Annotated in this window: 104 protein-coding genes and 1 pseudogene (2 of these 105 only partly in view); 50 read left to right on the top strand and 55 right to left on the bottom strand. The window is 72.6% G+C overall.

The features are described from left to right. The 3 genes in view from ACQPXD_RS45275 to ACQPXD_RS45285 are tightly spaced (each overlapping or abutting the next) and all read left to right on the top strand, a layout consistent with a single transcriptional unit that may run on beyond the window. Positions 1-228, top strand: partial view of a carotenoid biosynthesis protein gene (locus ACQPXD_RS45275; RefSeq protein WP_432829459.1) — the 3' end only. It extends 510 nt beyond the left edge of the window; the window shows 228 of its 738 coding nt (coding positions 511-738); its start codon lies beyond the left edge, outside the window; the stop codon is at positions 226-228. Next, positions 216-1,301 (top strand): glycosyltransferase, encoded by a 1,086-nt coding sequence (locus ACQPXD_RS45280; protein ID WP_432829461.1) that lies wholly within the window; start codon positions 216-218, stop codon positions 1,299-1,301. The genes ACQPXD_RS45275 and ACQPXD_RS45280 overlap by 13 nt, the downstream gene beginning before the upstream one ends. After that, a complete protein-coding gene (locus ACQPXD_RS45285; protein WP_432844192.1) occupies positions 1,289-2,737 on the top strand; it encodes a phytoene desaturase family protein in 1,449 nt (482 codons plus the stop codon). The genes ACQPXD_RS45280 and ACQPXD_RS45285 overlap by 13 nt, the downstream gene beginning before the upstream one ends. Here the strand turns inward: ACQPXD_RS45285 and ACQPXD_RS45290 are convergent. Then, entirely contained in the window at positions 2,721-3,479 is a 759-nt protein-coding gene (locus tag ACQPXD_RS45290; RefSeq protein ID WP_432829463.1) for a nitroreductase/quinone reductase family protein, read from the bottom strand. The two genes, ACQPXD_RS45285 and ACQPXD_RS45290, sit on opposite strands and share 17 nt — an antisense overlap. Before the next feature lie 62 nt (positions 3,480-3,541). On the opposite strand from ACQPXD_RS45290, the gene ACQPXD_RS45295 reads away from it, so the two are divergent. Then, a complete protein-coding gene (locus ACQPXD_RS45295; RefSeq protein WP_432829465.1) occupies positions 3,542-3,985 on the top strand; it encodes a MarR family transcriptional regulator in 444 nt (147 codons plus the stop codon). An 847-nt stretch (positions 3,986-4,832) separates the two neighbouring features. Here ACQPXD_RS45295 and ACQPXD_RS45300 read toward each other — a convergent pair. Continuing rightward, on the bottom strand, positions 4,833-5,495 hold the full coding sequence (locus tag ACQPXD_RS45300) for a CDP-alcohol phosphatidyltransferase family protein (RefSeq protein WP_432829467.1): 663 nt from the start codon (positions 5,493-5,495) through the stop codon (positions 4,833-4,835). Next, complete coding sequence (metF, locus tag ACQPXD_RS45305) at positions 5,482-6,399, bottom strand: methylenetetrahydrofolate reductase [NAD(P)H] (RefSeq protein ID WP_432829469.1); 918 nt, start codon at positions 6,397-6,399, stop codon at positions 5,482-5,484. The genes ACQPXD_RS45300 and metF overlap by 14 nt, the downstream gene beginning before the upstream one ends. Positions 6,400-6,552: 153 nt before the next feature. On the opposite strand from metF, the gene ACQPXD_RS45310 reads away from it, so the two are divergent. Both ACQPXD_RS45310 and ACQPXD_RS45315 read left to right on the top strand, forming a co-directional pair. After that, entirely contained in the window at positions 6,553-8,508 is a 1,956-nt protein-coding gene (locus ACQPXD_RS45310; protein ID WP_432829471.1) for a helix-turn-helix domain-containing protein, read from the top strand. Between the two features lie 654 nt (positions 8,509-9,162). Beyond that, positions 9,163-10,227 (top strand): polyprenyl synthetase family protein, encoded by a 1,065-nt coding sequence (locus tag ACQPXD_RS45315; protein WP_432829473.1) that lies wholly within the window; start codon positions 9,163-9,165, stop codon positions 10,225-10,227. Positions 10,228-10,284: 57 nt separating this feature from the next. Here ACQPXD_RS45315 and ACQPXD_RS45320 read toward each other — a convergent pair whose 3' ends face one another. The 3 genes from ACQPXD_RS45320 to ACQPXD_RS45330 are packed head-to-tail and all read right to left on the bottom strand — an operon-like array spanning position 10,285 to position 11,222. After that, the gene (locus tag ACQPXD_RS45320; RefSeq protein WP_432829475.1) at positions 10,285-10,593 is read right to left on the bottom strand and encodes a lycopene cyclase domain-containing protein; all 309 of its coding nucleotides are present in this window, start codon (positions 10,591-10,593) and stop codon (positions 10,285-10,287) included. Continuing rightward, entirely contained in the window at positions 10,590-10,910 is a 321-nt protein-coding gene (locus tag ACQPXD_RS45325; RefSeq protein WP_432829477.1) for a lycopene cyclase domain-containing protein, read from the bottom strand. The genes ACQPXD_RS45320 and ACQPXD_RS45325 overlap by 4 nt, the downstream gene beginning before the upstream one ends. 3 nt (positions 10,911-10,913) lie before the next feature. Then, positions 10,914-11,222: an Rv2175c family DNA-binding protein gene (locus tag ACQPXD_RS45330; RefSeq protein ID WP_432844194.1), complete on the bottom strand. Its 309-nt coding sequence runs from the start codon at positions 11,220-11,222 to the stop codon at positions 10,914-10,916. Between the two features lie 83 nt (positions 11,223-11,305). Between ACQPXD_RS45330 and ACQPXD_RS45335 the strand changes: the two genes are divergently transcribed. The 3 genes from ACQPXD_RS45335 to ACQPXD_RS45345 are packed head-to-tail and all read left to right on the top strand — an operon-like array spanning position 11,306 to position 14,818. Beyond that, on the top strand, positions 11,306-11,944 hold the full coding sequence (locus ACQPXD_RS45335; RefSeq protein WP_432829479.1) for a hypothetical protein: 639 nt from the start codon (positions 11,306-11,308) through the stop codon (positions 11,942-11,944). Positions 11,945-11,978: 34 nt separating this feature from the next. Continuing rightward, a complete protein-coding gene (locus ACQPXD_RS45340) occupies positions 11,979-13,946 on the top strand; it encodes a protein kinase domain-containing protein (protein WP_432829481.1) in 1,968 nt (655 codons plus the stop codon). After that, the gene (locus ACQPXD_RS45345; protein ID WP_432829483.1) at positions 13,946-14,818 is read left to right on the top strand and encodes a deoxyribonuclease IV; all 873 of its coding nucleotides are present in this window, start codon (positions 13,946-13,948) and stop codon (positions 14,816-14,818) included. Before ACQPXD_RS45340 ends, ACQPXD_RS45345 begins: the two co-directional genes overlap by 1 nt. On the opposite strand, the gene ACQPXD_RS45350 is transcribed toward ACQPXD_RS45345, so the two are convergent. Both ACQPXD_RS45350 and ACQPXD_RS45355 read right to left on the bottom strand, forming a co-directional pair. After that, positions 14,815-15,942, bottom strand: a complete 1,128-nt coding sequence (locus tag ACQPXD_RS45350; protein ID WP_432829485.1) for an FAD-dependent oxidoreductase — start codon at positions 15,940-15,942, stop codon at positions 14,815-14,817. The genes ACQPXD_RS45345 and ACQPXD_RS45350 overlap by 4 nt on opposite strands. 41 nt (positions 15,943-15,983) lie before the next feature. Beyond that, a complete protein-coding gene (locus ACQPXD_RS45355) occupies positions 15,984-16,652 on the bottom strand; it encodes a TetR/AcrR family transcriptional regulator (RefSeq protein ID WP_432829487.1) in 669 nt (222 codons plus the stop codon). A gap of 90 nt (positions 16,653-16,742) precedes the next feature. Between ACQPXD_RS45355 and ACQPXD_RS45360 the strand changes: the two genes are divergently transcribed. Then, entirely contained in the window at positions 16,743-17,264 is a 522-nt protein-coding gene (locus ACQPXD_RS45360) for an ArsR/SmtB family transcription factor (RefSeq protein ID WP_432829489.1), read from the top strand. Continuing rightward, complete coding sequence (locus ACQPXD_RS45365; RefSeq protein ID WP_432829491.1) at positions 17,261-18,436, top strand: MFS transporter; 1,176 nt, start codon at positions 17,261-17,263, stop codon at positions 18,434-18,436. Before ACQPXD_RS45360 ends, ACQPXD_RS45365 begins: the two co-directional genes overlap by 4 nt. 664 nt (positions 18,437-19,100) lie before the next feature. Here ACQPXD_RS45365 and ACQPXD_RS45370 read toward each other — a convergent pair. The 4 genes from ACQPXD_RS45370 to ACQPXD_RS45385 all read right to left on the bottom strand — a co-directional run bounded on the left by ACQPXD_RS45370 (position 19,101) and on the right by ACQPXD_RS45385 (position 23,935). Further along, positions 19,101-20,135, bottom strand: a complete 1,035-nt coding sequence (locus tag ACQPXD_RS45370) for a threonine aldolase family protein (protein WP_432829493.1) — start codon at positions 20,133-20,135, stop codon at positions 19,101-19,103. Then, entirely contained in the window at positions 20,128-21,522 is a 1,395-nt protein-coding gene (locus ACQPXD_RS45375) for a class II 3-deoxy-7-phosphoheptulonate synthase (RefSeq protein ID WP_432829495.1), read from the bottom strand. The genes ACQPXD_RS45370 and ACQPXD_RS45375 overlap by 8 nt, the downstream gene beginning before the upstream one ends. 65 nt (positions 21,523-21,587) lie before the next feature. Continuing rightward, positions 21,588-22,967, bottom strand: coding sequence for a dihydrolipoyl dehydrogenase (gene lpdA, locus ACQPXD_RS45380; RefSeq protein ID WP_432829497.1), 1,380 nt, complete (start codon positions 22,965-22,967; stop codon positions 21,588-21,590). Continuing rightward, positions 22,964-23,935, bottom strand: a complete 972-nt coding sequence (locus ACQPXD_RS45385) for a magnesium transporter CorA family protein (protein ID WP_432829499.1) — start codon at positions 23,933-23,935, stop codon at positions 22,964-22,966. Before ACQPXD_RS45385 ends, lpdA (ACQPXD_RS45380) begins: the two co-directional genes overlap by 4 nt. Positions 23,936-23,963: 28 nt before the next feature. Here ACQPXD_RS45385 and ACQPXD_RS45390 point away from each other — a divergent pair, with 28 nt between their 5' ends. The 4 genes from ACQPXD_RS45390 to ACQPXD_RS45405 all read left to right on the top strand — a co-directional run bounded on the left by ACQPXD_RS45390 (position 23,964) and on the right by ACQPXD_RS45405 (position 26,545). Beyond that, positions 23,964-24,725, top strand: a complete 762-nt coding sequence (locus tag ACQPXD_RS45390) for a thioesterase family protein (RefSeq protein ID WP_432829501.1) — start codon at positions 23,964-23,966, stop codon at positions 24,723-24,725. 11 nt (positions 24,726-24,736) lie between these two features. After that, positions 24,737-25,126, top strand: coding sequence for an NYN domain-containing protein (locus ACQPXD_RS45395; RefSeq protein WP_432829503.1), 390 nt, complete (start codon positions 24,737-24,739; stop codon positions 25,124-25,126). A gap of 381 nt (positions 25,127-25,507) precedes the next feature. Next, positions 25,508-26,155: a winged helix-turn-helix domain-containing protein gene (locus ACQPXD_RS45400; protein WP_432829505.1), complete on the top strand. Its 648-nt coding sequence runs from the start codon at positions 25,508-25,510 to the stop codon at positions 26,153-26,155. A gap of 90 nt (positions 26,156-26,245) precedes the next feature. Continuing rightward, positions 26,246-26,545: a hypothetical protein gene (locus ACQPXD_RS45405; RefSeq protein WP_432829507.1), complete on the top strand. Its 300-nt coding sequence runs from the start codon at positions 26,246-26,248 to the stop codon at positions 26,543-26,545. A 57-nt stretch (positions 26,546-26,602) separates the two neighbouring features. On the opposite strand, the gene ACQPXD_RS45410 is transcribed toward ACQPXD_RS45405, so the two are convergent. The 4 genes from ACQPXD_RS45410 to ACQPXD_RS45425 are packed head-to-tail and all read right to left on the bottom strand — an operon-like array spanning position 26,603 to position 31,333. After that, entirely contained in the window at positions 26,603-27,892 is a 1,290-nt protein-coding gene (locus ACQPXD_RS45410) for an AAA domain-containing protein (RefSeq protein WP_432844196.1), read from the bottom strand. Then, the gene (locus tag ACQPXD_RS45415; RefSeq protein ID WP_432829509.1) at positions 27,883-29,358 is read right to left on the bottom strand and encodes a hypothetical protein; all 1,476 of its coding nucleotides are present in this window, start codon (positions 29,356-29,358) and stop codon (positions 27,883-27,885) included. Before ACQPXD_RS45415 ends, ACQPXD_RS45410 begins: the two co-directional genes overlap by 10 nt. Before the next feature lies 1 nt (position 29,359). After that, on the bottom strand, positions 29,360-30,484 hold the full coding sequence (locus ACQPXD_RS45420; RefSeq protein WP_432829511.1) for a hypothetical protein: 1,125 nt from the start codon (positions 30,482-30,484) through the stop codon (positions 29,360-29,362). A gap of 12 nt (positions 30,485-30,496) precedes the next feature. Then, a complete protein-coding gene (locus tag ACQPXD_RS45425) occupies positions 30,497-31,333 on the bottom strand; it encodes a hypothetical protein (RefSeq protein ID WP_432829512.1) in 837 nt (278 codons plus the stop codon). Between the two features lie 1,086 nt (positions 31,334-32,419). On the opposite strand from ACQPXD_RS45425, the gene ACQPXD_RS45430 reads away from it, so the two are divergent. Further along, entirely contained in the window at positions 32,420-33,778 is a 1,359-nt protein-coding gene (locus ACQPXD_RS45430) for an IS110 family transposase (protein ID WP_432824405.1), read from the top strand. 465 nt (positions 33,779-34,243) lie between these two features. Here the strand turns inward: ACQPXD_RS45430 and ACQPXD_RS45435 are convergent, their stop codons facing one another. The 10 genes from ACQPXD_RS45435 to ACQPXD_RS45480 all read right to left on the bottom strand — a co-directional run bounded on the left by ACQPXD_RS45435 (position 34,244) and on the right by ACQPXD_RS45480 (position 44,448). Continuing rightward, a complete protein-coding gene (locus ACQPXD_RS45435) occupies positions 34,244-35,230 on the bottom strand; it encodes an acyltransferase family protein (protein ID WP_432829514.1) in 987 nt (328 codons plus the stop codon). 181 nt (positions 35,231-35,411) lie between these two features. Next, entirely contained in the window at positions 35,412-35,912 is a 501-nt protein-coding gene (locus ACQPXD_RS45440) for a DsbA family protein (protein WP_432829516.1), read from the bottom strand. A gap of 77 nt (positions 35,913-35,989) precedes the next feature. Further along, positions 35,990-37,177 (bottom strand): elongation factor Tu, encoded by a 1,188-nt coding sequence (gene tuf / locus ACQPXD_RS45445; RefSeq protein WP_432829518.1) that lies wholly within the window; start codon positions 37,175-37,177, stop codon positions 35,990-35,992. Between the two features lie 1,175 nt (positions 37,178-38,352). Continuing rightward, the gene (locus ACQPXD_RS45450; protein ID WP_432829520.1) at positions 38,353-39,441 is read right to left on the bottom strand and encodes an FHA domain-containing protein; all 1,089 of its coding nucleotides are present in this window, start codon (positions 39,439-39,441) and stop codon (positions 38,353-38,355) included. 375 nt (positions 39,442-39,816) lie between these two features. Continuing rightward, the gene (locus ACQPXD_RS45455) at positions 39,817-40,317 is read right to left on the bottom strand and encodes a DUF2199 domain-containing protein (RefSeq protein WP_432829522.1); all 501 of its coding nucleotides are present in this window, start codon (positions 40,315-40,317) and stop codon (positions 39,817-39,819) included. A 21-nt stretch (positions 40,318-40,338) separates the two neighbouring features. Then, the gene (proC, locus tag ACQPXD_RS45460) at positions 40,339-41,142 is read right to left on the bottom strand and encodes a pyrroline-5-carboxylate reductase (RefSeq protein ID WP_432829524.1); all 804 of its coding nucleotides are present in this window, start codon (positions 41,140-41,142) and stop codon (positions 40,339-40,341) included. A 68-nt stretch (positions 41,143-41,210) separates the two neighbouring features. Then, the gene (locus ACQPXD_RS45465; RefSeq protein WP_432829526.1) at positions 41,211-42,239 is read right to left on the bottom strand and encodes a 6-phosphofructokinase; all 1,029 of its coding nucleotides are present in this window, start codon (positions 42,237-42,239) and stop codon (positions 41,211-41,213) included. Positions 42,240-42,363: 124 nt separating this feature from the next. After that, entirely contained in the window at positions 42,364-42,999 is a 636-nt protein-coding gene (locus ACQPXD_RS45470; RefSeq protein WP_432829528.1) for a MerR family transcriptional regulator, read from the bottom strand. A gap of 36 nt (positions 43,000-43,035) precedes the next feature. Then, on the bottom strand, positions 43,036-43,530 hold the full coding sequence (locus ACQPXD_RS45475) for a polyadenylate-specific 3'-exoribonuclease AS (protein WP_432829530.1): 495 nt from the start codon (positions 43,528-43,530) through the stop codon (positions 43,036-43,038). A gap of 33 nt (positions 43,531-43,563) precedes the next feature. Next, the gene (locus ACQPXD_RS45480) at positions 43,564-44,448 is read right to left on the bottom strand and encodes a phosphotransferase enzyme family protein (protein ID WP_432829532.1); all 885 of its coding nucleotides are present in this window, start codon (positions 44,446-44,448) and stop codon (positions 43,564-43,566) included. Between the two features lie 303 nt (positions 44,449-44,751). Here ACQPXD_RS45480 and ACQPXD_RS45485 point away from each other — a divergent pair, with 303 nt between their 5' ends. Next, on the top strand, positions 44,752-45,444 hold the full coding sequence (locus tag ACQPXD_RS45485) for a Crp/Fnr family transcriptional regulator (protein ID WP_432829534.1): 693 nt from the start codon (positions 44,752-44,754) through the stop codon (positions 45,442-45,444). Between the two features lie 123 nt (positions 45,445-45,567). Continuing rightward, entirely contained in the window at positions 45,568-49,119 is a 3,552-nt protein-coding gene (locus tag ACQPXD_RS45490) for an adenylate/guanylate cyclase domain-containing protein (RefSeq protein ID WP_432829536.1), read from the top strand. Here ACQPXD_RS45490 and ACQPXD_RS45495 read toward each other — a convergent pair. Then, positions 49,085-49,777, bottom strand: coding sequence for a lysophospholipid acyltransferase family protein (locus ACQPXD_RS45495; protein WP_432829537.1), 693 nt, complete (start codon positions 49,775-49,777; stop codon positions 49,085-49,087). The two genes, ACQPXD_RS45490 and ACQPXD_RS45495, sit on opposite strands and share 35 nt — an antisense overlap. Before the next feature lie 178 nt (positions 49,778-49,955). On the opposite strand from ACQPXD_RS45495, the gene ACQPXD_RS45500 reads away from it, so the two are divergent. After that, on the top strand, positions 49,956-50,813 hold the full coding sequence (locus ACQPXD_RS45500; protein WP_432829539.1) for a DUF308 domain-containing protein: 858 nt from the start codon (positions 49,956-49,958) through the stop codon (positions 50,811-50,813). A gap of 1,202 nt (positions 50,814-52,015) precedes the next feature. On the opposite strand, the gene ACQPXD_RS45505 is transcribed toward ACQPXD_RS45500, so the two are convergent. Next, positions 52,016-52,813 carry an alpha/beta hydrolase gene (locus tag ACQPXD_RS45505; protein ID WP_432829541.1) on the bottom strand — a complete coding sequence of 266 codons (798 nt, stop codon included), beginning with the start codon at positions 52,811-52,813 and terminating at the stop codon, positions 52,016-52,018. Positions 52,814-52,824: 11 nt separating this feature from the next. Next, positions 52,825-54,237 carry a flavin-containing monooxygenase gene (locus tag ACQPXD_RS45510; RefSeq protein ID WP_432829543.1) on the bottom strand — a complete coding sequence of 471 codons (1,413 nt, stop codon included), beginning with the start codon at positions 54,235-54,237 and terminating at the stop codon, positions 52,825-52,827. Positions 54,238-54,331: 94 nt separating this feature from the next. Between ACQPXD_RS45510 and ACQPXD_RS45515 the strand changes: the two genes are divergently transcribed. Then, complete coding sequence (locus tag ACQPXD_RS45515; protein ID WP_432829545.1) at positions 54,332-54,646, top strand: hypothetical protein; 315 nt, start codon at positions 54,332-54,334, stop codon at positions 54,644-54,646. Positions 54,647-54,649: 3 nt separating this feature from the next. Continuing rightward, positions 54,650-55,303, top strand: a complete 654-nt coding sequence (locus tag ACQPXD_RS45520) for a nucleotidyl transferase AbiEii/AbiGii toxin family protein (protein ID WP_432829546.1) — start codon at positions 54,650-54,652, stop codon at positions 55,301-55,303. Positions 55,304-55,318: 15 nt separating this feature from the next. Here ACQPXD_RS45520 and ACQPXD_RS45525 read toward each other — a convergent pair whose 3' ends face one another. Genes ACQPXD_RS45525 through ACQPXD_RS45540 form a run of 4 tightly spaced genes read right to left on the bottom strand, consistent with a single transcriptional unit; the run spans position 55,319 to position 57,795 of the window. Beyond that, the gene (locus ACQPXD_RS45525; protein ID WP_432829548.1) at positions 55,319-55,993 is read right to left on the bottom strand and encodes an endonuclease/exonuclease/phosphatase family protein; all 675 of its coding nucleotides are present in this window, start codon (positions 55,991-55,993) and stop codon (positions 55,319-55,321) included. A 10-nt stretch (positions 55,994-56,003) separates the two neighbouring features. Continuing rightward, on the bottom strand, positions 56,004-56,948 hold the full coding sequence (locus ACQPXD_RS45530) for an ROK family glucokinase (RefSeq protein WP_432829550.1): 945 nt from the start codon (positions 56,946-56,948) through the stop codon (positions 56,004-56,006). A gap of 5 nt (positions 56,949-56,953) precedes the next feature. Then, entirely contained in the window at positions 56,954-57,352 is a 399-nt protein-coding gene (locus ACQPXD_RS45535) for a hypothetical protein (RefSeq protein WP_432829552.1), read from the bottom strand. Beyond that, entirely contained in the window at positions 57,352-57,795 is a 444-nt protein-coding gene (locus ACQPXD_RS45540; RefSeq protein WP_432829553.1) for an SRPBCC family protein, read from the bottom strand. The genes ACQPXD_RS45535 and ACQPXD_RS45540 overlap by 1 nt, the downstream gene beginning before the upstream one ends. 140 nt (positions 57,796-57,935) lie before the next feature. Here ACQPXD_RS45540 and ACQPXD_RS45545 point away from each other — a divergent pair, with 140 nt between their 5' ends. Genes ACQPXD_RS45545 through ACQPXD_RS45555 form a run of 3 tightly spaced genes read left to right on the top strand, consistent with a single transcriptional unit; the run spans position 57,936 to position 62,062 of the window. Beyond that, positions 57,936-59,726 (top strand): AMP-dependent synthetase/ligase, encoded by a 1,791-nt coding sequence (locus ACQPXD_RS45545; RefSeq protein ID WP_432829555.1) that lies wholly within the window; start codon positions 57,936-57,938, stop codon positions 59,724-59,726. Positions 59,727-59,746: 20 nt separating this feature from the next. Beyond that, a complete protein-coding gene (locus ACQPXD_RS45550) occupies positions 59,747-61,360 on the top strand; it encodes a sensor histidine kinase (RefSeq protein ID WP_432844198.1) in 1,614 nt (537 codons plus the stop codon). A 33-nt stretch (positions 61,361-61,393) separates the two neighbouring features. Then, complete coding sequence (locus tag ACQPXD_RS45555; RefSeq protein ID WP_432829557.1) at positions 61,394-62,062, top strand: response regulator transcription factor; 669 nt, start codon at positions 61,394-61,396, stop codon at positions 62,060-62,062. A 248-nt stretch (positions 62,063-62,310) separates the two neighbouring features. On the opposite strand, the gene ACQPXD_RS45560 is transcribed toward ACQPXD_RS45555, so the two are convergent. The 4 genes from ACQPXD_RS45560 to ACQPXD_RS45575 all read right to left on the bottom strand — a co-directional run bounded on the left by ACQPXD_RS45560 (position 62,311) and on the right by ACQPXD_RS45575 (position 67,881). Continuing rightward, on the bottom strand, positions 62,311-63,444 hold the full coding sequence (locus ACQPXD_RS45560) for a glycosyltransferase family 4 protein (RefSeq protein ID WP_432844200.1): 1,134 nt from the start codon (positions 63,442-63,444) through the stop codon (positions 62,311-62,313). A 1,454-nt stretch (positions 63,445-64,898) separates the two neighbouring features. After that, entirely contained in the window at positions 64,899-66,155 is a 1,257-nt protein-coding gene (locus ACQPXD_RS45565; protein ID WP_432829559.1) for a M48 family metallopeptidase, read from the bottom strand. A gap of 9 nt (positions 66,156-66,164) precedes the next feature. Then, the gene (locus ACQPXD_RS45570) at positions 66,165-66,401 is read right to left on the bottom strand and encodes a hypothetical protein (protein ID WP_432829561.1); all 237 of its coding nucleotides are present in this window, start codon (positions 66,399-66,401) and stop codon (positions 66,165-66,167) included. Positions 66,402-66,504: 103 nt separating this feature from the next. Continuing rightward, positions 66,505-67,881 carry an NYN domain-containing protein gene (locus ACQPXD_RS45575; RefSeq protein WP_432829563.1) on the bottom strand — a complete coding sequence of 459 codons (1,377 nt, stop codon included), beginning with the start codon at positions 67,879-67,881 and terminating at the stop codon, positions 66,505-66,507. Between the two features lie 127 nt (positions 67,882-68,008). On the opposite strand from ACQPXD_RS45575, the gene ACQPXD_RS45580 reads away from it, so the two are divergent. The 7 genes from ACQPXD_RS45580 to ACQPXD_RS45610 all read left to right on the top strand — a co-directional run bounded on the left by ACQPXD_RS45580 (position 68,009) and on the right by ACQPXD_RS45610 (position 77,662). Then, the gene (locus ACQPXD_RS45580; protein WP_432829565.1) at positions 68,009-68,944 is read left to right on the top strand and encodes a GAF domain-containing protein; all 936 of its coding nucleotides are present in this window, start codon (positions 68,009-68,011) and stop codon (positions 68,942-68,944) included. Between the two features lie 35 nt (positions 68,945-68,979). Next, the gene (locus ACQPXD_RS45585; RefSeq protein WP_432829567.1) at positions 68,980-70,713 is read left to right on the top strand and encodes a DEDD exonuclease domain-containing protein; all 1,734 of its coding nucleotides are present in this window, start codon (positions 68,980-68,982) and stop codon (positions 70,711-70,713) included. Between the two features lie 2,383 nt (positions 70,714-73,096). After that, positions 73,097-74,914 (top strand): RelA/SpoT family protein, encoded by a 1,818-nt coding sequence (locus ACQPXD_RS45590; RefSeq protein ID WP_432844202.1) that lies wholly within the window; start codon positions 73,097-73,099, stop codon positions 74,912-74,914. Positions 74,915-74,932: 18 nt separating this feature from the next. Next, on the top strand, positions 74,933-75,451 hold the full coding sequence (locus tag ACQPXD_RS45595; protein ID WP_432829569.1) for an NUDIX hydrolase: 519 nt from the start codon (positions 74,933-74,935) through the stop codon (positions 75,449-75,451). Beyond that, positions 75,448-76,263 (top strand): nucleotidyltransferase family protein, encoded by an 816-nt coding sequence (locus tag ACQPXD_RS45600; protein ID WP_432829571.1) that lies wholly within the window; start codon positions 75,448-75,450, stop codon positions 76,261-76,263. The genes ACQPXD_RS45595 and ACQPXD_RS45600 overlap by 4 nt, the downstream gene beginning before the upstream one ends. Before the next feature lie 35 nt (positions 76,264-76,298). After that, the gene (locus tag ACQPXD_RS45605; protein ID WP_432829573.1) at positions 76,299-76,586 is read left to right on the top strand and encodes an Lrp/AsnC family transcriptional regulator; all 288 of its coding nucleotides are present in this window, start codon (positions 76,299-76,301) and stop codon (positions 76,584-76,586) included. 59 nt (positions 76,587-76,645) lie between these two features. After that, entirely contained in the window at positions 76,646-77,662 is a 1,017-nt protein-coding gene (locus ACQPXD_RS45610) for an aspartate-semialdehyde dehydrogenase (RefSeq protein WP_432829575.1), read from the top strand. A gap of 6 nt (positions 77,663-77,668) precedes the next feature. On the opposite strand, the gene ACQPXD_RS45615 is transcribed toward ACQPXD_RS45610, so the two are convergent. Beyond that, entirely contained in the window at positions 77,669-79,567 is a 1,899-nt protein-coding gene (locus ACQPXD_RS45615; protein ID WP_432829577.1) for a S9 family peptidase, read from the bottom strand. A 43-nt stretch (positions 79,568-79,610) separates the two neighbouring features. Between ACQPXD_RS45615 and ACQPXD_RS45620 the strand changes: the two are divergent. After that, a pseudogene (locus tag ACQPXD_RS45620) lies at positions 79,611-80,440 on the top strand (alpha/beta hydrolase family protein). Between the two features lie 51 nt (positions 80,441-80,491). Here the strand turns inward: ACQPXD_RS45620 and qcrB are convergent. The 4 genes from qcrB to ctaE all read right to left on the bottom strand — a co-directional run bounded on the left by qcrB (position 80,492) and on the right by ctaE (position 84,757). After that, positions 80,492-82,129, bottom strand: coding sequence for a cytochrome bc1 complex cytochrome b subunit (gene qcrB, locus ACQPXD_RS45625; protein ID WP_432829579.1), 1,638 nt, complete (start codon positions 82,127-82,129; stop codon positions 80,492-80,494). Beyond that, positions 82,126-83,232 carry a cytochrome bc1 complex Rieske iron-sulfur subunit gene (gene qcrA, locus ACQPXD_RS45630; protein WP_432829581.1) on the bottom strand — a complete coding sequence of 369 codons (1,107 nt, stop codon included), beginning with the start codon at positions 83,230-83,232 and terminating at the stop codon, positions 82,126-82,128. Before qcrA ends, qcrB begins: the two co-directional genes overlap by 4 nt. Further along, entirely contained in the window at positions 83,229-84,095 is an 867-nt protein-coding gene (gene qcrC / locus ACQPXD_RS45635) for a cytochrome bc1 complex diheme cytochrome c subunit (RefSeq protein ID WP_432829583.1), read from the bottom strand. Before qcrC ends, qcrA begins: the two co-directional genes overlap by 4 nt. A gap of 62 nt (positions 84,096-84,157) precedes the next feature. After that, positions 84,158-84,757, bottom strand: a complete 600-nt coding sequence (ctaE, locus tag ACQPXD_RS45640; protein ID WP_432829585.1) for an aa3-type cytochrome oxidase subunit III — start codon at positions 84,755-84,757, stop codon at positions 84,158-84,160. 124 nt (positions 84,758-84,881) lie between these two features. On the opposite strand from ctaE, the gene ACQPXD_RS45645 reads away from it, so the two are divergent. The 6 genes from ACQPXD_RS45645 to ACQPXD_RS45670 all read left to right on the top strand — a co-directional run bounded on the left by ACQPXD_RS45645 (position 84,882) and on the right by ACQPXD_RS45670 (position 89,744). Continuing rightward, on the top strand, positions 84,882-85,823 hold the full coding sequence (locus ACQPXD_RS45645) for a cytochrome c oxidase assembly protein (protein WP_432829587.1): 942 nt from the start codon (positions 84,882-84,884) through the stop codon (positions 85,821-85,823). After that, entirely contained in the window at positions 85,820-86,215 is a 396-nt protein-coding gene (locus ACQPXD_RS45650; protein ID WP_432829588.1) for a hypothetical protein, read from the top strand. Before ACQPXD_RS45645 ends, ACQPXD_RS45650 begins: the two co-directional genes overlap by 4 nt. 23 nt (positions 86,216-86,238) lie before the next feature. Next, positions 86,239-87,279 carry an anthranilate phosphoribosyltransferase gene (gene trpD / locus ACQPXD_RS45655; protein ID WP_432829590.1) on the top strand — a complete coding sequence of 347 codons (1,041 nt, stop codon included), beginning with the start codon at positions 86,239-86,241 and terminating at the stop codon, positions 87,277-87,279. 136 nt (positions 87,280-87,415) lie between these two features. Further along, on the top strand, positions 87,416-88,174 hold the full coding sequence (locus tag ACQPXD_RS45660; RefSeq protein WP_432829592.1) for a hypothetical protein: 759 nt from the start codon (positions 87,416-87,418) through the stop codon (positions 88,172-88,174). A 71-nt stretch (positions 88,175-88,245) separates the two neighbouring features. After that, positions 88,246-88,446: a hypothetical protein gene (locus ACQPXD_RS45665; RefSeq protein ID WP_432829594.1), complete on the top strand. Its 201-nt coding sequence runs from the start codon at positions 88,246-88,248 to the stop codon at positions 88,444-88,446. A 764-nt stretch (positions 88,447-89,210) separates the two neighbouring features. Then, positions 89,211-89,744 (top strand): phospholipase, encoded by a 534-nt coding sequence (locus ACQPXD_RS45670; RefSeq protein WP_432829596.1) that lies wholly within the window; start codon positions 89,211-89,213, stop codon positions 89,742-89,744. Between the two features lie 244 nt (positions 89,745-89,988). On the opposite strand, the gene ACQPXD_RS45675 is transcribed toward ACQPXD_RS45670, so the two are convergent. Together ACQPXD_RS45675 and ctaC are read right to left on the bottom strand one after the other, a co-directional pair. Beyond that, positions 89,989-90,432, bottom strand: coding sequence for a cytochrome c oxidase subunit 4 (locus tag ACQPXD_RS45675; RefSeq protein ID WP_432829598.1), 444 nt, complete (start codon positions 90,430-90,432; stop codon positions 89,989-89,991). Positions 90,433-90,448: 16 nt separating this feature from the next. After that, positions 90,449-91,312, bottom strand: coding sequence for an aa3-type cytochrome oxidase subunit II (ctaC, locus tag ACQPXD_RS45680; RefSeq protein WP_432829600.1), 864 nt, complete (start codon positions 91,310-91,312; stop codon positions 90,449-90,451). A 161-nt stretch (positions 91,313-91,473) separates the two neighbouring features. Between ctaC and ACQPXD_RS45685 the strand changes: the two genes are divergently transcribed. Then, the gene (locus ACQPXD_RS45685) at positions 91,474-92,556 is read left to right on the top strand and encodes a cysteine desulfurase family protein (protein ID WP_432829602.1); all 1,083 of its coding nucleotides are present in this window, start codon (positions 91,474-91,476) and stop codon (positions 92,554-92,556) included. Continuing rightward, complete coding sequence (locus tag ACQPXD_RS45690; RefSeq protein ID WP_432829604.1) at positions 92,553-92,792, top strand: sulfurtransferase TusA family protein; 240 nt, start codon at positions 92,553-92,555, stop codon at positions 92,790-92,792. Before ACQPXD_RS45685 ends, ACQPXD_RS45690 begins: the two co-directional genes overlap by 4 nt. A gap of 132 nt (positions 92,793-92,924) precedes the next feature. Here ACQPXD_RS45690 and ACQPXD_RS45695 read toward each other — a convergent pair whose 3' ends face one another. From ACQPXD_RS45695 to ACQPXD_RS45715, 5 genes are all read right to left on the bottom strand, one after another. Beyond that, entirely contained in the window at positions 92,925-93,371 is a 447-nt protein-coding gene (locus ACQPXD_RS45695; RefSeq protein WP_432829606.1) for a DUF4395 domain-containing protein, read from the bottom strand. Then, positions 93,368-93,772 (bottom strand): TlpA family protein disulfide reductase, encoded by a 405-nt coding sequence (locus ACQPXD_RS45700; protein WP_432844204.1) that lies wholly within the window; start codon positions 93,770-93,772, stop codon positions 93,368-93,370. The genes ACQPXD_RS45695 and ACQPXD_RS45700 overlap by 4 nt, the downstream gene beginning before the upstream one ends. A gap of 60 nt (positions 93,773-93,832) precedes the next feature. Continuing rightward, entirely contained in the window at positions 93,833-94,813 is a 981-nt protein-coding gene (locus ACQPXD_RS45705) for a carbohydrate kinase family protein (RefSeq protein WP_432829608.1), read from the bottom strand. Between the two features lie 138 nt (positions 94,814-94,951). Next, positions 94,952-95,320: a HesB/IscA family protein gene (locus ACQPXD_RS45710; RefSeq protein WP_432829610.1), complete on the bottom strand. Its 369-nt coding sequence runs from the start codon at positions 95,318-95,320 to the stop codon at positions 94,952-94,954. A 93-nt stretch (positions 95,321-95,413) separates the two neighbouring features. Then, positions 95,414-96,532, bottom strand: coding sequence for a glycerate kinase family protein (locus ACQPXD_RS45715; RefSeq protein ID WP_432829612.1), 1,119 nt, complete (start codon positions 96,530-96,532; stop codon positions 95,414-95,416). Between the two features lie 56 nt (positions 96,533-96,588). Here ACQPXD_RS45715 and nadA point away from each other — a divergent pair, with 56 nt between their 5' ends. From nadA to ACQPXD_RS45730, 3 genes are all read left to right on the top strand, one after another. Further along, the gene (gene nadA / locus ACQPXD_RS45720) at positions 96,589-97,752 is read left to right on the top strand and encodes a quinolinate synthase NadA (protein WP_432829614.1); all 1,164 of its coding nucleotides are present in this window, start codon (positions 96,589-96,591) and stop codon (positions 97,750-97,752) included. 190 nt (positions 97,753-97,942) lie between these two features. After that, the gene (gene murA, locus ACQPXD_RS45725) at positions 97,943-99,286 is read left to right on the top strand and encodes a UDP-N-acetylglucosamine 1-carboxyvinyltransferase (RefSeq protein ID WP_432829616.1); all 1,344 of its coding nucleotides are present in this window, start codon (positions 97,943-97,945) and stop codon (positions 99,284-99,286) included. 64 nt (positions 99,287-99,350) lie between these two features. Then, on the top strand, positions 99,351-99,968 hold the full coding sequence (locus ACQPXD_RS45730) for a DUF3043 domain-containing protein (RefSeq protein WP_432829618.1): 618 nt from the start codon (positions 99,351-99,353) through the stop codon (positions 99,966-99,968). Here ACQPXD_RS45730 and ACQPXD_RS45735 read toward each other — a convergent pair. After that, the gene (locus tag ACQPXD_RS45735; RefSeq protein ID WP_432829620.1) at positions 99,890-100,957 is read right to left on the bottom strand and encodes a hypothetical protein; all 1,068 of its coding nucleotides are present in this window, start codon (positions 100,955-100,957) and stop codon (positions 99,890-99,892) included. The two genes, ACQPXD_RS45730 and ACQPXD_RS45735, sit on opposite strands and share 79 nt — an antisense overlap. An 83-nt stretch (positions 100,958-101,040) precedes the next feature. Next, positions 101,041-101,628: a pentapeptide repeat-containing protein gene (locus ACQPXD_RS45740; RefSeq protein WP_432829622.1), complete on the bottom strand. Its 588-nt coding sequence runs from the start codon at positions 101,626-101,628 to the stop codon at positions 101,041-101,043. On the opposite strand from ACQPXD_RS45740, the gene ACQPXD_RS45745 reads away from it, so the two are divergent. Beyond that, complete coding sequence (locus ACQPXD_RS45745; RefSeq protein ID WP_432829624.1) at positions 101,627-103,108, top strand: WG repeat-containing protein; 1,482 nt, start codon at positions 101,627-101,629, stop codon at positions 103,106-103,108. The two genes, ACQPXD_RS45740 and ACQPXD_RS45745, sit on opposite strands and share 2 nt — an antisense overlap. Before the next feature lie 24 nt (positions 103,109-103,132). Then, on the top strand, positions 103,133-104,131 hold the full coding sequence (locus ACQPXD_RS45750; RefSeq protein WP_432829626.1) for an aldo/keto reductase family protein: 999 nt from the start codon (positions 103,133-103,135) through the stop codon (positions 104,129-104,131). Between the two features lie 15 nt (positions 104,132-104,146). Here the strand turns inward: ACQPXD_RS45750 and ACQPXD_RS45755 are convergent, their stop codons facing one another. Then, positions 104,147-104,938: a site-2 protease family protein gene (locus tag ACQPXD_RS45755; protein WP_432829628.1), complete on the bottom strand. Its 792-nt coding sequence runs from the start codon at positions 104,936-104,938 to the stop codon at positions 104,147-104,149. 1 nt (position 104,939) lies between these two features. After that, positions 104,940-105,140 (bottom strand): hypothetical protein, encoded by a 201-nt coding sequence (locus ACQPXD_RS45760; RefSeq protein WP_432829630.1) that lies wholly within the window; start codon positions 105,138-105,140, stop codon positions 104,940-104,942. 95 nt (positions 105,141-105,235) lie between these two features. Here ACQPXD_RS45760 and ACQPXD_RS45765 point away from each other — a divergent pair, with 95 nt between their 5' ends. Beyond that, a complete protein-coding gene (locus tag ACQPXD_RS45765; RefSeq protein ID WP_432829632.1) occupies positions 105,236-107,002 on the top strand; it encodes a bifunctional adenosylcobinamide kinase/adenosylcobinamide-phosphate guanylyltransferase in 1,767 nt (588 codons plus the stop codon). Beyond that, the gene (locus ACQPXD_RS45770) at positions 106,990-107,733 is read left to right on the top strand and encodes an adenosylcobinamide-GDP ribazoletransferase (protein WP_432829634.1); all 744 of its coding nucleotides are present in this window, start codon (positions 106,990-106,992) and stop codon (positions 107,731-107,733) included. The genes ACQPXD_RS45765 and ACQPXD_RS45770 overlap by 13 nt, the downstream gene beginning before the upstream one ends. Before the next feature lie 107 nt (positions 107,734-107,840). Here the strand turns inward: ACQPXD_RS45770 and gcvT are convergent, their stop codons facing one another. After that, positions 107,841-108,932: a glycine cleavage system aminomethyltransferase GcvT gene (gene gcvT, locus ACQPXD_RS45775; protein ID WP_432829636.1), complete on the bottom strand. Its 1,092-nt coding sequence runs from the start codon at positions 108,930-108,932 to the stop codon at positions 107,841-107,843. A 128-nt stretch (positions 108,933-109,060) separates the two neighbouring features. Here gcvT and ACQPXD_RS45780 point away from each other — a divergent pair, with 128 nt between their 5' ends. Further along, positions 109,061-110,614: a leucyl aminopeptidase gene (locus tag ACQPXD_RS45780; protein ID WP_432829638.1), complete on the top strand. Its 1,554-nt coding sequence runs from the start codon at positions 109,061-109,063 to the stop codon at positions 110,612-110,614. 67 nt (positions 110,615-110,681) lie between these two features. Here ACQPXD_RS45780 and ACQPXD_RS45785 read toward each other — a convergent pair whose 3' ends face one another. After that, on the bottom strand, positions 110,682-110,990 hold the full coding sequence (locus ACQPXD_RS45785; RefSeq protein ID WP_432829640.1) for a hypothetical protein: 309 nt from the start codon (positions 110,988-110,990) through the stop codon (positions 110,682-110,684). A 224-nt stretch (positions 110,991-111,214) separates the two neighbouring features. Between ACQPXD_RS45785 and lpdA (ACQPXD_RS45790) the strand changes: the two genes are divergently transcribed. Both lpdA (ACQPXD_RS45790) and sucB read left to right on the top strand, forming a co-directional pair. Continuing rightward, positions 111,215-112,600: a dihydrolipoyl dehydrogenase gene (gene lpdA / locus ACQPXD_RS45790; protein ID WP_432829642.1), complete on the top strand. Its 1,386-nt coding sequence runs from the start codon at positions 111,215-111,217 to the stop codon at positions 112,598-112,600. Between the two features lie 18 nt (positions 112,601-112,618). Further along, positions 112,619-113,823 carry the 5' portion of a 2-oxoglutarate dehydrogenase, E2 component, dihydrolipoamide succinyltransferase gene (gene sucB / locus ACQPXD_RS45795; RefSeq protein ID WP_432829644.1) on the top strand. It continues 556 nt past the right edge of the window, so the window shows 1,205 of its 1,761 coding nt (coding positions 1-1,205); its start codon is at positions 112,619-112,621; the stop codon falls past the right edge of the window.

Genomic DNA, 113,823 nt, shown 5'->3' on the forward strand with positions numbered 1-113,823 from the left:
TGGCTCGGTGTGGCCGTCGCGCTGATGGCCCTGCTGCGCGGCGCGCTCGGGGACGACCCCGCGCGGCCCCGGGACGACGCGCCGATGTACGCGGTGTACCTCTGGACGTACACCTCGAGCATCCTGGCCCACGGGGTCTTCCTGGGCCTGCCCGCCTCGGCGGCCTGGGGAGCGGTGGGCATGGGCCCGGTCGCGGTGCCGCTGGCGGTGCGGCTGTGGCGGCCCTGATCGGGTGCGCGGCGCTGCTCGCGCTGCTGGCCCACACGCTGGTCAACGCCCGCCTGCTGCGCCGCCCGCCGGCCACCGCGCCCGGCGACGGAGCCGGGACGGTCGCGGTGCTGCTGCCGCTGCGCGACGAGGCGCACCGGGTCGAGCCGTGCCTGCGGGCCCTGCTGGCGCTGCGGCCGCGGGTGCGCGTGCTGGTGCTCGACGACGGCTCCACGGACGGTACCGCCGAGCTCGTCCGGCGGATCGCGGGCGAACGGGTCACGCTGCTGGCCGGGCGGCCGCTGCCGGAGGGCTGGCTGGGCAAGCCGCACGCCTGCCAGCAGTTGGCGGAGGCGGCCGGCGACGCGGACGTGCTGGTGTTCGTCGACGCCGACGTGGTTCTGGAACCGGACGCGGCCGGGCGGGCCACCGCCCTGCTGCGGTCGGCCGGGGTGGACCTGCTCAGCCCGTACCCGCGGATCGAGGCGGTAAGCACCGGCGAGCGGCTGGTCCAGCCGCTGCTGCAGTGGTCGTGGCTGACGTTCCTGCCGCTGCGGGCGATGGAGCGCTCGGCCCGCCCGTCGCTGGCCGCGGCCGGCGGGCAGTTCCTCGTCGTGCGGCGGGACGCCTACGAGCGGGCGGGCGGGCACGCGGCCGTGCGCGACCGGGTGCTGGAGGACATCGAGCTGGCCCGGGCGGTCAAGCGGGCCGGTGGACGCATCGCGCTCGCCGACGGCTCCGGGCTCGCGCGCTGCCGAATGTACCCCTCCTGGAACGAACTGGCCGATGGTTACTCCAAGTCGCTGTGGGCCTCCTTCGGCTCGCCGCTCGGGGCCGCCGCCGTGGTCGGGCTCCTGCTGGCCCTCTACGTGGCGCTGCCCGCGACCGCGCTGTTCGGGGCGTGGTACGGCCTGCTCGGCTACGCCCTCGGGGTGGCCGGGCGGGTCGTCAGCGCCCGCGCGACCGGCGGCCGGGCCTTCCCCGACGCCCTCGCGCATCCGGTGTCGGTGCTGCTGTTCGGGTGGTTGATGATCCGGTCGTACCGCCGCAGACGCCGGACGACGTGGAAGGGGCGCCCGGCGTGGCGTCCGTGATCGTCGTCGGCGCCGGCGTAGGTGGGCTGGCGGCCGCCGCCCGGCTCGCCGCGGCCGGGCACGCGGTGACGGTCTTCGAGCAGGCCGAAACGGTCGGCGGCAAGCTCGGCCGGCACGAGCGCGTCACGCCCGCCGGTACCTTCCGGTTCGACACCGGCCCGAGCCTGTTCACCCTGCCGCAGGTCGCCGCGGAGCTGTTCGCCGCCACCGGCGGGGGCGGGCTGGACCTCGTGCCGCTCGACCCGATCGTGCGGCACCGCTTCGCCGACGGCTCCACCCTCGACTCGGCGGCCGGCGACGCGTTCGCCGAGCGGATCGCGGCGGCGTTCGGCGCGCCGGCCGCCGCGGACTGGCGCCGGCTGTGGCGGCGGGCCGGGCGGGTCTGGGCGGCGTCGTGGCGGCACGTGCTGACGTCCCCGGTGGACAGCCCGCTGCGGCTGGCCGGGCTCGCCTGGCGGCTGGGCGACCTGGCCGCGATCGCGCCCGGCCGCACGCTGCGCGCGCTGGGCCGCACCCACCTGCGCGACCCGCGGCTGCGCATGCTGCTGGACCGCTACGCCACCTACACCGGCGCCGACCCGCGCCGCGCCCCGGCCGCGCTGCTGGCGGTCCCCTACGCGGAGCTGGAGTTCGGCGGCTTCTACCTGCGCGGCGGCCTGGGCACGCTCGCCGACGCGCTGCTCGCACGGTGCGAGGCGCTCGGCGTGCGGGTGCGCACCGGCACCGCGGTCCGCTCGATCGCGGTCACCGGCTCGCGCGCCGCCGGGGTGGTGCTCGCCGACGGTACCGCGGTCGCCGCCGACGTCGTCGTCGCCAACGCCGACGCCCTGCACGTCTTCCGCGACCTGCTGCCCGCGCCCGGGCGGGCCCGGCGGCTCGGCGCGCGCAGCCTCGGCGGGTTCGTGCTGCTGCTCGGGGTTCGCGGCCACACGCCCGGGCTCGCGCACCATACGGTGTTCTTCCCGCGGGACTACGACGCCGAGTTCGATGCCATTTTCGGTACCGTGCCCAGGCCGGCCGACGACCCGGCGGTCTTCGTCACCGTGCCCGACGACCCGCTGGTCCGCCCGGACGGGCACGAGGCCTGGTTCGTGCTGGTCAACGCGGCCCCGCAGGGCTCGGTCGACTGGCCGGCCGTCGCGTCCTCGTATGCCGGCCGGGTGCTCGACGTGCTCGCCGAGCGGGGTGTGGACGTGCGGGATCGCCTGCTCTTCCGTGACGTGCTCACGCCGGCCGACCTGGAGGCCGCGACCCGCTCCCCCGGCGGCGCCATCTATGGCACCGCCCCGCACGGGCTCGGCGGGCTGCTCCGGCCGCCCAACCGGGCCCCGGTCCGGGGCCTGTTCCTGGTCGGCGGCTCGGTGCACCCGGGCGGGGGGCTGCCCCTCGTGATGCTCTCCGCGAAGATCGTGGCGGATCTCATCGGAGCCGGTTGAGCAGCGGTACCAGCTCGCGCTCCTCGGTCGCGAAGTGCTCCTCCAGCTCGGCGGCCAGCCGGTCCAGCAGCGCGGCGCCGGACGTTTGCTCCAGCACGGCGCCGGACCTTTGCTCCAGCGCGGCGATGCGGCGGGCGATGTCGGCGTGCTCGGCGCGCAGCCGCTCCAGCACCGGGCCGATATGCGGGAACTGGCGCTCGAGGCGCGGGAAGGCGCCGTCCTCGTTGCGGTGGTGGGCGCGCAGGGACGCGCAGAAGGCCAGGCAGTGGAGCCTGGGATCCGCTCGTACCGCCGCCAGATCCTGCCGCAGCATGGCGTGGATGCGCACCAGTTCCTCGCCCACGGCTTGGATTCGCTCGTCCACCCGGTGCAGGGCCACCACGGGGATCACGCGGTCGGTCCGCTCCTGGTAGGCGGCGTACGCGGGCACGCGGCGGCCCTGCTCGGCGTAGCGGCGGTCGCGCTCCTCGCCTCCCAGGACCTCGGCGCGCGCCTCGAACGTCTCCGCGCCGAGCTCGACGGTGACCCGCGGGTCGGCGCGCAGGTTGTGGTACCAGGCGGGGTGGTGCGGCAGGCCGGCGTTGCTGGCGAAGATCAGGATGCGGTCGCCGTCGCGGGCGCACCCGACGGGCGACGTGTGACGCCGGCCGCTGCGCCTGCCGGTGGTGGTGAGCAGGAGCAGGCCGGCCTGCCCGCGATTGGCTCGGAACTCGTCGATGACCTGCTGATTGAAGTCGGCCACGGCTATCCTCTGGGTGCGCTTTGAATTTGCTTTGCAAGCAAAGCTACTTTGAGGAGAAAGCAGTGTCAACGTCGGTCGACGACGCCATCCGCACCCTGCTGCTGCTGATGCCCCGGCTGATCGGCCGCGCGAAGCGGAAGCCGCCGCCGCCGGAACTGGCCGGGTTCAACCTGGCGCCGCGGCATTTGTCGCTGCTGGCGTACCTGCTGTTCGAGGGCGGGCTGGGCGTCAACGAGCTGGCTTCGCGGCTGGAGGTGGCACCGGCGACCGTCAGCCTGATGGTGGGGGATCTCAGCCGGCAGGGAATCTTGCTGCGGCGGGAGGACGAGGCGGACCGGCGGCGGACGATCGTGAGCATCGCGCCGGAGCACCATGCGGCGATCGACGGCTGGCTGGGGCGGGGGGCGGCGGCTTGGCGGGCGGCGCTGTCACCCTTGACTCCCGAGCAGCGCCGGCTGTTCGTGGACACGCTGCTCGCCTACGAGCGCGCCGCCGAAGACTTGTGAGGTCGGGGCGATTCGGTTTTTCCGGATTTATCCGGCGCTGGCGCGCCAGATAAATCCGACATTTCATGATATTTGTCGCGTCGGGCGGCACGGGCGGATTCAGCGGCGCACTTCGGGGTTGCCCACGCCGCCCCACGGCCGGCGGCGCGGGGCCAGCACGGCGCGCGGTCAGCACGATGCGGGCGCGGCGCGGGGGCGGCACGGGCGCGGGGGCGGCACGGGCGCGGGCGCGGCACGGGCGCGGGCGCGGGCGCGGCACGGGCGCGGCACGGGCGCGGCACGGGCGCGGCACGGGCGCGGCACGGGCGCGGGCGCGGCACGGGCGCGGGCGCGGCACGGGCGCGGGCGCGGCACGGGCGCGGGCGCGGCACGGGCGCGGCGCGCCGCGGGGCGGGGGCAGCACGACGCGCGGGCGGCACGACGCCGGCCGAGAGCCGTCCGGCAGCCGGGCCGGCACGCGTCCGCCCGCCCGGCGTGGCGCTGCCGGCTGGGCGGCCACGTCCACGACCAGAAGTCTCCGCGATCATGCTGTACCCGCCACGACACCAACGGTTTTTCATGATCACGGAGTGATCATGTACACCCGTGTACCGGAAGTCTCCGGGATCATGGCAAACCCGTGGTGCGTCCGCGGTGGGCAGCATGATCACGGAGACATACGTCCGCCCCGGCCACACCGATCGGATGCTCGCCCTCGACGGCGCCCCGCGAAGTGTCGAACTCGTGCGGCGGGCCGGGGACGCCCGAGACATCCGCAACGCCCGGCCGGCCGCGCGGAGCGGGAGCCGGCGCCGACATCAACCGCCGGCGACATCAACCACCACGAACAGCCGCCGTGGGCGTTGGTTCAGCGGAGGGTTTGGTGGACTGCTCGGGCCAGTTGGCCCAGGCCGAGCAGGGACACGGCCAAGGCGACGGCCAGGGTCGGTGTCGCGGCGCGGTGGTCGAGTTGGGTGGCGAGGAGGCCAAAGATCACGAGGAGGATGCGGGTCGGGCGTTCGGCGATCGTGACGGTGCCGATGTCGGGCAGGCCGGCGAGTGTGGCGCGGGCTCGGACGTACTCGTGCAGCCACATCACCGCGCCGGCCGTCGTGGCCAGCCAGAGGGGGGCGCCCAGCAGGGCGAACGCGGTCAGCCAGGCGGCTTCGGACAGGCGGTCGGCGGTTGCGTCGTATACCTGGCCCAGGCGGGTGGCGCGGCCGGTGACCAGGGCCAGGACGCCGTCCAGGGTGTCGGCCACCGCCGAGAGCAGGACCAGGATCGCCGCCACCAGGGGACCGGGCGGGATGGTGGCGGCTGTGAACGGTACCCCCGCGGAAATGACAAGACCTGCCGTTGTCATCGCGTTGGGGTTTTGGACGCCGCTGCGGGCCAAGGCCGTGCCCAGGCGGTGGCACAGGCGCAGCCACGCGCGGGCCGGCGCGGAGGCGCTTCGGGGGTCATAACCGCCGTGGGACGCGGACCAGCGGGTGCAGTAGCCGTCCCAGTCGAGCGGTTCAGATCCGGGCACCGACGCCGAGCTGCTGCCAGACCTCGCGGGTCGCGGTGGAGCGGTTGAACGTGATGAAGTGGATGCCCGGCACGCCCTCGTCGAGGAGGCGCTGGCACATGCGGGTGCAGTGGTCGACGCCGAGGCGGCGGACGGCCTGGGGGTCCTCGGCGATCCGCTCGAACTGGGCGGCCAGCGCCGGCGGGAACGGGGCGCCGGTCAGCTGTTGTGAGCGGGCGATGGTACCGATGGCGGTGACCGGCATGATGCCCGCGACGATCGGGGTGGCGCAGCCGGCCGCGGCGACCCGGTCGCGCAGCCGGAGGTAGTCGTCGACCTCGAAGAACATCTGGGTGATGGCGAAGTCGGCGCCGGCCCGGCATTTGCGCACGAAATTGGCGGTGTCGGACTCGACGTCGGGCGAGCGTGGGTGTTTGTACGGGAACGCCGCCACCCCGATGCTGAAGTCGCCGGCCTCGTGGACCAGGCGGACGAGGTCCTCGGCATACAGGACGCCCTCCGGGTGGCGGACCCACTCCCCCGTCGGGTCGCCCGGCGGGTCGCCGCGCACGAGCAGGAAGTTGCGCACGCCGGCCTCCGCCAGCTGGCCGATCACGTTGCGCAGCTCGGCGACGGAGTGGTTGACCGCGGTGAGGTGCGCCATCGGCAGCAGCGTGGTCTCGGTCGCGACGCGCTCGGTGACGGCCACGGTCGTGTCGCGGGTGCTGCCGCCGGCGCCGTACGTGATCGAGACGAACGACGGCTGCAGCGACTCCAGCTCGCGGATCGCCTGCCACAGCTGCCGCTCCCCCTCCGGCGTCTTCGGCGGGGAGAACTCGAACGAGAAGGTCGGCCCGTGGTGCGCGATCAGGTCGCCGATCGCCGGCGGTCCACCGGGGATGACGGAGGGAAGTCCGAGAGCCACGCTCCGACTCTAGTGCTGAAGTGCGATGGCGGGGATTCTGTCGTACCCCTGGGGTAGAAAAGGGGGGCGGATGGGGGTTGGGCCGGGGCCGCCGCGATGGCCACCGGTCCTGGTCAGCAGCGCTTGGGGGTCGCTGGTTCCAGGAGGTGAGGAATGCCTGGCAGACCGGGTCGGGACCCGGCCACTGACGAGCCGTTCGGCGCCCTGCTCACGCGGCTGCGACTGGCGCGGGGGCGCTCGCAGCTGCACCTGGCGGAGATGCTGTGCGCGGCGGCCGGCGTGCCGACCGTCACACGGCACGAGGTGTCGCGGTGGGAGCGGGGCGAGCGGACACCGGGGCGCGCGTGGTTGCCCTGGATTGCGTTGGTACTCCACGTGCCGCTCGACGATCTCGTGCGGGCCGCGACCAACGGCCGTCGGCCACGCGCCCCGGGCGCCGTCGACGCCCGGCCGCTCCCGGCGCCTCCCCGGCCGCCGACCGGGTTCGGCGGGACCGCCGGGCTGGGCGGCACCGCCGGGCTGGGCGGCACCGCCGGGCTGGGCGGGACCGCGGACCCGGCGCGTCGCACGACGGCCCGGGTCGGTGGCCTGCCTGCGGCGGGGGCGGGCGCGACGAGCGGCGAGGACAGCGGCACGGCGGCACCGGGCGACGGGACGGGCGGGATGAACGGCGGGGGCGATATGGGCAGGGGCGGTATGGGCAGGGGCGGCGGGGTGACTCGGCGGGGTGACGGGGCCGCGGTGAGTGCCGAGCGGATCGCCGAGCTGCGGGTGATGGACGACCTGGTGTCGGGGGTTCCGGTGGTGCGCCGGGTTCGCGACGAGCTCGCCGCCGCGGTTCGCGATGGCGGGGAGCGGCCCGGGCCTCGGCAGCTGGGCATGATCGCCGAGCTGGCCCAGCTGGCGATCTGGGTCGGGGTCGACGCGGGGGCGCCGGTTCGCGGGCGCGGTGTCCGGGGGCTGGCGCGGCAAGGGCTGCGGGCGGCGCTCGACGGTGGGCATCGGGCGCTGGCCGGGCATCTGCTCGGGTGCCTGGCACAACTGCACGCGGAGGAGGGCGACGCGGCCGCGGCGCTGCGGCTGGCGCGGGCGGCGCGGCGGGTGGCCGAGCCCGCCGACGCCGGGAGCCTGGCGCTGCTGTGGCTGCGGGAGGCGGCCGGGGCCGCGGCCGGCGGGGAGCGGCGACGGTGCGACGCGGCGCTGTCCGCGGCGGAGCGGGCGTTCGGGCTGCGCACCGGGGCGCACGATCCGCCCTGGCTGTACTGGTTCGACGCCGCCCACCTCGCCGCCGCGGCGGGGCGGTGTCAGGCGGCGCTGGGGCGGCCCCGGGTCGCGCTGCCGTTGCTGGATGCCGCGCTCGCGTCGGCGATGGGCGACCTGCCGCCGCTCGCGCCGCGCGCGGCGGCCGAGGACCGGGTGGGAAGGCCCGGGACTTCCGGCGCCGCGGCCGATGTTCGGCCCGGAGAGCACAGCGCCGCGGCAGAGGTCCGGCCGAAACGTCCACGCGCCGGGACGGAGCAGCGGCTGGAAAATCCGCGCGCCGGGACGGAGCTGCGGCCGGGAAGGCTGGGCGCCGGGACGGAGCAGTGGCCGGGAATGCCAAGCGCCGGGACGGAGCTGGGGCTGGGAAGGCTGGGCACCGGGACGGAGCAGTGGCTGGAAAGTCCGCGCGCCGGGACGGAGCTGGGGCTGGGGCTGGGGCGGGGAAGGCTAGGCGCCGGGACGGAGCTGCGGCCGGGAAGGCCCACCGATGGGGCGGATCGGCCGGCTGAGCGCGGGCCCCGGAGGATGCCGCGGCCGCGAGCCGGGCGGGCGGCGGAGACGGGGCGGACGGTGCGGTTTCGGGCAGCCGGGCTGGTTCAAGCGGCCCGGGCGCGGGTCCTCGCGCGGAGTGGAGAGGCCGATGCGGCCTGCGCGGCGGCGTCGGCCGCCGTCGGCTTCTGCATCGCCGGCGGGTCGTTGCGGGTGCTCAAGGAGGTGGAGCGGGTCCGGGCCGAGCTGCGGCCGGGGGTGGAGTCTCGGAACTTCGCCGAGATGTACGAGTCCGTGCGAGAAATGTTGCCCGCGCCGCTCAGCACCGGGTCGGAGGTGTCGCGGTTGGCCGACTAACCACCTCGCCGCGAGTTCTTGGTCGCGTCCGCTGGCGTGGTGCGCGAGGGCGGGGCGGACATTGCGGATGTCGCACCTGCCGGGCGCAACCGCCGATCTGTGCGGCCAGGGCGGACAGATGTCTCCGTGATCATGATGCCTGCGATGGCCGCACCACGGGTTTGTCATGATCCCGGAGTCTTTCGGTACACGGGGGTACATCAGCACTCCGTGATCATGAAAAACCGTTGGTGTCGACGCCCGGTTGCGCATGATCGCGGAGAGTTCCGATCGCTGCGCCGCGCTCGATGGCGGCCGGCGCCCGACGGGTGGGACGTGACCGAGTTCTTCGTGGCCTTGCTCGCAACTGGCGGCACAGCGCGGCCGCGCGTGGCGGCGCGTGGCGGCGGAACACTGGCCCGACGCCGCGCCGGGCTTCCACATGCAGGCCCGCGTTTGCCCACTCGACTCCGCTCCCCACCAGCGCGCACCCCCCGGGCGGCCCGCCCGCACCACTGCGGCCCGCCCGCAGCCACGCGGCCCACCCGCAGCCACGCGGCCCGCCTGCGGCCCCGCACCGCGGCCGACCGGATCGGGCTTGCGGGCGAGTGTGGGTTGGGGTGGCGCGGGGCACCGGCTCGGCGGGGGTGTCGGGTGCCGACTAGCGTCTCTGCCGTGACACACCCCTTTCTCGATCGGGCCGAGCTTCGTGTGCGGGTTCGGCGGGCGCTCGATGAGTTCCTGCGGCGGCGGCGGGCTTGGCTGGCCGACATCGATCCCGTGGCGCTTGGGCCCGTGTCGGATGCCATTGAGGGGCTGGTGCTCGGGGGTGGCAAGCGGCTGCGGCCGGCGTTTGCGTACTGGGGGTATCGGGGGGCCGGTGGTGCGGATGCCGATGCGGTCGTGGCGGCGGTTGCGGCGCTGGAGCTCGTGCAGGCCAGTGCGCTCATTCATGACGACGTGATGGATGCGTCGGATACGCGGCGGGGGGAGCCGGCCGTGCATCGGCGGTTCGCCGGGTTGCATGCGGCCAGTGGGTGGCGGGGCGGGGCCGATGGGTTCGGGACGTCGGCGGCGATTCTGCTTGGGGATCTCTGCCTTGTGTGGTCGGACGAGTTGCTGCACGCCAGTGGGCTGGACCCGGCGACGCTGGCTCGGGCGCGGCCCGTGTTCGACGCTATGCGGGCCGAGGTCACCATCGGGCAGTACCTCGATGTGCAGACGCAAGCTACCGGGGACACGTCCACGGCGCGGGCGAGTTTGGTGGCTCGGTTCAAGTCCGCCAAGTACACGATTGAGCAGCCGTTGGTGTTCGGGGCCACGTTGGCGGGGGCCGGGGCCGACCTGGTCGAGGCCTACTCCGCGTTTGGGTTGCCGCTCGGGGAAGCCTTTCAGCTGCGGGACGACGTGCTCGGGGTGTTCGGGGATCCGGCGGTGACCGGGAAGCCCGCCGGGGATGACCTGCGCGAGGGGAAGCGGACCTATCTCATCGCGGCGGCGATCGAGCGGGCCGGGGGCGAGATCTTCGACTCGCGGCTCGGGGATCGGGGGCTCGACGAGGCGGGGGTGGAGTTGTTGCGGCGGGCGATCGTGGAGAGTGGGGCGCTGGAGCGCACCGAGGAGCGGATCGCGCGGCTGACCGAGGCGGCGCTGCGGGCCTTGAACACCGCCGCGATCACCGAGGAGGCGCGGGAGGTGCTGATCGGCCTGGCCGGGGCGGCGACCCAGCGCGCGGTCTGAAAGCGCCGCAAAATCGCCGAGGAGACGACGCGGCAAGCGGCCTGAAAGCCCACAAAATCACCGGGGAGACGATTCAGCGGGCGGTCTGAGATAGGTCCACAGCGACAGCGTGGCCAGGATCAGGGCGAAGCCGAAGGCCAGGTCCTCGATCGGGGCGTGCACCAAGCGGATGCCGAGGATGGCGGACGGGTTGTAGCGGACCACGCCGCGGCCGGTCAGGATGCCGTTGGAGACCAGTTGGAAGACGAACACGATCGGGTACGTGCACCAGAACGTGCGGCCGAGGACCAGGCGCGTGCGAAGGCATAGCACGTCGAGTACCACTGCCAGGAAAACAGCCACGGCCGCGGCGGCGGTGTAGGTCATCGGCGGGACCAGCGCTGCAGCGTCTGCCGGGTGGCTTCGAAGCCCAGGATCGCGCACACGGGCACGACCAGGAAGAACAGCAGTTCCTCCAGGGGCAGGCCGCCGGGCAGGATGATCCCGGCGATCTGCCTCGGGTCGAACGTCCAGTGTCCGGCGTGGATCGCCAGCAGGTCCCAGCCGACGAACGCCGCGGCGATCGGCGTGACGGTGAGCGCCAGGCGGCGGACCTGGCGCAGCACGCCGACCTTCAGCAGCGGCTCCAGCCACAGGGCGCCGGCCAGGCAGCCGGCCAGGACCAGCAGATACGTCCACTGCACCGGTCAGAAGCCCAGCGCCTGCGCGCGGCGCTTGACCTCGGTGGCGCGGTTGCCGGACAGGGCCGCGGCGGGGGTGCCGGGCAGGGTGTCGTCCGGGGTGTACAGCCACCGCAGGGCCTCAGCGTCGTTGTACCCAGCGTCGTACAACAACGTCAGCACGCCCGGAAGGTGCTTGAGCACGCCGGTCTCGGTGACGAAGTCGGCGGGGACGCGCAGCACGCCGCCCTCGCGGACGGCGATCAGCGAGTGGTCGCGGATGAGCTGGTGCGCCCGGTTGACCGGGATGCCGAGGCGCTGCGCGACCTCGGGCATGGTCAGCCATTCGGCGGGTTCGGCGGGTTGTTCGGTCACATCGTCACAGTAGTGCTCGCGCGGTACCGAGGAAGGATTTGGCAGTGGGGCTGTGGCTCAAGGTCCACCGAGAGGTCGCCGGTGCCTGGCGCTCCGCGTGCTACGACATTTCCCGGCACGCGCTGCAGCGGCGGGTCGTGCGGCTGGGGATGGCGGAGACGGCCGAGTTCGGGCCGCGCGGGCATCGGGGGCGGCACGTCGCGCGCCGGCCGCAGCGCCGCCGGGTGGCCGCCACGACCGGGGTCGCGCTGCTGGTCGCGGGCGGCGCGGCGGGCACGTACCTGGCGGTCGCGGGCAGCCTGACGGCGCTGCGGGCCGAGCCGTTCGAGGCGCCGATCGCGGCGCCGGCCGCCCCGGCGCCGAGCACCGAGTTTCCGCCGGCGGCGATCCAGCCGCCGGGGCCGGTGCCGACGCAGGCCCGGCCCCAGGTGCGCCGGTCCGCTCCCCCGCCGGTGCTGGCCCTGCCGCCGGTGCCGGTGCCGGTGGAGGTACCGACGCAGCAGACGACCGACCCCGAGAGCACCCCGACGCCGTCGCCGAGCGGTGCCGGGCCCTCGGAGTCGCCGAGCGCATCACCCTCCGTGGCGGAGCCGTCGCCCTCACCCTCGCCGACAAAGCACTCGAAATGGGGACGATCGGGCGCCGATCCCGCTCCGGCCGGGCAAACCGGCGCCGGGCGCTGAGCTTTCGCCCCGGCCAGCCGTACACTCGCAGCCAATGGATACCACGGTCGCCGATCCACTCCTCGGTGCGCTTGTCGACGGGCGCTACCGCGTTCGCGCGCGTGTCGCCAAGGGCGGCATGGCGACGGTCTACACCGCGCTCGACGAGCGGCTCGAGCGCACCGTCGCGTTGAAGATCATTCACCCGGCGCACTCCCGCGACCCGCAGTTCCTCGACCGGTTCACCGACGAGGCCAAGACGATCGCGCGGCTCACGCATCCCAACGTCGTCGCCGTCTACGACCAGGGCACGCACCACGGCATGCCGTATCTGGTGATGGAGTACGTCCGCGGCCACACCCTGCGCGAGCTGCTCGCCGAGCGGCGCCGCCTGCAGCCGCAGGAGGCCCTCGCGATCATGGAGCAGATGCTCGCCGCGATCGCCGCCGCGCACCGGGCGGGCCTGGTCCACCGCGACGTGAAGCCGGAGAACGTGCTGGTCGCCGAGTCGCCGGGCGAGACGCACAACATCATCGACGGCGTGGTCAAGGTCGCCGACTTCGGCCTGGCCCGGGCGGTGGAGGCGAGCGCCGACGAGAGCGGCTCGCACCTGATGGCCACCGTCGCCTACGTGGCGCCCGAGCTGGTCACCGACGGGCACGCCGACCCGCGCACCGACGTCTACTCGGCCGGCATCGTGCTGTTCGAGATGCTCACCGGCCGGGTGCCCTACGAGGCCGACCGCCCGGTCGAGGTGGCCTGGCAGCACGTGGATCGCGACGTGCCGTTCCCGTCGCGGTATGTGCCCGGCCTGCCCCCGGCGCTCGACGACCTGGTGACCCGGGCGACCCGGCGCGACCCGGGCGGGCGCCCGACCGACGCCGGCGCGCTGCTGGCCGAGGTGCAGGCGGTGCGCGAGGACATCAGCACGGCGACGGCGCAGCGGGCCCGGCCGGTCGCGCCGCCGACCGTCGTGGTGCCGCAGGTGGAGTCGGTGCCGCGCACGGGCGCGGTGCCGCAGATGTATCAGGCCACCCGCCGCCCGTCCTGGGCCCGCCTGCCCGGCGGGGCTCCCCCGCAGCCGGTCGGCCGCCGGCACCGCCCCGGCCAGGGCGGTGGCGGCCTGGAGGGCATGCTCGCGCAGGTCAACGCCAACCCGCGGACCCGCATCGCGGTGATCGCGGCGATGCTGACCTTCGGCCTGCTCGTCGCCGTCGGCGGCTACTGGTTCGGCGTCGGGCGCTACACCGCCGCGCCCGAGCTGACCGCGAGGACCAAGGACCAGGCGATCCACCTGGCCACCACGGCCGGGTTCAAGGTCAAGTTCGACCCGCCGCAATACAACGCGACCGTCCCCAAGGACCAGGTCCTGGAGCAGGACCCGCCGGCCGGCGGGCGCATCCTCAACGGCGGCACGATCACGCTCACGCTGTCGAAGGGTCCGGAGATCTACCTGGTGCCGGACATCGCCGGCAAGGAGTGGGACCTCGCCCAGGTCGACCTGCAGGCGATGAAGCTGGTCGGCAACCGCGCCGACAAGTTCGACGACGCCGTGCCGGTCGGCCACGTCATGGAGACCGACCCGAAGATCGGCACCCAGGTCAAGCCCGGGCAGACGATCACGGTGTTCGTCAGCAAGGGCCCCAACCCGGTCAAGGTGCCGCTGGTCATCGGCAAGCAGCTCGACCAGGCCCAGCAGGCCCTCAGCAAGGTGAAGATCGGGGTCGGCAAGATCGAGGAGGTCGACAGCGACAAGCCGAAGGGCGAGGTCGTGTCGCAGAGCATCGGCGACGGCAACAGCGTCACCGACGGCATGGTCATGGACCTGCAGGTCTCCAAGGGCCCGGCGCAGATCCCGATGCCCGACGTGACCAACCAGCCGCTCGACCAGGCGCGCGCCCAGTTGCAGCAGCTCGGCCTGGTCGTCGACGCGCAGGGCTTCGGCACCGTCCGCCAGCAGAACCCGCAGCCCGGCACGCCGGTCGCGCCCGGCCAGCACGTCTCACTGTTCGCGTTCTTCTGATGTCCGATTCCAGCTTCGCCCCGGTCGGCGGGCACGCGCCCGCCGCCGGGGGCCTGGCCAAGGCCGCGCTGCGCTACGTCGAGCAGACCGCGGCGACGGCGGTGCAGGTCTACGTCTCCAATCCCCGCGGCTGGGCCCTGGCCGCCGGCGACGCCAAGCAGGACGACGCCTTCCTCAAGGGCTGCGCCGACCGCGGGGTGACGGCTTACATCCACGCGGCGCTGCTGGTCAACCTCGGCTCGCCGACGGAGGCGACGGTCGAGCGCTCCGCCGCGACCCTGGAGCACGCCCTGCGCCGGGGCCGCGACATCGGCGCGCGTGGCGTGGTGTTCCACGCGGGATCGGCGGTGGACGCAGGCCATGCCGATAAGGCCTTCGCGACGGTACACCGGGTGCTCCTCCCCCTGCTCGAGCGCGCCGACCGCGAGGGCTGGCCGCCGCTGCTCGTCGAGCCGAGCGCGGGCGGCGGCCGGTCCCTGGCCTCGCGGGTGGAGCACCTGGCCGAGTACCTGGCCGCGGTCGAGGGTCACCCGCACCTCGGCGTCTGCTTCGACACCTGCCACGCGTGGGCGGCCGGGCACGACCTCGCCCGGCCGGGCGGGATGACCGAGACGCTGGACGCGCTGGTCGCCGCGGTGGGGCCGGACCGGCTGCGGCTGGTGCACGCCAACGACTCCAAGGACACCTGCGGTTCGCTGCGCGACCGGCACGAGTCGCTGGGCAAGGGCACGATCGGTGCGGCCGCGTTCGCCGAGCTGCTCAGGCATCCGGCGGTGCGCGGGGTACCGCTGATCGTGGAGACGCCGAGCGGGGCGGATGCCGCCGACCATGCGGCGGACATCGCCCTGCTCCGCGCCGCCGTCCCGGCCTAGTCCGCCGGCGCCATGCTGCTGAAGAAGTGGACGATCTCCTTCGGCGACTCCGGGCTGAAGCACATCTCCAGGCCCTGAGCGGACCCCTCGGCGGCGCCCTCGGCCCGCGGGAACATCGCGGCCTCGTACTTGCCCAGCGCCGTCTCCAGGTCGCCGGGGTGCTCGATGATCGCGAGGGCCAGCTCGGCGGCGTCGAGCATGGCGAGGTTGGCGCCCTCGCCGGCGTAGGGCGACATGACGTGCGCGGCGTCGCCGACGAGCGTCACGCCCGGGACCCGGTCCCAGCGGTGCCCGATCGGCAGGGCGAAGATCTGCCGGGGCGTGATCGTGTCGTCGCACCGGCGGATGAGGTCGGTCAGCTCGGGCGCCCAGTCGGCGAACTCCGCCAGCAGGAACGCCCGGGCGGCCACCGCGTCGGACCAGTCGACGCCGGTGGCGGCGACCCAGTCCTGCGGCACGCGCAGCGAGATGCCGAGCCCCAGGTTGTCGCCGCCGTGGCCGAGGATGCCCCTGCCGTCGGAGAGCGCGAAGAGCACGCCGGGGCCGACGATCGCGGCCAGGTCGGGGTGGCGCGTGACGGCGTCGCTGACGCCGATCTCGATGTGGGAGATGCCGCAGTACTCCGGGGTCGCGGCCGACAGCAGCGGGCGCACCCTCGACCAGGTGCCGTCCGCGCCGACCAGCAGATCGGCCGTCACTTCGGTGCCGTCGGCGAGGCTCAGCCGGTGCCGGCCGTCGCCGAGCGCGGCGACCGCGGTGACCTTGCTGTCCCAGACGATCCGGCCCGGGTCGAGGCTGTCGATGAGCAGGTCACGCAGCGCGGTGCGGTCGATCTCCGGCCGGCCGCCCTCCGCCCCGGCGTCGATGAAGACGTGGGCCGACTTGTCCAGGACGCGCAAGTGCTCGCCCTGCGGGTGGGTGTGGCGGCGGAACTCGTCGAGGAGCCCGGCCGCGCGCAGGGCGACCTGGCCGGACTCCTCGTGGATGTCCAGCGAGCCGCCTTGGCCGCGCACGTCGCGGGAGGCGTCGCGCTCGTAGACGGTGGACTCGATGCCGTGCTGCTGCAGGATGCGGGCCAGGACGAGGCCGGACAGCCCCGCGCCGACGATGGCTACCTCTGACATTTCGGTCGGCCTTTCTGTCGGTCTGTGTGTGATGAGTCGGATCAGTCGGATAGCAGGCCGTCGAGGATGACGTTGAGCGCCCAATGGGCGCGGGCGGCGCCGTCGCCCGAGACGAGGGCGGTACCGAGCCGGGCGATGTTCGGAAACTGGGCCGGGTCGACCGTGGGCAGTTGCGTGGCCATCTCGGACAGCGCATCGGCCCGCTGCGCGTTGACCTTCGGATTGCTGTGCTCGACGGCGAGCGCCGTCGGGTAGAGCAGGAGCAGGTCGACGCCCCAGGCCGCCTGCCGGTCGCTGACCCCGCCCTCGCGGAGCAGGGCGAGGACCGCCTCGACCAGGGCCGCGTAGTTGGGCCCGCTGGGCTGGGTGGACATCGCCATCCGGGCGATGCCCGGGTGGCGGCCGAGCAGGTTGCCGTAGGCGGTGAGCAGGGCCTTCAGCCGGTCGCGCCAGCCGCCTTCCCCGCCCGCCGACGGGGCGATCTCGCCCAGCAGCGCGTCGAGGATCTGCGCGTGCAGGTCCTCGGTGTCGCGGACGTACACATAGAGCGAGGCGTGACCGGAGTCCACCGCGGCGGCGACCCTCCGCATGGTCACCTTGTCGAGGCCCTCGTCGTGCAGGATGGCCAGGGCCGCGTCGATGATGCCCTGCCGGCTCAGGGCCGGCTTGGCCGGTCGATCCCGCCGGCTGCGGGGCTGCCGTTCGCTCATGGAATGAGGCTAGCACGACCATGGTCGTTACGACCATGGTCGTTCAAGAGATTTCTTGACAAGAGTTCTTGTGACAAGGAGTCTTGTCATATGGATGCACACCGCCGCGATCTCAGCGGCGAGCCCGCCGCCATGCGCGCGCTCGCCCACCCGGTGCGGCTCGAGCTCATCGAGCTGCTCAAGCGGGAGGGGCCGCTGACCGCCACCGAGGCCGGCGAGCGGCTCGGGCAGCGGCCCGGCAACATGTCGTGGCACCTGCAAATCCTGGCCCGGCACGGGTTCGTGACCGAGGCCGGCGAGAAGAGCGGACGGCGGCGGCCGTGGCGGCTGACCGCACCCGGGCTGCAGTTCGAGACCGACACCCCGGAGAGCCGGGCGCTGCTGGACGCCGTGGTCGCGAGCGACGTCGCGGCGCTGATGCGGGCCGGGTCGGACGCGTTCATGAGCCGCCAGACGCTGTACCTGACGCCGGACGAGCTCACGGCGCTGCACGAGCGGGTCGACGAGGTGTTCGCGCCCTACCTCGAGCGGGTCACCGACCCGTCGAAGCGGCCGCCGGGATCGGCGCCGGTGCGGACCATCCTGGCGCTGCTGCCCGAGGCGTCCGCGTGAAGCGCCGCGACCTCACCGTGCTGGCCGCCGGGATGGCGGTGTCGACCGCGGGGGACGCGGCCGCGCTCGTGGCGCTGCTGCTGCGGCTGCAGCCGCACGGGAGCGGGTGGGTGGCCGGGCTGCTGGCGGCGGAGCTGATCCCCTACGTCGTGCTGGCGCCGCTCACCGGGCGGGTGGTGGACCGGCTCGAGACGCGGACGGTGCTGCTCGTCGCGCTGGCCGGGCAGGCGGTGCTGTGTGTGCCGCTCGCGTTCGCGTCGCCGCTGTGGGCGATCATCGCGTTGTTCGCCGGGGTGACCGCGCTTTCGGCGTTCGTACGGCCGGCGACCTCCGCCCTCGTGCCCGCGATCACCGGCGAGGAGCGGGCCAAGCAGGGCTACTCCATGCTCGCCACCGGCAGCGGGCTGGGCTGGATCGCCGGTCCGGCCGCGGGGGGCCTGCTCACCGGCGCGTTCGGCCCGACGACGGCGATCCTGGTCGACGCCGGCACGTTCGCCGCGCTGACCCTGGCCTGCGCGACCCTGTCCGCCCGCCGCCGAGCGTCGGCAACCGCGAGTACCAAGGAATCCAACGCGGGCGGCCTCCGGCTGATCTTCGCCGATCGGCTGCTGCGCACGGCCCTGATCGGCAGCGCGATCGCCATCAGCAGCGGCATCATCGACAACGTGGCCGCGCCGTTCCGGTTCGTCGACCAGCTGGGCGCGAGCGATTTCGGATACGGGTTGTACCTCACGCTGTGGGGCGCCGGCGCCCTCGTCGGCGCGCAGGTGCTCCCCCGCCTGCCACTCAGCGGCAGCGCCGGGCTGGCGCTGGGCAACCTGCTGACCGGGGCCGGGATCGCGGGCATCGGGCTGGCCCCGAACCTGGCGCTGGCCTTCACTGCCTCCGCTCTCGGCGGCATCGGCAACGGCATGGCCAACGTGGCGCAGAGCGCGCTGATCAGCGGGCGCACCCCGCCCGCCCAGCACGGCCGCGCGTTCGCCGCCGCGGGGGCGCTGCTGCAGACGGCGATCGGCTTGGGCACGGCGGCCGCGTCGCCGCTGGTCGCCTACCTGCACGCGGACGGCGCCATGCTGACCGCGGGCGTGCTGACCTGCGCCGCGTCGGCCATCGCGCTGGCCTTGACCCGCCGCGACGAGCCCGAGGAACGCCCCGCCACCGAGACCCCGTGACCTCGGGCGGCGTTCTCCGCCGAATCCGGATAAGTCATGACAACTCCGTCGTCACGACTTATCCGGATAAATGCTGATATGGACCAATCGGAGCGCGGCGCGGGGCGGGGCTGCTGATCACGTCCCTCGCGGCGGGCGCTGCACGCCGCGAGGTCGACCGGCGCCTTGACCGCCGTCGCGGCGGACGCCTTAACCGCCGTCGCAGCCCGCACCTTGACCGCCTTCGCGGCCCGCGCCCTGGCCGCCTTCGCAGCCCGCGCCCTGGCCGCCGTCGCAGCCGGCGCTCTGCTGGCCGCCGTCGCAGCCGGCGCCGAGGCACGGCGCAGCGACCGGAAGTCTCCGCGATCATGCCGCACCCGCCACCGACACCAACGGTTTTTCATGATCACGGAGCGCTGATGTACCCCCGTGTACCGAAAGGCTCCGCGATCATGAAAAACCCGGTGTGCGGCTACCGCGGACATCATGATCACGGAGAGATACGTCCGGCCTGGCCGCGCAGAGCAGATCGCGCGCGCGAACCCGCCGCGCGCGCGAACCCGCCGCGCGCGCGAACCCGCCGCGCGCGCGAACCCGCCGTGCGCGCGAACCCGCCGTGCGCGCGAACCCGGCCCCGCCCTGCCGCCGGCGGCGGCGGGCGGGGCCGGGGAGGCGGTGGTGAAGGTCAGGCTGGGAGCAGGGTTGGGAGCACCTTGACCGCGTGGTCGATGCCGTCGTCGGTCTGGTCGAGGTGGGTGACCAGGCGGACCAGGCGGCGGCCCAGCACCGAGACCAGGATGCCGTTTTCGCGGGCGGCGGCGGCGAAGGCCGGGCCGTCGAGCGGGAGGCCGGTCAGGTCGAGGGGGACGATGTTGGTGCGGATGCGGGCCGGGTCGACCACGCCGGCCGGGGCGAGGGCCTCGGCTAGGCGGTGGGCGCGGGCGTGGTCCTCGGCCAGGCGCGGGATGTTGTTGCGCAGGGCGTAGAGGCCCGCGGCGGCCAGGATGCCGGCCTGGCGCATGCCGCCGCCCAGGCGTTTGCGCAGCTTGCGGGCGGCGGCGATGCGTTCGGTGGAGCCGACGACCAGGGAGCCGACGGGGGCGCCCAGGCCCTTGGACAGGCACACCGACAGGGAGTCGAAGAGGCGGCCGTAGGTGTCCAGCGGCACGCCGTCGGCGACGTGGGCGTGCCAGATGCGGGCGCCGTCGCAGTGCAGGTGGACGCCGTGCTCGTCGGCGGTGGTGCGCAGCGCCTGCAAGGTCGGCAGCGGTAGGACGGCGCCGCCGGCGCGGTTGTGGGTCTGCTCCACGGCGATGGCGCGGGTGGGGACGGCGACGAAGCCGTCGGGGCGGATCATGTCCGCCACGACGGCCGGGTCGAGGTCGGCGCCGGCCGTGGGCCAGGTGCGGGTGGAGACGCCGCCGAGCGCGGCGGCGGCGCCGATCTCGTCGGTGACCACGTGGGCGGCGGCGTCGCAGAGCAGCTCCTCGCCGCGGGGGACGGCGAGCTGCAGCGCGATCTGGTTGGCCATCGTGCCGCTGGGCATGAACAGCGCGGCCGCGTGGCCGAACCGGCCGGCGACCTCGTCCTGCAGCTCGTGCAGCGTCGGGTCCTCGTCGAAGACGTCGTCGCCCACCTCGGCCGCCGCCATGGCGGCGCGCATGGCGGCCGAGGGCTTGGTGAGCGTGTCGGACCGGAAGTCCACGACGATCTCAGCCACGCAGCATCTCCGCGACGAGGAAGGCCAGCTCCAGCGACTGCTGGGTGTTGAGGCGCGGGTCGCAGGCGGTCTCGTAGCGGTCCGGCAGGTCCTCGTCGACGATGGCCTGGGCGCCGCCGAGGCACTCGGTGACGTCCTCGCCGGTCAGCTCGACGTGCAGGCCGCCCGGGTGGGTCTCCAGCTCGCGGTGGACCTCGAAATACCCCAGAACCTCGTCGACGATGCGGTCGAAGTGGCGCGTCTTGTAGCCGTTGGACGACTCGTGCGTGTTGCCGTGCATCGGGTCGCACTGCCAGACGACCCGGCAGCCGGCCGCGGTCACCTTCTCCACGATCGGCGGGAGCGCGTCGCGGACCTTCGTGCTGCCCATCCGGGCGACGAAGGTGAGCCGGCCGGGGATGTTCTGCGGGTTGAGCCGCTCGAAGAGCTCCAGGGCCTGCTCGGGCGAGGTGGTCGGGCCGAGCTTGACGCCGATCGGGTTGGCCAGGCGAGACATGAAGTCGACGTGCGCGCCGTCGATCTGGCGGGTGCGCTCGCCGATCCACAGGAAGTGCCCGGACAGGCCGTAGGGCCGGCCGCCCGCGATGCGCACCAGGGGGCGCTCGTACTCCAGGGCGAGCGCCTCGTGGGAGCAGTAGAGCGTGACGGTGCGCAGCGCCTCGTCGTCGTTGACGCCGCAGGCCTGCATGAAGCGCAGCGCGCGGTCGATCTCGCGGGCGATCGCCTCATACCGCTGGCCGGCCGGCGAGCTGACCACGAAGCCCTTGTTCCAGTCGTGCACGGCGTGCAGGTCGGCCATGCCGCCGCCGAGGTAGGCGCGCAGCATGTTCATCGCGCTGGAGGAGTTGGCGTAGGCGCGCACCATGCGCTGGGGGTCGGCGACCCGGGCGGCCGGGTCCTTGTCCAGCGAGTTGATCATGTCGCCGCGGTAGGCGGCCAGGCCCAGCGAGTCGGTGGCCGCGGAGCGCGGCTTGGTGAACTGGCCGGCGACCCGGCCGATCTTCACGACCGGCAGCGAGGCGCCGTAGGTCAGCACGACCGCCATCTGCAGCAGCGTGCGGGCGTTGCCCAGCACGTGCGCCTCGGTGTTGTCGGCGAACGTCTCGGCGCAGTCGCCGCCCTGCAGCATGAAGGCCTTGCCGTCGGCGACCAGGGCGAGGCGCTCGCGCAGCTGGTCGACCTCATACGGCGCCACGATGGGCGGGACGGACGACAGCAGCTGCCCGACCTCGTCGACCACGGCCTGGTCGGGCCACGGCGGGGTCTGGGCCCGCGGCAGCGTGCGCCACCGGTCGAGGCCGAACTCGTCGTCATCGGAGTTGCCCGGGACGGCGACGCGGGAGATCTCCGGGCCCGGGTAGGTGAAGTGGTGCCACTCCTGGCGCATGAGGAAAGGGTACCGACGCCGGATCGGCGGGTGGTGTCGCCATCCCGCCGATCCCGCCGGCTGGACTACATATTGATCATGTGTCCGGAGAGGCCGTGGACGGCCTCCTTGACCGCTTCGCCCAGGGTCGGGTGGGCGTGCACGTTGCGGGCCACCTCGTGCACGGTCAGGTCCCACTGCTGGGCCAGGGTCAGCTCGGGCAGCAGCTCGGTGACCTCGGGGCCGATCAGGTGGGCGCCGAGCAGCTCGCCGTACTTCGCGTCGCTGATGAGCTTCACGAACCCGGTCGGGTCGCCCAGGCCGTGGGCCTTGCCGTTGGCGGTGAACGGGAACTTCGCGACCTTGACGTCGAAGCCCTTCTCCCGGGCCTGCTCCTCGGTCCAGCCGAAGCTGGCGATCTGCGGCTGGCAGTACGTCGCCCGGGGGATCATGACGTAGTCGAGCTCCATCGTCTCGGCCCCGGCGATCGTCTCGGCGGCGACGATGCCCATCGACTCGGCCGCGTGCGCGAGCATCAGCTTCGCGGTGACGTCGCCGATGGCGTAGATGTGCGGGACGTTGGTGCGCAGCCGGCCGTCGACCGCGATCGCGCCGCGGTCGGTGAGCTTGACGCCGGTCTTCTCCAGCCCGTAGCCGTCCACCCGGGGCGCGAAGCCGATGGCCTGCAGGAGCTTGTCCGCCTGCAGGGTCTGCGTGCCGCCCTTGGCCGACACGGTGACCTTGACGCCGTCGCCGGTCTCCTCGACCGACTCGACCCGGGTCGAGGTCAGCACGTCGATGCCGAGCCGCTTGTACCGCTTGAACAGCTCCGCGGACACTTCGGCGTCTTCCAGCGGTACCATCCGGTCGAGAAACTCCACGATGGTGACCTTGACGCCGTAGTTGTGCAGCACGTAGGCGAACTCCACGCCGATCGCGCCCGCGCCGGCGATGATGATCGAGGCCGGCAGCTCCTCGGTCAGGATTTGCTCCTCGTAGGTCACGACCCGCTCCGACAGCGTCGTGCCGGGCAGCAGGCGGGTCGTCGCGCCGGTGGCGATGATGCAGTTGGCGAAGGTGATGGTCTCGTCGCCCACCCGCAGGGTGTGGTCGTCGAGGAAGCTGCCTTTCGTCTGGTACTGCCGGATCTCGTTCTTCTTCATCAGGTAGTGCACGCCCTTGACCCGGCCGTCGGCCACCTTGCGGCTGCGCTGGAAGGCGGCGGAGTAGTCGAAGGTCACCTCGCCCTGGATGCCGAAGGTCTTGGCCTCCGCGGTGAAGATGTGCGCCAGCTCCGCGTTGCGCAGCAGCGCCTTGGAGGGGATGCAGCCGACGTTGAGGCAGACGCCGCCCCAGTACTTGTCCTCAACGATGGCGGTGCGCAGGCCGAGCTGCGCGGAGCGTACGGCGGCGGTGTAGCCGCCGGGGCCGGCGCCCAGCACGACGACGTCGAAGTGTTCAGTCATAGCCAATCCCTGCGTTTGAAGGTGACGTACAGCACCACGGACAGCAGCACGATGAGCACCGCCGATGTGAGGAACCCCGACAACTTCTCATAGCCCGGAAACGGAATGTTCTGCCCGTAGTAACCGGTAACGGCCGTTGGCACCGCGATGATGGCGGCCCAGCTGGTGACCTTCTTCATGATGGTGTTCTGCCGGTTGCCCTGCACCGCCAGGTTGGACTCCAGGATCGTGGCGGTGAAGTCGCGCAGGGACTCCGTGAATTCCGTCACCCGCAGGACGTGGTCGTAGAGGTCGTGGTAATACGGCAGCATCTCGTCGTCGACGATGTGCTCCCGGGCCCGCATGAGGCTGTTGACCAGCTCGCGCATCGGCAGGACGACCTTGCGCATCCGGCCGAGGCTCTTGCGCAGCCGGAAGCTGCGCTGCTGCACCTGCCGGATGGCCTGCGCCGTCTCTTCGAACAGCCGGTCCTCCAGGGCCTCCAGCGCCTCGTCGAGGCGCTGGACGGCGTCGAACTGCCCGTCGACGATCACGTCGAGCAGCCCGTGGGCCAGGTAGGCGACCCCGTGTCCGGCCAGGTCGGGGGTGGCGTCCCAGCGCTTCACCACCGCGTCCATGTCGAAGTCGGGGGCGTGCACGGTGATCAGCGCCTGGTGGGTGGCGAACGCGGACACCTCGTGGACGTCGAGGTCGCCGGCCCCGGTGGCGAAGTCGATCGCGTAGGCGTTGAAGAACATGTGCTTCGCGTAGCGGGTGAGCTTCGGCCGCTCGTGCGGCGAGGAGGCGTCCTCGATGGCCAGCCGGTGCAGCCCGAACTCCTCCTGCACCCGGTCGTAGTCGTCCGGCCGCGGATCGGTCAGGTCCAGCCACACCACCGCGTCGGGGTCCTTGAGATGCTCGGAGATATCGTCGAGCGGGAAGTCCTCGGCCTCCAGCCGCCCGTGCCGGTAGAGCCGCGTACGCGCCATACCGCCATCAAAGCAGAAGGAGGCGCCGGTGGCCGGGTTCGAGCAGGCGACGACGGTCGAGAACGGCGAGGCCCAGCTGGATCCACAGTGGACGGTGGGCGGGCGGCCGAACGGCGGCTACCTCCTGGCGCTGCTGGCCCGGGCCGCGGTCACCGCGGCCCACCCGGACCCGTTGAGCGCGAGCGCGGTGTACCTCTCCCCGCCCGAGCCGGGCCCGGCGAACGTCGAGGTCGAGTCCCTGCGCGCGGGCCGATCGGCGAGCCAGGCCCGGGTGCGGCTCACGCAGAAGGAGCGGGTCTGCGTCGAGGCCCTGTTCACCCTGGGTGACCTGGCGGTGGCCGGCTCGCCCCGGTGGAGTGACGCGGAGCCGCCGGAGGTCACCCCGCGCGAGGAGCTGCCCCGCACCCCGATCGAGCCTCCCGCCGCCGGGGTGCGCATCGACATGCTGGAGCTGCTCGACCAGCGGGTGGACTTCCGCCGGCCGGGCGACCTGCGCGGCTGGCTGAGCTTCGCCGACGACTCCCCGTTCGACCCGCTGTCGCTGCTGTTCGCGGTCGACTCGTTCCCGCCGGCGACGTTCACGCTCGGCGGACGGGGCTGGACGCCGACGCTCGAGCTCACCGTGTACGTCCGCGCCCGGCCGGCCCCGGGGCCGCTGCGGGTGCGCCAGCGCGCCCGGCTGCTCACCGAGAGCCTGGTCGACCAGGTCTGCGAGGTGTGGGACAGCACCGGCCGGGCGGTCGCGCAGGCCACCCAGCTGGCCGCCTACCGCCTGGCGGACGCGGGGTAAGGAGCGTCATCGTGGAACCGCTGATCATCGTCGATGGCGCGAACGTGGTCGGCTCGGTGCCCGACGGCTGGTGGCGCGACCGCGCGGGCGCGGCGGCGCGGCTGCGCGACGCCCTCGCCCAGCGGGACCGCTCCGCCCTCCCGGGGGACGTCACACTCGTGGTGGAGGGCGCCGCCCGAGGGGTGCGAGGCATCGACGGGGTGCCCGTCGAGGCGGCCCCACAATCGGGAGACGATCATATTGTGCGGCTCGTGCGCGACAATGTGAGCAACCGGCCTGTCATCGTAGTGACATCGGACCGACTCCTGCGCCACAGGGTCACGGAGCTGGGGGCGAGTATTGTCAGCCCCGGACAGCTCCGGGCCGCGATCCCATATGGTGGACGACGCGACTCTACCTAGCCGATAGGATTTACGGGCGAAGAATTCGCAGCATGCGCACCTAGCAATGCAACGATCCTCAGTGATCTTCCATTATTTGGGAACGAGTTGACCGCAGCCGCGGACTCACGCAAAGTTATCGGGGCACCGCTCTCGTGAATTGCCGGTGAATACCGCCCCAAAACGTCAGACGAATTAGTATTGATCTATTCTGTGCGGCACGTAACACGACTGTCGCTTCACGTGACGCTCCTGGTAAGGTCGGTGCCATGTGCCCTGAGGTGCAGCTTGATCCGATGTGGATATCCCGTCGTGAGCACCATTTCGACGGCCTTTGTCGAGTGCCCCCCGGTTGAAATCAGAAATCGGCGTTCACTCAGAAGGTTTTCGAGAGGATTGAAAATGGCCGTGTCGGTCGTCGGTGCGCCTGACGTCGCACCCTCCGTGGTCACCATCACCGTCCACATCACCCTCAACGGCGAGGAGCTACCGCCGGAGGCCTCCCGCCTCCTCAGCGACCTCGAGGCGCTCGCCGCCAGCCAGGCCGGGCAGCAGATCCAGCGCAGCGCAGCGCTGACGCGGACCGCCACCGCAGGTCAGCCGCAGGGCCGCACGCTGCGCCTCGTGGAGCCCGCGCCGGGCAACGACGCCACGGACCGCGAGGACTCCCCCGCCCCGGCGGCGCCCGGGCCGGGAGCGGACGCGAAGGTCAAGCGGATCGGCCGGGCCGCGCCCGACGCCCCGTCGCTGTATCTGTGCACCGGCTCCCGGCTGGTCCTGTCGGACGGCGCGCCGGTGCCGCTGACCCGCCGCGAGTACGACCTCTTCCTCTTCCTCTGCGAGCACCCGCGCCGCGTGTTCAGCCGCGCCCAGCTGCTGCGCCAGGTGTGGGGCTACGACATGGTGGGCACCGAGCGCACCGTCGACGTGCACGTGCGCCGGCTGCGGGTGAAGCTGGGCGACGCGGCCCGGATCATCGCCACCGTGCGCGGCGTCGGCTACCGCCTCGACGACGACGCCGCCGTCCAGGTCGTGGTCCGGGAGGACTGACCGTCCCTTTTGTGACCTCCGTCGCCCCTGCGCGTGGTTGAGCACCGCCGCGACTGGGCAAACCGGTGGGCACGAGAGAAAGGGGCAGCGATGAGCGTGACACATGCGAACGGCAGCGTGACCGAAAACCGCAAGGACCTCGGCAACGCGGTCGGCGACCTGTCCGCCCGGACCAAGGGGGGTGCGGCCGAACTGGCCGGCCAGACCCGGGACGTGGCACGTCGTCGCGCCGTTCCACTGGTGACCGCCGCCGCGGCCGGGGTGGCCACCGCCGTCGTGGCGGTGGTGACGGTCGTGCGCCGGCGCCGAGCGCGGCTCACGCCACGGCAGCGGGCCGTCAACGCCTGGCGGCGGACCAGCAGGAGCGTGCGGAAACGGGTCAAGCGGTAACTTCCTCTCGACCGGCCGCGCCCCGCCCCCTGCACGGGAGCGGGGCACGGTCGCGTTTCACAGGCCGGACAGGTGGGCGAGGATCGCCTGGTTGGCCTCCCAGCCGTCGGGGAAGCGCACCGGCACATTGAGGTGGACCGGCTCGGCCGACGGGTGGCTGTCCAGCAGCTCGGCGATCCCGGCCCGGGCCACGACCACGCACGCGTGGCGGTGCCGGGAGGCCAGCACGCACAGGCGGCCGGCCTCGAGGTGGAACGCGCTCGCGTCACGGCGGCCGGACAGCGGGTGCAGGATCACGGTGACGTCGTACTCCCGGCCCTGCAGCCGGTTCGCCGTGTCCACGGTCACATCGGCGGCGACGGTGTCGGCCAGGGCCTGCCGGATCGCGGCGACCTGGTCGCGGTGGGCGGCGCCGACGGCGACCCGGTCGGCGGTGACCGGACGGCCCTCGGGGGCGTGCTCGGAGTACGCCACCGGCCCCCGGCGCAGCAGGCTCACCACGATCGCCGCGATCGCCGCCACGGCCTCCCGGTCGGTGCGCACGGTGTGCCGGGCGGGCAGCTCGTGCAGCGCCCAGCCGGTGCGCCGGGCGGTCTCGAGGGTGTCCTCGACGCGCGGGTCGCCGCCGATGGCCCGCACCGAGAACTCCAGCCGCCGGTCCGCCGGCTTGGTGCCGGCCTCGAACGGCGTGAACGGGTAGAACGCGGCGGAGACGACCGACGCGGCCGACGGCGGCAGCCGCCACGACACCGGCAGGCGGTGCACGGGCAGGCCGGGGTTGTGCCGCAGCAGTACCGCCACCGCACTCTGCATCGGATCCCAGGACAGCCCGGCCCAGCGCTCGACGGCCACGACGGAGAACGGGTCGAGCTGCCCGGGATCGCCCACGAACAGCCCGCGGGAGAACCGGCCGGCGACGCGCAGCAGCATGTCGGAGCGCATCTGGTAGGCCTCGTCGACGATCGCCCGCTCCCAGGTGCCGTCGGTCACGGTCGCCCATTTCGCGGCGGTACCGATGACCACGGCGCTGGTCTGCACGTCGGACACGGCGCCGCTGACGGTCACCGAGCCGTGCTTGATCACCCGCTGGGCCGGCACGTAGGTCGACGCCGACAGCCGGCCGATCTCCAGCCCCGGCGCCGCGCTCGCCAGCCGGTCGATGAGGTCGTCGACCTGCTCGTTGGTCTGCGCCACGACCATCAGCCGCTCGCCGGCCTCGGCCATGGTCCGCGCCGCCCGCACCACGAGCGTGGACTTCCCGGCCCCGGGCGGGGAGTCCACCACCACGCCGCGGCCGGCGGACGAGCCGAAGTCGGCCAGGATGTCGTCGATGACGGTCACGACCAGTCCTCCCCGGCGTCGGAGTCGCTCGGCTGGTACTCCGGCGGCGGGCCGCCGTGCGTCCACGGCGTGTCTTCGCGGCTGGGGAACCGGCCGGGCGGCTGGTAGGCGTCGCTGACCGGGCCGTAGGTCACCCGCTCCCCCACCTCCGGCACCGAGCCCGGCGCCGGCTGCTTGGTGGAGCGCCCCATGCCCTTGCTCAGCTCCAGCACGACGTCGACGGAGGAGACCGAGACCACCATCGCCTGCTGGGCCAGCCGCGCCGGGGAGACCAGCAGCGCGCCGGGCTCCAGGCGCACCGGGTCCTCGGTCTGCACGGTGATGTGCGGGCGCAGCGCCGCCTTCTTGCCCGAGGTGTCGACCCGGTTCGGCGAGGCGGACACGACGGTGCCGGTGAACGCCTCGCCCGACAGCCGGAACTCGGCCATGATCAGCGGATCGTCCAGCGCGCGCTGGGCCTCGTAGCGGGCCTGCTCCCGCTCCAGCCGGTCGAGGCGGCCGGCCGCGGCGACCGCACTGTCGCGCCTGGGCTGCGGCAGCGCGGTGCCTTCGGCCAGTGACATGTGGTACCCCGTGAAAACATCGCGGTCCACCGCCCACCGCGACTCCACCGAAGTCCCCGCCCGCCGGGCCCGCAGCAGGTCCACCGCCCGCCACATCAGCCCCCACGTCGGCTCCACCTGGTCGGTGAGGGCGGCGGTCAGCGCGGCCAGGGCCCGGCTCCCGGCCTGCGGGTCGGCCGCCCGCGCGCAGGCGGCCAGCGCCGGCGCCAGGATCTCGTTGTCGAACGTCGGGTCGGTGCTCGGCCCGGCCGGCGGCCAGCGCAGCGGGTCCTCGGCCAGCGCCGCCGCGCTCGCGCCGGACCGGCCCGCCGGCGGGTCGATCCAGCCCAGCAGCGCGGCGAGGTTGGCGTCCTCCAGACCGCTCTGCCCGGTCGCCCAGTGCTCGCCGAGCACCTCGGTCATCGCCAGCAGCGTCGCCGAGCCGGGGTGGTCGGCGCGTTCACGCAGGAAGGTGAGCCACTGGCCGAGCAGCGGCACGGTGCGGTGCACGGGGTGCGGGCCGTACGTCCGGCGGAAGCGGGTCGAGCGGCCCAGCAGCCGCACGAACTCGACCCCGCCGCGGTTGGGCACCAGCACCTGCGGGGCGTCGGCGTAGCGGATCTTCGACGTCTGGCCCGGGTCGACGCTGCGGGAGAAGCCGTCGATGTACCCCAGCATCACCCGGGCCAGCTGCGCGACGAACTCGAAGCGCTGGGTGCGGTCGCGCGGGTTGGCCACGACCAGCACCCGTCCGGCGCCGGGGGCGGTGCCGACCATGGCGGCCAGCGGCGCGGCGGCCTCGCCGGCCAGCGCCAGCGGCACCAGCACCAGCGGCTTCGCCGCGATGTGCGTGTGCCGCACCGTGGTCAGCGGCTGCGCCCGCCCGGACTCGACGGCCTCCGCCCGGGCCAGCGCGGTGAGGATGCTCAACTCAGGCCTCTTGCAGGCACTCGGTGCGCAGCCGGTGCGCGAGGCGCAGCAGGCCGGCAATCTCCTCCTGGCCGGCGCCCGGGGTGAGCGTGCCGCGGGCCAGGCCGAGCACCGTGCCGACGTTCTCCACGCCGCCGAGGTCGTCGCGGATCGAGCGGCCCAGCGCCGAGGTGGAGCCGGCCGACTCGTCGCGGCAGAAGAACGCCATCTCGCAGTTGCCGAGGCAGTCCGGGCTGTACCGCGCGTCGATGGTGCTGACCGCCTTGCGCAGTTCGTCCGGCGGCCGGGTGGGCTGGTGGTCGGCGTCGTAGGCGAGGTCGAAGGAGAGCCCGGCCGGCAGCGCGTCGAGGATCTTGTCGAGCCGGGTGAGCCGGGACAGCTGCCGCTGCAGCACGGTGAGCTGCTTACGCACGTCGACGAGCGTGGCGGTCGGCCGGTTGGCGAAGTTCTCCGGGCAGACCAGGACCACGTCGTGCGAGACGGTCTCGGGCGGGTACCCGAGCTCGCCCAGCAGCTCGCGCATGGCCAGCACGTAGACGGCCGACTGCTTGGCCGCGGAGGCCGCCTTGCCCGGGTCGGCCTGCTCGTCGATCACCGCGAACGACTTGATCTCGACCACGTGGAAGCGCCCGCCGACCCGGAACGCGATGAGGTCGGGCTCGAGGTAGGCGTAGTACCCGGCGATGTCCAGCCGCAGCATCGGGTGATCGAACAGCGTGCCGGCGTCGTCGCGCTCGGCCGCGGCCCGGGCCAGCAGGCTGCGGGTACGCGCGTAGCGCACCTCGCGGCTGGCGTTGCCGCCCACGTTGGACAGGTCGTCGTAGGCCACCTCGGGGATGGCCAGGCCGAGCCGCTCGCGCAGCAGCTGCAGCAGCTCGGCCGCGCCGTCGGCCTTGACCTGCGCCTCGAACGCGTTGCCGCGGGCGATCGCGAACCGGGACTGGCCGAAGGCGGCGGGGAAGCCGAGCTGCCCGGCGACGGCGCCCTTGTTCACCCCGGCGGCGTCCATCAGCCCCCGCCGGCCGCAGCCGGGGTTGGTGGTGAGCGCGGCGATGGTGCGGGCGTTGTGGTTGCGCGGCGCCACGGTGCCGCGGATGCGGTCCAACCGGTCTACCAGTGCGTCCATGGGGATCTCTTCTCAGTTCGCGGTACTGCGAAGTCGCTGGAGCCGGGCGCCGAAGAGCACCTCGGCGCCGTCGAGCCGCTCGTCGGCACGGGCCGCCGCCGCGGCGCGGTCCGCGGCGTCGGCCTCGGCGTGCACGTCGAGCTCGGCCCGGGCCTGGCCGGCCACGGTCTCGGGGTCGGCGCCGCCACCGCCGCCGGCCGCCGTGGCGCCCGGGATGCCGGCGGCGAAGCGCCACAGCAGCCGGCGCGCGTCGTGCGCGTCGTCGGGCAGCTGCGCCACCCGCTGGGCCACGTTGATCGCGCCGATGAGGAAGTCGACCCGGGCGCTGAGCGGCCCGACCACGCGGGTGTGCAGCGGCCAGGTGGAGATGGCCAGCAGCCCGCGCGCCGGGGAGAGCAGGTCGGCGGTCAGCGCCGGGCAGAGGTAGTACGGCCGCCCGTACGGGGCGACCTTGAACGAGCGCTCCTCGTCGCGGCGCAGGCTGGTGAGCCTGGCCGCGACCAGTTCGCCGGGGAAGAAGGCGTCGTGGACGGCGATGATGAGCTTCGGCGCGGCCGGCACGGTCAGCAGCGTCAGCGCGTGGTGCACCTGTTCGCGGATGGAGAGGATCGGCGGTGCTTGATGCTGCCGGGGTACGGCCGGTGCCCGCTCCTCCAGCTCCGCCAGCGCCGCGTCCCAGGCGTGCTCGACCCGGCGCAGTTCCGCGCGCAGCTCCCGGGCCTGTGTCCGGTCGCCGGTGGTGGCCGCACGGCGCAGGTCGGCGCGCAGCCGATCGATCCGGCGTTCGAGCAGCTCGATCCGCTCACCGCGGGCCGCCGCCTCGCCCTGGGCCGAGATCGATTCGGACACATTCGGCACGGTAGCCGTTTCCAGCAACTTCCAGCAAAGACCAGTGTCGGCGTGTCGCAGTTTCCTAGCTTGGCGCTCGCTTCGCTCGGGCGCGCCGGGGGGTTCCCACCCCGGACCCCCCATGGCCGCTGCGCGGCCACTGGCCGCGCTTCGCTGCCAGACCGCTCGGCCTGCGCGCTTGACCGCGTCGCGTTCGCCGGGCTTGGCCCAGGCTCCGCGAACCCGCGCGCGTTCGCCGCAGTCACGGGCCCTGGGCAGGCGCGCTTGACCGCGTCGCGTCCGCCGGGCTCAGGCCAGGCTCCGCGAGCCCGCGAGCATCGCCGTGCGCGCTTGGCCGCGGCGCGTCCGCTGGGCTCGCCCTAGGCTCCGCGAGCCTGCGCGCATCGGCCTGCGCGCTTGGCTGCGGCGCGTCCGCCGGGCTCAGGCCAGGCTCCGCGAGCCCGGGCGCGGTCGGCGGGGCACGGGCCCTGGCCAGCGCGCTCGCCGCCGAACGCAGCCGGGCACTCCCCTCACCGGGCGCTCTCGACCGCGGCGCGTTCGCTGGGCTCTGGCCAGGCTCCGCGGGCCCGGGCCCGCTCGGCGGGGTCACGCGCCCTGGCCGGGCGTCGGCCCGCAGGCCTGCCGCTGGCGTCGGGCCGCCGAGGGCCCCGGCGAAGGCGGCGCTGTCGGCCCGAGCGGCTCCGGCTCACCCCTTCGGCCCGGCGCCGGCTGGTGGGCTGGCTGTGGAGCGAAAAGTCGGGCGCTTCGCGCCGCGACTTTTCGGACTTATGCCCCGCCGGGAGAAAAATCCGTTAAGTTTTCCTGTCCCTTCGGGTGACGCCGCGCAGGCGTGAAAACGGGGGCGGGTTGCGCGCCGTCGCCGGTCTGGTAGGTGGGCCCGCGGGAGGATGGTGCCGGGTTGCCCGCTGACGTCGGTCCGTTACCTGGGACGTAGGAGCCCGTCGATAAGTTTGACGTCGGGGCCCGACCCTGAAGGGTCACGCACTGTTGCCTTGAGCACGCCGGTCAGCATTTCGGTTCCCGACCGTGGCCCCCGGGCGGCCCGCCATTGTTGCCCTCGGTACTGGTGATGGAGGACTGGCCGCGGTGATCGACGAGCCCGAAGAGATTGCCGATCAGGAGTACGAGCAGCTCGTGGAGCGGGTCTGCGCGATCGATGTGGCCAAAGAGTTCGGGAAGGTGTGTACCCGGCTGCCGGGCCCGGGCGTAGCGGGCCGGCGGGTCAGCCGGGTGTGGGACGTGCCGGCCACCACCCGGGCGGTCGCCGAGCTCGCCGGCCAGCTGGTGGGGTCGGGGATTGAGAAGGTGACCGTCGAGTCGACGTCGGACTACTGGCGGATCTGGTGCTATCTGCTGGAAGCGGCCGGGCTGGACGTGCAGCTGGTCAACGCCCGGGACGTGAAGAACGTGCCGGGCCGGCCCAAGACCGACAAGCTGGATGCGGTGTGGCTGGCCAAGCTGACCGAGAAGGGGCTGTTGCGGCCCTCGTTCGTGCCGCCCGGCGAGATCCGGGTGTTGCGGGACTACACCCGGATGCGGATCGACCTGACCCAGGAACGGACCCGGCACTGGCAGCGCCTGGAAAAGCTCCTCGAAGACGCGCTGATCAAGGTGTCGTCGGTGGCCAGCAGACTGGACACGCTGTCGACCCGGGACATGTTCGAGGCGCTGATCGCCGGTGAACGCGACCCGCAGACCTTGGCCGGGCTGGCCCGGGGCAAGATGAAGGCCCGGCACGCCGCCCTGATCGAGGCGCTGACCGGCCGGTTCGACGACCACCACGGCGAGCTGGCCCGGATCCTGCTCGACCAGATCGACGCACTCGACCGGCAGATCGAAACCCTCACCACCCGGATCGAGGAACTGATCGCCGCGATCCCGACCCCGGCCAGCCCCGACAGCCACGACAGCCACGACAGTCCCGCGGGCAGCCCCGGCCAGGCCGCCCCTGCCGGGCTGGGTGCCCTGGACCGGCTGGTCGAGATCCCCGGCATCGGCCCCCGCGGGGCGCAGATCATCCTGGCCGAGATCGGCCTGGACATGACCCGCTTCCCCACCCCCGGCCACCTGGCCTCGTGGAGCAAACTGTGTCCCCGCACCATCCAGTCCGGGGCCACCCACACCACAGGCCGGACCGGCAAAGGCAACCCCTACCTCAAAGGACTCCTCGGCGAAGCCGCCGCCGCAGCCGCCAAAACCCACACCTTCCTCGGCGAACGCTACCGCCGCATCGTCAAACGCCGCGGCAAACGCCGAGCCCTCGTCGCCGTCGCCCGCTCCATCCTCGTCATCGTCTGGCACCTCCTGGCCGACCCCACCGCCCGCTACCACGACCTCGGCCCCGACTACCACACCACCCGCGTCAACACCGACCGCAAGATCCGCAACCTCATCCGCCAACTCGAAGCCCTCGGCCACACCGTCACCCTGCAACCCGCCGCCTAGCTCGAAACCGAACACCCACCGCCCGGACCCCCGAGAGGATCCCGGGCCGATCCCACACGCCCAGGCCCGCAGTGGTTGAGGTCATTTTCCGGTCAGTCGTGATGCTGCCGGGCGGCGTGGCTGAGCGGCTGTGCTTGCCGGGGCGGGTGGGGTGCAGGATGTCTCCGCGATCATGCGGGTCTTGGGGGTGGGGGGGCGAGTTTCTCATGATCACGGAAGTTCTATGTACCTATAGGTACCTTATGTCTCCGCGATCATGAGAAACGCTTGGTTTGGGTGGGGGTGCGGCATGATCGCGGAGGGTTCTTGTCGCTCGGCCTCTGGCCGGTGGGGTCGGCGCGTGGGTTTTGGTCTTGGCACCGCGGGGCTGGCAGGGCCAGGGCCAGCGAAGCTGGGCCCCGGCCCGGTGTCTGACGGGAGCAACGGTCGTGCGTTGCACGGGCCGGAGTCCATCGTTTGATCTTTTTAGGCTGGCACGGGCTGGGGCTGCTCGGCCGGCACGGGGGCGGGGCGGCGGGTGGGCATCGGGATCAGCTGGGGGCGGCGGCGGGCGGCCAGGTCCTCCACCCAGCCCAGGCCTAGCACCGCGAGCACGACCAGGACGGCGACCAGGCCCAGCTGGACGAAGTCGTGGTACCCGCCCACGAGTGTGATGCCGAACCACACGCCGACCATGCGCACGAAGGTGATGGCCGCCTCGTGCCACAGGTAGATGGTCAGGGCGCGGCGGTTGATGGCCTCGACCACGGGTTCGGCGACGCCGAGGGACAGGGCGGCGGGGGCGGCGTTGAGCATGATCAGCAGGAAGGCGGTCGACCACAGGGTGTCGGCGACCGGGGCGTCGTTCAGGTCGAAGCCGCGGGGGCCGGGGGTGTGGTAGAGGATGGTCAGGCCGAGGCCGCCCATGGCCAGGCACAGCGGCCAGAGCACCTTCTTGGAGATGCGCTGCAGGGTGCCGTCGTGGTGGGCGAAGCCGAGCATCCAGGCCGGGGCGTACATGAAGAAGTCGCGGACCGTGCCGCCGGTGCCGTGGCCGGTTTCCCAGAGCACGACGAGTGCGGTGAACGGCACCAGCAGGCTCGGGATCGGCCAGCGGCGGAACAGCCACAGCAGGGCCGGCGAGGCGATGATGAACCACAGGTACGAGCGGATGTACCACACCTGGCTGAACCAGAACCCGCCGCGCTCGGTCGTCGGCGGGTCGTCCAGGGGGATGAACCACAGCAGCGTGCGCCAGCTGTGCTCCATGCCGCCCCACAGTGACATCAGCGCCACGGCGAACGCGCCCAGGACCCAGAAGGGGATGACGATTCGCCGGATGCGGCGGCCGATCGCCTTGGGGCCGGAGCGGTCGAGCGAGGCGGCCATGAGCGAGCCACCGAGCGCGAACATGAGCCCCATAGCCGGGAAGACGACGGTCAGCCATGCGAACCCGAGCGTGTGGTACGTCACCACGCGGAGGATCGCAACGGCTCGCAGGAGGTCTACGTACCGGTTCCGCATCCCCTACAGGTTGCCCTGAGACCCTTAGGGGCAACCGCTCTTCGCCTCAAAATTGGCTGTGTTTCTTCTCAAAGATCCTAGGGCGCGCGAACCGTAACCGAGTGGGCAATCGAAAGGGTTCACCCGTTGCTCACCCGCCGAGCGCGCGCCCCAGCGCGACGCCGAGCGCGTCGAAGTCGTAGGCGCCCTCGTGCCGTTCGCCGTTGACGAAGAAGGCCGGCGTGTCCCGCACGCCCGCGGCCTGGCCGCTGTCCATGTCCCGCTCCACCCGTTCGTGGTGGGCGCGCGTGCCGCCCGCGTCGGGCAGGCCGAACTGCTCGGCGTAGCGGGCCAGGTCGGTGTCCTCGAGGCGGTCGGTGTGGCTGAGCAGCAGCGCGTGCATGCTCCAGAACGCTCCGGCGTCGGCGGCCGCCTCGGCCAGCAGCGCCGCCGGCATGGCGCGGGGGTGCGCGTCGACGAGCGGGAAGTGCCGGAAGGCGAAGCGGAGCCGGTCGCCGAAGTGCAGTTGGAGGCGCTCGACGACGCCGAACGCCTGGGCGGCCGCCGGGTCGGCGTAGTCGGCGTACTCCACGAGAGTGAGCGGCGCGCCGGGCGAGCCTTGCACGTGGTCGTCGCTGCGGAGTTGCAACATGCCCCGCATGTTGCCCATTTGGTACCGTCTGACGCGCGTGCGGCCCCTCGGGGATTTCCCCTAAGGGGCCGCACGATCTAGTCGAGCAGCTCGGTCACCGTGCCGGCGCCGACGGTCTTGCCGCCCTCGCGGATGGCGAAGCCGAGGCCGACGTCCATCGCGATCGGCTTGCCGAGCTCGACGGTCAGGTCGACCGTGTCGCCGGGCATCACCATCGTGACGTCGCCGAGGTCCACCGAGCCCATCACGTCCGTGGTACGGAAGTAGAACTGGGGCCGGTAGTTGGCGAAGAACGGCGTGTGCCGGCCGCCCTCCTTCGTGGTGAGCGCGTAGACGTGGGCCTTGAACCGCCGGTGCGGCGCGACCGAGCCGGGCAGCGCGACCACCTGGCCCCGCTGCACCTCGCCCCGCCGGACGCCGCGCAGCAGCAGCGCCGCGTTGTCGCCGGCCTGGGCCGCGTCGAGCTGCTTGCCGAACATCTCCATCCCGGTGACCACGCTGGACTGGGTGGGGCCCAGCCCGACCACCTCGACGGGGGTGTTGAGCACCAGCGCGCCGCGCTCGACCGACCCGGTGACGACGGTGCCCCGCCCGGTGATGGTGAGCACGCTCTCGATGGGCATGAGGAACGGCTCGCCGGTCACCCGCTCGGGCAGCGGCACGTAGTCGTCGACGGCGTCGAGCAGGTCCGCGACCGACTGCACCCACTCGGGCTCGCCGGCGAGGGCCTTGAGCGCGGAGACCCGCACGACGGGAATGTCGTCGCCGGGGAATCCGTACTCGCTCAGCAGCTCCCGCACCTCGAGCTCGACCAGGTCGAGCAGTTCGGTGTCGTCGACCGCGTCGGCCTTGTTCATGGCCACGACGAGGTACGGCACGCCGATCCGCCGCGCCAGCAGCACGTGCTCGCGCGTCTGGGGCATGACCCCGTCGACGGCGCTGACGACGAGGATCGCCCCGTCCACCTGTGCCGCTCCGGTGATCATGTTCTTGACGTAGTCCGCGTGCCCGGGCATGTCGACGTGCGCGTAGTGCCGCGTCGCCGTCTCGTACTCGACGTGCGCGATGTTGATGGTGATGCCCCGGAGGATCTCCTCGGGCGCCCGGTCGATTCCCTCGAACGAGGTGTACCGGTTGACCGTCGGGTACCGCTCCGCGAGCACCTTGGTGATGGCGGCGGTCAGGGTCGTCTTGCCGTGGTCGACGTGACCCATCGTGCCGATGTTGAGATGAGGCTTGGTCCTCGTGAACGCCTGCTTGGCCATCTGACACTCCACAGTGGATTTGTGGTTTGCGCAGAACCCTGGGGCGAGCCGGGCCTCGGTCTTGGTTGACAGACGGGCGTCCGGCTCGGCCGGCTCACCCTCCTCCGTCGGTTCCGCAGGATGCTGCGGGAGGAGGGTCAGCGTCGCAGGCCGGCCTCTAGCGCCGCGTCTAGCGCTGAAGGCGCCCAGGCGACCGCCGAGCCGGCCACCAGGCCGTGCTCCACAAGGGCGGTCGTCACGATCACGCCGAAAACGTAGCTCGCCCCTTTACGTCCGGCAACGCATTTACCTGTGGCGTTCGACACATACCCCGTGGGGGTATGTGCTGGTTGGATGTGCTGCCGATAAATCCAGACACTTCGTGTCCGGATTTATCGGATTTATACCCTGACGGGGTGTAAATGGGCTTTTGTTCGGCGAGTGGGTGGGGCTGTGGTCATTAAGTCTCCGCGATCATGCGTGCGCCGCCGTGCGTTACGCGCTTTTTTCGTGATCGTGGAGCCTAAATGTACCTATAGGTACCTTAAGTCTCCGCGATCATGGGAAAGCGGTGGTGTCGATGCGGGGGCGTGCGGATCACGGAGACTTATGGCGGTGTCGGCATGGCGGGGCGCGGTGCGATGCTGAGCATTGCGGGGGTGAGAGCTGATTGTGCTGGGATTTCGCCTGACGGGGTATAAGTCGGATAAGTCCGGCGCGCCAGCGCCGGACTTATCCGGGCAAATTGGCCCTAGGGTCGTCGAGCTGATGAGCTGGGAAGCGCGGCGGGGCCGATGCGCGGGGAAAGAGGGCCACGCGGCCCGGGAATGAGCCATCGGCAGCTACGGCCTGCGGACTTCGGGAATGAGCCACCGAGCAGCGGGCCCTAAGCCGCTGGGGAACAGGGCCGCCGGCCGCATGGGTCGCGGGAGGGGACGCAGGCAGCGGGCCTGAGCGGGGAACGGGGCCGCTGGCGGCGTGAGCATGGGCCGTGGAAAGGGCCGCCGGCAGCGGGCCGCTGGTGGCGTGCGCATGGGCTGCGGAGGGATGCGGGCAGCGGGGAACGGGGACGCCGGGGCGTGGATGGCGCGGGACGGGGCCGCTGGTGGCTGGGACAGAGGGACGGGAGCGGAGGGGCGGGGACGGGGGACGGAGACGGAGACGGAGGGACGGAGACGGGGTGGGAGGGGCCGGGGTTAGCGAGGAGGTTGGGGGAGGCGGAGGGCGATGGTGGGGGCGTCGGCCATTACGGAGCTGGGGGCGGCGCCGGTGGGCTTGTCGGCTGGGGGGCGGTCGGCGCGGCCGACGGTGATTTCCGGGTAGATCTCGACCTCGTCCCACTCGCCCATGGCCTTGGGCTCGCCGCGGTTCAGGTCGATCTCGCGGAGCGGGGCCGACGGGCCGGTGCGGTTGAGGATGGCGGCGCCGTTGGTGCTCACGTCGGTGACCAGGAGCATGCCGTCGCGCAGTTCGAAGCGGAGGTGGTTGCGGCTCACGCGGCGGCTGGACTCGTCGTCGAGCCAGTTGCCGATGGTGATGCCGTTGGGGTCTTCGGGGGCGCGGCCCAGGACGACCGGGCGGAGGGCGGTGACCGGGAAGCGCGAGCGGACGTTGCCGTTGATGCGCACCGCCAGGGTCATCGCCGGTGGGCGGGGGCCGGCGTCGAGCAGGCGGTCGCCGTGGCGGGGGCAGATGGGGGCGCCGCTGGGCAGGGCCGGTGGGGGCTGGCCGGCGCCGTTGGCCGGTGGGCGGCCCAAGGTTGGGCAGTCCGAGGCGGGGCAGCGCCAATACCTGGCCAGCACCGGGTGCGGGCGCGGGGTCGGGCCGGCCGACGGGGCGAGGGTCAGCTCCATGCCGCCGGGGGCGCCCACCGTGAGATACACCGGGCCGGGGTGGCCGGGCAGGGGCGAGCGGCTGATGATGGGCACGCCGGTGAGGTGGGCGACCTCGCGCACGCGGGCGTTGACCCGGGCGCCGGGCGGCAGCATCTCGATCAGGCTGTCGTCGGACCAGCGGCGCAGCACCATGCGCTCGTTGGAGGTGAAGTCAGTATCAGACATCGAGCCGCGCTCGGTGATCGCGTAGAGGCCCGTGTTGCCGTCGCCGAGCTGGCGGCTCAGCGCGTCGATGAACTGGCCGAGGCGCAGGAGCGCGGCCGGGCGGCCGCCGTCGAGGTCGACGCTGCGGGCCGCCTCCACCAGGTCGATGACGCCGCCCGCGGCGAGCGGGTCGACCGTGAGGCGGCGCTCGATCGCGTCAAGGGCTCGGCTCGTTTCGAATCGCACCGGAACATTCTGCCTCAACCGCCCGCCGTGTCACGCCCCAGCCACGTCGGCGCGCAGGTCGCGACCGCAACGCCGGCGCCATCACCGGACCAGATCCAGACCCAAGACCGGAAGCCGCAGGCGAAAAGCCGGGACCGGAAGCCGGCGAGAGGGAGCAAAGCCGCCGCCGACCACCTCTGCGGTCGACGGCGGGCTTCACGCCGCGCTCTGGGCGAACCTCGGGGGGAGGCTGGGGAAGCCGCCGGGCGCGGGCCCCACGACGAAGGCACGGGGGGTTGCCGGATACGTCGTGGGTACACATCAGCTAACTGGTGGTAATAACGTAGATCTTCACAGTAGAGGTCAACAACCATGAATGCCTGAATGAACGCGGCTTCACCCGCCGCAGACCTTGGCGACCTCGGCGAGGCGATGCGCGTCGATGCCGTCGCGCTGCTCGACCGAGAGCGGGTGGTCGGTGGGCTCCAGCTCGACCAGTGGCCGACGGCCCGGTTCCCGAGTATGCACCCGGGTCTTGAGCTGGATCGTGTCGGGGTACCCCGGAATGTTGTTGGACAGCCAGCCGAAGTAGGGCTTCTCCTCGACGCGCGCGGGGTCGTCCCACCGCTCGACCGCGCGCTCGAAGTTCGCCGGGCTCAGGCTGACCCAGACGTTGTACGTCAGGTGCTCGTCGCCGCCATGCACCGGGATCTCGATCAGGCCCCGGATGAAGAAGTGCAGCTCGTCGAGCTCGGGCGCGTCGATGCAGCACAACTCGTCCTCGAGGAACGAGTCGCCGCCGGCCTCCGGCGCGCCCCAGTAGTCGGGTTCGGAGAACGCCCACACGGTCGGGACGTCGCCGAGCTCCGTGCCGCAGCACTCACAGACAACAGTCACCGCGGCATGGTAGTCCCCCGGTCAGCTCGGCGTGGCGAGCTCCCGGGCGCGGTCGCGGGCGGCCTCCAGGGCGTCCAGCAACGCGGCGCGCACGCCGTGCTTCTCCAGCTCGCGGATGGCGCTGGCGGTGGTGCCGGCCGGCGAGGTGACCGCCTCCCGCAGCTTGACCGGGTGCTCGCCGGACTCGCGCAGCATGACCGCCGAGCCGATCGCGGTCTGCACGATGAGGTCGTGCGCCACCTGCCGGGGCAGGCCGAGCAGGATGCCGGCGTCGGTCATCGCCTCGACCAGGAAGTAGAAGTACGCCGGGCCGGAGCCCGACAGCGCGGTCACCGCGTCCTGCTGCGACTCGGGCACGCGGATCGTGCGGCCCAGCGGGCGGAACATCTCCTCGGCCACCGCGAGGTGCTCGGCGGTGGCGTGGGCGCCGGCCGAGATCGCGGTCATCGCCTCGTCGACGAGCGCCGGCGTGTTGGTCATGACCCGCACCACGGGCGTGCCCTCGGGCAGGTGCCGGGCGAAGAAGGCGGTGGGCAGGCCGGCGCACATCGACACGACGATCTTGCCGTCGGGCATCTTGGGGCCGATGTCGGCCAGCAGGGAGCCCGCGTCCTGCGGCTTCACCGCGACCGTGATGACGTCGGCCTCCTGCAGCGCCGTCTCGTTGTCGACGACCCGGATGCCGTATCGCTCGGTGAGCTCCTTGGCCCGCTCCGCCCGCCGCACGGTGGCGATGAGCCGCCCGGCCGGCCAGCCGGCCCGCAGCAGGCCGGAGAGCAGGACCTCGCCGAGCTTGCCGGCGCCGAAGACCGCGATGATGCGCAACTGCTGACCCTCTCGAAGGCCCGGGGCCGGCGAGCCGCGACCCCGGGCGTACCAGATCAAAGCGACGATCAGGAGCCGAAGAAGACCTCGGCCTCGGTGTACCGCTCGACCGGGACCGTCTTGAGCTCGCGGGTGGCGTCGGCGAGCGGGACGCGCACGATGTCGGTCGACTTGAGCGCCACCATCTTGCCGAAGTCGCCCTCGTGGACGGCGTCGATCGCGTGCAGGCCGAAGCGGGTGGCCAGGACCCGGTCGAACGCGGTCGGCGTGCCACCGCGCTGGATGTGGCCGAGCACGACGGTGCGGGCCTCCTTGCCGGTCTTCGCCTCCAGCTGCTCGGCGAGCCACTGGCCGATGCCGCCGAGGCGGACGTGGCCGAAGGCGTCGAGCGCCTGGTTGTGCAGGACCATCTGGCCGTCGAGCGGCTGGGCGCCCTCGGCGACGACGACGATCGGGCTGTACTGCGTCTGGAACCGCTTCTCGACGTAGCCGGCGACCTGGTCGACGTCGAACTGCCGCTCCGGCAGCAGGATCACGTTGGCGCCGCCGGCGAGGCCGGCGTGCAGGGCGATCCAGCCCGCGTGGCGGCCCATGACCTCCACGACGAGGGTGCGGTGGTGCGATTCGGCCGTGGTGTGCAGCCGGTCGATCGCCTCCATGGCGATGTTCACGGCGGTGTCGAAGCCGAACGTGTAGTCGGTCGCGCCGAGGTCGTTGTCGATCGTCTTCGGCACGCCGACGACGTTGACGCCGAGGTCGGTCAGCTTGCTGGCGACGCCGAGGGTGTCCTCGCCGCCGATCGCGACGAGCGCGTCGACGCCCATCTCGGCGAGGTTCGACTTGATCTTCTCGACGCCACCCTCGATCTTGAACGGGTTGGTGCGCGACGAGCCGAGGATGGTGCCGCCGCGCGGCAGGATGCCGCGAACCTGGGCGATGCCCAGCTCACGGGTGATGCCCTCGAGGGGACCGCGCCAACCGTCACGGAAGCCCACGAACTCGTGTCCGTAGGTCGAGATCCCCTTGCGGACCACGGCACGGATGACCGCGTTGAGGCCGGGGCAGTCGCCGCCCCCGGTCAGTACGCCGATACGCATGCTTGATCTTGCCTTCCTGGTTGCCTGCCCGAGCGCGCGGACGGGCGCGGTCGAGCCGGAGGTACCCGCTCATGGCGACGCTGCCGATTCACAGCGCACTGTAGTCGCTCCGGCCCGGCGGCCATCAGTCGTCCCCGCGGATCCCGAACTTCTTCGCCGACTCGTGTTCCTGCGTCATGCGGCGCAGCGCGGCCAGCAGCGAGTCGCCGAGGATGGAGCCGACCACGGCGGAGTACAGCATTCCCTCGGCGTCGCTCGCCTGCCCGACGAAGCTCAGATCAAACCGGGCGATGTCCTCGGCGACGTCGGCATACCGCACCAGCAGCGCCGAGGCGTCGGCCCCGACCAGCTCAAACGCGGCGAGCACCTCGGCCGCGGCCTGCCGGGCCGGCGCGTTGCGCCCCACCAGCCAGCCGCGCTCGGCGGCGAGTTTGTCGATCCGCACACGGGCGGCGCTCACACGTTCGGGGTCGATGGAGTCCTTGCCGCCGGCCGCCGAGGGCAGGGCCCGGCCGAGCACGGTGTGCACGTCCGGGTCGGGCTCGTCGAGGGCGGCCAGCAGTTGACGGATCGTAGCGATCGGCAGGCGGCCGATGTCGAGCAGCACCCGCACGAGCCGCAGCCGCTGAACGTGACGATCGTCATAGTTCGCCTGATTTGGACGGGTCAGTTCGCCGGCCGGGAGAAGTCCCTCGCGCAGGTAGTACTTGATCGTCGGCACGGGGACGCCGGTCTGCTGGCTCAGCTCCGCGATACGCATGCCCCAATAGTAGGCAGCGAGGCTATCCGCTATCCATCACCCGTGCATGACGCGCCAGCGGGCCAGGTTGTGCCGGGCGTCGACCAGGGCGTCGTGGCGGCCCTCGGCCACCGGCAGCGGCGGGCGGCCGGCGTCGTCCCAGAGCTGGCGCAGGTCCTTGGTGAAGCGGGGGATCTCGCGCGGCAGGGCCGGCATCGAGCCCCACAGCTGGGCCAGCGCCACGTGGTCGTAGGCGGCGTACCAGGCCCACAGCTCCAGCTCGTCCGCCTCCCCCGCGCGCAGCGGCTCGGTCAGGAAGTCCAGCAGCTCGGCGCGGATCCGCTCGCGCGAGCGCCACGCCTTGTCGGCCGGGGACGGCAGCTTGTCCAGGACGTTGCGGCGCACCCAGGAGACCGCGCGCGAGTCGTCGAACTCCGTCGACACCGCGTAATACTCGCGGCCGTGCTCGTCGACCACGCCGATCGAGACGAGGTCGATCAGCCGGCCGTCCTCGATGAACTCGCAGTCGTAGAAGTACCGATATGCCGCCACCGGGTCCATCCTGCCCCATGCCGGGCGCGGTGATCACAGCGAGGCGGACAGCTCCGCGTAGAGGGCCGCGAGCCGGGTCAGCTCGGCGTGGTCGCGCGGGGTACCGCCGTCGTCATAGATGCGGCCCGCCGCCCGCGCCGCGGCCAGCGCCGTGTGCAGGCAGAGCAGCGCGGGCAGCACCGCGTCGCACTCGTCGGGCGGGACCACGGAGGCGCGCAGGTAGGCGTCGACCAGGCCGCCGGCCGGGGCCGGGCCGCCCGCGGCCAGCACCGCCGCCGCCAGGTCGGACAGCAGCGGGCCGGTGCCGGCGACGGCCCAGCCGACCAGGCCGACCTTGCCGGTGGACGGGTCGAGGCGGAAGTTCGCGGCGCGCGGGTCGCCGTGCAGGACGCCGTAGGTGAGCTGGTCGGTGACCATGATCCGGCGCACCGCGGCGGCGGTGTCGAGCACCGCCGGGCGCAGCCAGGGTTCGAGGCCGAGGTGCGGGCCTTCCCGGCGTACCACCGCCGGATCGAACCCGCCGAGGGCCGGATGGGCGAACCGGCGCAGCGCGCGATGGACGGCGCCGAGCGTGTCGCCCCACCACTGCCGGTCCAGCGGGTCGTCCGCCCGCAGCGGCCGGCCGGGGACCAGGCGGAGCAGGGCCACCACGCCGTCGCCCTCGACCACGGTCAGGGCCCCGTCGGCGGCGCGGACCGGGGCGCCGGCGCCCATGCCGGCGGCATCGACGTGCTGGGCCGCCTGCAGGCCGGCCTCGAAGCGGGATCGGCCGGGCGCGGCCACCCACTTGATCACGAACTGGCCGCCGTCGATCTCGACCTGCCAGGCGCCGCGGCCCAGCGCGACGCACGGGCCGGGGGTGCACTGCCAGCTTCGGCGCAGCGTCGTGTGCACCTGCTCGGCGGCGGGGGCTGCCACGCACGGCATTATGCGCGGTCACTGCGCGTGGCAGCAGGCGAATCGATGAACTCGCGGCCGGACCGCGGGTGCTCGCACCACCCGCGGCCCGGCCGCACCCGTCCATGCCCCCCGCCCCCCGGCGGTTTGCGTGGTGGCATTAGCCTGCCTGCGTACTCTCCAGCGGCGCTGTCGGTGAGCCGATGCGGGGGATGTACAGACTCCGACACGCAAGTCATGATCTGGTAGAAGTTCCCTACTGTCTTTGTGATCACATACCGTGATCAACAGTCCGATCAACGCTGAACCGGGAGGGGTTTGACCGTGGAGGGTCGACTGCCAGATCCCGGCGACGCACTGACCGGTGTGGACATGTTCAGTGGTCTGGAGCCCGACGTTCGGCAGCGGGTCATCCAGGCGGCGGTACCACGGACATACCGCAAAGGCCAGCTGCTGTTCGTCGAAAACGATCCGGGTGAGTCGCTCATCGTGCTCAAGCGCGGTGCGGTGATGGTGTTCCGGACCGCACCCACCGGCGAACGCGCGGTCCTCTCCGTCGTACGCCCGCCCGACGTGCTCGGCGAAGTCTCGCTGCTCGACGGCGCGGCCCGGTCGGCCTCGGCCGAGGCCATCGAGGACTGTCAGGCGCTGGCGCTGTCCCGGCACGCCTTCATCGAGCTGGTCCACGCCAACCCACGGATCCTCGACGCGGTCATGCGCTCGCTGGGCCTGCTGATCCGGCGGCTCACCGAGCAGAACGCCGACCACGTCTTCCTCGACCTGCCCGGACGGGTCGCCAAGACGCTGGTCCGCCTGGCCGGCGAGACCAACGCGCCGATGGTCACCATCGAGCTCAACCAGAGCCAGCTCGCCGAGATGGCCGGCGGCTCGCGGCAGAGCGTCAACCAGGCGATCGGATCGTTCGCCAGCCGCGGCTGGCTGCGCACCGAGGGCCGGCGGATCGTGGTGACCGACCTGAGCGCGCTGCGCCGCCGGGCGGGCATGATCGATCGCTAAAGGTTCTCTTAAACCTTTCGGACAGAAAAAAGAGACTGGACGGCCGGGGTCCGGGGTGCCATTTCGGACACCTGGCCGGTCCGGGCGCTGCCGTGTGAGGATGAGTTCTCACAGGGCAAGGGAGTGTCGGCGATTTCCAGTCAGTGCGCACGCTGCGGCCGTCAGGCGGGCGAGGGTGACCGGTTCTGCGGCGGTTGCGGCGCCGAGCTCAGCCCACCGTGCCCGGTCTGTGGGCGCACGCTGGCGCCCGACGCCGCGTTCTGCACCGGTTGTGGCACACCGCGGGCCGACTCTGCCGCCGCGCGCAAGCTGACCCGCGTCGAGCGGGCCCCGGTGTCGTCCATCCCGGCGGCGCGCAGCGAGGACCGGCGGCGCATCAGCGTCCTGTTCGTGGACCTCATCGACTTCACGCCCTATGTGGAACGCGCCGACCCCGAGCTGGTCCGCGAGCTGCAGAAGAGCTTCTTCTCCACCGCGCGCGAGGTGATCGGGCAGTACGGCGGGGTCGTGGAGAAGTACATCGGCGACGCGGTGATGGCGCTCTTCGGCGCGCCGGTGGCCACCGAGACCGACGCGGTGCGCTGCGTGCGGGCGGGCCTGGAGCTGCAGCGGGTGCTCGCGCGGTATGCCAGCACCGGCGAGGGCGAGCGCGAGCTGCGCTTCCGCGTCGGCGTGGCGACCGGCGAGGCGCTCGTCGACGTGGCCGCGGCCCGCGACGGCGGCCAGGCGATCGTGGCCGGCGACGTGGTCAACACCGCCTCCCGGCTGCAGTCGCTGGCGCCGCCCGGCGGGGTGCTGGTGTGCGGCACGACGTACACGCTGACCAAGTCCTCGATCCGCTACGAGGCCCAGCCGCCGGCGACGCTGCGCGGGCGCTCGACGCCGACCGAGGTGTGGCTCGCGCTCGCCCCGCTGCGGCGCAACCACCCGGACCGCGAGGCGGGCTCGACGCCGCTGGTCAACCGCACCCACGAGCTGAGCCTCCTGGTCAACGCGCTGCACCGGGGCCTGCGCGAGCGCACGCCGCAGCTGGTGACCGTGCTCGGGCACGCGGGCATCGGCAAGAGCCGGCTGGTGCACGAGCTGTTCCTGCACGCCGAGCGGCTCTTCGACGCGCCGGTGGCCTGGCGCACCGGGCGGTGCCCGCCGTTCGGGGAGAACGTCACCTACGCCGCGCTCGCCGACATCGTCAAGGCGCAGGCCGGCATCCTGGACACCGACAGCGCGGAGACCACCCGGGAGCGGCTCGACACGGCGCTGGCCGCGTTCGTCGGGCCGTCGGAGGCGGAGCGGCTCGCCGAGGCGCTCAGCCCGCTGGTGGGCCTGCCCGGGCCGAAGCTGGCCCCGGACGAGACCGAGTCGGCGTGGCGGCGCTTCGTCGTGGCGCTGGCCGCGCACCGCCCCACCGTGCTGGTCTTCGAGGACCTGCACTGGGCCGACGAGTCGATGGTGCGGTTCGTGGAGCGGCTGGGCGCCTCCGTGCGCGACGTGCCGCTGCTGCTGCTGTGCACGGCCCGCCCGGAGCTGCTGGAGCGCAACCCGAGCTGGGCCGGGGCGGTCGCCGGCGCGGTGTCGATCACGCTGCCGCCGCTGCGCGACACCGAGATCGCGACGATGTACGCCCACCTGCTCGGCGCCGCCGCGTTCCCCTCCCAGTCGCTGAGCTCGCTGGTCGAGCTCGCCGACGGCAACCCGCTCTACGCGCTGGAATACACGCGCATGCTCGCCGAGCAGGGCAACCTGCGGGCCACCGATGCGCTGGGGCGCAAGCTGCCGATGCCCGACAGCGTGCACGCGGTCATCGCCAACCGGGTCGACCTGCTGGATGCGGCCGATCGAGCGGTACTGCAGGCCGCCGCCGTGGTCGGCATGAACTTCTGGCCCGGCGCGGTCGCCGCGGCGATGAGCCGGCCCGCGGACGGCATCGAGCGCTCCCTGCGCCGGCTGGAGCAGCGCGACCTCATCCACGAGCAGGCCGCCTCCACGATGGAGGGCCAGACGGAGTACCGCTTCGGCCACGTCCTGGTCCGGGACGTGTGCTACCAGCGGCTGCCGCGCACCGAGCGGGTGGCCCGGCACGAGCTGACCGCCGAGTGGCTCGACGGCGTGGCCGCCGACCGGGACACCGACCTGGCCGAGGTGGTGGCCAACCACCGGTTCACCGCCTACGAGATCGCCCGGTCGCTGGGCCTGGACTCCACCCGCTACGGCGTGCCGGCCCGCGACGCGATGCACCGCGCGGCCCGCCGCGCCTACGCGCTGCACGCCCTGGAGGCCGCGGCCGCCCACGCGGGCAAGGCCCAGGCCCTGTGCGACGAGGGCACCGACCCGCTCGAGCGGCTGCGCGTCGAGCAGCTGTCCACGGAGATCGCGTTCTACGCCAATCCCGAATCCTTCCTTGGTACGGGCGGTGCCGACCGCCTGGTCGGGCTGGCCGAGCGGCTCTACGCGGCCGGCGACCAGGCCGGGGCGGCGCGGGCCTGGACCGTGCGCGGCCAGGCGGCGTGGCTGCGGGCCGACCGCCTCGACGCGCTCAACTGCCTGGACCGGGCGGTGGAGCTGTTCGACGAGCTGCCCGACGGGCCGCAGAAGGCCGACGCGTATGCCGAACTGGGCCGCCTGCACATGCTGAACTTCGAGGTGGAGCCCGCGGTCGCGGCGGCCAGCGCGGCGGCGGAGATCGCCGACCGGCTGGGCCTGGTCGAGGTGGCCACCGGCGCGCGGATCACGATCGGCACCGCGCTGTTCCAGGCCGGCGACCGCTCCGGGCTGGTGGAGCTGCAGTCGGCGCTGGAGGTGAGCCGGGAGCGGCGGCTGCTGTCGGAGCACCGGGCCCTGCGCAACGTGTCGTGGGCCCTGCTGGAGGACGGCGACTGGACCGCCGCGGCGGCGCTGCTGGACGACAGCCGCAATGCGGTGCCCGGCAGCCACACGCTCGCCACGGGCTACTCCGACGTGGCCCAGTCCGCGTACTTCACCGGCGACTGGCGGGCGTACCTGGTCGCGGCCGAGGCGGCGATGGCCGAGCCCGGCTCCGAGTGGGACCTGCAGGTGCGCGGCGTGCAGGCCTGGATCCGCATCCTGCGCGGCGAGGACTGCGGCGACGACGGGATCGAGGAGATGGTCGCGGCCGGCCGGCGCAGCGGCTTCTACCGGCTGCAGTGGGTGGTGCTGGGCCACGGCGCCCTGTGCCGGGCCCTGCAGGGCCGCGACCGCGACGCCGAGGCGCTCATCGTCGAGCTGGCCAAGACCTGGCGCGAGGTCCGGGCGATCGCCAGCGGCGAGTGGATCGACGCGACCGCGCACGCGGCGGTGCGCTCGGGCCGGGTGGCGATGATGGCGATCCGCGACATGCTCGCCGACGTGCCGCACCCCACCCCCTGGGTGGAGGCGGCGCTGCGCACGATCACCGGGGCGATCGCGTTCGTCGACGGCGACTACGCGCGGGCCGCCGACATGCACCTGGCCGCGGCCGAGATCTACGGCGAGATCCCGAACAACTCGGCCCGCATCCTGTCGGTGGCCTGGGCCGTGCAGGCGCTCGGCCAGGGCGCCGACGAGCGCATCGAGCCCTGGCGCTCGGAGCTGATCGCCTTCGCCGAGCAGGCGGGCACCCCCCGCCTGCTCGAACTGGCCGGCCTCACGCCGCCACCGGCTCCTGACGGGCGTTCTTGACCTTCTGCGCGTACATGTCGATGTACTCGCGGCCGGAGAGGGTCATCAGCTCGTACATGATCTCGTCGGTGACCGCCCGCTCGATGAACCGATCCCCGGCCATTCCGGCATAGCGGGAGAAGTCGAGCGGCGGGCCGAACTTGATGTGCACCCGTTTGAGATTCGGTAGCTTCTGCCCGATCGGTTGGACTTTGTCCATGTTCATCATCGCCACGGGTACCACCGGCGCACCGGACTCCAGGGCGAGCCGGGCCACGCCGGTCTTGCCGCGGTAGAGGCGCCCGTCGGGTGAGCGGGTGCCCTCCGGGTAGATGCCGAAGATGCCGCCCTCGCGCAGGATCTTCAGGCCCACCTCCAGCGCCGCCCGGGCCGCCTTGCCACCGGAGCGGTCGATGGGCACCTGGCCGGTGCCGGCGAAGAACATCTTCTTGAGCCAGCCCTTGATCCCCTTGCCGGTGAAATACTCCGCCTTGGCCGGGAACGTGACGCGACGCTTGACCATGAGCGGCATGAAGATCGAGTCGGCGAACGAGAGGTGGTTGCTGGCGATGATCACCGGTCCGTGGTCAGGCACGTACTCCCGCCCCTCCACCTTCGGGCGGAACACCAGCCTCAGCCATGGTCCGAGGAGGATGTACTTGAGGAGCCAGTAGAGCACGGCCTGCCTTTCGGGATCGCGCGACAATCGGTGATGACCGTCGCAAAGAGCGTACGAACCAGTACGGCACACCACAACGCACTCCCGGAACGACGGCCGGGCATGTCAGGATTTCGGTCAGCGGTTTTTTCGTGGCGCACCCGGTCGCCGCGATGGCAGCCGCGGGGAGGGGCGAGCTGTGCCAGGGGGTGGGGCGCGGCGCGGCCGGCGGGACAACGGGCTGGTGGCGCAGGAGTACGCGGTGGTGGGCGACGTCGACCCGCGGGTCGGCGAGCATCTCCTGGAGATGCTGGCCGAGGGAGGCATCGCGGCATACCTCCAGCCTGCCTCGGATCTGCATCCGCTAACCCGCACCACGACGCTGCCCGCACGGCCGACCGACCGGCTCTACGCCGACCGGGAGCACCTGTCCACCGCCCGCGACTACCTCGCGCAGCTCACCGCCGTGCCCGAGCAGCACACCCCGCCTACGGAGACGCCGGCGCCGTCTCCTGCTCCTTCTCGGGAGGGCTCGTCGTCGCGCGAGGCCGCTTCGCGGGACGCCAAGCCCGGCCGCAAGTCGGACGACGAGACGTTCGCGGCGATCGTGGCCGGCTTCCACACGACCGTCGACCCGACCGACGCCGTGCCGTGGCCGGCCGCCGAGGACCTGGACTCCTCCAGCACCGCCGCCGCGGACATGGACACGGAGCCGGCCCCTCGCACGTCGCTGCGCCGCCCGGCCGACGTGGTCGACCGGTCGCTGCTGGACAGCCTCGATTCGTTCGGCGCCGACCTGCCCGACGACGAGGACGAGGGGTACACCCCACCCCCTCCGCCGCCGCTACCCAAGATCGCACCGGTCACGATCGCGGCGATCGTCGCCCTGGCCGCCGGCCTCGTCCTGCTGTTCTGGCCGGACCTGTTGCCGCTGGGTTCGCAGACGACGCTGTTCCTGGGCTTCGCCGGGGTGCTGGCCGGCTTCGTGACGCTGGTGCTGCGACTCCGCCCCGGCGACGACGAGGACGACGACCCCGACAACGGCGCCCGCGTCTAGCCCCTCCCCGCCTCCTCCGCTCCCCGCCTCCTCCGCTCCCCGCCTCCTCCGCTCCCCGCCCCGCCTCCTCCGCTCCCCGCCCCGCCTCCTCCGCTCCCCGCCCCGCCTCCTCCGCTCCCCGCCCCGCCTCCTCCGCTCCCCGCCCCGCCTCCTCCGCTCCCCGCCCCGCCGCCACCGCCCCGCCGCCACCGCCCCGCCGCCACCGCCCGCCGCCCCAGCACCACCGCCCGTCCGCACCGCCCCGGCGAGCCCACCGCCGACCGCGAGCCCACCGCCGGCCGCCCCCGCACCGCCCCCACCGCCGACCGCACCGCCGCACCGCCGACCGCACCGCCGCACCGCCGACCGCCCGTCGCATCCGCCGGCCGCCTGCACCACCGCCCGCGAGCCCGCCGCCGACCGCCCGCCGCCCCTGCGCCGCCGCCTGACCCCACACCGCCTGCCACGCCTGCGCCGCCGTCCACAGCCACACCGCTGCCAGGACCCACACCGCCGGTCACGCCCGCAGCGCCCCATAGGCCACACCGTCACGGTTAGCCACGCCGGCATCGCCGCCCACATCCACACTGCCGCCAAACGCGCACCGTCGGTCACGCCCGCAGCTCCGCCCAGGCCACCGTCAGCCGCCTCGCGCCGCCTCATAGGCCACAGGGCCACCATTGGCACGCCCGCACTGCCAACGCCGCCCGAGGCCATACCGCTGGCTGCAGTCGCTCTGGCCCGCGCCCGATAAGTCACGACGCCTGGCAGCATCATGACTTATCGCATTTTTCGCCCGTCAGGCGATAAGTCGGATAAGTCCGGACACGAAGTGTCTGGACTTATCCGTGCCAATTCTCGGCCGCATCGTGCACCCTCTCGCGAGCCTCGATCGGCTCGATTCCAGCCGGCACCGGGCATCGCGACCGGAACTCTCCGCGATCATGCTGCTGCCGCCGCCTGCACCACGGGTTTTCGATGATCGCGGAAGAATTATGTACCTATGGGTACCATATGTCTCCGCGATCATGGCAAATCGGCCGCGCGCCGGCGGGACTCGCATGATCACGGAGAGATTCGTCCGGCTCCAGCGGCTACTGGTCAGTAGGGGCGCCGCATTCGTCATGGAGTTCCGGACATTTCGCCTGTCAGGCGAAAAGTCAGATAAGTCCGGACACGGAGTGTCTGGACTTATCCGGTTCGCTTTGCGCGGCGGGCTGGTGTCAGGAGTTGCGGGGGAGTTTTTCCAGCCAGTCCGCGATGGCGTCGATCGGCTCCTGCCAGCGGGCGTCGAGCATCAGGTCGTGGCCCATGCCCGGGAAGAGCAGCGGCGAGCCGCCGTAGCGGCGGGCCACCCACTCCAGCGCCGAGCCGGACACCACCCGGTCGTCCGGGCTGCCCACGACCAGCACCGGCGGGTTGCCGACCGGCGCCTCCGGCTGGCGGCGGCGCAGCAGCTGCCGCTGGGCGCCCCGCGGGACCCGTTGCAGCCGCTGGGTGTATGCCTGGGCCTGGTTGTCCGGCAGCGCCCGGCTGAACAGCTGCTCGCGCCGCAGCGCCACCCGCCCGCCGAACACCCCCGGCAGGGTGCCCATCGGGTTGCGCCCGAGCAGGCCGAACGCCGTACCGAGGCCGCCGAAGACCGGGGCGACCAGCACGCCGGCGCGCACCGGGTAGCGGGCCATCGCCATCGCCACGACCAGCGCGCCCGCGCCGTGCCCGATGAGGACGGCCTGCCTGGGTAGCGCGGCGGCGACCTGGGTGACGTCGTGGACGTAGTCGCGCAGCCGGGCGTCCGGCGCGGCTTCACTCCCGCCGAGGCCGCGCAGGCTCATGGCGTACGCCGGGAAGCCCCGCTCCGCCACGTGCTCCAGCCAGTGCGCGGCAAAGGCCCACGCGCCGTGGCCGAACCCGGGCACGAAGAGCACCGGGGAAGCGGTACCGCGGCCGGAGGAAGGCTCGGCGTCGAGCACCTCGCGGCGCACCGGCTTGGGCGGGTCGGACCACTCGTCCGCTCGCATCACGCGCGTGGTCAACGGACCGCCTCCAGCTCGTGCAGGGTCTTCTCCAGCTCCTGCAGGTACACGAAGTGGCTCACCTCGAACCAGTGCCGGGTCGAGTCGGTGACCTTCCGAGCAGAGTAGCGGCGGTCGCCGTCGGCGCGCAGCCGCGCCCAGATCGCCTGCGCCCGGTCCGGCGCCGCGTCGAGCACGCGCAGCCACTGGGCGATGAGCACCGCCTGCCAGTGTGACAGCGTGAACAGCGCCGAGTCGGGCTGCAGCAGGCCCGCGACGGCGAGCGTCGGGTGCGTGCGGGAGAGCATCTGCAGGGCCAGCCGCGGGCGCCCGGCCGAGTCGGTGGACAGCAACTCGGGGGCCAGGAACTCGAAGCGCGGCAGGTACCCGGTGGCCATGACGACCAGGTCGGGGTCGATCACCCGCCCGTCGGCGAGCACGACCTCGTGCGGCTCGAAGTGTTTGACATCTGGTACGGCCGTGACGTCGCCGTGGCCGAGGTAGTACGGCAGCTGACTGTTGACCAGCGGGTGCATCTCGAGGACTCCGTGCTCCGGCTTCGGCAGCCCGAACCGGGTCAGATCCCCCACCGTCATATTGATCGTGCGGTGCAGCAGCCACTGGCGCAGCCCGGTCGGCAGCCGCATCCCGAGCAGCCGGTCGTTGACCTGGTCGGACGGGCGGCCGAGGGCGAATTTGGGGGCGAACCAGTACCCGCGCCGGGTCGAGTGCCAGCACTTGGCCGCCTGCTGCGCCGCCTCGACGGCGATGTCACAGCCGGAGTTGCCGGCCCCGATCACCAGCACCTTGCGCCCGCGCAGCTGGGCGGCGTCCTTGTACTGACTGGCGTGGATGACCTTGCCGCGGAAGTCGGCCAGACCGTCGTAGTCGGGCATCTTCGGCGACCAGTTGTGCCCGTTGGCGGCGACGACCGCGGAGTACCGCATGGTCCGCGGCGCACCGCCCCGCGAGCCCTTCACGGTGACGTCCCACCGCGGCGGCCCTCCCCCGGCGTCGTCGGCCGGCTCCACCCGGGCCACCTCGGTGCCGAACCAGATGTGCTCCCGCAGCCCGAAGTGGTCCGCGTAGCGCTCGAAGTAGGCGAGCATCTGCGTGTGGTGCGGGTAGTCGGGCCAGTCGTCGGGCATCGGGAAGTCGGGGAACTGGGTGAAGGGCTTCGACGAGATCAGATGGGTGCTGGCGTACACCGGGCTGCGGTCGTGCCGCCAGTTCCACCCGCCGCCGACGCCGGTCTCGCGCTCGTAGCAGTCCACGCCGAACCCGGCCTCGCGGAGGTTCTTGATCGCGGCCAACCCGGTCCCACCGGCCCCGATGACGCAGACGGTGTCGCCCCGGTCGTACACCGGCTCGCCGTCCCGCCAGTGCGTGGCATTCCCGGCAAGATCGTCGAACCGGCCGTCAACACTCACCGCGTAGCCTCCACTCCCCGCCGCCCTCGCGCGCAGATCCTCTCCACGAACCACCGTTTTGTCCAGTCGCCACCGTGTGGCCATAATGTGTGGCATGAGCCTCTCGTACGAGGAGCGCATCCCGTGGACAGTCCCGGAGACGCTGGACGAGCTGACCGGCCCCACCCACGGCGTCGTCCACCTGCCCAAGCATCTGGACTGGTCGGAGCAGCGCGTCTACGACCTGGACGACCCGAAGGACCTCGGCGTGATGTACGAGGTCGTCATCCGTGAGGCCGCCACACCCGCCGACCTGGATCGCTACCTCGACGCCGCGACCCTGCGTCGGATCTGGCGGCGTCTCTGGCTGCCCCGCACCGTTCGCACGCTGTGGGAGGCCCGCTTCGACGACCTACGCGCGGTGGCATAGCGGATGCTGCCGCTGCATTCCCGGATGGCCCGGGCGGCGCTGCGCGCGATCGACACCTGGGGTTTCTGCCTCGCCGGCGGCTACGCCATGCAGGCGCACGGCTTCACCAACCGCTACTCCGATGACGTCGATCTGTTCACAACCATGGCCCAGGCCAAGCACTTCCCGAGAGCGGTCCGGGCGGTCACCAAGGCGCTGGCCGAGGAGGGCCTGACCAGCGAGATCACCCGGCGGTTCGAGACGTACGCCCGCTTCGACGTGACCGATCCGGTCACCGGCGAGACCACCCACCTCGAGCTCGGCGCCGACTGGCGCTCACAGGACCCGGTGGCTTGGGTCATCGGCCCGGTGCTGCACCCCGACGACGCGGTGGCCAACAAGGTCACAGCGCTGTACGGGCGGGCCGCGTTCCGTGACTTCGTCGACGTCCACGCGGCGCTGACCGACGGGCGCTACAGCGGCGACGATCTGCTCCGGCTCGGCGCGGAGCAGGACCGGGGCTTCGACCCGCGGATGTTCGCCGCGGCGCTGCGGTCCATCGACCGGTTCGGAGAGCTGGCGTACCGGGTGTACGACCTGTCGGACGAGCAGGGCGAGGCGATCGCCGCGCGGATGCTCGCCTGGGCCGACGAGATCGAGCAGCGGTTCCCGGGTTAGGCGTCGGTTCGCGGGTTAGGCGTCGAGTTCCAGGTCGGCGACGATCGGGAGGTGGTCGCTGGCGGCGCGGGTGGCCGGGGTGTCGATCACGGTGTACTGCAGGACCGTGATGCGTGGGTCGACGAAGATCGCGTCGAGGCGGTCGCGGGGGGCCGTGGACGGGAAGGTCGGGCGCTCGTCGGGGCCGGCGGCGTCGGTGAGGCCGTCGGCGATCATGCGCCAGGCGGCGCCGCCGGAGTTTTCGTTCAGGTCGCCGGCGAAGAGGAGGGGGTCGGGGACCTCGTCCAGATGCTGCTTGAGCAACGCTGCCTGGGCGGGGCGCTCGGCGGCGTCGGTCGATAGGTGGGAGCCGGCGACGACGAACGTCGTGCGGGCCACGCGGCACCGCACGAAGGCGGCGCCGCGCATGTGCCGGCCGGGGGTCAGCGGGTAGCGCAGGTTCCAGTCGGTGAGGGCGCGGACCCGCAGGTTGGTCAGGATCAGGTTGCCCAGCGCCGGCAGGCCGCCGCCGCCCACGACCAGCTCGAGGTCGCGGGCCAGGTCGGCCGATTTCTGCCGCCACCGGAAGCGGCGCGGCGCCTCCTGCAGGACGGCCACGTCGGGCGCGGCCTCGCGCACGGCCTCGGCGAGGGCGCGCCGGTCGTCTTTGCCGCCGTGCACGTTGTACGACAGGATCCTGATCTTCGTCATGTGCCAAACCTCAGGTACGAGCCAGATCCGCCGCGCCCGCCACGCCGGCCCGGTTGCCCATGAGGGCCGGCCGGACCTCGGCCACGGGTAGACGGCCGCGCTGGGCGAGTTGTTCCTCGTAGCTCGCCCGGGCCGGCTTGAGCAGCAGGTCGCCGGCCTCGATCACGCCGCCGCCGACCACGATGACCTGCGGGTCCAGGGTCTGGACGATGTCGGCGAAGGCGACGCCGATCCAGCGGCCGATCTGCTCGAAGGCGCCCATCGCGACCGGGTCGCCGAGGCGGGCGGCCTGCGTGATGGCCGGGCCGTCGATCGCCTCCGGCTTGCCGCCGGCCAGCGCGAGCAGCTGCTCGGCGGCCTCGGGGCGGGCGGTGGCGTCGGCGCGGGCGAAGCGGACCAGGGCCTTGCCGCTGGCGTACTGCTCCAGGCAGCCGTGCCGGCCGCAGCCGCACGGGTGGCCGCCGGGCACCATCATCGAGTGGCCGAGCTCCCCGGCCACGCCGTGGGCGCCGCGCAGCAGCCGGCCGCCGAAGATGATCCCGCCGCCGATGCCGGTGCCGACGGTGTACAGCACCATCGAGTCGTCGGCGTCGTGCGCGGCGCCGAAGCGGAACTCGGCCCACGCCGCCGCGTTGCCGTCGTTCTCCACCACCACCGGCAGGCCCACGGCGGCCTGGATCTTCTCCCGCAGGGGCTCGTTGCGCCAGGCCAGGTTGGGCGCGAACTGCACGATCGAGCGCGTCTCGTCGACCCAGCCGGCCGCGCCGATGCCGACGGCCGCGATCTCGTGTCCGGCGGTCAGCTCCTTGATCACGTCGACGATGCGGTCGGCGACCTCGCCCGGATCCTGCGCCGGGGTGTCGCGCCGCGTCTCCACGAGCACGTCGCCCGCGGTGTCGACGACACCGCCGAGCACCTTGGTACCGCCGATGTCGACGCCGATGGTCAGCCCCACTGCGGCTAGCTCCTCTCCTGCCGGCCCGCGCCGGTGCCGGGGTCATCCTCTGCGACGTCGCTGTCGGCGGCTTGCTGTGCGGTGGCGGAGTGCCACACGTCCGGCCCCTCGGCGGAGGCCGGCGCTTCGGCGGTACCCCCCGGAGCCTTGAAACTCGCGGAAGCGCGCTCACCGAACGCCCTCAGCACCGACGCTACGCCGGCGGCGAGGTCCCCGGCGCCGGTGGCCAGCCGCTCGGCGAAGTCGGGATCGGGGTCCCGGGCGGCGGCGATGGCCTTGCACAGGGGGCAGACGCAGCACTCGGCCGAGCCGGTGGCGAATCCGGTGGTACTGCGCGCGGCCATGGACATCGCGGCGAGCGCGGCCGCGACCAGGCGCTCGGCCTCCTCGCGCGGTTCCCTCATCACGAGCCCTCGACCCGCCGCTTGAGCTCCTTGAGAGCCGCTTCCATGATCATCTTCTCGGCCTTGCGCTTGAACATCCCGAGCATCCCGATCGCCAGCTCCACCGATAGCGAATAGGTGACCGTGGAGGTCCCGTCGGGGTTGCCGGTAATGTCGTAGGAGCCGTCCTGCTGCTTCTGCACCTTCGACGGTGCCACGAGGCTCCACTGGATGCGACTCAGGTCCTCGGCGTATTCATACTGCAAGGTGTACTCATCAGACACCGGACCCGAATCAAGCACGAAGTGGACCTGACTGGCGTAACCGTCCTCGTATTCCTCGACCACCTCGATCGACTTCACCGCCGCGACCCACTCCGGATAGCGCGGGAAGTCGGCGATGACCGCGGCGACCCGGTCCGGGGGCGCGGCAATGATGATCGACTGGGTCGAAGTGTCGGCCATGCGTGGCAGGCTACCTCTGCCGCCGGGACCGCGGAGCGTCGGCTCGCCGCCTGGCGGGCGCCCGCAGAAGCGGGTATGCCTACGGGTAGGTTGCCGGTTACGGAAACAGAGCTGGAACATTCAGGAGCAAGGAGCCGGACGTGCGCGAGTTCTCCGTACCCGCCGCGGTCACCATCGCCGAGACGGCCACGCTGACCGACCCGGTCTGGGACAACGCGGCCGAGGCCCCCGACGACGTGCAGTTCCAGCGCCTGGTGGACGGCCGGTGGCAGGACGTCACCTGCGCGCAGTTCCTCGAGCAGGTCGTGGCCCTGGCCCGGGGCCTGCTGGCGGCCGGCATCGAGCCGGGCGAGCGGGTGGCGCTGATGAGCAAGACCCGCTACGAGTGGACGCTCGTCGACTACGCGATCTGGACCTGCGGCGCGGTCACCGTGCCGATCTACGAGACCTCCAGCCCCGAGCAGGTGGCGTGGATCCTGCAGGACTCCGGCGCGGTGGCGTGCTTCGTGGAGACCGAAGCGCACCGCGAGGCGGTCCAGCAGGTGCACGACCGGGCCCCGGCGCTGGCGCACGTGTGGCAGATCGAGGGCGAGCGCGGCGCGATCGAGCAGCTCGTCGCCGAGGGCGGGGCGGTGCCCCGGGAGGACGTCGACCGGCGGCGTACCGCCACCAAGGCGGAGGATCTCGCGACGGTCATCTACACCAGCGGTACCACCGGGCGCCCCAAGGGCTGCATGATCACCCACCGCAACATGCTCTCCGACATCGACAACGCCATCCCGGAGATGCGCGCGCTGTTCAACCCGGGCGCGCGCACCCTGCTGTTCCTGCCGCTGGCGCACTCCTTCGCCCGGCTGATCCAGATCGGGGTGATCGGGGCCCGGGCCACGCTCGGCCACACCGCCGACACGAAGAACCTGGCGGAGGTGCTGCAGAGCTTCCGGCCGACGTTCGTGCTGTCCGTGCCGCGGGTGTTCGAGAAGGTGTACAACACCGCCAAGCAGCGCGCCCAGGCCGACGGCAAGGGGTCGATCTTCGACCGCGCGGAGCGGGTGGCGATCGACTACAGCGCGTCGCCCTCGCCGGGCCTGCTGCTCAAGGCGCAGCACGCGCTGTTCGACCGGCTGGTGTACAGCAAGCTGCGGGCCGCGCTGGGCGGGCAGTGCGGGCTCGCCATCTCCGGCGGGGCGCCGCTGGGCGAGCGTCTGGCGCACTTCTTCCGCGGCATCGGCGTGACGGTCTACGAGGGGTACGGGCTGACCGAGACCTCCCCGGCGACCAACGTCAACCGCGCGAGCGGCATGAAGATCGGCACGGTCGGCCGCCCGCTGCCCGGGGTGACGATCCGCATCGCCGACGACGGCGAGATCCTGGTCCAGGGCGACATCGTGTTCAAGGGGTACTGGAACAACCCCGACGCCACCCGCGAGGCGATCGACGACGACGGCTGGTTCCACACCGGCGACCTCGGCGAGCTCGACGACGACGGCTTCCTGCGCATCACCGGCCGCAAGAAGGAGATCATCGTCACGGCCGGCGGCAAGAACGTCGCCCCGGCGGTGCTGGAGGACGCGGTCCGGGCCCACGCGCTGGTCAGCCAGTGCATGGTCATCGGCGACCGCAAGCCGTTCATCGCCGCGCTGGTCACCATCGACCCCGACGCCCTGCCGGCCTGGAAGCGCGCCAACGGCAAGCCCGAGGACGCCGACATCGCCGACCTGGTCGACGACGCGCAGCTGCGCGCCGAGATCCAGAAGGCGGTCGACGAGGCCAACCTGGCCGTGTCCAAGGCCGAGGCCATCAAGGTGTTCCGTATCCTGCCCCGGGACTTCACCGAGGCGACCGGCGAGCTCACTCCGTCGTTGAAGGTGAAGCGGAACGTCGTCATGAAGGAGTACTCCGGCGACATCGCCGCGATCTACGAGCGCTGAAGGATTCGCAGTTGACGGACCTGCCGGCCCCGCAGTCACCGGGTGCCCGCCCCCGAAAGACCGTCGTCGCCGTCCGCGTGGTCATGCTTGCCCTCGCCGCCGTGCTGCTGCTCAGCGACGGCGTGCGCCTGGCCGAGCTGCTCTGGCTCGCGCTGCTGCTCGCGGCGGCGGTCATCGCCACCGCCGCGCCGCCCGCGCACGACGTGGCCCGGCTGGGGCGCACCGCGGAGGTGCTGATCACCGCGTTCGCGGCCTCGACGCTCAACGGGGACGCCCGGGCGATGCTGGTGTACCTCCCGGTGCCCATCGTCGCCGCCGCGCTCACCGAGGGCCGCCGGATGGCCGGGGTGTACCTGGGCGCGGCCGCCGCGCTGCTGGTCATCGGCGGCGCGGCCGGGAAGCGCCTGGACGACCGGGACTACCTGATCTCGGGCGCCGAGTGGCTCGTGCTGAGCGCGGTGGCCGCGTTCCAGTTCACGATCCTGCAGCGGTTCCTGCTGGCCCGCCGCCCCAGCGACACGCCGCAGCCCTACGCCGAGGCGACCCGCCTGCTGACCCAGCTGCGCAGCGTGGCCCGGCAGCTGCCCGGCGCCACCCTCGACCCCGGCGGCCTGGCCGAGCACCTGCTCGACGAGGTCCGCGCGCTGGTACCGGGGACCCGCGGCGCGGTGCTGTCCGGCAGCGGCGGCGGCCGGCTCGTCGTGCTGGCCCAGGCCGGCGTCGAGCGCCTGGACTGGGAGACCGCGCTGGACACCGAGAGCGCCGTCGCCGACTCCTGGGCCACCCAGCAGCCGGTCGTCTCCGGCCGCTCCCAGGCCCGCTCGGTGAGCAGCCGGCAGAGCATCTCCTCGATGGTCGTGCCGCTCATCGCCGGCGTGCGCACCGTCGGGCTGATCGTGCTCGAGAGCGACGAGTCCGGGGCGTACCCGGCGGCGATGGTCGCCAAGGTCCAGTCGCTCACCGGCCCCGCCGCGGTGCGCCTGGAGGCCGCGCTGCTGTTCGAGGAGGTCCGCTCGCTGGCCACCACCGAGGAGCGGCAGCGGCTGGCCCGTGAGATCCACGACGGCGTCGCCCAGGAGCTGGTCATGGTCGGCTACGGCATCGACAACGCCGTCGCCGCCCTGCCCAACGCCAACGCCGCCGAGGAGGAGCTGCGCGTCCTGCGGGCCGAGGTCACCCGGGTCATCACCGAGCTGCGGCTGTCGCTGTTCGAGCTGCGCAGCGAGGTCGACCGGTACGGCGGGCTGATCGCCGCCATCGCCGACTATGCCCGCACCGTCGGCGCCTCCGCGGGCCTGCGGGTACACCTCTCACTCGACGAGACCACCGCCCGGCTGCCCGCCGCGGTCGAGGCGGAACTGTTGCGCATTGCCCAAGAAGCCATCACAAACGCGCGGAAACATGCCGGCGCGGAGAATCTTTGGGTAACGTGCGCGGTCGATCCACCGTTCGCACAGGTTGAAATCTCCGACGATGGCAGCGGCATCGGTGAGAACCGCCCGGACGGGCGCTATGGTCTTGCGATCATGGCCGAGAGGGCGGAACGTATCCGGGGCCGGTTGGAGATCACGCCGCGCGTGCCGAATGGGACCACAGTGGCGGTTGTGCTCGGAACCGCACCGCGTGCGCGGTAGCGTGAAGGCACCCAGAGGGAGAGAGCACCGGGAATGTCTACTACCGCGAGCCCGACGGCACGCACCAAAGTGCTGCTCGTCGACGACCACGATCTCATTCGCCGAGGACTGCGGCACGCCTTTGAGCGCGACCGCCAGTTCGAGGTGGTCGGCGAGGCCGCCACGGCCGCGGAGGCGATCCGCCAGGCCGGCGCCCTGCAGCCCGACGTCGTGATCATGGACCTCCGACTGCCCGACGGCAGCGGGCTGGAGGCCACCCGCGCCCTGCGCAAGACGAGCAACAGCATGGGCATCGTCGTGCTGACCATGTATGCCGGCGACGACCAGCTCTTCGGCGCGCTGGAGGCCGGCGCCTCGGCCTTCGTGCCCAAGACCGCCCCGGCCGACGAGGTCGTTGCGGCCGCCCGGCACGCGGCCTCGGCCCCGAGCGCGTTCACGGCGGCCGACCTGGCCGAGGCGATGAAGCGCCGGCTGGCCCCGAGCGGCCCGCAGCTGTCCCCGCGCGAGGGCCAGGTCCTGCGCCTGCTCGCCGACGGCATGAGCGTGGCCGGCATCGCCAAGCAGCTGTTCGTCTCGGAGTCCACGGCGAAGACGCACATCTCGAAGCTCTACGAGAAGCTCGGCGCGGCGAACCGCGCCCAGGCCCTCATGACGGCGCTGCGCCTGGGCCTGCTCGAGGCGCCCGACGCCCCCAGTTTCTGATTGTTCCGCTTCTGATTGCTTCTACTTCTGATTACTTCTGCTTCTGATTGTTTCCGCCCGGATCGACGGGCGGATCGGTCCCACCACGACCTTGAGCGCTGTTCCTGCCCGGATCGGCGTTCTACCCCCGGATCGACGTTTTACCCGAATCGCGCGGAACGGCCGGCTCCCGAACTAACCCCCGGCAGCCGGCCGCGCCATTCCCGGAATGGCGTCGCCCGTTTTCCGTATTGTCGTGGGCTGATCGGTCATTCCTGTGCAAGTAGTCTGTGCAATCTCGCCGCCTGCGTTTCCCAGCGCCACTCGGATTCGACCCAGGCCCGCCCGGCGGCGCCCATTCGCGCGGCCAGCGGCCGGTCCCGCAGCAGCGTGACGACCCGGTCGGCGACGGCTTTGAGGTCCCGCCCGTTCACCACGAACCCGGTCTCCCCTTCGCGCACCGCGTCGGGCGCGCCGCCGGAGTCCCCGGCCACGACCGGCAGCCCGGTGGCGGACGCCTCGAGGTACACGATGCCGAGCCCCTCGACGTCGAGCCCGTTGCGCCGGGTCCGGCACGGCATGGCGAAGACGTCGCCCGCCGCGTAGTGTGCCGGCAGTTCGTCCCAGCCGACGGACCCGGTGAAGACGACGTCACGCGCGGCCAGTTCCTCGCGCACGAGCCGCTCCAGCTGGTCCCGGTACGGCCCGCCCCCGACCACGAGCAGCGCCGCATCTCGGATTTTTCGGGAAATTTCGCGAAATGCGAGGATCAGCGCGTCTTGTCCCTTTCGGGGCACGAGCCGGGACACGCACACGACCACCGGGCGATCCTTCAGCCCGTACCGCTCCCGGATCTCCTCCCCGTCGACCTTGGGCGAGTAGGTGTCCACGTCCACTCCGGGCGCGAGCCGCTCCAGCGCGGTCAGCTCGCCGATGGCCCGCTGGAGCCGGACCCGGGTGTACTCCCCCAGGTACGTGACGACGTCGGTCGACCGCCCGATCCGCCGCAGCAGACCGCGCGCCCCCGGCAGCGCCGCCCAGCCCACCTCGTGCCCGTGGGTCATGGCAACGACCCGCTCCACCCCGCCCCGCCGCCGCAGCCCGTCGGCCAGCAGCCCGAGCGGCGCCGCCGCCCCGAACCACACCCGGTCACACTCACGCTCCCGCGCGATCTGCGCCGCCCGCCACGCCACCTGCGGCGTGGGCAACAGCATCCCGGTGTCTTCCCGCACCACTTCGAAAGGCTGCGCGGCGTCGAACGCGGCCGCCCCTTCCCAGCTGGACGCGTAGACGACGAGCTGGTTCGCCGGCACTCGAACCGCCAGATTATGGACAAACTGCTGAATCCCCCCGGGCCGCGGCGGGAAGTCGTTGGTGATCAGCAGCGCCTTCATACCGTCCATCCTGGCCGCCTCTTCGCCCCGCTCAACCACGGGGTGACCGTTCCGCCCTTACCCCTCACCCCCGCTTCCCACTCCCAATGATCAACGCACCCGACGCGGTTCAGCCCCCGTGAGCAGGCCCTCGGCCCGCCGCCGGAGCCCCCACGGCTCGCCAACGACTGTCGCCGACCGAAACTCTCCGCGATCATGCATCCCGCAGCCCCGTTACACCAGGTTTCCGACAACCACGGAGACTTATGGTACCTATAGGTACATTTCCACTCCGCGATCATGAAAACGGCGCGTTACCGACCCGGCCCGTGCATGATCCCGGAGACTTACGACCGCCAGCGCGATGTATGAGCCTGACGTGTCCCGCACAGACCGGCCCGGCACCGCATGATGCCCGCCAGCACCACGTGGTGCCCGGCCCTCGCGTCCCAACACGTGTGGGGCGGGCGCGATCGGCAATCACGTCCCACCCGCCGGGCGGCTGGACGCCACGCAGCACGGCGCAGCGACCGAAACTCTCCGCGATCATGCACAACCGGCGTCGACACCAACGGTTTTTCATGATCACGGAGCGCTGATGTACCCCCGTGTACCACAAGTCTCCGGGATCATGACAAACCCGGCGTGCGGTCACCGCAGACATCATGATCACGGAGACATACGTCCGGCCCGGCCGCGCAGATCGGATGGCACGCGCCCAACGGGTGCGACACCCGCACCGCCGCGCCGCGCCGAAGCGGGGCCGACGCGAAGCGGGGCCGGGCCGGTGCGGGGCGGGGCCGGGCCAGGGCGGGGCCGGGCGGGGCCGGTGCGGGGCCGGGCCAGGGCGGGGCCGGGCCAGGGCGGGGCCGGGCCAGGGCGGGGCCGGGCCAGGGCGGGGCCGGGCCAGGGCGGGGCCGGGCCAGGGCGGGGCCGGGCCAGGGCGGGGCCGGGCCAGGGCGGGGCCGGGCCAGGGCGGGGCCGGGCCAGGGCGGGGCCGGGCCAGGGCGGGGCCGGGCCAGGGCGGGGCCGGGCCAGGGCGGGGCCGGGCCAGGGCGGGGCCGGTGCGGGGCCGGTGCGGGGCCGGGCGGGGCCGGGCCGAGGGCGAGGCCAGGTCGGGCGGTGATGAGGCGAGGCCGAGGCCGGGCCAGGCGGCGCCGGGGGCGAGACGGTGCCAGCGGAAGAGCGGGGGGCTGGGCCAGGCCGCCGGGCAAGGCGAGGCCAGGCCAGCCGGGACTGGGCCGGGGCGAGACGGGCCGGCCCGGGCCGGGGCCAGGCCAGCCGGCGCCCGGGCGAAGCGAGACCGGCGGAGGAGCAGGCCGGGCCGGGGGGCGAGGCGGCGCCGGAGCGAGGCCAGCCGAGGGCGGAGCGGGGCCAGGCCGGGCGAGGCGAGTCCGAGGGCGGAGCGGGGCCAGGCGAGGCGAGGGCGGGGCGGGGCGGGGGCAGGCCGGGGCGAAGCGGCGCTGGGGCGAGGGCGGGCGGGGTTAGGGGTGGGTGCGGGACCAGGCGCGGGCGGCGGCCATGCGTTGGACGGCGGTGGGGTGGGAGCCGAACAGGAACTGTTCGACGGGGTTTGGGTCTGGGTCGCCTAGGTTGACCAGGGCCAGGCGGCCCTGCATGGCTTCGAACTCGGCTGGGTCGTGGGTGAGTTGGAGGGCGTGCTCGTCGGCGCGGGCCTCGACGCGGCGGGAGATCAGAGCCTGGGCCGGGCCAGTCAGCAGGGCGGCGACCGTGGCCAGGGCTAGGAGCAGGGCGATGGCGCGGGGCTCGGCGATGGAGTCGACGCGGGCCAGGCGGAGCAGGGCGGACCAGGCGCCCAGCAGGTAGAGGGCGCAGACCGCGGCCGCGGCGCCCAGTGCGCCGAGGAGGGTGCCGGTCAGGACGTCGCCGGACTTGGCGTGGCCGAGCTCGTGGGCGACCACCGACTCGACCTCGGCCGGTGGGGCCTTCTCCAGCAGCGTGTCGTAGACGACGATGCGGCGGGTCGGGCCGAGGCCGGAGACGTAGGCGTTGACGGCGCGGGTGCGGCGGGAGGCGTCGGCGATCAGCACATCGCGGACCGGGACGCCGTCGCGGGCGGCCAGGTCCATCAGGCGGGTGCGCTGCTCGCCCGGTGGCATCGGGGTGAACTTGTTGAAGATCGGCTCGACCAGAACCGGGAAGACGAAGCTGAGCAGGATGGCGAGCGCCGCCGCGCCGGTGGCGGCCCAGGCCCACCACCAGCGCGGGGCGAAGTGGGTGATGGTGAAGAAGCCGACGAGGACGATGGCGCCGATGACGGCGCCGACCGCATAGCCCTTGAGCAGGTCGACGGTCCAGCCGCCCCAGCCCTGGGTGGACAGGCCGTAGCGGCGCAGGATCGACTGGCGCCAGGCCGACACCGGCAGCGCGACCACCTCGCCGACCAGGGTGACGGCGAAGCCGCCGAGCAGTGCCCGGGCCAGCCAGTGGCCGCCGAACGGGCGGCCGGCCTGCTCGACGATCCAGGCGCCGGCCGGGGTCAGGCCGAGCAGGAGCGCGATGACGAGCCCCAGGCCCAGCGACAGGTAGGTGCCGGGGCGCAGCGCCGCGTGAAACGCCCGCCCCTGGGCGACGGCGTCGTGGGGCAGCGTGTCGAGCGCGGCGAGCTGGTCGGGGCGCGGTGCGGGTGGCGCCGTCCACGGCACCCGCAGCAGCGCGACGGCGGCCGCCGCGACGAGCAGCACCACGAGCGTGATCGCGGCCCAGAGGCGAGGGGTCATCGCGACAGCCTATGCGGCCCGGCCGCGCCGGCGCCGGGGCGCCGGGGCGGGGCTGACGGGCAGGGTCTCGAAGTGGGTGGGCTCGATCACCGTGACCTCGAACCCGGCCAGCTCGAACACCTCGATGGCGCGCACCTCCTCGGCGCCGAGCTGGTGGAACGCCGGCGGGGTGTCGAGCAGCAGGGTCACCACGCAGTCGCCGCACGCGGTGCCGCGCACCGAGCAGCCTTCGCAGTCGACGAGCATCGCTCCTCCAAAACCGATCCATCCGTGTCCATCCGTGGAGCCGGGTGAACTCGATGGGACTCACGGTAGCGGTGGGGTACGACAAAAAATGGAAACGCCCAGGTCAGGACCGTGATAGGCGGCGCAGGAGGGTGTCGGATGACAGCGGGTACGCCCCGTGGCGGCGCACCCCGTCGATGACCTCCTTGTCGGAGGAGATCACCACGATCGGCCGGCCGGCCGGCTCGGCCCGCACCAGGCGCCGGATCAGCTCGTCGGCGGTCTCGCCCTTCTTCGAGAACAGCACACGTACCCCCCGGGGAGCAGGCGGCAGCCCGTGCACCCGCTCGGCGCCGTCGAACACGACCGTGACCTCGGCCCTGGTCTGTGCCACCAGCCCGCCCACGCCCGTGATCAGCCGGTTGCGCTGCTGCTCGAGCGAGATCTCGGCGTACCCCTTCTTCGTGACGTTGTAACCATCGACGATCATGTGCGCCTTGGGCAGGCTCAGCAGCTGGTCGAGGCGGATCGGGTCGTCGGCGTCCAGCGCGCGGGCCGAGGCCGCGCCGGAGGCGTTCTCGGGGCGGTCGGCGGCGGTGTCGGCGACGAAGTCCGCGGGCAGCTTGTCGGTGGGGTCGAGGGCCAGCTCACGGCGGAGCCCGACGGCGGCCTGGCCGATCGTCTCCAGCAGCAGCCACAGCCGCGCGTCGTCGACCGCGCGGGCGTCCTTGGCGCTCTGCCGCTGCGCGCCGGCGGCGGTCTCGGCCTCGGCGAGCCGGGCGCGCAGCCGGCGCAGCTCGGCGTCGTGGTCGGCATTCGCCCTGGTGGCCCGGCCCTTCTCCGCGGCGAGCATGTCGGTGGCCTTGTGCTCCTTGGCCTGCGACTCGCGCAGTGCCTTGCCCAGCGCGCGGACCTCCTCGCGCAGGCCGGCCGCCTCGTCGCGCAGGCGGGCCAGCTCGTCGCGCAGCTTGTCGGCCTCGACGCGGGCCACCGCGCGATCGTGCTCGGCGCGGGCGAGGCGCTGCTCGATGTCGCGGACCCGCTCGGAGGCGATCGCGCCCTCGGCCTCGGCCCGCACGGTCTCGGTGGCGTCGGCGACCAGCGTGCGCCAGCCGTCGGGGCGGGCGAGATACGCCAGCGCCGCCACCTCCACCGGGTCGGCGGTGGTCGGCGCGCCGCCCTCGAGGATGGCGGTGCCCAGGTCACCGGCGTCCTCGACGACGCGCGTGGCGAGCCGCTGGCGCAGCAGCGGGTCGCCGGAGAGCTGCAGCGCGATCACCGGCCCGCCGAGGCGCGCGCGGCGGTTGGGCGCGAACTTCGCGACCCGCCGCAGGGGCATCGGCAGCTCCTCCAGCGGCAGGCTGGTCATGGCGCCCGCGGCGAGGGAGATCACCCGCTGCCGGACCACCTCGGGCAGGACGGGCTCCTGGTCATCCGCCGTTTGCGCAGGCGTAACCGCGGCCTCGACCTCGAGGCCGTCCGGAGCGTCATGCGCAGACATCACTCCAGTGTCGCATTGTCGACCACATTCGCCCGGGATGGTGTCCAGGACGGGCGCCTTAGCCCGAACGGCTAAAAGCTGACATATCATAATTTCACCCGATTAGGCGTACGGCTGGGAGGCGGGTATGGCTGCACCGGTACCCCACAACGAGGCGGATCGGGTCTCCGCCCTGCGCGCGATGGCCGTTCTGGACACGCCGCCGGAGACCGACTTCGACGACATCGTCCGGATCGCGAGCGAGGTCTGCGGCGCGCCGATCTCCCTGGTCACACTCGTCGACACCGAGCGACAGTGGTTCAAGGCCAAGATCGGTGATGTACCCGTGAACGAAACACCGCGCGAGGTGGCCTTCTGCGCGCACGCGATCATGGGCCGGGACCTGATGGTGGTACCCGACGCCACCGCCGACGCGCGCTTCGCCGACAACCCGTTCGTCGGGGGCGCCGATGGCATCCGGTTCTACGCCGGCGCGCCGCTGCTCACCCAGACCGGCGCCGCCCTCGGCACGCTGTGCGTGGTCGATCACGCACCGCACCGGCTCAACCTCGACCAGATGCGCGCCCTGCGCGCCCTCGCCCGGCAGGTGACGGAGCTGCTGGAACTGCGCCGGCTGGTGGTCATCGACGAGCCCGAACCGCGCTCGGTCGACCTGGCGTACCTCGTCGAGGCCCGCATCCGCGAGCTGCGCGGGATCGCCGACGCGCGCAACGTCGCGATCACGCTGGGGCTCACCGACCCGACCTCGATCCATGCCGACCCGGCGAGGCTGTCCCGGGCGCTGGACTACGTGATCTTCACCGCGCTGAAGGTCGCCCCGGCCGGCGGGCGGGTCGCGGTGCGGGTGCTGGGCTCGCCCGTGCCCACGGTCGAGATCGGCCACGCCGGGGGCAGCATCCGCCCCGAGTGGCACACCGACCTCGCCGGAATCCGTCCGGCCGACGAACCGGTACCACGGGCCGTCGCCGGCATCCTGCGCGCCCACGGCGCCACGGTGCTGGACACCTCCGCCATCGTCGGCTCCCCCGACGTGCGCCTTGAGCTGCGCTTTCCGCCGCACTGAGATTTTTTGTCATACCCCGGTCGTACTGTGCCCCCGTGCCCGAGTACCACCAGGAAACGCTCGACGCCCTGTTCGACGACCCGCGCGCCGCGACGCTCTTCGCGACCACCTTCGTGGTGGTCGACCTGGAGACGACCGGCGGCGCGCCCGACGGCGGCGGCATCACCGAGATCGGCGCCGTCAAGGTCCGCGGCGGCGAGGTGCTCGGTGAGTTCGGCACGCTGGTCAACCCCGAGGAGCGGCTCCCGGCGTTCATCACGGTGCTCACCGGCATCACCGAGATGATGCTGCTGGAGGCGCCGAAGCTCGACACCGTCCTGCCGAGCTTCCTGGAGTTCGCGAAGGGAGCGGTCTGGGTCGCGCACAACGCGCCGTATGACACCGGGTTTCTGAAGGCGGCCTGCGCCAAGCACGACTACGCCTGGCCCAAGCCGATCGTGCTCGACACCGCCGCCATCGCCCGCCGGGCGCTCATCGCCGACGAGGTGCCCAACCACAAGTTGTCCACCCTGGCCCGGCACTTCCGGTCCCCCACGCAGCCGGTCCACCGTGCGCTGGAGGACGCGCGGGCCACCGTCGACGTGCTGCACGGCCTGTTCGCCCGGCTCGGCAGCCTCAAGGTGCACACGGTCGGCGACGTCATCGAGTTCGTGAAGGCGGTCAGCCCGGCCCAGCGGCGCAAGCGGCATCTCGCCGAGGGGCTGCCCGACGCCCCGGGGGTCTATGTGTTCCGCGGGCACAAGGACCGGCCGCTGTACATCGGCACGAGCTCCTCGATCGCGACCCGGGTGCGCAGCTACTTCACGGCCGCGGAGAAGCGGGCGCGCATCGACGAGATGCTCAACGCCGCCGAGCGGGTCGAGGCGATCCCGTGCGCGCACTCGCTGGAGGCCGAGGTCCGTGAGCTGCGGCTGATCGCGGCGCACAAGCCGCCGTATAACCGCCGCTCGAAGTTCCCGGAGCGGGTGCTCTGGCTGAAGCTCACCAACGAGGCGTATCCGCGGCTGTCGGTCGTGCGCGAGCTGCACGCCGACGGCGCGGCATATCTCGGGCCGTTCGGCTCGCGGCGGGGCGCCGAGCTGGCCGCCGCCGGCGTCTACGACGCGCTGCCGATCCGCCAGTGCACCCACAAGCTGTCGCTGCGCACGACCACGCCGGCGTGCGCGCTCGCCGAGCTGGGCCGCTGCCCGGCGCCCTGCGAGCACCGGATCTCGGCCGACGACTACGAGGCGACAGCCGCGGCCCCGTTCCGCGACGCGACCACCGGCGACCCCAGCCCGGTCGTGCGCGGGCTGATGGCGCGGATCGAGGCGCTCGCCGCGGCGGAGCGATACGAGGACGCGGCGGCGATCCGGGGCCGGCTCGTCGTCTTCTTACGCACAGCGATCCGGATGCAACGGCTCGCCGCGCTGACCATGCTGCCGGAGGTCGTCGCCGCCCGTCCGTCGGCGGCCGGGGGCTGGGAAATCGCGGTGGTGCGACACGGCCGACTCGCCGCGGCGGGCATTTCACCCCCGAGGGTGCATCCACAGCCGACGTTGGATGTGGTGTTGGCCACAGCGGAGACCGTCCAGCCCGGGCCGGGCCCGACGCCGCGTGCGTCGCCGGAGGAGACGGAGCGAATCCTCGCCTGGCTCGAGCGTCCGGAAACACGGCTGGTCAAGACCGATGTCGGCTGGTCATCGCGGGCCGATGGGGCGGGCCGATGGCGGCCGTTCCTGGCCCGCGCGGAGGCGGCCGCGACGGTTCAGATCGATTTGCGAGGGTAGGCGCATCGGACGAACGCACATACTCAAATGACCGATCGGATGCCACAGAGGAAACTAGGCTGGAACCTACCCAAACCCCGGCCCGCCCGGCCCGTCGGTGAGGAGGTGCCGCATGGAGCCCGGTCTGCAGTCAAGCGCGCCGTTCAGCGCGGGCCCCTCCTCGGCACCGAACCATTCTCCGGCACCGAACCACGCGGCCCAACCGCACCACGCGGCCCAACCGCCAGCCGGCCACGCGTCGGCCCACGGCCCGGGCTACGTCGCGGCGGTCCCGCAGGGCAACGGGTCCAACGGCACCTCGCAAGGGAACGGCTCCAGCGGCGTCGCGCAGGGAAACGGTTCCAACGGGGTCGCGCGCGAAAACGGTTCCAGCGGGATCGCGCAGGGCGGCGGTTCCAGCTCCAACGGCCGGGCCGCGGGAGCGGACAGCCGGGATCGGCCGAGCGCGGGTCCGCCAGGCCCCGACGCCCCGCCCGGCGCCGACACCCCGCCCGGCGCCGACACCCCGCCCGGCGCCGACACCCGGCCAGGCGTGGACACCCCGCCAGGTCCCGATGCCCCGCCAGGTCTCGACACTCCGCTGGGCGCAGACGCACCGCTGGGTTTCGACACTCCGCCGGGCGCAGACGCACCGCTGGGTTTCGACACTCCGCCGGGCGCAGATGCGCCGCCAGGTCCCGACGCTGCGTCGGGCGCAGACGCCCCGCCGGGTTCCGACACCGCGTCGGGCGCAGACGCCCCGCCGGGCCATGACGCCGGGTCGACCGGCGACGCTGCGCTCGGGCTCGACGCCGCGGCGGGCACCGATGAAGCTGACGCCGGGCGTGTGGCAGAGCCCGAGGTGACAGAGCCCGAGGTAGGCGCGACCCGTGGCGCTGAGTCCGGGGGTGTGGCGGAGCTTGGGCGTGGGGCGGCAGACGGACTACAGGTCTCAGACGCGGCGGCCTCCGAGTTGGCGGCGGGCGGTTCCGGTAGGCGGCAGGGCGCCGGGCACTCGGCGGCTCCGAATGGTCGCGGCTCGGAGATGTCGACGCTCGGCGCGCAGGTAGCTCGCGCGCAGGGCGCCTCGCACGGCCCTGGTTCGGACGCGAGCGCGACGCACAGCGAGTACATGGTGGACCCAGCGGCGTCGAACGGCAACCCCGCGCAGTTTCCGAATTTCCGGGCCGGGCTCGCCGGGCTTGCTACCAGCAACGATGCCCACGCGCTCCGCGAGGAGGCGGTCGCCGGTCTCGACGCCGAGGGCCCGCTCGGCCCCGCGACGATCCGGGTCGAGCCGCTGGGCGGGACCTCTCGGATGCTGGGCGGTACGGGCGGATTCGGGAGCGTCGGCGCCGGACCGCTGGGCGGCGGCACCGGGCCGATCGGCACCCGGGCAATCGGCGCAGGCAGCACCGGAGCGATCGGCGGCGGCACCATCGGCAGCGCGGGCACAGGAAGCATTGGCAGCGCGGGCGCCGGGAGCATCGGGACCGGGGGCACGGGAGCAACCGGCACGGGTGCCATTGGCACCGGGGCGACAGGCGCTGGGGCCGTCGGTGGCGGTGATCGCGAGGCGGGCGGCGGTGAGCGGCTGCGGGCCGGCGAGATGTTCTTGGGGCCCAAGGGGCTGCCGACGGCGGCGATCAACACCCCGCAGGCGCCTCCGCGGCGGCGGCCGGCCGGTGCGCCGGAGCGGGCGCCGGCCGACAGGACGAAGCCGGCCGACCGCGGGCACCATGCCGACCGGGTCATCGACGATCGGGTCGCGGCCAACCGGGCTCGGGATGCTGACGGCCGGACCGCCCGGGATCGAGGCAACACCAACCCAGGCAACAGCGCGCAGGTAACCGCCGACCGGGCGACAGACCGGGCAGCGACGGACCGGGCGACCACCGACTGGCCGGCGAATGACCGGACGATCGAGACCAGACACGGCGGCGACGGCGAGGCGGCCGAGCGTGGGGTGGAGGCGGGCGCCGCCGAAGGGCGGCGGGCAGAAGCCAGCACGGCCGAGAGGGGAGCGAAAGCGGCCGAAGCTCGGCGGCGAGTAGAAGCGGATGCGGCCGAGGGCGAAGTGGGCGAGGCGCGGCGGCGGGTAGAAGCGGATGCGGCCGAGGGCGGAGCGGGCGAGGGTGGGGCGGAAGCAGGCGCGGGCGAGGCGCGGCGGGTTGAGCGGGTAGAGGCAGCGCAGAACGAGCGGTGGGCGGTGGGGCGCGAGGGGCTCGACAAGCCGCGGAACGCGCACGGTGGGCCGCTGGTGGAGCGGCGCGAGCGGCCGGTGGACGGCGAGCGGAAACGGGTCGGGCCGCGGCCGGTGGCGGGGCGGGAGGCGCGGCTCGACGATCGGTATGCGGCGCCGCGGCAGAAGCTCACGGCGCCCGCCGCCGACGACTCGCCCGAAGTGCCGCCGCCGCCGAGTTACTCGGCGCAGGTGGGTGGGCTGGTTCCCGGGGATCCGACGTCGACGTATACGGCGATCATCGGGTCGCGGCTGCGGGCCATGCTGCCCTGGCAGTCCAGCGATGATCCGATGGCGCCGATTCTGCGGGTACACCGGCAAATTCATGCGGCGGCGGACACCGCGCTGTTGCGGCGGGCGTATGCCACCGCCGAGCAGATGCACCGGGGACAGATGCGCAAGAGCGGTGAGGCGTTCATCAGCCACCCGCTCGAGGTCACCGAGATCCTCGCCGACCTGGGGATGGACACGACCACGCTGGTCGCGGCGCTGCTGCACGACACGGTCGAGGACACCGAATACACGCTCGGGGCGCTGGAGCGGGACTTCGGCGGTGAGGTCGCGCTGCTGGTCGACGGCGTGACGAAGTTCGACAAGATGTTCTACGGCGCCGACGCCGAGGCCGAGACGATCCGCAAGATGATCGTCGCGGCCGGGCGGGACGTGCGGGTGCTGGTCATCAAGCTCGCGGACCGGCTGCACAACATGCGCACGATCGACGCGCGGTCGGTCAAGAGCCGGGTGCGGATCGCCACCGCGACGCGGGAGGTGCTGATCCCGCTGTGTGAACGGCTCGGCATCCAGGCGCTCAAGCGGGAGCTCGAGGACTGGGTGCTGCGGGCGGTCTCCCCCAGCGGCTACGCGGTCGTCGCGGACTACGTGCGGCAGCGGGTGGGCTGGGAAGGGTACCTCGACAAGGTCATCTCGGCGGTCGGCACCGACCTGAAGAAGTTCGGCCTCGACGCGACGGTGTCGCCGCGGCCCCGGCACCTGTACTCCATCTGGAAGGACACGGTCGACGGCGACTACGCCGAGCCGCACGACCTGCCGCGGGTGGTGATCGTCGTCGACGGGCCGGAGACCGACTGTTACGCGGCGCTCGGAGCGGTCCACGGCAAGTGGCGGCCGGTGCCGGGGCGGTTCAAGGACTTCGTCGCGACGCCGAAGAACAACAACTACCGGTCGCTGCACACGACGGTGCTCGGGCCGGAGGGGCGCTCGCTGGAGGTGCTGATCCGGACCGTCGAGATGCACCAGTCGGCGGAGTACGGCATCGTCGCGAACTTCCGGTACCCCTCCGCTGCGGCCCGGTTCGGCCCGGCGACGAAGGCCGAGCAGCTGGACTGGCTGCGCCGGCTGCTGGACTGGGAGGCGGCGGCGTCCGACCCAGCGCAGTTCATCGCCTCGCTGCGCTGCGACCTGGCCGAGGACCAGATCCTGGTGCTGACCGCGGGCGGCGGGCGGCCGGTGCTGCTGCCGTGCGACGCGACACCGGTCGACCTCGCGTACATCCTCGGCGCGGACGTCGGCAACCGATGTATCGGCGCCCGGGTGAACGGCCGGCTGATCGCGGTTTCCTCGCCGCTGGCCGACGGCGACACGGTGGAGATCATCACCCGCGCGGGGCAGCGCGACGAGTTCGACTTCGACGCCGACGCGCCGGCGCGGGGGCCGTCGCCGGAATGGCTGGACTTCGTCAAGACGCCGCACGCGCGGCTGCACATCAGCCGCTGGTTCGAGGCGCACGAGGCGCCGGCCATCACGGTCGCCAACAAGGTGCGCCTGGGCCGGCTCGCGATCGGCCTCGCGCTGCGCCAGCAGGGCCGCGGGCTGGCCAGCGACCTGCCGCTGGTGCGCCTGGCGGCGCGGCTGGGCTACCCGGACCTGGAGACGCTGCTGGTCGCGGTCGCCGATCACGCCCGCACCGCGGATGAGGTCGTGGCCGAGCTGATCGCCCTCGTCGACCACTCCCCGAAGTAGGTCACTAGCCTTACGCGGATGACGGACTTCCGTGGCCGCGCGCGGGCTCTGGCGTACCGCACGTTCTATCGGCTGCCGGGCCGGTGGCGGCGGCGGATCGTGCGCACGCTCCAGCCGATGTACACCCTCGGCGGCGTCGTGATCGCCCGCGACCCGCAGCGGACCCGGATCCTGCTGCTGCGCCAGCCGCCCGGCGCCGGCTGGTCGCTGCCGGCCGGGCTGATGGACCGCGGCGAGACGCCGGTGCAGTGCGCGGCCCGCGAGCTCGCCGAGGAGACCGGCCTGCGGGTACCCCCGGAGCAACTGCGCCCGGCCACGCCCAACGCCATCGTGCACACGCACGGCCGGTGGATCGACATGGTGTTCGAGGCCGAGATCGAGCCGGGCGACCCGTTCGTCATCGACGGCGCCGAGGTGCTCGAGGCGGCCTGGCACCCCCTCGACGCGCTGCCGCCGCTGACCGTGCCGACCTCGCGGCTGCTCGCGCACTACGGGATCGGGCCGTACCGGGAGTACCCCGAGGTCCTGGAGTCGTGAGCACGGAACTCTGCGCGGTCGTGCTCGCCGCCGGCGAGGGGCGCCGCCTGCGGCCGCTCACCGAGCAGCTGCCCAAGGCGCTGTGCCCGGTCGGCAACGTGCCGCTGCTCGACCGGGCGCTGGACCGGGTCGCGGCGCTCGGGCTCGACGCGGCCGTGAACGCCTGCTATCTCGGGCAGCAGGTCGTCGAGCACGTCGGCGACCGGGCGCACCTGTCGGTGGAGCCCGGCGATCCCCTCGGTACCGCCGGCGGGCTCGGCCTGCTGCGGGACTGGATCGGCGGCCGGGGCGTGCTGGTCGGCAACGCCGACGCCTACCTGGCCGCGGACGCGCCGCCGGGGCCGGACATCGCGGCCCTGCTGGCCGGGTGGGACGGGCGCGAGGTGCGGATCCTGGGCGTCCCCGGCCCGCCGCACGAGTTCGGCGCGCACCGTTTCGCGGGGTTCTCGCTGCTGCCCTGGGACCTGGTCGCCAATTTGAAGCCAGAGCAATCCGATTTGGTACGGCTGGTCTGGCGCCCGGCCGAGCGCGCCGGACGGCTGCGGGTGGTCGAGTATCCGGGCACCTACCTCGACACCGGCACCCCGGCGGACTACCTGCGGGCCAACCTGCACGCGGTACACGGCGGAAACCTCGTGGCGGAGAGCGCCGAGGTCACCGGGCGGCTCAAGGAGGCCGTGGTCGGCGCGGACGCCGTCGTGGCTGGGTCGGTCACCCGCGGGGTGGTGTGGCCGGGTGGTGTCGTGGCGGCCGGCGAGGCGCTCGAGGACGCGATCCGGGTCGGCCGGGAGCTGACCGTGGCCGCGCACTAACATCACCTTGTCCGCATCTGGAAGGAGCACCGCCGGTGATCACCGCGATCGTCCTCATCGACTGCGCGACCGACTCGATCCCGGAGGTGGCGGAGAGCCTCGCCAACCTCGACGGGGTCAGCGAGGTGTACTCCGTGGCCGGCAACGTCGACCTGATCGCCATGGTGCGCGTCCGGCAGTACGACGAAATCGCCGAGGTGATCGCGAACCGGATCTCCAAGGTGCCCGGCGTCATGGACACCGACACGCACATCGCGTTCCGGGCCTATTCGAAGCACGACCTGGAGGAGGCGTTCGCGATCGGCCTGCCCGACGCGGACTGACCCGGGGCGTGCGGCAAATCGCATCGAGGGCGAGGGCCGCACCGGGTACCCTCGCCGCCATGAGGATCGGCATCGTAGGGGCCACCGGGCAGGTCGGCAGCGTCATGCGTCACATCCTGGCCGAGCGGCGGTTCCCGGTAGACCAGTTGCGACTGTTCGCCTCCGCCCGTTCGGCCGGGCGGCCCATCGAATGGCAGGACGGGCAGGTCACGGTGGAGGACGCGGCCACCGCGGACTACGCCGGGCTCGACATCGTGCTGTTCTCGGCCGGCAAGGGCACGTCGAAGGAGCTCGCCCCGAAGGTCGCCGCGGCCGGCGCGGTCGTGATCGACAACTCCTCCGCCTGGCGGATGGACCCCGACGTGCCGCTGGTCGTCGCCGAGGTCAACCCGCACGCCGCCGCCGTGCGGCCCAAGGGCATCATCGCCAACCCCAACTGCACCACCATGGCCGCGATGCCGGTCGTGCGCCCGCTGCACGCCGAGGCCGAGCTGGTCGCCATGATTGCCGCCACCTACCAGGCCGTCTCCGGCGCCGGGCTGGCCGGCGTGGCCGAGCTCGACGAGCAGGTCCGCAAGGTCGCCGACGGCGCCGCCGCGCTCGCCTTCGACGGCGCGGCGGTCGAGTTCCCGCAGCCGAAGAAGTTCGCCCGTCCGATCGCCTTCAACGTGCTGCCGCTGGCCGGCGCGATCGTCGACGACGGCTCGTTCGAGACCGACGAGGAGCAGAAGCTGCGCAACGAGAGCCGTAAGATCCTCGAGATTCCCGCCCTCAAGGTCTCCGGCACCTGCGTGCGCGTGCCCGTCTACACCGGCCACTCGCTGCAGCTCAACCTCCGCTTCGCCGGCCCGATCGGCGTCGAGCGGGCCACGGAGCTGCTGGCCACGGCGCCCGGCGTGGCGTTGAGCGACATCCCCACTCCCCTGCAGGCGGCCGGCGCCGACCCGTCCTACGTCGGGCGCATCCGCGTCGACGAGACCGTCGACAACGGCCTGGCCCTGTTCGTCGCCAACGACAACCTGCGCAAGGGCGCCGCCCTCAACGCCGTCCAGATCGCCGAGCTGCTGGCCGCCTGACGGGCACTACAGGTAGCGGCCGAACCAGTCCAGGATCGCCTCGAAGCGCTGTACCCGGTGCGAGGGCAGACCGGTGCGGGACAGTTCGTGGCCCTCGCCCGGAAACAGCAGCAGCTCGACCGGGGTGCCGCGGCGCTTGAGGGCCACGAACAGGCGCTGGGCCTGCTCGACCGGGCAGCGCCAGTCCTGCTCCGAGTGGATGATCAGCATCGGCGTGTCGATGCGGTCGGCGTAGGTCAGCGGGCTCTGCCGGGCGAAGTCGTCCACGTAGAGCGACTCGGCGAAGTACCACCCGATGTCCGACGACCCGGTGAAGCTGTCGATGGCGTTGACCGCGCGCTCGGATACGGCGGCCCGGAAGCGCTCCCCGTGGTGGGCGGACAACCAGGTGGTCATGAAGCCGCCGTGCGAGCCGCCGAGCACGCCCACCCGGCCGGCGTCGAGGTCGGGGGCCTTCAGCGCGGCGTCGAGCAGGGCCAGCAGGTCGACGGCGCTGACCTCGCCGACGTCGCCGCGGATCGCGCGGCCGTGCGCCTCGCCGTAGCCGGAGGAGCCGCGCGGGTTGCCGTAGACGACCGCGTAGCCGCCGTCGGCGTAGACCTGGGGCTCGTCGAAGAGGCGCCAGCCGTACTGCGTGTAGGGCCCGCCGTGGATCATCAGCAGGACCGGGTGCGGGCCGGGGCCGGCCGGGCGGACGATCCAGCCGTGCACCGGGTAGCCGTCGGGAGCGGTCGCGGTGATCTCGGTCTGCCCGAGCGCCTCCACGCCGGCGCTGAACGCGGTGAGCCGCCGGTCCCCGCAGTACACCTCGCCCCAATCGGCGGTGCCCGCGATCGTGCTGGCGAGCACTCCCCCGGCCGAGTCGAAGCCGGCGACCTGCCGCTCGCCGTCCACCAGCACCCGGTGCGGCCCGCCGTCGAAGGGCACGAGCAGCAGTTGTACCGCGCCGCGCCGCTCGTTGGCGAAGAGCGCCCCGTCCGGGCTGACCTCGAGCGTGCCGCCCGGCATCGCCAGGTGGAACTCGGCCGGGTCGAGCAGCGGCCGCGCCGGGCCTCCGCCGCTCGTCACGGGCACCGACCACAGCGACTCGCTGCGCATCGTCGGGTCCCGCCGGTCCTGCCCCGCCGGCGAGGCCGCGAACACGACCGCGGAGCCGTCGGGGGTGAACCGGGGGCGGCTCGGCACCAGCGTGGTGTCGGTGAGCGGGCGCGGGTCGCGGCCGTCCGGGCGGATCACGCACACGTCGGCGGCCCGGTCGTCGGCCCAGCCCTCGTGCCGGGCGGAGACGAACGTGAGCCACTCGCCGCCGGGGCTCCAGCGCGGGTCGCCGTGGTCGTGCTCGCCGTCGGTGATGCGGGTGACCACGCCGTCCAGGGTGGCGGTGAACAGGTGCGCGGGGCGGTCCCGGGTGAAGCCGACGCCGTCGAGCCGGTACGCGAGCGTGGTGATCCGCCGCGCCGGCTCCGCCTCCGGGCCGATGGACTCGCCGTCGGCGGTACGGCCGGTGCCGTAGCGGGCCTCGTGCGGTACCCGAGCGGAAAATGCCAACCTGGTGGCGTCGGGCGACCAGGCCGGCTCGCCCACGCCCAGCGGCTCGTCGGTGAGCTGCCGCGCCTCGCCCCCGGCGACCGGCAGCACCCACAGCTGCGGCTTGGCGCGCTTGTCCGCCCGGCGCAGGAACGCCAGCCACCGGCCGTCCGGCGAGAACCGCGGCGCGCTGTCGTGCCATCCCCGGGTGAGCTGGACCGCCTCGGCGCCGCCGTCGGTGGGCACGAGCCAGAGCTGGGAGGTGTACGCGTCGGCGTCGAGGTCGGGCCGGGACACCGCCACGACGGCGGTGGCGCCGTCCGGGCTCAGCGTCGGCGGGCCGGGCGTGCGCATCCGGGGCAGATCGATCGGTTTCACCCAGCGACAGTAGCCGGTAAGTTCGGGCGCCTACCCTGCGAGCATGGACGTGACGCTGGAGTTGGTGGACCGCGGGACCGACCGGATCGCCGTGCACGTGTATCCGGCCCCGACGACGCGCCGACGCTGGCCGTGTTGTGGCCGGCGATGGGGGTTCCGGCGCGGTACTACCGCACGTTCGCCGCCGACCTGACCGCCGCCGGCCTCGCGGTGGCCGTCGCCGACCTGCGCGGCACCGGCGCCAGCACGCCCGCGCCGTCCCGGGCGTCCCGCTACGGCCTGGCCGACCTGGTCGGCGACGTCGACGCGGTGCTGCACCACCTGAAGCCCCGCCGGGCCGGCCGCCGCACGATCCTGATCGGCCACTCGCTGGGCGGGCAGGCCTGCGCGCTGCAGCTGGCCGCCGAGCCGGCCACCGACGTCGCCGGGCTGGCGCTGCTGGCGGTCGGCCTGCCCTACTGGCGCCGCTACGCCGATCGGGCCCGCCTGCCGGTCCTGCTGTCGACGCAGACCATGGGCGTCGCGGCGAGCCTGCTGCGGGTGTGGCCGGGCTGGGGCTTCGGCGGCCGCCAGGCCCGGGGCGTGATCCGCGACTGGGCCTACACGGCCCGCAACGGCCGCTACCCCACCCTGCGGGGCCAGGACCTGGAGGCGGCCCTGCCCCGGGTGACGACCCCGGTCCTGGCCGTCGACATGGCCAACGACCGGTACACGCCGCCCGGCACCGTCTCGCAGCTGCTGGAGAAGCTCTCCTCGGCCCCGGTGACCCGCCTGCCCTACGCCCCGGACGCGCCGATCGACCACATCCGCTGGGCCAAGCACGGCACCGAGCTCGCGGCGACCGTCTCCTCCTGGGCCGCCGGTCTGCCGTAGGGTGCGAAAACGGCCCCCGGCGTTCGCCGGGGGCCGTTGTGTCGCGGGGCCTCAGTGGCCCGTGGTGATCTCCTCGCGGTCGGCGTCCTCGACCGCGCGCGGGGCCGGCGGGGCCGGGGGCACGGACTTCTCGATCGGGAAGAAGAAGCCCTTCACCGTCGGGGCCAGGGCGCCGATGCGGTTCATCTTCTTCGGCACGACCCAGCCCGCGTACTCCAGGCCGTGGCCGTGGCCGTCGCCCTCGACGCCGTGGCCGTTGCCCGACGGCAGCGGCTGGTGGACCTCGATGAAGCGGCCGTCCGGCAGGCGGCGGATGATGCCCGTCTCCACGCCGTGGGCCAGGACCTCGCGGTCGTGCTGCTGCAGGCCCAGGGCGAGGCGATACGCCACGTAGTAGGCCAGCGGCGGCACGACCAGCATGCCGATGCGGCCCGCCCAGGTCATCGCGTTGAGGCTGATGTGGAACTTGTCCGCCAGCACGTCGTTGCCGCCGGAGAGCAGCAGCACCACGTAGAACGAGATCGCCATGGCGCCCAGCGCGGTGCGCAGCGGGTTGTCCCGCGGGCGCTGGAGCAGGTTGTGGACGGCCTTGTCCTTGGTGAACCGGGCCTCGATGAACGGATAGAAGATCGGCAGCATCGTCAGGATGCCGGGCAGCACCACCGTGGGCCAGAAGATCGGCGGGATGGTGTAGCCGTCGCCCCAGCCGAACAGGTCGAACCGGATCTCCCAGGCCGGGAAGAGACGGGTCGAGCCGTCCAGGAACATGACATACCAGTCGGGCTGGCTCGCCGCCGACACGACCGCGGCCTTGTAGGGGCCGAACAGCCAGATCGGGTTGATCTGGAAGAGCCCGGCCAGCGCGGCGATCATGGCGAACACGATCATGAAGAAGCCGCCGGCCTTGGCCGCGAAGCCGGGGAACATGCGCACGCCGACCACGTTCTCGTTGGTCCGGCCGGGGCCGGGCCACTGGGTGTGCTTCTGCTTGACCAGCAGGCCCATGTGGACGCTGATGAGCGCGAGCAGGGCACCCGGGACGAGCAGGACGTGGACGATGTACAGCCGGTCGAGGATGACCTCACCCGGGAACTCGCCCCCGAACAGCGATGTGGTGACCCAGGTGCCGACGATCGGGATGGACAGCATGATGGCGCTCGCGATGCGCAAGCCCGTGCCGGACAGCGCGTCGTCGGGCAGCGAGTAGCCGCCGAAGCCCTCCAGGAAGCCCATCCAGAACAGCAGCACGCCGACGATCCAGTTGGCCTCGCGCGGCTTGCGGAACGCGCCGGTGAAGAACACCCGGAACATGTGCACCACGATCGCGGCCATGAACAGCAGCGCCGCCCAGTGGTGCATCTGGCGCATGAACAGGCCGCCGCGGATGTCGAACGACAGGTTCAGCGCGGTGTTGTACGCCTGCGACATCTCCACGCCGCGCAGCGGGGCGTAGCTGCCGTTGTACACCGTCTCGCGCATCGACGGGTCGAAGAACAGCGCGAGGAAGATGCCGCTGAGCAGCAGCACGACGAACGAGTAGAGCGCGATCTCACCCAGCAGGAACGACCAGTGGTCGGGGAAGACCTTGTTGAGCAGGCGGCGCAGCGGGGTCGCCGCCTGGAAACGCTCGTCGATCGCCCCTGCGGACTGCCCGGGGAGGGCCCGGACGTCGATCTTTCGCCGTTTCATGGCCGCTCCCAGAAGGCCGGTCCGATAGCAATCTTGTAGTCGGACGTCGCAACGAAGTATCCCTCATCGTCGACCGTGATCGGCAGTTGCGGCAGCGCCCGGCTGGCGGGGCCGAAGATCGGCCGCGCGTTGTCGGTGATCTGGAACTGCGACTGGTGACAAGGGCACAGCAGGCGGTTGGTCTGCTGCTCGTACAGGCTGGCCGGGCAGCCGGCGTGGGTGCAGATCTTGGAGTACGCCACGTAGTTCTGCCACTGCGAGCCCTGGTTGAGCGGCTTGGCGTTCTTCTGCGTGGTGAGGGCGTCGTCCTCGCGCAGGTGGATCAGCAGCGTCGGGGAGTCGGCGAACTTGTTCGTCGCGCCGCCGGGGATGCCGGGGAAGACGGTGATCTGGCCGCCGACGCTGACGTCGGCCGGCCGGATCGGCGTGCCGTCCTCGTGGGTGAGGCGGACCGGCTTGCCACCGTTGTTGTTCGGGTTCCACCCGGTGGTGAAGAAGATGTTCTCGCCGTTCTGCTTCGGCGCCTTGATCAGCGAGCCGACCAGCACGGCACCGGCCACCGCGCCCAACGGGGCGGCGCCGGCCAGGAACGCCAGGCCGACGAAGCGGCGCCGCTTGAGGCCCAGTTCGTCGCCCATGTTGAGGATGGTCGCCGCGGTGAGCCGCTGCTCGGTGCTGTCCGAGGGGCCGTCGTGGCGCTCCTGGATCGAGACCTCCTCGGGCAGGAGCTTCTTCGACCAGGTGATGATGCCCAGGCCCAGGGTGAGCAGCGCGAGGCCGAGCGTCGCGCCGAGCACCGGGTTGTAGAACGGGTACAGCTTCTGGTAGGTCTCGTCGCCGTGCCCGTAGTGCCACGGCCAGGCGATGTACGCCACCACGAAGGCCGTGCCCATGAGCCCGGTGAGCAGGAACAGGAACGCCAGCACGCGCTCGACGCGCTTCTCGGCCTTGGTGCCCGGGACCGGGAACCGCGGCGCGTAGTGCACGATCTCCACGCCGTCCCGGCGGGCGCCCTCCTTGACGAGGTCGAACCGGGTGAGTGCGGGGTCGTTCGGGTCGAACGTCTCCTCGGCCGGAGCGGCGGAGTGGTGGGTGGTGGTCATGACTTCCCTGCAATCCACAGCGTGGCGAACACGAGCGCCGCGATACCGACGAGGAAGATGACGAGCCCCTCGGGGACCGGGCCGTAGCGGCCGATGTTCCAGCCGCCGGGGTCGGACTGGGAGTTCTTGTTCAGGTTCTGGACGTACGCGATGATCGCGGCCTTGTCGTCCGGGCTCAGCTGGTTGTTGCCGAACACCGGCATGTTCTGCGGGCCGGTCAGCATGGCGCCGTAGATGTCGCGGTTGGTGGAGTGCTGCAGCGTCGGGGCGAACTTGCCCGAGGACAGCGCGCCGCCGCCGGTGGAGAACCCGTGGCAGGAGGAGCAGTTGACCCGGTAGAGCTCGCCGCCGTGGGCGACGGTCTCGGGGTTGGCCTGCGCCTGCTTCACGTCCGCGTCGAGGCTGGCCGCGCTCGGCAGCTGCGGGCCGCCGCCCAGCTCCTGGATGTAGGCGCCGATGTCGGCGGCGTCCTTCTCGTTGTACATCGGAGCCTTGCGCTGCGCCTGGGCCTCCTGGCGGGCCAGCGGCATGCGTCCGGTGTTGACCTGGAACTCGACCGCCGCCGAACCGACGCCGATCAGGCTGGGGCCGCGGTCCTGCACGCCCTGCGCGTTGGTGCCGTGGCAGGTGATGCAGCTGGTGTCGTACAGCTCCTTGCCGTGCTGCGCGGCCGCCGACAGGGCCGGCGTCTCCTCGGCACGGCCGACGCCGGGGGCGTAGGCGCTGTAGAGGCCGCCGACCAGCGTGAGCGCGGCGACCAGGCGCACGGCCGCCGACAACCGCCGGCGAAGCTTGCCCCGCGCCGCGCGCGCACCACCCGGTACCAACCGGGCAAGCGGCCGCCTGCTCTGCTCAGAACTCATGGCCTCACCTTTGTCGTCTGTCATTTCTCAAAGTGATCCCCGGTGTGACGCGGCCAAGCGGCTTACTGGAGGAAGTAGATCATCGCGAACAGCGCGATCCAGACGACGTCGACGAAGTGCCAGTAGTACGACACGACGATCGCCGCGGTCGCCTGCGCCGGCGTGAACCGGCCCATCGTCGTGCGGATCAGGTAGATGATGAAGGCGATGAGACCGCCGGTGACGTGCAGGCCGTGGAACCCGGTGGTCAGGTAGAACATCGACCCGTAGCCGTCGCCGTTGATCTTGATGCCCTCCTTGACGAGGTTGGTGTACTCGTTCACCTGCCCGAGCACGAACGTCAACCCCATCACGAAGGTGAGTGCGAACCAGCGCCGCAGCCCGTGGACATCACCGCGCTCGGCGCGGAACACGCCGATCTGGCAGGTGATGGACGACAACACGAGGATGACCGTGAAGGTCAGGGCATACGGGATCTTCAGCGCCTCGGTGTGCTCCGCCCAGAGCTGGGGCGCGGCGGCGCGGATGGAGAAATACATCGCGAACAGCGCCGCGAAGAACATCAGTTCGCTGGAGAGCCACACGATCGTCCCGACACTGACCATGTTGGGCCTGGTCAGTGAGTGGATCTGGCTCTTGGCAATCGCTGGGGCCGCAGTCACGTCGCCATTATTGCCCCCGATCATCATCGAGTTTGCGCGGGGTCCGCACCGAGGGGCGATTCGCACGACGGCATAGTCTGGGTGCGTGTTCCAGGCACTCGAAACCGCAGGTGAACCGGGCCCCGTGTCGGCCGCAACACTGGTCGGCTCGTTCCACGTGTCGTGGCTGACGCTCGTGCTGCTGGCGGCGGCCGGGCTCTATCTGGCCGGCGTGGTGAAGCTGCACCGCCGCGGCGACCGATGGCCGCTGGCGCGCACGGCGTTGTTCCTGTTCCCGGGCCTGGGCGCGATCGCCGCGGTCACCATGAGCGGGATCGAGGAGTACGACACGACCCTGCTGTCGATTCACATGGTCCAGCACATGATGCTGTCCATGATCGCGCCGATCTTCCTGGCCCTGGGCGCGCCGGTGACGCTCGCGCTGCGCACGCTGCCGCCGCGCGGCCGCAAGGTGCTGCTGGCCGTGGTGCACTCCCGGCCGGCCCGCGTCCTGGCGTTTCCACTGGTGGCGTTCGGCTTCTTCGTCGTGACGCCGTTCATCCTGTACTTCTCCGGCCTCTACGGCCTCACCATGCGCCACGAGTGGATCCACGAGCTCACCCACGCCCACTTCATCGCCGTGGGCTGCCTGTTCTTCTGGCCGCTGATCGGGCTCGACCCGCTGCCGGGCCGGTGGCCGTATCCGGCCCGGGCGCTGCTGATGTTCCTGTCCACGCCGTTCCACACCGTGCTCGGCCTCACCATCATGCAGAGCAAGACGCTGCTGGGCGGGGACTGGTACCCGTCGCTGCACCTGAGCTGGGCCGACCCGTTCGCCGACCAGCAGGTGGCCGGCGGCATCCTGTGGGCCGGCGGCGAGATCGTGTCGGTCACCATGCTCGCCGTGCTCGTGGTGCAGTGGATGCGCCAGTCCGACCGCGAGGCCAAGCGGGTCGACCGCGCACTGGACCGCGAGGAGCGGCTGCGCCGCGAGGAGGCCGAGTGGACCGCCCGCACCGGCATCGCGATTACGGCGGACGGTACGATCCCCGAGGCAGACGCCACACGAGGAGCAGCGCGCACATGAGCGAGCACATTGTCCTGCTGTACAGCGACGACGCCGAGGTCCGCGACCGCATGCGACTGGCCATCGGCACCCGCCCCGCGGCCGACCTGACGGTGCGCTTCGTCGACGCCGCGACCTACGCCGAGGTCGTGAAGCTCGTCGACGACACCGACGTCGACCTGCTGGTGCTCGACGGCGAGGCCACCCCCGGCGGCGGCCTGGGCATCGCCCGGCAGCTCAAGGACGAGGTCACCGACGCGCCGCCGGTCGTGGTCGCGATCGCCCGCGCCGCGGACCGCTGGCTCGCGTCCTACGCGCGCGTCGAGGGCACGATCATGTATCCGCTCGACCCCGTGACCACCGGGGAGACCGTCTCCGCCCTGCTCCGCGCATACCCCGCCATCCGCCGGTAAGTAGGACTTCTCTGGAGGCCGCCATGGGCGACCGCACCTGGCCGACGCTGCTCAGCGCCCTGCTGCGCGGGGAGGATCTGTCCACCGAGGACACCCGCTGGGCGATGGGTGAGATCTTCTCGGGTACGGCCACGCCCGTGCAGACGGCCGCCTTCGTGATCGCGCTGCGCGCCAAGGGCGAGACGCCCGCCGAGGTCGCCGGCTGCGCGGAGATGATGCTGGCCCACGCGGCCCCGATGCCGCTCTCCGACGAGCTGCGCAACGCCGCCGTCGACATCGTCGGCACCGGCGGCGACCGGGCCAACACGGTCAACATCTCCACCATGGCCGCGGTCGTGACGGCCGCCGCCGGCATCCCCGTGGTCAAGCACGGCAACCGGGCCGCCTCCTCCTCCACCGGCGCCGCCGACCTGCTCGAGGCGCTCGGCATCACCATCGACCTCGGTCCGGAGGACGTCACCCGGTGCGTCGAGGAGGTCGGCATCGGCTTCTGCTTCGCCGCCCGCTTCCACCCCGGCATGCGCCACGCCGGCGTGCCGCGCCGCGAGATGGGCGTGCCGACGGTGTTCAACTTCCTCGGCCCGCTGACCAACCCGGCCCAGCCCACCGCCGCCACGATCGGCTGCTTCGACCTGCGCATGGCCCCGGTCATGGCCGACGTGATGGCCGGCCGGGGGTATTCGGTGCTGCTGGTGCGCGGCGAGGACGGCCTCGACGAGTTCACCACCGCCGCGCCGACCCGGGTCTGGATCGCCAGCGGCAACACGGTCACCGAGACCGTCATCGACAGCGTCGACCTGGGCCTGCCCCGCTCCGCCCCCGGCGATCTCCGCGGCGGTGATTCGGCCCACAACGCCGACGTCGCCCGCCGGACGTTCGCCGGCGAGCCCGGCCCGGTCCGCGACGCGGTGCTGCTCAACGCGGCCGCCGCGATCGCCGCCCGCAGCGGCCTGTCCGTGCCCGACCTGCCCGAACAACTCAAGGCCGGCCTCAAGCGCGCCGCCACGGCCGTCGACTCGGGCGCCGCGACGACCTTGGTCGAGCGCTGGGCCGCGTTCAAGTAACCGGTTTACTACGCCGAGCCATCTAGGGATTTTTTCGGGTGCTGTATGGTGCAGAAATCTGCCGAGCGGCACCACGGAGGCCACAGCTCTGGCGAATACCGCATAACCGACCGGCCGAGCCCCCCGTTGAGCAGGCATGGCCGAACTGCCGCGCAACAACCCGAAGCAGGCGCTACTCTCCGCCGTCGTGGCCGGCGCCCTGGCCCTCGGCTTCGCGGGAATGCTGGCAAAGTCCTGCGGCGCCCCGGTCAAGCAGCAGTCGGCACCCGCCAACCAGGCCCTGGAGATGGTCGACTCGCTCGCCTCGCGCCTGGTGCTGGGCCTGGAGTCGGACACGACGCTGCAGTACGCGGCCCCGTCCGGCGCGATCATCACGGTGTCGCAGTCCGCACCCCGCCGGGCCTACCGCAGCGCCGGCGTGACGTACATCTCGACGCCGGACGGCACGTTCCTGTGCACGACCGGCCCGGCGCCGTCGCCCGCCAAGGGCCGCAAGCCCACCGCCCCGCCCGTGACGTGCCAGGAGGGCCCGGGGGCGGACACCATGTCCCCCAGTCAGGCCAAGGCCATCAGCGCGGCGTTCGGGGGCGAGTTCCTGCCGCCGGAGGCGGCCCTGGGCCGGCTGGCGACCATCGCCCAGGGCGAGGGGGTGCGGGCCGGCGCGTCGAAGCGCGGCGACGCGCAGTGCGTGTCGGTCACCGCGACCGGGATTCGCACCGAGACCGCGTGCGTGAGCCCGGCGGGGCTGCTCGCCTACTTCGAGGGCACCACCGACGCCGGCAAGGCGACGCAGCTGATCTTGCAGTACACGACGCCGAGCGTGAGCGACGAGGCCTTCCTGCCGCCGCAGGCCGGCGCCGCTGCCGCTGCCTCCGCCGCCGCTGCCAAGAAGTGACCCCCAAACCGTGACCCGACACGCGGGGCGGCGTCCGCCGCGGGGCGGGGTGGCGGTGGCATGGTGGCGGCATGGAGCTGCACTGCGACACCTGCGGCCAGGTGCGGATCTTCGAGCAGCCGGTTTGCGTTGATCATCCGCGGGCGGTTTGTCCCGACTGGGCCTGCACGGCCTGCGGTGCCGCGATCGTGGTCGCGCCGGTGATCCTGCTCATGGATCGGCGTCCGCGGGTGCTGCTGCGCCGGGTCCGGCCTGGCCGCCGCGCCGCCTAGCTGCCAGCGCCCCGGCGACCAGGGCTCATCGCCCGGGTCGGCGCCCGGCCCTCGGCCCCGCAGCCGCCGCCCAGGGCCGCGCAGCCCCGCTCCGATTGGCGCAAGTCGTCTTGAGTCGCGAAATATCCCGATAAAAGGCGAAAAAATCGGGCGAAGCCGGGCAGACGGGGAGTTTTACTTCGCACAGGTCGGCGTCGGTGGCGAAGCCGGCCGGGACCGGCCCCCGAAGCGGGCGCGGACGCCGCCGACTGCGCACCGACGCCTACGATCCGTGATCGGCAGGACGCTCCGCGCTCATGCCTTCGGCGTCACGGCTGGGACGGATCCGGTGGGAGTCCGTCGCGCCGGCATCCGATCGTGACGGGCACCACCCCCGCCCAGCTGCTGCGACCGAAAGTCTCCGTGATCATGCCGGAGCCGACACCGGCACCACCGGTTTCTCATGATCACGGAAGAATCATGTACACCCGTGTACCACAAGTCTCCGTGATCATGAAAAACCCGTGGTGCGGCTGTGGGGACAGGCATGATCACGGAGACATCCGTTCGGGTCGCGGCGCGCTGGGCCGGCCTTGTCGCCGGCCAGCCGTTGAGGATCAGCCGGAAACGGGGCGAGACCGGGTAGTTCGACACGGCTAAACGGGAGAAAGGCCGCGAAAGCTGCGAAAGGAGGTTAGTGGGCTTAGGGGCCGTTCAGCTCCCGGCAAGTACCGCTTGGCGCAAGACACCGACGAGTGTCACATCGACGCGGAACAATCCGCGCCATGAAGCTTCGGCGCCTTGCCATCCCCGTTGCCGCACTGTTCATCGCGATCGGTGTCGCCACCGATGCCAACGCCGCCGTGCCCGCCGACAAGCCGGCGGTCATGGCCTCCTGGTCGCAGCCGACCACGGCAAGCTACAACGCCTGGGACAACGCCCGCCAGCACCAGGCCAGCTGGGCAGCGTACGCCTTCGACTGGTCGACCGACTACTGCTCGGACAGCCCGGACCAGCCGCTGGGCTTCGACTTCCGCATGCCGTGCGCGCGCCACGACTTCGGCTATCGCAACTACAAAGCGATCGGCGCGTTCTCGGCCAACAAGAGCCGGATCGACGACTCGTTCTACTTCGACCTGAAGGCGAAGTGTGCCACGTACAACTCGCTGGTCCGGCCGGCCTGCCTGAGCCTGGCCTGGACGTACTACCAGGCCGTAGTGGTGTTCGGCAGCGTCGCGGTCAGCGCGGCCGACCTCGACCGGGCCGCGGACCTCAAGGAGCGCGGCGAGCTCGCGCTCGCCAAGTCCGAGCGGGCCTGAGCGGAGACCAAGTCCGAGCGGGCCTGAGCAGAGACCAAGTCCGGGGAGGGCTGAGCAGAGACCAAGTCCGGGCAGGGCTGAGCAGAGACCAAGTCCGGGCAGGGCTGAGCAGAGACCAAGTCCGGGCAGGGCTGAGCAGAGACCAAGTCCGGGCAGGGCTGAGCAGAGACCAAGTCCGGGCAGGGCTGAGCGAAGACGACGAAGGGGGTCCCGACGAGCGGGGCCCCCTTCGGCTTTGCCAGGTTCAGTGCTCGGCGCCGCGGCGGCTGCCGGTGTAGTACTCGAACATCAGGCCGCAGGTGGCGAACAGCACCGAGATGAGGCCGACGGCCACCAGCCACCACTGGTCGAACGCCAGGCCGAGGCTCGCGATCATCGCGGAGAGGGCCAGGCCGAAGGGCCAGTAGCTGCCGGGGCTGAAGAAGCCCAGGTCGCCGGCGCCGTCGGCGATCTCCGCGTCGGGGCGGTCCTCCGGGCGCGGCTCGATGCGCCGGGCGATCAGGGCCAGGGCGCCGCCGATCATGGACAGCAGCAGGCCCGAGAGGACCAGCGCGATCACGCCGATCCACTCGATGCCGCGGTGGCCGGTCTGCTCGACCGAGGCGTTGCTGGTCCACCAGGCATACAGCGCGGCCATGGCGAACACGAACAGCGCGAGCACGAAGAAGAGACGGTTCTCTGACTTCATCGCCGTGGGCCCTCTCTCAGCTCGAGGACCGCTTGGTGCGGTCGGTGTCGAACGGATGCGTCACGGTCGCGTAGCCCTGGTTCGGGAAGCCCAGCGCGGCGAGCGCCTCGGGGGTGCTCCGGCCCGCCGTGCGCAGCGACAGGTACTGCGAGAACTGGTCCGGCGACACGACCCGCATCTCGAAGTTCATCATCGAGTGGTACGTGCCGCAGAGCTCCGCGCAGCGGCCCACGTAGGCGCCCTCGGCGTTGTCCTTGAGCTTGATCTCGAACCGGTTCTCCACGCCCGGGATGACGTCCCGCTTGAACAGGATGTCGGGCACCCAGAACGAGTGGATGACGTCGCGGGAGTTCTCGTGGAACTGGACCGTCTTGCCCGCGGGCACGACCAGGACCGGGATGTAGTCGTCGGAGCCGACCGTCGTGATCGCCTTGCCGTCGGGGCCCTTGGTGTCCGGGTAGCTGAACTGCCAGTTCCACTTCGAGGCGACCACGTCGACGGTGACGTCCGGGTTCTTGGAGAGCCGGTCGACGTCGGTCTGGATGACCGCGGTGTAGAAGAACAGCACGGCGATGACCACGAACGGCGCCACCGTGTAGAGGATTTCGAACGGCATGTTGTAGCGGGTCTGCGGCGGCAGCTCCTCGCCGCGCTTGCGGTAGCGGACCACGCACCAGAAGATCAGGCCCCAGACGAAGATGCCGACGGCGAGCGCCGCGACGACCGAGCCGATCCACAGGTCGTACATCCGGTCGCCCTGCTCGGTGATGCCCTTCGGCCAACCGAAACCGTGGAACGTGTCCTCGACGGAGCAACCGGCGAGCAGGGTCGTCACCCCGACGGCCGAGACGGCGAGCCCGATGGCGCGCGCGGGGCTCAAACCTCTTGAGACCACCTGCTCCTGCCTCCTTAGCAGCGCCGCGGAGACCCCTCGGAGGCGGTCCGCGCGGCAAGCCTCTCCAACGCTGGCGAGCGTACTCGACCATGCTCGGTCCGCCCGGCTTGGGGTGGCCGTGTCCGGGTCGCGATACCGTTGCGGGGGTGGGCGTCTACTTGGACTCGGCCACCGCCGCTCCCCCGCATCCCGTTGCCCGGCAAGCGTTTCTGGCCGCGGCCGAGGACGGCTGGGCCGATCCGGGCCGGCTCTACGCGACTTCCCGCCGGGCCCGGCAGCTGCTCGACGCGGCCCGGGAGACCGCCGCCGAGGTGCTGGGCGTGCGCCCCGACGAGCTGCATTTCACCTCCGGCGGCGCCGACGCGATCCGGCGCGCGGTCGAGGGCGTTCGCCGCTCGCGGGACCGGCGGGTGGTGGTGCACTCGGCGGTGGAGCACTCCGCGGTGATCAAGGCGGCCGGCGCGGACGCGGTGGCGGTGCCGGTGTCGCGGACCGGGGTGGTGGACCTCGCCGAGCTGGAGCCGGCGGTGAAATCGGCGGAAGTGGCCCTGGCGGCGGTACAGAGCGCGAATCATGAGGTGGGGACCGTGCAACCGGTCGCCGAGGCGGCCCGGCTGTGTGCGGCCGCCGGGGTGCCGCTGCTGGTCGACGCGGCGCAGTCGATCGGCCGGGGGCCGCTGCCCGCGGGCTGGTCGCTGCTGGCCGGCAGCGCCCGTAAGTGGGGCGGCCCGGCCGGCGTCGGCGTCCTGGCGGTGCGCAAGGGCACCCGGTGGGAGCCGCCCTGGGACGACGCGGCGGCGGACGTGCCCGCGGTGGTCGCCGCCGCGGCCGCGCTGCGGGCCGTCGCGGCGGAGGCTGATGCCGAGGGGGTACGCCAACGTGCCCTCGTCGACGAGATCCGCCGCACGGTGGCCGCGACCGTCCCCGACGTGGAGCTCGTGGGCGAGCCCGACGAGCGGCTGCCACACATCGTGACGTTCTCGTGCCTCTACGTCGACGGCGAGGTGCTGTTGCACGCTCTCGATCGCGCCGGGTTCGCGGTCTCCTCGGGTTCCGCGTGTACTTCGGACACGCTGCGGCCGTCGCACGTGCTCGCCGCGATGGGCGTGCTCACCCACGGCAACGTGCGCGTGTCGCTGCACCGCGGGGTCACCGCCGACGACGTGCGCCGTTTCCTCGCCGTCCTGCCCGGCCTGGTCGCCGATGCCCGCGCGGAGGCCGGACTGTGAGCCTCGTCATCGACGCGCTGGGCAAGAAGTGCCCGCTGCCGGTCATCATGCTGGCCAAGGCCGCCGGGGGGCAGCCGGCGGGCACCGAGATCGCGGTGCTGTCCGACGACCCGGCCGCCGCGATCGACATTCCGGCCTGGTGCCGGCTGCGCGGCCACACCTTCCTGTCCACCGACGGCGACCGCCACACCGTGCGGCTGGAGGCCCAGGCCACCGGCGTCCGACCGGAGGGCTAGGCCGCCAGCGTGCGACCGGAGGCCCAGGCCGGCCGGTCGCCGGCCGGAGGCTTAGGCCGTCAGCGTGCGACCGGAGGCCCGGGCCGCCGGCCGGCGACCGGCGGGCTAGGCCGGCAGCCGGCGACGGGAGGGCTAGGCCGGGGTGCCGGTGCTGCGGAGGCGGCGGATCAGCAGGTAGGCCTCGCAGCCCAGGCAGAGGCCGAAGAAGCCGTTGAGGAACGCGGCGACCAGCGCGAACGCGGCGAAGACGACGCCCAGGGCGGTGGCGCCGCTCAGGTAGCCGGCGACCGCGACCACGGTGAAGACCAGGCCGACGGTCTGGGCGAAGCGGACCGGGGCCGGGTCCTCGCGCTCGGCCGGCGGGCCCAGCCGCGGGGCGACCGCGTAGCGGTAGAGCAGGCCATACGGGGTGCGGCGGGGGTCGTATGTGCCGATGGCGAAGATCACAGCCTGGGCGAGGGCGAGCCAGCCGCTGCCGGTGAGCAGCACCACCACGAAGACGATCGTGGTCAGGACGGCGGAGAAGCGGGGGCCGCGCGGGTCGAGGCCGACCGGCTTGGCGGTCGCGGGGCTGGTCATGAGGCGAGCACCTCCGAGACGGTCTGGCGCAGGGTGACGCGGTCGGGCACGCCGACCGTGCGGCGGGCCACCCGGCCGCGGCGGTCGACGACGAGCAGGGTGGGCAGGCGCCAGATGTCGAGCCGCCGGACGGCGTCGAGGTGCTCGTCGGCGTCGACCTCGACGTGCCGGACGCCGTCGAGGTCGCCGGCCAGGTCGGCGCAGACCGCGCGCACCTGGCGGCAGGGCGCGCAGGTCGCCGAGGAGAAGTGCAGCAGGACCACGGAGCCGCCGGCCGCGGCGGGTGGCAGCAGGCCGGGCGGTAGGTCGCCGCCGGCCGCGCGCAGGCGGCCGTAGCGGGCCCGGTAGAGCAGGCCGGCCACGGTCGCCACGGCGAGGACCGCCAGGACCACCACATACATCACGGCGGCAACGATACTCCGATCCCTATCGACTTGATAGGGATAGGAATCCGGGGGTGATCAGGCGGGCAGGTAGGTGCGGATCTCGTCGGCCGCGGCGTCGCCGTAGCTGTCGGCGACGCGCTTGGCGAACTCGTCGCGCTGGATGAAGTACTCCTGCGGGCCGACCGTCTCCAGGACCAGCGCCGCCACCATGGAGCCGACCTGGGCGGCGCGCTCCAGGCCCAGCCCCCACGACAGGGCGGCGAAGAAGCCGGAGCGGAAGCCGTCGCCGACGCCGGTCGGGTCGACCGTCTGCACGCCGCGGATCGCGGGGACGTGGATCTCCGCGTCGAGCGTGCGGCTGCGGATGACCGCGCCGTCCTTGCCCAGGGTGGTGACCAGGATGCCGACCTTGTCCAGCAGCAGCTCGGTGGTGAGGCCGGTCTTCGACTCGAGCAGCTCCTTCTCGTAGTCGTTGGTGAGCAGGTACGCCGCGTCGTCGACGAGCTTGCGGATCTCCTCGCCGGACATGCGGGCCAGCTGCTGGGAGCTGTCGGCGGCGAACGGGATGCCCAGCTCGCGGCACTCCTCCGTGTGGCGGACCATGGCGACCGGGTCGTTGGCGCCGATGAGCACCAGGTCGAGGCCGCCGAGGCGGTGCTGCACCGGGGACAGCTCGATGTTGCGCGCCTCGGCCATCGCGCCGGCGTAGAACGACGCGATCTGGTTCATGTCGTCGTCGGTGGTGCACACGAACCGGGCGGTGTGGGCGATCTCGCTCACGTAGATCGAGTCGCAGTCCACGCCGTGCCGGATGAGCCAGCTGCGGTAGTCGTCGAAGTCGGCGCCGACCGCCCCGACCAGCGTCGGGCTGAGCCCGAGCAGGCCCATGCCGAACGCGATGTTGGCGGCGATCCCGCCGCGGCGGACCGTGAGGTCGTCGACGAGGAACGACAGCGACACCTTGTGCAACTGGTCGGCCAGCAGCTGCTCGGCGAAGCGGCCCGGGAAGTGCATCAGGTGGTCGGTCGCGATCGAGCCGGTGACGGCGATCTTCATGGAGAACCTCGGTGGGTCGGGCGGGCGATCAGGGCAGGGAGCCGGATCAGATTACCTCCCGGACACCGTTCGGCCGCCCACCTGAAACCGGTGGGCGGCCGAACGGAAATCGCGAAGTTCGGTTGGCTGATCGGATGATCAGTGGAACGAGTCGCCGCAGGCGCACGAGCCCTGGGCGTTGGGGTTGTCGATGGTGAAGCCCTGGGCGTCGATGCGGTCGGCGAAGTCGATCGTCGCGCCGGTGAGATACGGCACGCTCATGCGGTCGACGACGACCTCGAAGCCCTCGTAGGTGCTGACCTTGTCCCCGTCGAGCGAGCGCTCGTCGAAGAAGAGCTGGTAGCGCAGGCCCGAACAGCCGCCGGGCTGGACCGCGACGCGCAGCCGCAGGTCGTCCCGGCCCTCCTGGTCGAGCAGTCCCTTCACCTTTACAGCGGCATCCGCGGTGAGGCCGATTCCGGCCGGGTTGTCCGTCTGAACGGGCTCGGCAAGCTGCGAAGCGGTCACGATCAAAGCTCCCTGCGGTGATGTCTACAGTTCCATCGGGGCCAACACCGCGGCTTCCGATGGCATTCCCATCTCATAGTGACACGGTTTCTGCTACCTGCTCCACTGTCGCGCGAGGCGTTGGCCGAGTTCGCGCAGGCCGTCGGCGGGGCGGGCGCGGGCCTCGGCGACGCTGCCGAAGTGCTCGACGAGCGCGTGGGACTCGGTGACGCCGATCGCGGCGGCCTCCCGCCGGCCGGCGTCGACCCGGCCGGCCACCACCACGCAGGGCACGCCGGCGTCGCGGGCGGCGGTGGCCACGCCGGCCACGACCTTGCCGCGCAGCGACTGCTCGTCGAATGCCCCCTCGCCGGTCACGACCAGGCCGGACGCCTCGATCTCCGCGTCGAGGCGGGTGAGGCGGCGGACCAGGCCGATGCCCGACTCGACCCGCCCGCCGAGGGCGAGGATGGCGGCGCCCAGGCCGCCGGCCGCGCCCGCGCCGGGCAGGTTCGCCAGGTTCGGCGGGGCCGATGGGAGCGTTTCCAGCACCTTCGCGAAGCGGGTCAGGGCGCCGTCGAGGGTGAACACGTCCTCCCGGGTCGCGCCCTTCTGCGGGCCGTAGACGGCGGTGGCGCCGTGCAGCCCGAGCAGGGGGTTGTTCACGTCGGTGGCGGCGACCAGGGTCGCCTCGCGCAGCCGGGGCGCGCCGCCGAGCGAGGCGCAGCCGGCCAGGGCCGCCCCGCCGTAGGGCAGCGCGTACCCGGCGTCGTCCAGCGGGGCGGCACCCAGCGCGGCGAGCAGCCCGGCGCCGCCGTCGTTGGTGGCGCTGCCGCCGAGGCCGATGACGATCTCCCGGGCGCCGACCTCCACCGCGGCGAGCACGAGCGGGCCGAGGCCGAACGTCGTGGTGTGGGCGGGATCACGCTCTTCCTCGGCGAGCAGGTGCAGGCCGCACGCCTCGGCGCTCTCGACGTAGGCGGTCGCGCCGTCGACCAGCACGTGGCCCTGGACCGGCCGGCCCAGCGGGTCGGTGGTCGGCACGGCGATCAGCGCCGCGCCGGGCAGCGCCGCGGCGAGCACCTCGCCGAAGCCGGGGCCGCCGTCGGAGAGCGGGCGGAGGACGAGGTCGTCGCCGGGTTTCTCGGTCCGCCAGCCGGCCGCGAAGGCCTCGGCCGCGGCGGCCGCGGAGATGGTGCCGGCGAACTTGTCCGGACACACGAGCACACGCATCCGGCCATTGTGCACGTCACAGTCGTGCGGTCGGCGCAGCGTGGGACGATCGGAGGGTGACCTGGGCCGAACCTTCGTCAACCGCCACCGCCCTGCTGCTCCTTGGCCGCGGCACCGACCCCGACACCGAGAAGGGCGTCGAGTGCCCCGGCGATCTGCCCGCCCCGAGCGACCCCGACCTGGTCGAGCGCGCCCGCGCCGCCAAGGCCGCCCTCGGCGACCGCGTCTTCGTGCTGGGCCACCACTACCAGCGCGACGAGGTGATCCAGTTCGCCGACGTGACCGGCGACTCCTTCAAGCTCGCGCGCGAGGCCGCCGCCCGGCCCGACGCGGAGTACATCGTCTTCTGCGGCGTGCACTTCATGGCCGAGAGCGCCGACATCCTGACCTCCGACGCGCAGCGGGTCGTGCTGCCCGACCTGGCCGCCGGCTGCTCGATGGCCGACATGGCCGCGCTGCCGCAGGTCGAGAAGGCCTGGGAGCGGTTCGTCGAGCTGGGCATCGCCGGCGACGTGGTGCCGGTGACCTACATGAACTCCTCCGCCGACATCAAGGGCTTCGTCGGGCGCAACGACGGCGTGGTGTGCACCTCGTCCAACGCCGAGACGGCGCTGCGCTGGTCCTACGAGCAGGGCAGCAAGGTCTTCTTCCTGCCCGATCAGCACCTCGGGCGCAACACCGCCGTGCTCAAGCTCGGCTTCGAGCTCGCCGACTGCGTGCTCTACGACCCGCACAAGCCGGGCGGCGGCCTGACCGACGAGCAACTGCGCGCCGCGAAGATGATCCTCTGGCGGGGCCACTGCTCGGTGCACGGCCGGTTCTCCCTCGACGCCGTCGAGGACGTCCGGGCCCGGGTGCCCGGGGTCAACGTGCTGGTCCACCCGGAGTGCCGGCACGAGGTGGTCACCGCCGCCGACTACGTGGGCTCCACGGAGTACATCATCCGCATGATCGACAACGCCCCGGCCGGCTCGGCGTGGGCGGTGGGCACCGAGCTCAACCTGGTCCGCCGGCTCGCCCTGGCGCACCCGGACAAGCAGATCACGTTCCTGGAGCGCAACGTCTGCTACTGCTCGACGATGAACCGCATCGACCTGCCGCACCTGGTGTGGGCGCTCGAGGAGCTCGTCGCCGGGCGGGTGCCCAACCAGATCACGGTCGACCCCGAGACCGCGCACTACGCCCGCGTGGCCCTGGACCGCATGCTGGCGCTGCCGTAGCGGCAGTGAGTGCTCACCCTGTGTGGTGATCCGGGCCGGAGTCACGAGTTCGTGCCAGGGGTGACGTGCGGCCGACTTCCGCATGCAGTAGATGTGGATATGCTGCGCGGGCGACGCGGTGCGGCTTCCGCGCTTTCGTCACGCTGCGTCAGCGTTCTGCTTCTTCGTTCCTGCCTGCAGGAGGCTTTCCGTGACCAACTACGACGCCGGTGACGTGCTCACCGTGCACGGCGGCACGCCGCTCAACGGACAGATCCGTGTGCGCGGCGCCAAGAACCTCGTCTCCAAGGCGATGGTCGCCGCTCTGCTCGGTGAGACGCCGAGCCGGATGTACGGCGTCCCCGCGATCCGTGACGTCGAGGTGGTCACCGGCCTGCTGGAGCTGCACGGTGTGAAGGTCACGCGCGGCCCGCTCGACGGCGAGTTCTTCTTCGACCCGTCCAACGTCGAGTCGGCCAACGTCGACGAGATCAACGTCCATGCCGGCTCCAGCCGCATCCCGATCCTGTTCTGCGGCCCGCTGCTGCACCGCCTCGGTCACGCGTTCATCCCCGACCTCGGCGGCTGCAACATCGGCGGCCGGCCGATCGACTTCCACATCCAGGCGCTGCGCGAGTTCGGCGCGGTCGTCGACAAGTCCCCGACCGGCATGGACATCACCGCGCCGGACGGGCTCAAGGGCGCCAAGCTGCAGCTGCCGTATCCGTCGGTCGGCGCGACCGAGCAGATCCTGCTCACCGCGGTGCGCGCCGAGGGCGTCACCGAGCTGCGCAACGCGGCCGTGGAGCCGGAGATCATCGATCTCATCTGCGTGCTGCAGAAGATGGGCGCGATCATCAAGGTGCACACCGACCGGGTCATCGAGATCCAGGGGGTACCGCGCCTGACCGGCTACAACCACCGGCCGATCCCGGACCGCATCGAGGCGGCCAGCTGGGCCGCGGCCGCCCTGGCCACCCGCGGCGACGTGTTCGTCAAGGGCGCCCGCCAGGCCGACATGATGACCTTCCTCAACCTCTACACGTCGGTCGGCGGCGCCTTCGAGATCGACGACACGCCCGGCGAGGGCGGCATCCGGTTCTGGCACCCCGGCGGCGAGCTCAAGGCCGTGGCAATGGAGACCGACGTCCACCCGGGCTTCATGACCGACTGGCAGCAGCCGATGGTCGTCGCGCTGACCCAGGCCCGCGGCCTGTCGATCGTCCACGAGACCGTCTACGAGCGGCGGCTGGGCTACACCGCGGCGCTCAACCAGATGGGCGCGACCATCCAGACCTACCGTGAGTGCCTGGGTGGCACCCCGTGCCGGTTCGGCCGCCGCAACTTCATGCACTCGGCCGTCATCGCCGGCCCGTCCAAGCTGCACTCGGCCGACCTGGTGATCCCCGACCTGCGGGCCGGGTTCAGCCACCTGATCGCCGCGCTCGCGGCGGAGGGCACCTCCCGGGTTTACGGCGTGAAGCTGATCCAGCGCGGGTACGAGGACTTCGAGGGCAAGCTCAACGACCTCGGCGCCCACGTCGAGCTGGGCTGAGGAATTTCGGATGAGAGGTGGCCGACGCTGCTGATCTTCGGCCGCGTCGGCTACCCTTCGTGTCGTGCCGTCGCTGTTTCGCCGTAAGTCAGAAGAGCCCGCCGCAGTCGCCGTCTCCGAGCCGGAGCCGGAGGTAGGGCCGAGGGGCCACACGCCCAGCAAGCGCGACCTGGGTCAGAAGACCCCCAAGCAGGTCGTGGCCGGCCGCCGCGTGGCCGAGCCGCCGGCGGCCAACCGCCGGGAGGCCGCCAAGCGGCTGCGCGAGAAACAGCGGGTGGAGCGTGTCGAGGCGCGCGAGGGCATGGCCAACGGCGACGAGCGATACCTGCTGGCCCGCGACAAGGGCCCGGTGCGCAAGCTGGTGCGCGACATCGTCGACTCGCGCCGCACGATCGGCACCTTCTTCTTCGGCACGACGTTCCTGGTCATGATCGTCGGGTTCAACCGCAGCCTCAACTCGAGCATCTACGCCGCGGCCAACGTCCTGTTCTTCGTCATGCTGCTGGCGACCGCCGTCGACGGGTTCATGATCTCCCGCACGGTGAAGCGGCTCGTTCGCGAGCGGTTCCCCGACGCCAAGGATCGAATGGGCTCGCTCTACCTCTACGCCGTCATGCGCTCCATTTCGTTCCGGTTCATCCGAAACCCGAAGCCGCAGGTCAAGGTGGGGCAGGCCATCTGAGCGACGGCCGGCGCCGGACACGTTTCGGCGGCGGCGGTGGCGGTGGGAGGGTTCGAAGCCTTACCCTGCCTTCGCGACCGGACCACGATTTCACCGGGTAGGCGCGTGGCGGGCGCCGGTGCATGAATGTGCCGGAGTGGGGCGAGGAGAGCGAAGCTGTGAGCGACGAGTACCCGGGAGAAGAGCCGGGAACCGCCGCGCCCACCTGGGCGGCCGTGCCTACGATGCCGTGGGGCCGGGTCCCCGAGCAGCGCCGTGACGACGCCGACCAGCACCGCCCCGGCCGTGGCCGGCCGGCCCCCGACCAGGGCGGACACGACCCGCGCGACCACCCGCAGCACCAGGGCCGCCCGGGCCCGCAGGCCCGCGGCCACGCCGACCCGCAGCGCGGCTACCCCGGCCCCGACCAGCGAGGCCACGACGACCGGCGCGACCCCCGCGGCTATGACGACCGCCGGGACCAGCGCGGTTACGACGACCGGCGCGACCAGCGCGGCCACGACGACCGGCGCGACGCCCAGGGTTACGACGACCGCCGTGACCAGCGCGGCCATGACGACCGGCGCGACCCCCATGGCTATGACGACCGCCGGGATCCGCGCGGCTATGACGACCGCCGCGACCCCCGAGGTTACGACGACCGCCGTGACCAGCGCGGTTACGACGATCGCCGCGACCCCCGCGGCTACGACGACCGACGGGATCCGCGCGGCTATGACGACCGCCGCGACCAGCGCGGCTACGACGACCGTCGCGATCCGCGCGGTTACGAGGACTCCCGCGACTCCCGCGGCTACGACGATCGCCGCGACCAGCGCGGCTACGACGACCGACGGGATCCGCGGGGCCATGACGATCCGCGCGACCGCCGGGACCAGGGCGGACCCGGCCGGCCGCCGCAGGGCACCGCCTACGGCCGGCCGCGCAGCCGCGCCCTGGACGAGCCGACCGACGAGGTTCCGCGGGTGCGCCGCAGCGAGGCCGGGCACCCGCGCACCACCATGCCGCCCCAGAGCCAGCCGCCCCGCGCCTCGGGCCGGGGCCGGGCGGCGGTGGGCGGCCCGCCGGGCGTCTACGGCACCCAGCGCAACGCCCCGATCAGCGGCGCCCCCGTGAGCAGCGCCCCGGTCAGTGGTGCCCCCGTGAGCAGCGCACCCGTGAGCAGCGCACCCCTCAGTAATGCCCCGGTGAGCAGCGCTCCGGTCAGCAGCGCTCCCGTGAGCGGCATCCCAGTGAGCGGCATCCCGGTGAGCAGCGCGCCCGTCAGTTCGGCGCCCAGGCACGGTGGGCCGGAGCCGATGCCCGAGGCGCCGGTCAGCGCGGCACCCAGGCACGGCGGCCCCGAGTCGTTGCCCGAAGCGCCGGTCAGCTCCGCGCCCAGGCACCACGGCCCTGAGTCGTTGCCCGAGGCGCCCGTCAGCGCGGCACCCAGGCACGGCGGGCCTGAGTCGTTGCCCGAGGCACCCGTCAGCTCCGCGCCCAGGCACGGCGGAGCCGAGTCGATGCCCGAGGCGCCCATCAGCGCGGCGCCGGTGAGCAGCGCACCGGTGAGCAGCGCGCCAGTCAGCAGCGCGCCGGTGAGCGGGGGCGGCGGGATCCACGTCGAGTTCGTCGAGGCGGGCGACCAGCCGCCGCCGGCGGTGGCGTCCGGGACGGCCATGGGCGCCTACCGGTCGGCGACGGTGGGCGGCGCGGGCGTCGACGGGCTGCAGGCCACCGGATACCTGCCGATCGTGCGGCCCGGTGCCGGGGGCTTCCCGCCGGAGCTGGCCGCGATCGCGCCCACCTCGCCGCCCGGGCCACGGGCGGAGCCCGCCGAGGCCGGGCCCGACCCGGAGCAGGTGCTGGCGGCGTATATGTGGCGCTTCGACCCCGACACGCTGCGCGAGCAGATCGAGGGCGAAGAGGTCGAGCAGCTCACCGACATCCGCGACCAGCTGACCGCCAAGCTCAACGGGGTCGCCGACAACCCCACCCGGGCCCGGCTGCTGAGCCTGCGCGCGGTGGTCTCGCGGATCCTCGGCGACCTGCCCAAGGCGGTCGCCGACGGCAAGCTCGCGCTGGCCCATGCCGAGGCCACCGGCGAGTTGCGGCGCATCGCGATCGCGCAGGCCCGGCTCGCGCACGTGCTGCAGTGGCGGGAGGAGTTCGACGAGGCGGACCGGCTGTTCACGCTGGCCAACTCCTCCGAGCTGCCCGACCGGCTGCGGGCCACGATGCACCAGCACGCCGGGCGGTGCGCCTACGACCAGGGCCGCTACATGGAGGCCTGCAACCACTTCGAGCGGGCCCTCGACCTGCGCAAGGAGGAGGACCCGGAGCTCATCGCGCAGACCGAGCTGGCGCTCGACGCGGTGTTCCGGCGGGTCGCCGAGAAGGGGTGGGGGCCCTACCCGCGCACCCGCGAGGAGATCCTGCAGATCCGCAAGCCGCCCTCCCCCGCGTTCGACGAGCAGACCCAGCGCTGGGGCTACATCGAGGCCGACGGCAACTTCGTCATCGGGCCGGGGTACCTCGACGTGCAGCCGTTCCGCGACGGCGTCGCCTGGGTGCAGCGGCAGGGCGCGCAGACCTGGGAGCTCATCGACGACACCGGCCGGGTGCTCATCGAGCCGTCGGCCGGCTACATCGGCGTCGGCAGCTTCTCCGACGGCGTCGCCTGGGTGTCGCAGGACGGCACCACCCGCTGGATCGCCATCGACAAGAACAACACGGTGCTCATCTCCACCGGCTTCGACGACGTCCGGCCGTTCCGCCGGGGCGTGGCGGCGGTGCGGCGGGGCCGGCACTGGGGCGCGGTCGACGGGGTCGGCCGGGTCGTGGTGCAGTTCCAGTACGACGGCTTCGCCACCGCGCTGCTCGACGGGCGCTACATCGACGGCTTCAGCGACGAGGGCCTCGCCGTGGTGTCGCTGGACGGGCGCAAGGGCGTGGTGGACCGCTCCGGGCGGGTCCTGGTGCCGCCGGTGCACCACACCATCATGATCCACCCGGTGGCGTTCCTCATCGTCGACGACGCGCAGCGCTGGGGCGCGCTCGACCGGCGGGGCCGCGCGATCATCCAGGCCACGTTCTCCAGCCGGACCGGGGTCACCGACGAGATCGACCGGCTGCTGGCCGACACCCGTCCCGTGATGTAAGGGGCGGCCCATTAGGGTCAAGGGATGGAATATCGTCACCTTGGCCGTTCCGGGTTGATCGTCAGCGAGATCTCATACGGCAACTGGATCACCCACGGCTCCCAGATCGAGGCGGAGCAGGCCACCACCTGCGTGCACGCCGCGCTCGACCTGGGCATCACCACGTTCGACACCGCCGACGTCTACGCCGGCACCCGCGCCGAGGTGGTGCTCGGCGACGCGTTGAAGGGCCAGACCCGCGACGGTCTGGAGATCTTCACCAAGGTCTTCTGGGCGACCGGGCCCGGCCGTAACGACCGCGGCCTGTCGCGCAAGCACATCATGCGCTCGATCGACGGGTCGCTGCGCCGGCTGCAGACCGACTACGTCGACCTCTACCAGGCGCACCGCTACGACTATGCGACGCCGCTGGAGGAGACCATGGAGGCGTTCGCCGATGTGGTGCGCGCCGGCAAGGCCCTCTACATCGGCGTCTCGGAGTGGCGGGCCGAGGAGATCCGGGCCGGGGCGGCGCTGGCCAAGGAGCTCAAGATCCAGCTGGTGTCCAACCAGCCGCAGTACTCGGCGCTGTACCGCGTCATCGAGGCCGAGGTGGTCCCGGCCTCGGAGGAGCTCGGCATCGGCCAGGTGGTGTTCTCGCCGCTGGCCCAGGGCGTGCTGTCCGGCAAGTACAAGCCGGGCCAGCCGCCGCCGTCCGGGTCGCGGGCCACCGACGAGAAGTCGGGCGCCACGTTCATCTCCCGGCTGATGCGCGACGACGTGCTGGAGGCGGTGCAGCGGCTGCGCCCGCTCGCCGAGCAGGCCGGGCTGTCGATGGCGCAGCTCGGCGTAGCGTGGGTGCTGCAGAACTCGAACGTGTCCTCGGCGATCGTCGGCGCGACCCGGCCGGAGCAGCTGGAGGACAACGTCAAGGCGTCCGGGAAGCGGCTCGACGCCGACCTGCTCAAGAGCATCGACGAGGTGCTCGAGCCGGTCGTGCAGCGGGACCCCGCGCTGACGCAGAGCCCCGCCAAGCGGCCGTAGGGGTTGTAGGGGCCGCTAGAACGACCAGAACCGGAACAGGTCGTAGCCGACGGCGGCCTGGTAGGACGGCAGTCCTATCAGGTCGCCGATCCAGTACACGACGTTGAAGAACCAGGCGTTGATCTTCGGCGACCACAGCAGCGCGATCAGGATGAGCATGCCGTAGGGCGCCATGTGGCCGAAACCGCGCTGCCATTGCGGGGACAGCCACGGGTAGATCAGGTTGCCGCCGTCGACGCCCGGCATCGGCACGAAGTTCAGCACGCTGGCGGTGAGCTGCAGGAACGCGAGGAACGCCAGGGCCGCCCAGAAGGCTGGGTGGCCGGTGGTGTCCAGGCCGAGGCTGAACGGCAGCACCAGCACGATCGCCAGCACCATGTTGGTGGCCGGGCCGGCGAAGCTGATCAGGCTGTCGACGAACTTGCTGCGGATCGCGCCGTGGTTGACCCAGACCGCACCGCCGGGCAGGCCGATGCCGCCGATCATGACGAAGATCAGCGGAATCACGATCGACAGCAGGGGGTGGGTGTACTTGAGCGGGTTGAGCGTCAGGTAGCCGCGGTGGGCCACGTCGATGTCGCCGCCCTTGAAGGCGACCAGCGCGTGCGAGTACTCGTGCAGGCACAGCGAGATCGCCCAGCCCGCGGCGACGAAGAGGAAGACGTTGAACTTCGCGCTGCCGAACCCCGACCACGCCATCCATCCGCTGACGACCAGCAGCGCGACCAGCCCCAGGAAGATCGCACTGGGCCGGAACGCCTCCCGCGGCAGCCGGCCGGTCCGGCTGCCGTATTGGCCGTAGGACACCTCAGCCCCCGGCCGGCAGCAGGCTCATCTTGTACTCCGTGCGGTCGTCCTCGCTGAGGATCGCCGTCGCCGCGCCCTTGGCCACCAGCTCGCGCCAGGTCTGGCCGAGCCACGACTCCGCGTCGGACTGGCTGGAAAACGCCTCGTTGGGGCCATCGACCGCCCTGCTCTCAGCGTCTTCGAACTGCCACGTCCACGCCATGGTCACACTCCTGTCCCAGGTAGAAGACTTCGAGCGTATCGGCCCCGCGGCCCTGAGCCGACTCCGGCCACCGGTGTCCCTCTAAAGTACGGGGCATGCGGTTGCTGGTGCTCGGAGGAATCCGGTCCGGGAAGTCGGAAGTGGCGGAGGCGCTCGTCGCCGGCGCGGGCCGGGTGCGATACCTGGCGACCGCGGCCGAGGGCGTCGGCGATGACGGCTGGGCGGCCCGCATCGCCGCCCACCGGACCCGCCGCCCCGACACCTGGCAGACCGAGGAGCTCGGCACCGCGCCTGACCGCCTCGCCGAGCTGCTGACCGGCGCGAAGGCCGAGGACACGATCCTCGTCGACGACCTCGGCGGCTGGCTCACCGCCCTCTACGACGGCACCGGCGACTGGTCGGACCCGGCCGCGGCCGACGGGCCGGTGGGCGCGCTCGCCGACGCCGTGCGCGGGTGCGGGGCCGGGCTGCTGGTGATCGTGGGTACCGAGGTGGGCCTGACCCTGCTGCCGATCACCCAGGCGGGCCGCACGTTCACCGACGCCAACGGCCGGCTCAACCAGCGCATCGCGGCCGCCTGCGACGGCGTGGCGATGGTCGTCGCGGGCGAGGTGTCGTGGCTGCGCGGCGGCGCGGCGGTCGGTCACGCCGGCGGCCGGGTCGCCGCCGCCGAACAGGCGCCGGCCGAGCGGGTGCCCGCCGCGGCGCCGCCGGAGCCGTTCGTCTTCGAGGCGGCCGGCGCGGGCTCGGTGCTGTCGACCGCCGACAGCGGCGACACGCTGTCGTTCTCCCCCGGCATGGAGCTGCCGCTGCCCGACGAGTCGACCGCCCACGAGGCCACCGAGCGGCTGCTCACCCTGGGGCTCAACGGCGCCGGGCTGGGCGGGCTGGTCCCGGTGGTCCGCTTCGCCGGCGGCGTGCAGGGCCGCGCCGACCCGCGCCCGTTCCAGCAGCCGCGCGTGCTGGTGCTGCGCGGCGACCGCACCGGCGGGTTCGCGGCCGGGGACTCGGCGGCCGCCGCCGACCGGCGCCTGCAGGAGGTCGTCGAGGGCACCGCCACGATCGCCATGCTGGCCGCGACCGCCGGCGCGAGCGTCCAGGCGATCGACTGCCCCGACGCCGGCCCCGCCGAGCTGCACGACGCCCTCGACGACGGCGCGGTCGACGCGGCGCTGACCCTGGGCTGGCGGCTCGCCGACGCGGCCGCCAACGAGGGCGTCGACCTGCTGGTGCTGGCCGCCTGCGGGGCCGGCTCCGACGCCGCCGCGGCCGCGGTGGTGGCGGTGCTCACCGGCGCCGAGCCGCCCGCGCTGCTCGGCCGGGTCGTGGACGCCTCGGGCTTCGTCGACGACGCGGCCTGGATCCGCAAGATCGGGGCGGTCCGCGACGCCCGCCACCGCATCCGCGACCGCAGCCGCGAGCCGCACGTCATGCTGTCGATGGTCGGCGGCGGCGACATCGCGGTGGCCACCGGCGTCCTGCTCGGCGCCGCCTCCCGCCGCCTGCCGGTCATGATCGACGGGCCGGTCGGGGTCGCGGCCGGCCTGGTGGCCCGCGACTACGGCGCCCAGACCCGGCACTGGCTGCTCATGCCCGACCACGGCGACAACCCGACGGTCAAGCTGGCCGCCGACGTGCTCGGCGCGGCGCCGTTCCTGCAGCTACGCCTGGCCCTCGGCGAGGGTGCCACCGCGCTGACCGCCCTGCCGCTGGTCAACACCGCGCTGACGATCGCCGCGGCGACCCCGCAGCGGGAGGCGCCGGCCCCGGAGGACGCCGACATCGAGTCGGAGATCCAGCGCGTCGTCGCGGACTCCCCGACCGCCGAGATGCCGTACGTGAAACCGTCGTGGGAGGACTGAGGCTCGCGCTGAGCCTGTTCACGGTCGCGCCGGTGCGCGCCGACCGGTTCGACCGCCCGGTGGCCGGGCGGGCCATGGCCCTGGCGCCGCTGGCCGGGGCCCTGCTGGGCCTGGTACTGGCCGCGGCCGCCCGCGGGCTGGTCTGGTTGGGGGCGGCCCCGCTGCTGGGCGGCGCGGTGCTGGTCGCCCTGGGGCTGCTGCTGACCCGCGGGCTGCACGCCGACGGGCTGGCCGATACCGCGGACGGGCTGGGCTCCTACGCCACGGCCGAGCGGGCGCTGGAGATCATGAAGCAGCCGGACATCGGGCCGTTCGGGGTGGCGGCGATCGGCTCGGTGCTGCTGGTCGACGCCGCCGCCGCGACCTCGCTGCTGTCCCGGGACTGGCCGGCGGCCGTGGCGGGGGTCACGGCCGCCTACGCCGCGGGCCGCCTGGGCGCGACCGTCGCCTGCCGCCGGGGGGTGCCGGCCGCCCGGCCGGAGGGCCTCGGCGTGCTGGTGGCCGGCACGATGAGCCCGTCGCGGCTCGCCGCGGTGACGTTGATCACGGCCGCGCTGACCGCCCTGGCCGACCCGTGGCGCGGGCCGCTCGCCGTGGCCGGGGCGGTGGCGGTGTCCTGGGCGCTGACCGCCCACGCCCGCCGCCGGCTGGGCGGCCTGACCGGCGACGTGATCGGCGCGGCGATCGAACTGTCGACGGCGGCCGCCCTCATCGTGCTGTCGATCGGCTGATCGGCTTCGGAGCACGCGGCGGCAGCCTGACCGTGACTACCGGCGGACGGTGAGGCCACGGGAGTTACGGTCCGGACCACGACGGACATCGCGGTAGCTCGGAAAAATCATCGAACCGAGGATTTCACGAACGGCGGCTTGACCAGGCGGATCGCCGAGCGGCGGCCACGGACGTCGAGCGCCACCTCGTCGCCCTCGCCGGCGCCGGAGGCGGTGTCGATCAGGGCCAGGCCGATGCCGACCCGGCGGGTCGGGGAGAACGTGCCGCTCGTCACCTCGCCGATCGGCGTGTCGCCCCGCAGCACGGTCATGTGCGCGCGGGGAATGCCCCGGTCGAGCGCCTCGATGCCCCACAGCAGCCGGCGCGGGCCGGCGGCCTTCTCGGCCAGCAACGCCTCGCGGCCCCAGAACTCGGGTTTGTTCCAGCCGACGGCCCAGCCCGAGCGGGCCTGGACGGGCGTGATCTCCAGCGAGAGGTCCTGGCCGTGCAGGGGATAGCCCATCTCCGTGCGCAGGGTGTCCCGGGCGGCCAGGCCGCAGGGGCGGGCGCCCGCCTCGACGACGGCGTCCCAGAGGGTGTGTGCGTCGTGCGACGGTACGACCAGTTCGTATCCGTGCTCGCCGGTGTAGCCGGTGCGGCACACCACGACGTCCGCGCCGGCGTAGGTGGTGACGGCGAAGCTCATGTAGTCGTGGTCGGTGGGCACGCCGAGCCCGTCCAGCAGCGCCGCGGAGCGCGGGCCCTGCACCGCCAGCACGGCGAAGATCTCGTGCTGCTCGACCACGCTGATCCCGGTCGGGGCGGCGGCGGTGAGCAGCCGGACCACCTCGGCGGTGTTGGCGGCGTTGGGGATGAGGAACACGTCGTCGTCGCCGAACCGGTACGCGATGAGGTCGTCCACCACGCCCCCGTTGTCGGCCAGGCACAAGGTGTACTGCGCCTGGCCGGCGGTGATGCGGTCGAGGTCGTTGCTGAGGCAGGCGTTGACGAACGCGGCCGCGCCGCGCCCCCGCACCCGGGCCTTGCCCAGGTGCGACACGTCGAACACGCCCACGTCCTCGCGGACGGCCGCGTGCTCCTTCAGCACGCCGCCGCCGGCGTATTCCAGGGGCATCTCCCAGCCGCCGAACGCCGCGAACTTGGCACCGAGCGCCACATGGCGGTGATACAGCGCGGGGTGCCGCAAGGGTTGCGTCATGACCGCAACCTATCGCGTTGGTTATGGTGTCCTGCACCCGATTCGACGGCATGCTTAAGCTGCCCGGATACCGGCAGTGACGCAGGCCGTGGAGAACCCGCGGCAACCATCAGTGATGTGGAGCACCAGTGACCTCCCTGACCCTGGTCGACACCGACCCCGCCGAGCTCGCCGTCGATGCCGTCGTCATCGGCGTCTACGCGCATGAGGGCGGCGACGCCAAGCTGCTGCTCGCCCCCGGCGGCGAGGCCGTCGCGGCGGCCTTCACCGACCGGCCGGGCGGTGGGCTGGCCGAGACCCTGCGGATGCTCGGCGCGACCGGCGCGCTCGGCGAGGTGACCAAGCTCGCCGCGTTCGGCGCGGTCAAGGCCCCGCTCGTGGCGGCGGTCGGCCTCGGCCCCGAGCCCGCCGGGGCGGTGCCGGCCGCGGAGTCGCTGCGCCGGGCCGCGGGCGCGGCGGCCCGGGCGCTGGCCGGCTCGGCCTCCATCGCGCTGGTGCTGCCGCTGGCCGACCGGGACGCCCCGGCCGACGCCGAGCTGGTCGCCGGGGTGCGCGCGGCCGGCGAGGGGGCGCTGCTGGGCGCCTACCGATTCGCCGGGTACCGCTCGAAGCCCTCCGCCACCCGCGACCCGGTGCGCCGGGTGCTGGTGCACGTGCCCGACGCGGGCAGCCGGGCCGGGCGGGCGGCACTGAAGCGCTCCACCGTGCTGGGCGGGGTGGTCGCGCGGACCCGGGACTGGATCAACACCGCCCCCAACGAGCTGCGGCCGCCGCAGTTCGCCGACCAGGTCGCCGCGGCCGCCACCGAGGCGTCGCTCGAGGTGTCGGTACTGGACGAGAAGGCCCTGGCCAAGCAGGGCTACGGCGGCATCCTGGCGGTCGGCCTCGGCTCGGCGGCCGCGCCGCGCCTGGTGCGCATCGCCTACGAGCCGGCCGGCGCCACCCGGCGGGTCGCGCTCGTCGGCAAGGGCATCACGTTCGACACCGGCGGCGTGTCGATCAAGCCGACCGCGGGCATGTGGGAGATGAAGTCCGACATGTCCGGCGCGGCCGCGGTGGTCGCCACGATGCTCGCGGTCGCCCAGCTCAAGCCGAAGGTCGCCGTGGTGGCCTACGCGCCGATGGCCGAGAACATGGTCTCGGGCAGCGCGTACCGGCCCGGCGACGTGGTCCGCATGTACAACGGCGAGCAGGTCGAGGTGCTCAACACCGACGCCGAGGGCCGGATGATCCTCGGCGACGCGATCGCCCGGGCCTGCGAGGACGAGCCCGACTACCTGTTCGAGGTCTCCACGCTCACCGGCGGGCAGGTGATCGCGCTGGGCAAGCGCATCGCCGGCGTCATGGGCACGCCGGAGCTGTGCGAGCGGGTCCGCGACGCGGGCGAGCGCACCGGCGAGCCGGCCTGGCCGATGCCGCTGCCCGAGGACGTGCGCAAGGGCATGGACTCCGACGTGGCGGACATCTCACAGGTCAACTCGAGCATGGACCGGGCCGGCCACATGCTGCAGGGCGGCATCTTCCTGTCGGAGTTCGTCGCCGAGGGCGTGCAGTGGGCCCACATCGACATCGCCGGCCCCAGCTACCACTCCGGCGAGCCGTTCGGCTACTGGGCCAAGGGGGGCACGGGCGTGCCGGTGCGGACACTATTCGAGCTGATCGAGGAGATCGCGGCCGAATGAAACAGCGAGGACCCACAAGGTCCGGCTGGCTGGGCAGCGCTGATCGACGAGATCGCCGCGGAGCAGCTCAGCTCTTCTTGTTGCGGGCGTTGTAGTCGCGCCAGCGCTGCGGATAGCCGACCAGCGCGATGTCGTAGATGGGCATGCTCAGGCGGTGTGCGAACTGGCGCGCCGCCTGCGGGCTGTCCATCCGGCGCCGGGTCCACTCCCCGTCGTGGGCGATGAGCAGCAGTGTCGTCTCCGTCACGGTCGTGCGGGGCTCGATGAACCCCTCCACGCCCCGCCGGGTGCGCACGAACTCCTCGAGGTAGGCCAGGTCTTCGCGGCTCGCGGTGCGTCCACCTGCTGCCGGCTTGCGTCGGCGGAACCACGCCACGATCCGCTCCTCCCCCTCGTCAGTCCACAGGGTACGACGCCGACGCACCCCGCGACGTCCCGCTGCGGGGCACCTCTCGTCGCAAGCGAGCAGCGCAAGTGACAAGATGGCCAAGGATCGGTAGGTCGAACCTGTGGGGTCCGGCCTGCTCGGTCATGCGAAGGGCGAACCCCGCATTCGCACCGTCACGAGCCGGCTGGCCCGTGCATCACCTGGGAGAATTCGTGAGCGACCCACACGCCAACTCCTTCGACGTCCTGATTCTGGGCGGCGGCAGTGGCGGCTACGCGGCGGCGTTCCGCGCGGCGCAGCTCGGCCTGTCCGTGGCGCTGGTCGAGAAGGACAAGCTCGGCGGCACCTGCCTGCATCGCGGCTGCATCCCCACCAAGGCCCTCCTGCATGCCGGCGAGGTGGCCGACGCGGCCCGCGAGGCCGACCAGTTCGGCATCCAGGCCACCTTCAGCGGCGTCGACATGAAGGCGGTCAACGCCTACAAGGACGGCGTGGTCACCAAGCTCTACAAGGGCCTGCAGGGCCTGGCCAAGGCGCGCAAGGTGCGGCTGATCGAGGGCGAGGGGCGCCTGGTGGCGCGCGACGCGGTGGAGGTCGCCGGCACGCGGTACTCCGCCCGCAACATCGTGCTGGCCACCGGCTCCTACTCCAAGAGCCTGCCCGGCCTCGAGGTCGACGGCGAGCGGGTGATCACCAGCGAGCACGCGCTCAACCTCGACCACGTGCCCGCCTCCGCGGTGATCCTCGGCGGCGGCGTGATCGGCTGCGAGTTCGCGAGCGCCTGGAAGTCCTTCGGCGTCGACGTGACGATCGTCGAGGCGCTGCCCCGGCTGCTCGCGGTCGAGGACGAGACCAGCTCGAAGGCCCTGGAGCGGGCGTTCCGCAAGCGGGGCATCGCGTTCAAGGTCGGCAAGCCGTTCGAGCGCGTCGAGCGCAGCGGCGACGGCGTCAAGGTCACCATCTCCGGCGGCGAGACGATCGAGGCGGAGCTGCTGCTCGTGGCGGTCGGGCGCGGCCCGGCCACGGCCAACCTCGGCTATGAGCAGCAGGGCGTGAAGGTCGAGCGCGGCTTCGTCATCACCGACGAGCGGCTGCGCACCTCCGTGCCCGGCATCTACGCTGTGGGCGACATCGTCCCGGGGGTGCAGCTGGCGCACCGCGGATTCCAGCAGGGCATCTTCGTGGCCGAGGAGATCGCCGGCCAGCACCCGCAGGTGATCGACGAGGCCGGCATCCCGCGGGTCACCTACTCCGAGCCGGAGGTCGCCTCCGTCGGGCTCAACGAGGGCAAGGCCCGGGAGCAGTACGGCGACGACAAGATCGAGACCCTGCAGTACGACCTCACCGGCAACGGCAAGAGCCAGATCCTCAAGACCGCGGGCTTCGTGAAGCTGATCCGGGTCAAGGACGGCCCGGTCGTCGGCGTCCACATGGTGGGCGCGCGGGTGAGCGAGCTCATCGGCGAGGCCCAGCTGATCTACAACTGGGAGGCGTTCCCAGGCGACGTCGCCCCGCTCGTGCACATGCACCCCACGCAGAACGAGGCTCTCGGTGAGGCGCACCTGGCGCTGGCCGGCAAGCCGCTTCACGTCCACTAGTTCGAGGAGTCGTTTCACATGCCGGTATCGGTCACCATGCCCCGGCTGGGCGAGAGCGTCACTGAGGGCACCGTCACCCGCTGGTTGAAGGCGGAGGGCGAACACGTCGAGGCCGACGAGCCGCTGCTCGAGGTCTCCACCGACAAAGTCGACACGGAGATCCCGTCGCCGGCGGCCGGGGTGCTGACCCGCATCGTCGTGCAAGAGGACGAGACCGCCGAGGTCGGCGCCGAGCTGGCCGTCATCGGCGACGGCTCGGAGGCCGCCGCTCCCGCGCCCGCCGCCGCGGAGCCCGAATCTGAGCCCGTCGCCGTTCAGCCGGCCGCGGAGCCCGCCGAGCAGGCCCAGGAGGAGCCGGCCGCGGCTCCAGTGGCCGCCGCGGCCGCGGTGGGTGAGGGCACCGCGGTCAAGATGCCCGCGCTGGGCGAGAGCGTCACCGAGGGCACCGTCACCCGCTGGCTCAAGCAGGTCGGCGACGCGGTCGAGGCCGACGAGCCGCTGCTCGAGGTCTCCACCGACAAGGTCGACACGGAGATCCCGTCGCCGGTCTCCGGCACGCTGCTGGAGATCAAGGTCGCCGAGGACGAGACGGTGGAGGTCGGCGCGGACCTGGCCGTCATCGGCGTCGCCGGCGCCGCGCCCGCTGCTCCGGCTCCCGCCGCACCCGCACCCGCTCCTGCTCCCGCCGCGCCCGCTCCGGCACCCGCCCCACCCGCTGCTCCCGCTCCGGCGGCGCCTGCGCCGCAGCCCGCAGCCGCGGCGCCGGTTGAGGTCGGTCCGGCGACCAACGTCACCGCCGGGGGCAACGGCAAGGTCGAGGGCGACGAGGTCGGTTACGTCACGCCGCTGGTGCGCAAGCTCGCCACCGAGCACGGGGTGAACCTGTCCACGCTGAGCGGCACCGGCGTCGGCGGCCGGATCCGCAAGCAGGACGTGCTCGACGCGGCCGCCAAGGCCAAGGCGGCCGCCGCCGCACCGGCACCCGCCGCGGCTCCCGCGGCCGCACCGGCTGCTGCGGGTACCACCGTCGCCGCCCCGAAGGCGGCACCGAGCCCGCTGCGCGGCCAGACGCAGAAGCTCACCCGCATGCGGGCGCTGATCGCCCGGCGCATGGTCGAGTCGCTGCAGATCTCGGCGCAGCTCACCACGGTCGTCGAGGTCGACGTCACCCGGGTGGCGAAGCTGCGGGACAAGGCCAAGGCGCAGTTCCTCGCCACGCACGG

It is taken from the genome of Dactylosporangium sp. CA-092794, from assembly GCF_050948465.1.
GTDB lineage: Bacteria > Actinomycetota > Actinomycetes > Mycobacteriales > Micromonosporaceae > Dactylosporangium.

Bases quoted from the DNA above. Each gene is read 5' to 3' on its own strand.
- ACQPXD_RS45310 (WP_432829471.1), top strand. From the start codon at position 6,553: ATGCCTGGCAGACCGGGTCGGGACCCGGCCACTGACGAGCCGTTCGGC.
- ACQPXD_RS45320 (WP_432829475.1), bottom strand. From the start codon at position 10,593: ATGACCTACACCGCCGCCGCGGCCGTGGCTGTTTTCCTGGCAGTGGTA.
- ACQPXD_RS45330 (WP_432844194.1), bottom strand. From the start codon at position 11,222: ATGCCCGAGGTCGCGCAGCGCCTCGGCATCCCGGTCAACCGGGCGCAC.
- ACQPXD_RS45340 (WP_432829481.1), top strand. From the start codon at position 11,979: ATGGATACCACGGTCGCCGATCCACTCCTCGGTGCGCTTGTCGACGGG.
- ACQPXD_RS45345 (WP_432829483.1), top strand. From the start codon at position 13,946: ATGTCCGATTCCAGCTTCGCCCCGGTCGGCGGGCACGCGCCCGCCGCC.
- ACQPXD_RS45350 (WP_432829485.1), bottom strand. From the start codon at position 15,942: ATGTCAGAGGTAGCCATCGTCGGCGCGGGGCTGTCCGGCCTCGTCCTG.
- ACQPXD_RS45355 (WP_432829487.1), bottom strand. From the start codon at position 16,652: ATGAGCGAACGGCAGCCCCGCAGCCGGCGGGATCGACCGGCCAAGCCG.
- ACQPXD_RS45360 (WP_432829489.1), top strand. From the start codon at position 16,743: ATGGATGCACACCGCCGCGATCTCAGCGGCGAGCCCGCCGCCATGCGC.
- ACQPXD_RS45375 (WP_432829495.1), bottom strand. From the start codon at position 21,522: ATGCGCCAGGAGTGGCACCACTTCACCTACCCGGGCCCGGAGATCTCC.
- lpdA (WP_432829497.1), bottom strand. From the start codon at position 22,967: ATGACTGAACACTTCGACGTCGTCGTGCTGGGCGCCGGCCCCGGCGGC.
- ACQPXD_RS45385 (WP_432829499.1), bottom strand. From the start codon at position 23,935: ATGGCGCGTACGCGGCTCTACCGGCACGGGCGGCTGGAGGCCGAGGAC.
- ACQPXD_RS45400 (WP_432829505.1), top strand. From the start codon at position 25,508: ATGGCCGTGTCGGTCGTCGGTGCGCCTGACGTCGCACCCTCCGTGGTC.
- ACQPXD_RS45405 (WP_432829507.1), top strand. From the start codon at position 26,246: ATGAGCGTGACACATGCGAACGGCAGCGTGACCGAAAACCGCAAGGAC.
- ACQPXD_RS45420 (WP_432829511.1), bottom strand. From the start codon at position 30,484: ATGGACGCACTGGTAGACCGGTTGGACCGCATCCGCGGCACCGTGGCG.
- ACQPXD_RS45440 (WP_432829516.1), bottom strand. From the start codon at position 35,912: ATGTTGCAACTCCGCAGCGACGACCACGTGCAAGGCTCGCCCGGCGCG.
- tuf (WP_432829518.1), bottom strand. From the start codon at position 37,177: ATGGCCAAGCAGGCGTTCACGAGGACCAAGCCTCATCTCAACATCGGC.
- ACQPXD_RS45465 (WP_432829526.1), bottom strand. From the start codon at position 42,239: ATGCGTATCGGCGTACTGACCGGGGGCGGCGACTGCCCCGGCCTCAAC.
- ACQPXD_RS45470 (WP_432829528.1), bottom strand. From the start codon at position 42,999: ATGCGTATCGCGGAGCTGAGCCAGCAGACCGGCGTCCCCGTGCCGACG.
- ACQPXD_RS45505 (WP_432829541.1), bottom strand. From the start codon at position 52,813: ATGCGAGCGGACGAGTGGTCCGACCCGCCCAAGCCGGTGCGCCGCGAG.
- ACQPXD_RS45515 (WP_432829545.1), top strand. From the start codon at position 54,332: ATGAGCCTCTCGTACGAGGAGCGCATCCCGTGGACAGTCCCGGAGACG.
- ACQPXD_RS45520 (WP_432829546.1), top strand. From the start codon at position 54,650: ATGCTGCCGCTGCATTCCCGGATGGCCCGGGCGGCGCTGCGCGCGATC.
- ACQPXD_RS45525 (WP_432829548.1), bottom strand. From the start codon at position 55,993: ATGACGAAGATCAGGATCCTGTCGTACAACGTGCACGGCGGCAAAGAC.
- ACQPXD_RS45535 (WP_432829552.1), bottom strand. From the start codon at position 57,352: ATGAGGGAACCGCGCGAGGAGGCCGAGCGCCTGGTCGCGGCCGCGCTC.
- ACQPXD_RS45540 (WP_432829553.1), bottom strand. From the start codon at position 57,795: ATGGCCGACACTTCGACCCAGTCGATCATCATTGCCGCGCCCCCGGAC.
- ACQPXD_RS45555 (WP_432829557.1), top strand. From the start codon at position 61,394: ATGTCTACTACCGCGAGCCCGACGGCACGCACCAAAGTGCTGCTCGTC.
- ACQPXD_RS45560 (WP_432844200.1), bottom strand. From the start codon at position 63,444: ATGGACGGTATGAAGGCGCTGCTGATCACCAACGACTTCCCGCCGCGG.
- ACQPXD_RS45565 (WP_432829559.1), bottom strand. From the start codon at position 66,155: ATGACCCCTCGCCTCTGGGCCGCGATCACGCTCGTGGTGCTGCTCGTC.
- ACQPXD_RS45570 (WP_432829561.1), bottom strand. From the start codon at position 66,401: ATGCTCGTCGACTGCGAAGGCTGCTCGGTGCGCGGCACCGCGTGCGGC.
- ACQPXD_RS45575 (WP_432829563.1), bottom strand. From the start codon at position 67,881: ATGTCTGCGCATGACGCTCCGGACGGCCTCGAGGTCGAGGCCGCGGTT.
- ACQPXD_RS45580 (WP_432829565.1), top strand. From the start codon at position 68,009: ATGGCTGCACCGGTACCCCACAACGAGGCGGATCGGGTCTCCGCCCTG.
- ACQPXD_RS45595 (WP_432829569.1), top strand. From the start codon at position 74,933: ATGACGGACTTCCGTGGCCGCGCGCGGGCTCTGGCGTACCGCACGTTC.
- ACQPXD_RS45610 (WP_432829575.1), top strand. From the start codon at position 76,646: ATGAGGATCGGCATCGTAGGGGCCACCGGGCAGGTCGGCAGCGTCATG.
- qcrB (WP_432829579.1), bottom strand. From the start codon at position 82,129: ATGAAACGGCGAAAGATCGACGTCCGGGCCCTCCCCGGGCAGTCCGCA.
- qcrA (WP_432829581.1), bottom strand. From the start codon at position 83,232: ATGACCACCACCCACCACTCCGCCGCTCCGGCCGAGGAGACGTTCGAC.
- qcrC (WP_432829583.1), bottom strand. From the start codon at position 84,095: ATGAGTTCTGAGCAGAGCAGGCGGCCGCTTGCCCGGTTGGTACCGGGT.
- ACQPXD_RS45650 (WP_432829588.1), top strand. From the start codon at position 85,820: ATGAGCGAGCACATTGTCCTGCTGTACAGCGACGACGCCGAGGTCCGC.
- trpD (WP_432829590.1), top strand. From the start codon at position 86,239: ATGGGCGACCGCACCTGGCCGACGCTGCTCAGCGCCCTGCTGCGCGGG.
- ACQPXD_RS45660 (WP_432829592.1), top strand. From the start codon at position 87,416: ATGGCCGAACTGCCGCGCAACAACCCGAAGCAGGCGCTACTCTCCGCC.
- ACQPXD_RS45665 (WP_432829594.1), top strand. From the start codon at position 88,246: ATGGAGCTGCACTGCGACACCTGCGGCCAGGTGCGGATCTTCGAGCAG.
- ACQPXD_RS45670 (WP_432829596.1), top strand. From the start codon at position 89,211: ATGAAGCTTCGGCGCCTTGCCATCCCCGTTGCCGCACTGTTCATCGCG.
- ACQPXD_RS45675 (WP_432829598.1), bottom strand. From the start codon at position 90,432: ATGAAGTCAGAGAACCGTCTCTTCTTCGTGCTCGCGCTGTTCGTGTTC.
- ACQPXD_RS45695 (WP_432829606.1), bottom strand. From the start codon at position 93,371: ATGACCAGCCCCGCGACCGCCAAGCCGGTCGGCCTCGACCCGCGCGGC.
- ACQPXD_RS45700 (WP_432844204.1), bottom strand. From the start codon at position 93,772: ATGTATGTGGTGGTCCTGGCGGTCCTCGCCGTGGCGACCGTGGCCGGC.
- ACQPXD_RS45705 (WP_432829608.1), bottom strand. From the start codon at position 94,813: ATGAAGATCGCCGTCACCGGCTCGATCGCGACCGACCACCTGATGCAC.
- ACQPXD_RS45715 (WP_432829612.1), bottom strand. From the start codon at position 96,532: ATGCGTGTGCTCGTGTGTCCGGACAAGTTCGCCGGCACCATCTCCGCG.
- ACQPXD_RS45745 (WP_432829624.1), top strand. From the start codon at position 101,627: ATGGGCGCCTACCGGTCGGCGACGGTGGGCGGCGCGGGCGTCGACGGG.
- ACQPXD_RS45740 (WP_432829622.1), bottom strand. From the start codon at position 101,628: ATGGCCGTCCCGGACGCCACCGCCGGCGGCGGCTGGTCGCCCGCCTCG.
- ACQPXD_RS45750 (WP_432829626.1), top strand. From the start codon at position 103,133: ATGGAATATCGTCACCTTGGCCGTTCCGGGTTGATCGTCAGCGAGATC.
- ACQPXD_RS45760 (WP_432829630.1), bottom strand. From the start codon at position 105,140: ATGGCGTGGACGTGGCAGTTCGAAGACGCTGAGAGCAGGGCGGTCGAT.
- ACQPXD_RS45765 (WP_432829632.1), top strand. From the start codon at position 105,236: ATGCGGTTGCTGGTGCTCGGAGGAATCCGGTCCGGGAAGTCGGAAGTG.
- gcvT (WP_432829636.1), bottom strand. From the start codon at position 108,932: ATGACGCAACCCTTGCGGCACCCCGCGCTGTATCACCGCCATGTGGCG.